Raw genomic sequence first — 113039 nt, 5'->3', positions numbered from 1 at the left:
CGAGGATCTGGGAGCCGTTGCTGACCGCGATACCCGCGGACTCCTGGCCCCGATGCTGGAGGGCGTACAGCCCGAAGTACGTGAGCTTGGCGACCTCTTCACCGGGAGCCCAGACACCGAAGACGCCGCAAGCGTCCTGGGGGCCCTTCTCACCGGGGAGCAGATCGTGATTGAGGAGACCGTCACCACGTGGCACGGCACCGAGTGTAGGCGAGATCGACCACTGGTCCGAATTGGGGATACCCGGCGGTAATGGATCTACGACCACGGACACGGTTGTGGCTTTCTCCATTTCCGCAGGTCAGCACGGTGGGAGCTTTCTCCAGATGGCGCCGGTTCGGGCGGAGCGGTGCCCGCGCAACCCCCTCACACCGTATCTCTGAGTGAGGTGTCGCACATCATTCGGGGGGTCGCGCGGCCGCCGAGTGTCATGCCTTGGACAGCTGGACCCGGTCGCCGCCGCTCGCGGTGAGGGTGAGTTTCGCGCCCTCGCCCGTCATGGTCAGCGGTCCGGAGGTGAGCGTGCGGGAGAGGGTGCGCTCGAAGGTCATCCGCGCGTTGTCGCAGGCCATCCGGGTGGTGCGGACATGGCTCAGCCGGAACTGGTCGCCGGTGATCTGCACGGTGCCGCTGAACTGGTTGCACCCGAAACTGCCGGCCGCCCGGTCGTCCTCGATCCTCACGTGGGCGCGCGCCGGGGCGCGGAGGGTGGTGCCGTCGACGGTCACGCTGTCCACGGTCCAGTCGGTCCCGGTCACGGCCGGCACAGTCCCCACGGTTCCGCCTCTCCCGCCGCCACAGGCCACCGCGAGCAGAGCGAGCAGGGCGGCGGCCACTGCCCTCGCCAGGGTCGTACGGCGCATGCGCTGTTTCAACCCGTACCCGTCCATACCGTTTCGACGGCGTGCCCCGGGCGACCGGTTCCCTCACCCGAGGACGGGCAGGTACGCCCCGAGGTCCGCACGCTCTCCGCTGGCGCTGACCCTGGCGGACGCCAGGGCCTCCTGCCAGCCCAGCCGTCCGGTGGCCAGCCGGATCCAGGTCAGCGGGTCGGTCTCGACGACGTTCGGCGGGGTCCCCCGGGTGTGCCGGGGCCCTTCGACGCACTGCACCACGGCGTACGGCGGCACCCGCACCTCGGTCGACCCGCCGGGCGCCTTGACGGCGAGCGCGTCGGCGAGCAGCCGGGTGCAGGCGGCCAGGGCCTGCCGGTCGTAGGGGATGTCGAGTCCCGGGACCGCCGCGCCGAGGTCGTCGGTGTGCACGACCAGCTCGACGGCCCGGGTGACGAGGTAGTCGTCGAGGGAGAGCGCGCCGGCGCTGGTGGCGAGCAGCCGGGTGCCGGGATGCGTGTCGAGCAGGCGGCGGAAGCTGTCGTCGATGTCGGCGAGGTAGGCGTCGAGGTCGGGGTGGCCGGCGGCGAGGCGGCGGGTGAAGGCGTCGATGGCGGCGGCGTTGCCGGAGGTCCCGAACGGCCAGTCGAGCAGCACCGCGTCCGCCTTCGCCGGCTCGGGCTGGTCAAGGGCCCGGTGGACGGCGGTGAGCGCCATCCCGATGTGGGCGACGAGGTCCCGTACGGTCCACCCCTCCAGCCGGGTGGGGAGCGCGAGTTGGTCGGGGGCGAGGGTGCGGACCGCGTCCCGCACGTTCGAGAACTGGGCGAGAACCGCCGCGCGGGTCTTGGCGGGGTCGTACGTCCTGGGGCGCTTCTTGGCGGGAGGCATGGCGGTGAGCGTATTGCCTCGGTCCGACAGACGAGACCGGAGTTGTCAGGCTGGGTTGACAATGCTCGATCCGTCAATCCAGACTGACAGACATGGAGACACAAGAGCTCTCGGAACGCCTCAGGTCGCACGACCCCGCGGTGGGGCTGCGGGCCGTGGGAGCCCTGCACCGGCTGGCCGAACAGGTCGAGGCGGCGGCGGTCGTGCGCGCCCGCGAACAGGGCTGGTCCTGGGAGCAGATCGGGGACGCCCTCGGGGTGTCCCGGCAGTCCGTTCACGCCAAGTACGGGAAGTGAGACGACCATGTTCGAACAGTTCGCGGCGGAGGCCCGGGCGACCGTCTCGTCGGCGGTCGAGGAGACCACCCTGCGCGGCGACCGCCGCATCGGCACCGAGCACCTCCTGCTGGGGGTCCTCCACGACCCCGGCGCGGCCCGCACCCTCGGCACCGACCTGGAGACCGCCCGCGCCGCCCTCGACACCCTCGACCGCTCGGCGCTGGCCGTGGTCGGCATCGACCTCCACGGCATCGAGCGATCACCGATCCCCGCGTCCCGCAAGCGAACCCCCTTCACCTCGGGCGCCCGCGCCGTCCTCCCCCGCGCCCTCGCCGAGACGAAAAGGGCCCACAGCCGCCGCATCACCCCGGAACACCTGCTGCTTGCCCTGCTCGACTGCGAACACCCGGATCCGGTGGCGGCGCTCCTCACCGAACTCGACATCGACCGCACCGCGGTCCGCGCCCGCCTGAGGCAGCCGGGCCACTGAGCCGTCGGGCTCCGGCGGGGCGGTCAGGGGGCGAGATCGGAGGCCGGGCTGATCACCCAGTGGTTGCTGTTGATGACCCGGCCGGCGAAGTCGACGTCGATCTCGCCGAGGAGGCGGAAGCCGAGGGACCGGCAGATGCCGTTCGAGGGGCCGTTGGCCGTCGCCGGGAAGGCGTGGATGTCGCCCCAGCGGTCCTCGGCCCGGGCCTGTTCCAGGAGGGCACGGGTGGCCAGCCTGCCGAGCCCGCGCCCCTGGAACTCGGGCAGCACCATCCACCCGATCTCCGAGACCGGCTTCCCGCCTTCGTCGTGCGACCAGATGCACACGTTCCCGGCGACGATCTCGGGGGCGCCGGGATCAGGAACGATCATCTTGATCCAGGAGGTACCGGCCGCCGCCTCCGCCGCGTCCCGGCGCACCTTGTCCCTCATCCCGTCCCCGGGCAACGGACCGCCGAGGTCCTTCATCATCACGGGGTCACAGCGCATGCGGACATACGCGTCCACGTCGTCCGGGGTGACGTCACGCAAGTACATGCCAGAAGGATGCGGTGTTCGGCGCCAACCCGGAAGGTTCCGGGAGCCGGCCGTGACAGCCAAGAACGATCACCCGTGAGTGTGATCACCAGCCAAACCCGCACCGCACCGCCACGGCCTGGCGACACTGGTCTTCGCCTGGAAGGGGGTGCAACATGACGGTTATGGCCGAGCGCACGTCTCAGATGTCGGTGGAAGAGTTCGAAACGATCGCCTCCGCCGCTCCCGAGACCGTCACGTTGGAGTTCATCGACGGACGGATCGGAGTCAAGAAGGTGACGGACGGGGACCACAGCACCATCGTGTCCTGGCTCGCCCGGCGCTGTATGCAGAGCAGGCCCGACCTGGACCTGTACCAGGGCCAAGGGCTCCGGGTCGATGCGTACCGGGAAGGCAGAGCGAAGCCGGACGCAGTACTCGCGCCGGAGGCTCACTTCGCGGGACACGGCGAATGGGCCGACCCGGACGGCGCGCTCATGGTCGTCGAGATCACCTCGTACGACTCGGACACGGACCGACGGGACCGGCATGAAAAGCCGACCGCGTACGGTCAGGCCGGGATCCCGCTGTACCTCCTGATCGACCGGGACTCCTGCACGGTCACGGTGCACAGCGGCCCGGACCGGCAGGTCGGCGGGTACCGCACCGTCCAGACCTCGAAGTTCGGCGAGAAGGTGGTACTCCCCGATCCGATGCGCATCGAGCTCGACACGGAGATCCTCAAGAACTACGTCCGGTGAGCCGAGAAGGCCCCGCCCGGAAGCGCATCCGGGCGGGGCCTTCGTCCGTTCTGCGGCCGGTTACGCCAGCAGTGCCTCGATCGTGCCCTCGTGCGCCTCGCGCAGTTCGGACAGGCTGAGGCTGAACTCGCCCTGGATCTCCACCGCGTCGCCGTCCACGACACCGATGCGGGTGACCGGCAGGCCGCGGGCGCCGCACATGTCGTTGAAGCGGACCTCCTCGGAGCGCGGGACGGCCACGAGGGCGCGGCCGGCCGACTCGGAGAGGAGGAAGGTGAAGGCGTCGAGGCCGTCCGGTACGACGAGCCGCGCGCCCTTGCCGCCGAGCAGCGCGGACTCCACGACCGCCTGGATCAGACCTCCGTCGGACAGGTCGTGCGCGGAGTCGATCATGCCGTCGCGGGACGCGGAGATCAGGATCTCGGCGAGCAGGCGCTCGCGCTCCAGGTCGACCTTCGGGGGCAGACCGCCCAGGTGGTCGTGGACGACCTGGGACCAGGCCGAGCCGCCGAACTCCTCGCGGGTGTCGCCGAGGAGGTAGAGCAGCTGACCCTCCTCCTGGAAGGCGACCGGGGTGCGGCGGGCCACATCGTCGATCACGCCGAGGACGGCGACCACCGGGGTCGGGTGGATGGCCGCCTCGCCCGTCTGGTTGTAGAGCGAGACGTTGCCGCCGGTCACCGGGGTGCCGAGCTGGAGGCACCCGTCGGCGAGGCCGCGGATGGCCTCCGCGAACTGCCACATCACCGCCGGGTCCTCGGGCGAGCCGAAGTTCAGGCAGTCGGAGACCGCGAGGGGCTTGGCGCCGGTCGTCGCCACGTTGCGGTAGGCCTCGGCCAGGGCCAGCTGGGCGCCCGTGTAGGGGTCGAGCTTGGCGTAGCGGCCGTTGCCGTCGGTGGCGATGGCGACGCCGAGGCCGGTGGCCTCGTCGATGCGGATCATGCCCGAGTCCTCGGGCTGGGCCAGCACCGTGTTGCCCTGCACGAAGTGGTCGTACTGCGAGGTGATCCACTTCTTGGAGGCCTGGTTGGGGGAGCCCACCAGCTGAAGGACCTGCGCGCGGAGTTCCGCGCTGTCGGCCGGGCGCGGCAGCTTGTTCGCGTCGTCCGCCTGGAGGGCGTCCTGCCAGGACGGCCGGGCGTAGGGGCGCTCGTAGACCGGGCCGTCGTGAGCGACCGTGCGCGGGTCGACGTCGACGATCTTCTCGCCGTGCCAGAAGATCTCAAGACGGTCGCCGTCGGTCACCTCGCCGATGACGGTGGCGATGACGTCCCACTTCTCGCAGATCTCCAGGAAGCGGGCGACCTTGGCCGGCTCGACCACCGCGCACATGCGTTCCTGCGACTCGCTCATGAGGATCTCCTCGGGCGAGAGGGTCGAGTCGCGCAGCGGGACGTCGTCCAGGGTGACGGTCATGCCGCCGGAGCCGTTCGAGGCCAGCTCGGAGGTGGCGCAGGACAGACCGGCCGCGCCGAGGTCCTGGATGCCGACGACCAGTTTCTCCCGGAAGGCCTCCAGGGTGCACTCGATGAGGAGCTTCTCCTGGAAGGGGTCGCCGACCTGGACGGCGGGGCGCTTGGAGGGCTTGGCGTCGTCGAAGGTCTCCGAGGCCAGGATCGAGGCACCGCCGATGCCGTCGCCGCCGGTGCGGGCGCCGTACAGGATGACCTGGTTGCCGGCGCCTGAGGCCTTGGCGAGGTGGATGTCCTCGTGCCGCATGACGCCGATGGCACCGGCGTTGACCAGCGGGTTGCCCTGGTAGCAGGCGTCGAAGACGACCTCGCCGCCGATGTTGGGCAGGCCCAGGCAGTTGCCGTAGCCGCCGATGCCGGCGACGACGCCGGGCAGCACGCGCTTGGTGTCGGGGTGGTCGGCGGCGCCGAAGCGCAGCGGGTCGACCACGGCCACCGGGCGCGCGCCCATGGCGATGATGTCGCGGACGATGCCGCCGACGCCCGTGGCCGCGCCCTGGTAGGGCTCGACGTAGGAGGGGTGGTTGTGGGACTCGACCTTGAAGGTCACGGCGTACCCCTGGCCGACGTCCACCACGCCCGCGTTCTCGCCGATGCCGACGAGCAGGGCGTCCGACTGGGGCGCCTTCTCGCCGAACTGGCGGAGGTGGACCTTGGAGGACTTGTACGAGCAGTGCTCGGACCACATGACCGAGTACATGGCGAGCTCGGCGCCGGTCGGGCGGCGGCCGAGGATCTCCACCACCCGCTCGTACTCGTCCTTCTTCAGGCCGAGTTCGGCCCAGGGCAGCTCGACGTCGGGGGTCGCGGCCGCGTGCTCGACCGTGTCCAGAGGCGTCCGGCTCATGCGTTGACCAGCTTCTTGAGGATCGAGGAGAAGAAGGGGAGGCCGTCCGTGCGGCCGGTGCCGATCAGCGGCTCGACGGCGTGCTCGGGGTGCGGCATGAGGCCGACGACGTTTCCGGCCTCGTTGGTGATGCCGGCGATGTCGCGGAGCGAGCCGTTGGGATTGAAGTCCAGGTACCGGAAGGCGACCCGGCCCTCGGCCTCCAGCTTGTCGAGCGTGTACTCGTCGGCGACGTACCGGCCGTCCATGTTCTTCAGCGGGATGTGGATCTCCTGCCCCGCGCTGTAGTCCGTCGTCCAGGCGCTGGAGGTGTTCTCCACGCGCAGCTTCTGGTCGCGGCAGATGAAGTGCAGGTGGTTGTTGCCGAGCATCGCGCCGGGGAGCAGGTGGGCCTCGGTGAGGACCTGGAAGCCGTTGCAGATACCGAGGACCGGCAGGCCGGCCTTCGCCTGCTCGATGACGGTCTCCATCACCGGCGAGAAGCGGGAGATGGCGCCGGCCCGCAGATAGTCGCCGTAGGAGAAACCACCGGGAAGGACCACCGCGTCGACCTGGTGGAGGTCCTTGTCCTTGTGCCAGAGGGCGACCGGTTCCGCGCCCGCGAGCCGGATCGCGCGCTGGGTGTCACGGTCGTCGAGGCTTCCGGGGAAAGTGACGACGCCAATACGAGCGGTCACTTCGCCGCCTCCGCGACTTCGTCGACGCGAACCGTGAAGTCCTCGATCACCGTGTTGGCGAGGAAGGATTCCGCAAGATCGTGGATGCGGGCGAGCGCGGCCTCGTCGACCGGCCCGTCAACTTCCAGTTCGAATCGCTTTCCCTGACGTACATCGGAGATGCCTTCGAAACCCAGGCGCGGCAGCGCACGCTGGACCGCCTGGCCCTGGGGGTCGAGGATCTCCGGCTTGAGCATGACGTCGACTACGACGCGTGCCACTGGCACTCCCGGTGTTGTGGTGCTGACTGCTGAGCAGATACCCGTGATACCCGTCGGTGGTCTCCGACCGGTGCCTTCAGACTACCCGCACAAAATTTCTACGCGAGTAGAGTTGTAGGAAACTACGTGAGCCGCATCACGATCGGGTGACAGCGGCCGATCCTCACGAAAAGTTCTGGGAAAGTTCCCCGGGTTCGTCCACGACATCTATTGCGCTGGGGACACGCGGACAGATTTAGTCGGGCTTCACTTTGTATTGCCAGGCACTGTACAAATGAATTGGCAATAGCCGATACTCGGCACGTCATCTTCCGCCGTCGCGGTCATCGCCGATGAGCTGTCGATGAGCTGTATAGACGTGCCACACGAAGGGACCGAATATTCGTGGCGCAGAAGGTCGTGGTCACTCTCTTTGACGACATCGACGGCTCGGAAGCGGCGGAAACGATCGCCTTCGGACTCGACGGGAAGTCGTACGAGATCGATCTGAATCAGGCCAACGCCAAGAAACTGCGCAAGGCCCTGGAGCCTTACGTGGTGGCCGGCCGCAAGCGGTCGAGGTCGGGCAAGGCGTACAAGCAGACGGAGGTCGCCCCCGACCCGGCGGCCGTCCGCGCCTGGGCACAGGCGAACAAGATGGATGTCCCGGCCCGCGGCCGCATCCCGAAGAAGGTGTACGAAGCGTTCAGCGCCGCCCAGTGACAGGTGCGGCCGGCTGCCCTCAGGGTGCGTCAGCCACCCCTGGGGGCAGCCGACTTGCGCTACCCCCCTGCTGATCAGCTAATGTCTGGAGCACGCCGACGGGCCCGGCCGAAAAGCCGAAGCCCACGGAGTACATGCGGGTGTAGTTCAGTAGTAGAACATCCCCCTTCCAGGGGGAAGGCGCAGTGTGCAATTCCTGTCACCCGCTCTGCACCGCCGGTCCTGAGCATGCTTGTGGATCAGGTAGGCTGGTGCTCGCACCGATCGGTGGGAGCCGGTCGGGAGCAGTGCGGACGTAGCTCAGTTGGTAGAGCGCAACCTTGCCAAGGTTGAGGTCGCGAGTTCGAGCCTCGTCGTCCGCTCCAGCTCATAGAGGAAACCCCAGTCACATGACTGGGGTTTTTTCGTGCGCCCGCCTCCGGGTCGCCGGGACGCCCTCTGACATTTGTCATGGCGAGTGATGACACGGCGCACTGCTGCCCGGCTCCGGCCGCGGGGACGCTGGAGTCATGAACTACGAACACGTGATTGAGGTCACAGATCTCCGGCGTGTCTACGGGGGCGGGTTCGAGGCGGTCCGTGGAATCACCTTCTCCGTGGCCCGCGGGGAGATCTTCGCGCTGCTCGGCACCAACGGCGCCGGCAAGACGTCGACGGTCGAACTGCTGGAAGGACTGGCACCGCCCGACGGCGGCCGGGTACGGGTGCTCGGCCACGACCCGCACCGGGAGCGGGCCGCCGTACGCCCGCGCACCGGCGTGATGCTCCAGGAGGGCGGTTTCCCATCCGAGCTGACCGTCGGCGAGACGGTACGGATGTGGGCCGGCTGTACGACGGGCGCCCGGCCCACGGCCGAGGCGCTCGGCCTGGTCGGGCTCGGCGGCCGGGCGGCCGTCCGGGTCAAACAGCTCTCCGGCGGCGAGCGGCGCCGCCTTGACCTGGCCCTCGCGCTGCTCGGAAGGCCGGAGGTGCTGTTCCTGGACGAGCCGACCACCGGACTGGACGCCGAAGGCCGCCGGGACACCTGGGAGTTGGTGCGCACCCTGCGCGACGACGGAACGGCCGTCCTGCTCACCACGCACTACCTGGAGGAGGCCGAGGACCTCGCCGACCGGCTCGCGATCCTGCACGAGGGACGCATCGCGGCCGCCGGGACACCGGGCGAGGTGACCGCGGGCCGGCCCGCGCGGATGTCCTTCGAGCTGCCCACGGGCTACTTCCTCGGGGACCTGCCGCCGCTCGCCGCGATGGGCGTGTGCGGACACGAACTCGACGGCGGCCTCGTCCGGCTGCGGACCCGCGAGGTGCAGCGGACCGCCGCCGCGGTACTGGGCTGGGCCGAACGGACCGGGGTCGAGCTGCACCGGCTGGAGGTGCGTTCCGCCTCGCTGGAGGAGGCGTTCCTGGGGATCGCGAAGGAGGCTGCCGCATGAACACGGTGGTCGCGGCGCGGCTGCGCGCCCTCTCCCGCGCCGAGCTGCTCCTCTTCGGCCGCAACCGCAGCGCGGTGCTCACCGCGCTGCTCATGCCGCTCGTGCTGCCGGTCAGCGTGCGGCCCGCGATCGACCAGGCGGGCCTCAAGGGGATCGGCCTCGGCACCCTGACGCTGACCGCCGCGATCGGCTTCTCGTTCCTGTTCGCCGTCTACAGCTCGCTGGTCGGCGCGTTCGTCGCCCGCCGCGAGGAACTCGTCCTCAAGCGGCTGCGCACCGGCGAGCTGTCCGACGCGGAGATCCTGACCGGCACCGCCCTGCCCGCCCTCTGTCTCGGCCTGGCCCAGGCGCTGCTGCTGGCCGTCGGCTGCACGGTACTGCTCGACGCGGGCGCGCCCAGGGCGCCGTACCTCACGCTGCTCGGACTCGTCCTCGGCCTGGTGCTCAGCGCCGTGCTCGCCGCGCTCACCGCGGCCGTCACCCGGACCACCGAGAGCGCCCAGATCACCGCGGCGCCCCTGGTTCTCGTGTCCATGATGGGCTCGGGCATCGCCGTCCCCGCGGACGTCCTGCCGCACCGGCTCGCCGCGGTCTGTGAACTCCTCCCGCTCTCCCCGGCGGTCCGCCTGGTCCGCGCGGGCTGGACCGGGGAACTGAGCGCCTACGAGGCACTGGGCGCGGTCGCCACCGCCCTGGCCTGGACCGTGGTCGCGGTGTTTGCTGTACGGCGGTGGTTCCGCTGGGAACCCCGGCGCTGAGGGGCACGAGGGGAAACGGGACCGGGATGAGCGGGGCAGCAGGCGGCTGGTGGCGGCGGAAGACCACCCCCGCCAAGGTCGAGACGTACACGCGCTGGTCGTTCCACTTCTTCGCGGTGATCGAGGTCGCGGCGATCGGGCTGCCGGTGTTCTCGCAGGCCGGGCCAAGGGTCGCGGGCTGGCTGATGGCGATGGTCGTCGTCCACGCGCTGCTCTGCGCGGTGACCGCCTCCCGGGCGCTGGACTGGACGCGCGGCCGGCGGGGGCAGCCGGTGCGGCTGCTGTGGGCGCTCGCCGCGGCGACGTACGTCTTCGCCGTCGTCGCCCTCGTCCTGCGCAAGCACGGGCCGGGACCGGACCTGGACGCCGCCGGCGGCAGCGTCTTCACCGGGGTGCTGGCCTTCGGCGCCGGGACCATGGCGCTCGGGGTGCACCACCGCAAGCGGGTGCTGTCGCTCGTCGCGGGCTTCGCCTGCGGTGCCGGAGCGGTCTCCTTCCCGCTCGGCTACCCCGGGGCGGCCGCGCTGCTGACCGCGCTCGTGGTGTTCCTCGGCGGTGCGTTCCTCGCCTTCACCTCGGTCTTCTCCGTCTGGCTGCTGAACGCCGTCTACGAACTCGACGAGGCCCGCGAGACCCGCACCCGGCTCGCCGTCGCCGAGGAGCGGCTGCGGTTCGGGCGGGACCTGCACGACGTCCTCGGCCGGAACCTCGCCGTCATCGCCCTCAAGAGCGAACTGGCCGTCCAGCTGGCCCGGCGCGAACGGCCCGAGGCCGTCGACCAGATGATCGAGGTGCAGCGGATCGCCCAGGAGTCGCAGCGGGAGGTCCGCGATGTCGTCCGGGGCTACCGGGAGGCCGACCTGGGGGCCGAACTCGCCGGTGCGCGGGGCGTGCTGACGGCCGCGGGAGTCGCCTGCGAGGTGACCGGCGAGGCCGCCGGGCTGCCCGCCGAGGTGCAGTCGGCGCTCGGCTGGGTGGTGCGGGAGGCGACCACCAACGTGCTGCGGCACGGGGACGCGGGACGGTGCACCGTGGGGCTGCGGGTACGAGAGGGATGCGTGGTGCTGACGGTGGAGAACGACGGAGTTGTGGTGCGCGGGGCCGGCGGAAGCGGCGGGGGCGGTGGGTCCGGGCTCGCCGGGCTGCGGGAGCGGCTCGCGGTGGTCGACGGCACGCTGGAGGCCGGGCCGGTCGGGACGGACGGGTTCCGGCTGGTCGCCTCGGTGCCGCTGTCCGGTCGTGCGACCGCCGATACGAATGTGAGTGGAGTCACTTCATGACGTCACCGGTACGGCTGCTGCTCGCGGACGACGAGCATCTGATCCGGGGTGCGCTGGCCGCGTTGCTGGGACTCGAGGACGATCTGGTCGTCGTCGCGGAGGCCGCGAGCGGGCCCGAGGCGCTGGCCATGGCGCAGGCACACCGGCCCGACGTGGCGGTGCTGGACCTGCAGATGCCGGGCGCCGACGGTGTGAGGGTCGCCACATCGCTCCGCGCCGAACTGCCCGGCTGCCAGGTGCTGATCGTCACCGGTCACGGACGCCCCGGGCACCTGAAGCGGGCGCTGGCCGCCGGAGTGCGGGGGTTCGTCCCGAAGACGGTGAGTGCGCAGCGGCTCGCCGAGATCATCCGGACCGTGCACGCGGGACGCCGGTACATCGACCCGGAGTTGGCCGCCGACGCGATCTCCGCCGGGGACTCGCCGCTGACCGCGCGGGAGGCGGAGGTGCTGGAGCTGGCGGCCGACGGGGCGCCGGTCGCGGAGATCGCCGAGCGGGCCGCGCTGTCGCCGGGGACCGTGCGGAACTACCTCTCCTCGGCCGTCACCAAACTCGGTGCGGAGAACCGTCATGCGGCAGTGCGTCTCGCACGGGAGCGAGGTTGGGTATAGTTGCTCTCGCGCCACGGCGCATGCGGACGTAGCTCAGTTGGTAGAGCGCAACCTTGCCAAGGTTGAGGTCGCGAGTTCGAGCCTCGTCGTCCGCTCAGAGGAGAAGGCCCCCGGTTCGTGCCGGGGGCCTTCCGCGTTCTTCCGGGGCTTTCGCCGCTCCCGGGCCGGGGGCCCGGGAGACAAGCCGCCGTCGTCACGACCAGCTGTTGCCCGTCAGCCGCTCGTACGCCTCGATGTACTTCGCGCGGGTCGCCTCGACCACCTGCTCCGGCAGCGGCGGCGGGGGCTGCTCGCTCCTGCGGTCCCAGCCGGACTCGGCCGAGGTCAGCCAGTCGCGCACGTACTGCTTGTCGAACGACGGCTGGGCACGCCCCGGCTGCCACTCGTCGGCCGGCCAGAAGCGCGACGAGTCCGGGGTGAGGACCTCGTCGGCGAGGACGAGCGTGTCGTTCTCGAAGCCGAACTCGAACTTCGTGTCGGCCAGCACGATCCCCCGGTCCCGGGCGATGTCCCGCGCCCTGCCGTACACCGCGAGGGTGGCCTGGCGCAGCTGGGCGGCGGTCTCGGCGCCGACCTGGCGGGCGACCTCCTCGTACGACACGTTCTCGTCGTGCTCGCCGACCTCGGCCTTGGTGGCCGGGGTGAAGATCGGGGCGGGCAGCTCGGAGCCGTCGACCAGGCCCTCGGGCAGGGCGAGGCCGCAGACCGTGCGGGAGTCCTGGTACTCGGCGAGGCCCGAGCCGGTGAGGTAGCCGCGGGCCACGCACTCGACCGGGAGCATCTTCAGTGACTTGCAGATGAGGGTGCGTCCCGCCCAGTCGGCGGGGGCGCCCTCGGGCAGCTCGGTGCTGATGACGTGGTTGGGGACCAGGTCGGCGAGCTTGTCGAACCACCACAGGGAGAGCTGGGTGAGCACCCGCCCCTTGTCGGGGATCTCGCTCGGCAGCACCCAGTCGTACGCGGACAGGCGGTCGCTGGCGACCATCACGAGGTCTCCGGCCGCGTTCTGGTACAGCTCGCGCACCTTGCCGGTGTGCAGATGCACCAGGCCCGGCACCTCCACGGGCTCGGGCTTTTCGACGAATCCGGACACGGTTCCTCCCCGTGGTTCTGTACAGGTGCCCTCGATTCTCCCGTATGCCGGGTTGTGCACGGACAGCGGGGCGGCGCGGACACGTGTGCGAGACGGCGTGCCCGCGTCAGTCGTGCTTGCAGATGCGGTCCAGGAGGTTGGCGGTGGCCCGCTGGACCCGGGCGTCGATGTGGCCGGGGCGGTCCAGGGCCGGTGACCAGGCGAACGTGCCGGCGGCGAAGACCAGGGCCCCGGAGGGAGCGCGGTACAGCGAGGTCTCCTGGTGGCGCAGGACGCCGTCGTTGTCGGTGTAGGGGGAGTGGGCGAGCAGGATGCGTTCCTCGTGCTCGGGCAGCGCGGTGCGCGGGAAGTAACGGTCCGCCTCGCCGGCGACCAGGCCCGGGAGTTCGTCGCCCTCGTGCGCGCCGGTGGCCTCCCAGAGCCAGTGCCCCGCGTTCCGCACGATCAGGGGGGACGGCTCGGGCACCCGGCCCGCGTACTGGATGCCGACCGTCTGCTGTTCGGGCCGGTCGATCTCGCGCCAGAGCACGGGCTTTCCCGGGCCCTTGCGTTTTCGGCAGGTCAGCAGGCGGTCCGCGACCCCGGACGGGGAGGGGCCCAACTCCACCTGCCAGTACATGGTGTTGGCGGAGAGGAAGACGAGGCTGGTGCCGCTGTCCCGGGCCAGCTCGACGGTGCGGCGCATCTGCGGCGACCAGTACTCGTCGTGGCCCGGGAAGACCAGCCCCCGGTAGCGGGTCGGGTCGACGCGGCCGGCGTGCAGGTCGCGGGCGTCGGCGTAGGCGAGGTCGTAGCCGTAGCGCTCGGCCCAGCGGATGAAGTCGTAGGCGTGGCCGACGTGCAGGGGCAGGCCTGCGCCCGCGTACGGCCGGTCGAAGGAGACGGTGGTCGCCGCGTCGGCCTCGCCGAGCAGCCGGCCCCGCTCGTCCCAGGCGTGGTAGAGGCTGGCGCCGGTGCGGCCGTCCTCCGGGTAGAGGTTGTACGCCTGCCAGGTGATGTCCGGCAGCAGGAGCAGCAGGTCGGCCGGGTGGTTGTCGCGGATCGTGAAGGGCACGTGGGAGCGGTAGCCGTCGGCCGTGGTGAGCACGGCGACGTACGCGCCGATGCTCCAGTACGACGGGACCTGCAGCCGCCAGGAGAGCCACCAGTGATGGCAGGAGACCGTGCGGTCGGCGGCCAGCGGCGGGGGCTGGACGATGCCGGACAGCCGGGGGCTGGTGGTGATCTTGGACGCGCCGTCGCCGCCGTAGTGACCGATGCGGTAGATGTCGACGCTGAACTCCTGCGGCGGGTCGACGGTGATGTGGAAGTCGACGGCCTCGCCCGGGGTGACCGCGCCGGTCGAGGTGAACCCCTTGATCTGACGGTGCACGTCGTCCGCGGAACGCGGGCCGCCGTCGGCGGAGCGCGGTGCCGGGACCCGCGGGTTCTCGCCGGTGGGCTGTGGCCTGCCGGGGTCCACGTACCAGGGGACGACATGACCGGTGTCGTCGAAATAGGTCTCGCTGCCGCGCAGCCAGGGGACGGGCCCCTGACCGAAGGGGTCCGTGACGGCGTGCGCAAGTGCTCCCGACTCCCAGCGGCGGATCTGGTCCGATGCCATGGTGGCTCCCCTCCCTCGTGCCCCCGTGAAGTGTGCTGATCGAGCCGATGTGCGATGTATGCGATGTGTACGCCGTGCCGTGCTGTTCCGTGCTGTTCCGTGCCGTGCTGTTCCGTACCGTGACTGTGGCGTCTGTCTTATGTCGGATGCGCTTGCCACACCCGGCAACGGTCCCAGCACATCACATAACGCACGCGTACGGTCACGGTTCGTCGCGAATTTGCCTGAAGTGGAACACTTTGCTCCGCTAAAGCGCCGAAACGGCGAGGTCAGACCAGCCGGACCGGTTTCTCGGGCCGTATTCCGGACTCGACCAGCCAGGCCCGCAGCGGGGCCGGGTCTCCCTCCTCGATGAGGCTGAGGATTCTGGGCGTCAGGTCGGCGGCCCGCTCGCCGTCGACCAGCAGGGCCGGACCGTCGAGCCAGTCCAGGCCGGGGGTGGCTCCGGCGGTGTCCACGGCCGCGCAGCACACCATCGCCTTGACGTGGTCGGCGAGGAGTTCGCGGGCGGTGCGCGGGGGCTGGAGCGGGAAGAGAGGCAGTGCCCCGTCGTCCCAGAGGGGACTGCCAGGGCCGCCCTGGCCGCCGGCGGCCGGTGGACAGCCGGGGCGTGTGGTGCAGGCCGTGCTCGCGTGCGCTCCCTCGTGCTCCTCCCGGGCGAGGGCCGCGGTGAGGCCGGCGGCGAGTGCGGCGCTGCGTTCGGTACCGGTGGGCTCGCCGTCCGCCTCGTCGTCGTAGCCGGGGATGCGGACGTCGTGGCCTGAAGTGCGGTGATCTTGGCCGGAGGAGCGGGGATCGCCCTCGGAGGTGCGCGGGTCGTCGTCGTACGCCGGAAGGCTGCGGGGCCTGTCGGAGGCGGCGGTCGGGTCCGTCAGGTGGTCCAGGACCCGGGCCAGGGTGGGGCCGCCGGGGTCCGGGGCGCCGGGGTCGAGGGTGGCGCGGACCCCGAGGGCGTCCAGGACGCGGTGCAGGCGGGCCGCCTCGGTGCGCCAGGTGCGGTCGACGACCTCGTCCGGGTACTCCTGCCAGGCCACCGGCGACCAGGCCGGTCCTGGCTCGGCGGGGCCGCCGTGGAAGAGGCGGGCGGCGAGCAGCGAGGCGGCCTCGTCCACGAGGCCCGGTTCCTCCAGCAGGTCGCAGGCGGGCCGCTCGCCCAGCCGGGAGGCGAAGCCCTCGGCCAGCCGGTCACGCCGGGACAGCTCGGTGAGGGCCGCGACCACACCCGCGTCCAGCCGGGAGGGCCAGCGGCCCATCCGCCAGGCGGGCAGCGCGACCCGGGTGAGCAGCCGGTCCCAGCCGGCGTAGGCCAGGCCGACCTGTTCCTGGGCGACGATCCGCAGGCCGTAGTCCACGGCCTGGGCCCGCTCGGCGGCCGCGGCGGCGACCCCGCGCTCCATCAGCGCCGCGTGCTCCCGGCAGCCCCGCAGGAGCAGCCGGGCCACCCAGGCGATGCCCGCGCACACCAGGCGGGTGGCCGGGCGTCGGGCGGGCGCCGCGGAGACCGCCACCGCCGCGTCCAGGCCCCGGACGAACCGGCGGGCGGCCGCTATGTCCGGGTGCGCCGAGGGTCCCGTACCCGCGACGACCGGGGCGAGGACCGCGCGGAGCTCGCCGACGCGCATCCACCACAGGAACGGGGAGCCGATGACGAGGACGGGGGCGGCCGGGGTGCGGCGGTGCAGGCCGGGGGTGCCGAGCTCGTCACCGCCCTTGGGCGCGGGCGGCCCGTGGGCCGGGTGGGTGCGGTCCTCCAGCCAGCTGTCGCAGTCCGGGGTGAGCGCTATGGCGGAGGGCGCCGGCACGTCGAGGCGGTCGGCCAGGTCGCGCACCATCCGGTACAGGTCGGGGGCGGACTCCTCCTGGATCGGCACCGTGGGGCTCACTGCCGGGCGGGCGCGGGCCACGACCAGGGCGACGCCGGCGGCGGCCAGCAGCACGACGATCGCGAGGGCGCCGACGGCCCAGCGGGCGGTGTCCCAGCCGCGGCCGACGAAGTGGCCGGTGGAACCGCCGGCCAGCAGGATCACCGTGGCCGCGGCGGGCAGCAGCGCCACGGCCAGGGCACGGCCGCGGATGCGCAGCACGGCGAGGGCCCGGGTACGCGCTGCCTGCGCTCCCGCCTCCGCACCGATACCGGTACTGGTCACGTCCCGACCTCACCCCCTGTCTGCTGTCCTCGGCCTGTCCTGGCTGTTGCTCACTCCCCCACTGTGGCACCCGCCACTGACATCGCAATGCCGGTGGGCCAAGTGCCGGAACGCCTGCGCCGCACCCTAGTTGGGGGTTCGGCCCCCGTCAGCCGGATAGGGCATCGGTCACTCGATGGAATGGCTTTGGTCAGAGGTGATCGACAGACAGCAACGATCAGGCCCCGGATTTCTGGTCCGGGGCCTGATCAGGAACGGGTCTGCGGAGGCGGCGGGCTCAGGCCTCCTGGGCCGCCGCCTTCGCGGCGATGTCCGTACGGTGCTGGGAGCCGTCGAGGCCGATCCGCGCCACCGCCGCGTACGCCCGCTCACGGGCCTGGGTCAGGTCCGCGCCGGTCGCCGTGACGGAGAGGACCCGGCCGCCCGCGCTGACGACGTCGTCACCGGCGCGCTTCGTGCCCGCGTGCAGGACGTAGGCGTGCGGTGCGTCCTCGGCGGCGACGGCGTCGAGGCCGGTGATGGGGTCGCCGGTGCGCGGGGTGCCCGGGTAGTTGTGCGAGGCGACGACGACGGTGACGGCCGCGTCGTCGTGCCAGCGCAGCGGCGGGAGGTCGGCGAGGGTGCCGTTCGCGGCGGCGAGCAGGACACCGGCCAGCGGGGTCTTCAGGCGGGCGAGGACCACCTGGGTCTCCGGGTCGCCGAAGCGGGCGTTGAACTCGATGACCCGCACACCGCGCGAGGTGATCGCGAGGCCGGCGTAGAGGAGACCGGAGAACGGGGTGCCGCGGCGCTGCATCTCGTCGACGGTGGGCTGCAGGACGGTCTGCAGGACCTCGTCGACGAGCTTGGGGTCGGCCCAGGGCAGCGGGGAGTAGGCCCCCATGCCGCCCGTGTTCGGCCCCTCGTCGCCGTCGAGGGCGCGCTTGAAATCCTGCGCGGGCTGGAGCGGGAGGACCGTCTCGCCGTCGGTGATCGCGAAGAGGGAGACCTCGGGGCCGTCCAGGAACTCCTCGATGACGACGCGGTCGCAGGCGGCGGCATGCGCCTTGGCGACGTCCAGGTCGTCGGTCACCACGACACCCTTGCCGGCCGCGAGCCCGTCGTCCTTCACGACGTACGGCGCGCCGAAGGCGTCCAGCGCCTCGGCGGCCTCCTCGGCGTTTGTGCAGACGTACGAACGGGCGGTGGGGACTCCGGCCCCCGCCATCACGTCCTTGGCGAACGCCTTGGACCCCTCGATCTGCGCGGCCTCCCCGGAGGGGCCGAAGACCGGGACACCCGCCTCGCGCACGGCGTCGGCGACCCCGGCGACCAGGGGGGCCTCCGGGCCGACGACCACCAGGTCGGCGCCGAGTTCCAGGGCGAGCGCGGCCACGGCCCCGCCGTCCAGGGCATCGACCTGGTGCAGCTCGGCCACCTCGGCGATGCCGGCGTTGCCGGGGGCGCAGTGCAGCGCGGTGACGTCGGGATCGAGGGACAGAGAGCGGCACAGGGCGTGTTCGCGGGCGCCGCTGCCGATGACGAGGACCTTCACGGGGGCCAGCGTAGCTGGGTGGGCCGACTGGAGGTTCCTCCAAGGGGGCAGGCCGAGCAGCGGCCCCCTGCCGACGCCCCCTGCGGGCCGCCGCCCCCAAGCCCCCCTCCGGCCCGAACGGCCTCGTCCTCGAACGCCGGACGGGCTGGGGGGTGGCGTCCACTGCGGCGCCGTCGTGGCTGCTCGCGCAGTTCCCCGCGCCCCTTACGGGGCGCTGCCGCTCGGCCCGTCAGATGATTCAGGCAGCAACCGCCCCCTCCGGCGGTCGCGCGATGGAGCCGGCGAGAACCCCCTCAGCCGATCGCGCGTTGAGGCGGCAAGCACCCCTTCAGCCCGTCCGGCGTTCGAGGCGGCAATCACCCCCTCCAGCCGGTCGCGCGTTTGAGGCGGCAATCAGCCGCCGGCCCTTCCGGCCATTGAGGTAGTAGCGGCGGCGTCTCGCGGCACTTCCAGTGGACGGAACGCCGGACTGGACGGGAGCCTCCGCTCTCCTGCGCTGGATGCGCTGGGAACCCAGGGGCGCGGGGAACCGCGCGGGCAACCCCCGACGGCTCGCAGACGCCAGCCTGGCTGCACGCCGTGTCTTCGAGGCGTCGGCGGCCGCCACGCGTCACTCGTTCTGGATCTCCTCGACCACCGTCGCCCCCAGCTCCTTCACGATCAGTTCGTGACCGGAGAGGGCCGACTCGTCGAGGTCGGGGTCGTCCTCCTCGGGGATGTCGTCCTCGGGAGACACCGGCGGCGGCTCCGGGGCGCTCGGCGCGGGGGCCGGGGCCGTTGCCCTCGGGGCGGGCGTCGGCGCACTCTGCGCAGGGGCGGTGGCCGCCGGGGCCTGCTGGACGGGCGCAGGGCGGGCCGGGGCCGCAGGTGCCGCGCCGTATCCGGCGGGCGGAGCCGCGCCACCGCCGCCCGTCGGGTCGACGACCGCCTCGATCCGCCACTGCACGCCGAACTGCTCGCCCAGTGCCTGCCGCAGCACGTCCTCGCTGCCACTGCTCGCGAAGTTGTCGCGGGCGCCGGCGTTGACGAAGCCGATCTGGAGGGTGGTGCCGTCGAAACCGACGACCTGGGCGTTCTGGCTGAGCAGGATCCAGGTGAAGCGGCGGCGGTTCTTCACCGCCTCCAGGATGTTCGGCCAGAGCACCCGGGGGTCGAGGCCACCGGCAGGGGCGGCGGCAGCCGGGGCCGGCGCCGGGGCGGCTGCCGGGGCCGCCGAGGGCTGCGGGGCCTGCTGGGGGGCCGGAGCGGCGGCGGCGCCGCCCGCGGCCGTGGGCCAGCCGCCGGGGCGGCGGGTGCCGCCGCCGCCCACGGGAGCAGCCGTCGGCCAGGCACCGGGCGCGGGAGCGCCCGGGACGGGCGGTGCCGGAGCCGGCGCGGCGGCGGCCGGAGCCGGAGGCTCTGGAGTCGGAGGCTCTGGAGTCGGCGCAGGGGCCGGAGCGGGAGCCGGGGTCGGGGTCGGCGCCGCTCCCCCTCGTACGGCCGCCCGGGCCGCCGCCGGGCCGCCCCCCTGCTGTACAGGCGCCGGAGGCTGGACGTGCGCCTCGGGACCGGGGACGTACCCCATGGCGGGAGCGCCGCCCCCGCCCGAGAAGCTGACGCCCCGCTCCAGGCGGTCGAGGCGGGCCATCACGGAGCGCTCGTCGCCGTACGCGGCCGGCAGCAGCACGCGGGCGCAGATCAGCTCCAGCTGGAGGCGCGGGGAGGTGGCACCGCGCATCTCGGTCAGGCCCTCGTTGACCAGGTCGGCGGCGCGGCTGAGCTCGGCGGCGCCGAAGGTACCGGCCTGGGCCCGCATCCGTTCTAGGACGTCGGCGGGGGCGTCGAACAGTCCCTTCTCCGCGGCGTCCGGCACGGCGGCGAGGATCACCAGGTCCCGCAGCCGCTCCAGCAGGTCGGCGACGAAGCGGCGCGGGTCGTTGCCCCCCTCGATGATCCGGTCGACGACCTCGAAGGCGGCGGCGCCGTCCCCGGTCGCGAAGGCCTCGACGACGGAGTCGAGCAGGGACCCGTCCGTGTACCCGAGGAGGGACGTGGCCATGGCGTACGTCACACCCTCCGCGCCCGCTCCGGCGAGCAGCTGGTCCATGACGGACATGGAGTCACGCACGGACCCGGCACCGGCGCGCACGACGAGCGGGAGCACACCCTCCTCGACGGGGATCTGTTCCTTGCCGCACACCTCGCCGAGGTAGTCCCGCAGCGTGCCCGGCGGCACCAGCCGGAACGGGTAGTGGTGGGTCCTCGACCGGATGGTCCCGATGACCTTCTCGGGCTCGGTCGTGGCGAAGATGAACTTGAGATGCTCCGGCGGCTCCTCGACGACCTTCAGCAGCGCGTTGAAGCCGGCCGACGTGACCATGTGGGCCTCGTCGATGATGTAGATCTTGTAGCGGCTGGAGGCGGGCCCGAAGAAGGCCTTCTCGCGCAGTTCACGGGCGTCGTCCACACCACCGTGAGAGGCCGCGTCGATCTCGATGACGTCGATGGAACCGGGGCCGTTCCTCGCCAGGTCGCGGCAGGACTGGCACTCCCCGCACGGAGTCGGCGTCGGGCCCTGCTCGCAGTTCAGGCACCGGGCGAGGATCCGCGCGCTGGTCGTCTTGCCACACCCACGCGGGCCGCTGAACAGGTACGCGTGATTGACCCGGTTGTTCCGCAGCGCCTGCTGCAGCGGGTCGGTGACATGCTCCTGCCCGATGACCTCGGCGAACGACTCCGGGCGATAGCGGCGGTACAGCGCGAGAGACGACACGCATACGAGGTTATAGGCGCCCACTGACAACCAGCCCCGCCCACAAACGCAGGCGCCCCCCACGCACCCGCCAGAGCCAACCTACCCTTGCTGCCTTCCGGCCCTGGGGGAGTTCAGTCAGATAGCGCCGCGTGAGGGGCTCTGCACAGAGTACCCGACGTCAGCGGGTGGGAACGAGTTCGCGAGCACTCCTCCCGGTCATGTAATGTCTCCAGCGGAGGATTCGCCTAGAGGCCTAGGGCGCACGCTTGGAAAGCGTGTTGGGGGCAACCCCTCACGAGTTCGAATCTCGTATCCTCCGCCAGTGCCTCACCGGGCACGTTGTCGAAGGGCCCCACCGCTTGCGGTGGGGCCCTTCGACGTGTGATCACGGTCGGGCATCGGCCAGACATGATCAGGGGCGCACTGGAACGCCATGCCGGCCGGCATCTGATGGAACTCACCGAGGAATCGACGTTGCGGCTCGAGGCACATGAACAACGCCCGTCACACAGCCACGAGGCGTACCTTGTCACCGCAGAGCAATTCCGCGGTTGCAGTCGGCATGATCAGGCGCCACAGCAGCGCTCGGTTCGAACCGCACCGATCGGAAGGCGGCCCGGAGCTCGTCCTCCCGGAGCAGGTCCAAGACGGTGGATCTTGGTCCACGAAAACCCGGGGGCGTTTCCTCGGCCACAGCCATGTGCAACGCAGCGTGACAGACGTCGTCGAACGGCTGCGTGCGCATGCGACAGATCTTGCGGCGCACGTTCCTGGCATCACCGACTGCTCGGGCCTGTGCCCAGCCCTGCCGGCCGTCGGCAAGGCTGAGCCAGGCGACCCGGAGGCGTGGCCTCGGCCGTACGACCCTGATCACGAGCCGCCGCTCTCCCGCCTCCCGGCTCGGTGAGTCCACGGAGCCGACTCGGCCAGCGGGAGCACGTCACAGCGCTCCACGGAACCTCGGGCGAAGCCGGCACCCAGGTCGGTCCGGACATGGCGGCCCGCATTTCAGCCATGAGCCGCCCAGGAACTGCACAGGAAACTCCCATGAAAGGCAAAGAAATGCCCCTGCTCGAACGTCCACCTTGTTGACGTGACCGCGACATCCGTACAGTCTGCCCGGCCTCGGCGCGCACCCCGCGCCGCGGTCGTACCGCGCACCCCCCACAGCCTTCCCGGTTCACCCACCACGTGGAGGACGTACGTTGCGCAGAATCGTTTCTCTCCCTGCCGTGGCCACACTCGTCACCGCCGCCCTCGCCCTGGCCGCTCCCGCCGGCCAAGCGGCCCAGGCCACGGCCTTCCTCGCCCATGGCGTCACCGTAGCCCGCGCCTGCACCGCCCCGACGAAGAAGAACGAGATGGCCTGCAACGCCCTGCAGGTCACTGGGGGCACACCGCGGTCGGCACCCGCCGAGAGCGCGCTGACCGCGGCCGCCGCGCCCTCCGGCTACGGCCCCTCCTCGCTCCAGGCGGCGTACAACCTGCCCTCTGTCGGCAGCGGTTCGGGCCAGACGGTGGCGATCGTCGACGCCTACGACGACCCCGACGCCGAGTCCGACCTCGCCGTCTACCGCTCCCAGTACGGCCTGTCCGCCTGCACCACGGCCAACGGCTGCTTCACGAAGGCCGACCAGAACGGCGGCACCAGCTACCCGCGCGGCGACTCCGGCTGGGCCGAGGAGATCTCCCTCGACCTCGACATGGTCAGCGCGGCCTGCCCGAACTGCAAGATCCTGCTGGTCGAGGCCAAAACCGCGGCCATGACCAACCTCGGAACGGCCGTGAACACCGCGATCAGGCTGGGCGCGAAGTTCGTCTCCAACAGCTACGGCGGCTCCGAGTCCTCCAGCGACGCGACCTACGACTCCAGCTACTTCAACCACCCCGGCGTCGCCATCACCGTCTCCTCGGGTGACGGCGGCTACGGAGTCGAGTACCCGGCCGCCTCCAAGTACGTGACGGCAGTGGGCGGTACGTCCCTGAACACCGCCTCCAACTCCCGCGGCTGGACCGACACGGTCTGGAGCGGGGCGGGCTCCGGCTGCTCCAAGTACGACGCCAAACCCAGCTGGCAGAAGGACACCGGCTGTGCCGACCGCACCGTGGCGGACGTCTCCGCCGTCGCCGACCCGAACACCGGCGTCGCGGTCTACGACAGCTACCGCTCGGCCACCGGCTGGATGGTCTTCGGCGGCACCAGCGCCTCCTCACCACTGATCGCAGCGACCTACGCACTGGGCGGAGCCCCGACCTCCGGCTCCTACCCGGCGTCCTTCCCGTACGCCCACGCCTCGGCCCTGTACGACGTCACCAGCGGCTCCAACGGCAGCTGCGGCGGCTCCTACCTCTGCACCGGCACCACCGGATACGACGGCCCGTCCGGGCTCGGTGTCCCGAACGGCACTACCGCCTTCACCGGCTGAACGTCCGTATGACGTAAGCCTGTTGGCTCCGCACGCCGCGTGGGGGGCCACCGTCTTGCCGCGGCACTGAGCCGTGCCGCCGGGCCGGAGTCGGCGAACATGCCGGCTCCGGTCTCCCACGCGAACAGCACCTTCCAACCCGTCTGGCATCGCCTGGACCGCGGCAACGGCCGCGGTGATGTTCGCGCTCGCCCGTGGCAAGGCACGCACCGGCGCCGTGCTGGACGATCCGGCGCCGAGGTCCGAGGGTCGGGTCACACTGATCGACGGCCTGCCGGCGGCCGCCGTGCTGCTCGGCCCTCTGCCGGACTCCCTGGCCGGCCTGTGGCGGCCGACCCGGGCGCCGGACATGTCCTGGTCCACCACGCGCCGCGCGACATCAAGGAGGTCTTCTTCGGCCAGCGCTGACGGCCCGGCCCTTCCGGCCACACACTTCACTGCCGGCGGTGCCGCTCTCCGGGCGTAAACCCGTGAAAAGCGCCGGTCTGGACCGGTGGCTGATCCTCGTACGCCGTCGGCTGCCGGACGGACTCGTGCGGTACCAGCTCCGGGTCGGGTGTCCGTCCGCCCGCCGGGGCCTGGAGGCTGCCGTAGCGCTCCATGCGCTGCCACCGCAGTCGTGAGCCCGACAGGGCGGTGAAGACGGACTGGATGACCACCAGGTACATCAGCTGGCGGTAGACGAACTGCTGGAGCGGCAGGCTCCACAGCGGGCCGGGGCGCTCGCCGTCCAGGCGGAACGCGTACAGGCCCATCAGCAGTTGCAGGAGCAGGAAGGCGAGCCACAGGGCGGTGATGCGCAGCGGGTCGAGGAAGACCAGGCCGTAGACGGCGAAGACGTCGACCACGGGCGCGAGCAGGGGCAGCAGCACCTGGAAGAGGAGCAGGTAGACCAAGCCCCGGCGGCCGAGCTTGCCGGCGGCGCCGCGCTGCACGAGTGCGCCGCGGTGCTTCCACATCGCCTGGAGAGTGCCGTAGCACCAGCGGTACCGCTGCCGCCACAGGGCGTTCAGGGAGGCGGGCGCCTCGGTCCAGGCCACCGCGCGCTCCTCGTACACCACACGCCAGCCGGCGCGGCACAGCGCCATGGTGAGGTCGGTGTCCTCGGCGAGGGTGACGTCGCTGACGCCGCCGAGGGCGAGCAGTGCCCGGCGTCGGAAGGCGCCGACGGCGCCGGGCACGGTCGGCATGCACTCGGCGAGGTCGAACAGGCGGCGGTCGAGGTTGAAGCCGACCACGTACTCGATGTGCTGCCACCGCCCCAGGAGACCGCGACGGTTGACGACCTTCGCATTGCCGGAGACGGCACCCGTGCGGGGGTCGGCGAAGGGCTGCACGATCATGCGGACGGCGTCGGGTTCGAAGACCGTGTCGCCGTCGACCATGACCACCAGGTCGCAGGTGGCCGCGGCGAGTCCCGTGTTGAGCGCGGCGGGCTTGCCCGCGTTGGGTTGCCGGATCACCCGCACCCCGGGCAGCCGGAGCGACTCCACCAGGTCGGCGGTGCCGTCGGTGGAGCCGTCGTCCACCACGATGATCTCGACCGGATGGTCGGAGGCGAGCAGTGAGCGTACGGCGGCCTCGATTCCGGCGCTTTCGTTGAAGGCAGGGACGATGACGCTGACCCGTTCGGTCACCGGCGGCCCCCAGGACCCGGCCTGGTGTCCCTTGCGCTGCCGCCGGTGGCGGCGGGCCGCGACCAGCACGACCGCCGCGCGGAGCACACTGAGTGCTCCGGCCGCGTACATCAGCCAGCCCAGCAGCCGCACCACCCGGTCGCCGCCCTGCAACATGCCGATGAGGGCCATTCCCTGGAGGTGAGCGCCCAGTCCGGCGGGCTGGACCGGGCCGGCCATGCCGACCGCGGCGCCGACCGTCGCGAACCGGTAGCCCCGTGCCTTGAGCCGTGGGATCAGGGTGTTCAGCGCGGCGACGGTCTGGGAGCGGTCACCGCCGCCGTCGTGCATCAGCAGGATCTGCCCGGCGTGGCCGTGCGGGGTCGCGTTCGCGACGATGCGGTCCGTGCCGGGGCGCTGCCAGTCCTCGGCGTCCTGGGTGGAGAGGACCGTGACATAGCCCAGCGCGTCGGCCTGTTCGAGGACGGACCAGTCGGCGTTGTTCAGTGCGTCGTTCTCCGAGGAGTACGGCGGCCTCAGCAGTGCGGTGGTGACCCCGGCCGCACCGGCCACCGCGAGCTGGGTCTCGCGCAGTTCCAGGGAGCGCTGCCACGGGGCGAGACGGGACAGGTCGGGGTGGGTGAAGGTGTGGATGCCGATCTGGTGGCCGTCGGCGACGATCCGGCGGACCAGTTCCGGGTGGGCCACGACCTCGGTGCCGACGACGAAGAAGGTTGCCTGCACGTGGTTGCGGCGCAGCACGTCGAGGATGCGCGGAGTCCAGACGGGGTCGGGGCCGTCGTCGAAGGTGAGGGCGATGGTGCGGGTCCTGGGCCGAACGGTGTGCGGGGAGCCGGCGGCGTCCGCGATCACCGGGCCGCCGTCGGTCACCCGGCTGGGCACCGCATCGGCACGACCGCGGGGGCCGGTCACGTCGTCCGAGGTGATTCCGAACATGTGGTGGGTGTAGCCCTGCAGCAGGAGGGCCGTCGAAAGGGTCACCACGAGCACGCACAGAAGCAGCCAGTGCGTGCGGGGGGTGATCTGGCGAGTGCGGCGGGGCGAGGCGCTGCGACGGCGGCGATCGGTCACGTCAGGGCCTTGGCTCACTTCACGGGCCGGTGGGACGAGGCGGTGGAGCGCCCCTTGGCGGAATGCGCGGTGGTGGGGGTGGCGCTGGGGGTTGCGGTGGTCGTGGCGGCCGCGGAAGTGGTGCCGGTCGGCGTCGCCGTGGGCCCGGACGTGACCGCGGGTGCGGTCGAGGCCGTCGGGCGACCGGTCGAGGCGGAGGCCGTCTGACGCGCACCGGGGCGGGAGCTGTCGTGCGCCGCGCCGGAGCTCTCGCTCCCCGCCGCTCGGCCCGTGCCGGACGAGGAGCCGGAGTCGGGGGTGGTCGCGTGGGCCGCGGCCGGATGCGTCGTGTCCGGCAGCGGCACGAACGGGGAGCTGATGGTGGGGCCGCCCAGGACCGTGCTGATCAGCAGGACGACATAGCAGGCGGCGGGGATCACCAGCAGCTGTGCGGCGCGCCGCACGCGGCGCTGGCGGCGCCCCGAGGCGTCCACGAAGACAGGTCGCGCCGAATCGTCCTCCGGCGTGTCCTGGTGCGGGGGCAGCACGGTGATGACGTCGCCGTGCGGGGAGTCCCACTCCGTCGTGGCGGGCTGGTCCGGCCCGGCCCAGGGGAGGGGCGCACCGGTGCCCCAGGGCTCCGGCACGGCCGTCTCGGTGACGGCGGTGGCAGTGATGCCACCGCTCTCGTGGCCGTGGGCACGCCCGTACCAGACATCGCCGTACGACTCCTCGCCGTACGCTCCGCCGCTTTCGTCCGTCAACTGCACGAGTCCGCCCCTGCCCTGGCCGACGACCGACCTGGTCGCCTGCATGGAAAGAGCGCGAGAGGCCGAAACCGTTACACCTCCCGCCTCGGACAGCTACACGTCCCCCTTCGGACACTCACGTTTCCTGCCATGCACGGCTGCCCTTCACGCCTCGGCCAGCCACTTCACCACCGCGTACCCGTGCTCGGCCGTGTGCGCATAGAACGTCGTCAGTTCCCGGTGTGCCTCGGCGCACACCCGCCGTGTCTCGGGCTCCGCGCTCTCGCGGCCGTAGGGGAGCAGCAGTGTGTCCCGGGCGGTGGCCCACAGGGCGTCGAAATCGGCCGCCGTCAGGAACCCGGCCACCCTGCGGGCATGGGCGGCCGTCAGCACCAGCAGCGGCGGTCTGTGCCGGTCGGCCCGGAACACGGGGCGGCCACCGAGCACCACGTCGGGACCGTGCGGGAGAGCACCGGCGTAGATGCGCTCCTGGTCCAGGCAGCGCTTGTCCAGTACTTCCTCGCGGTGCCGACCGGCCCGGTGCAGGACGGTCTCCGAGTCGATTGCGAAGAGCTGTTCCAGCCAGGCCACGCTGTTGCGCAGCGCCGGGGCCGGCACCGCTCGCAGACGGAGATACGCGCTCATGACAGGAGGAGCGCACGGAGGAGGCGAAGCATCACGCGGGCGGGTGGCACCGGCTGATGGCCCGGCCGCCGGACGGGCGCGGCCCCAGCACAGGGCACGACGGAAACGTCACCCGGCCCGGACGGTGCCGGTCGCGCTGCGCCATCCGCACACCGGATCCAGCGGCGACGACGTGGGAAGGCTCCTGGGACGTTGTGACACTTCTGTGAGGATGCACGCTGGTCACCATGGGGCCGTCGATGCGACCGGAGCACGGCGGACGACGTGGACTCGGCTGTGATCGGTGCGAACGAGGGCAATCTTGGGCCAGGTACGGCAACCCCGGCGCGTACAGGAGTACGACGGGGAACTCGGCGCTGCGGTCGCTCGGGCCCAGGAGGGCGACGAGAGCGCCTTCGCGGTCGCCTACCGGATCGTGCAGCCGGGCATGCTCGGCTACCTCCGCGGCATCGTCGGCGATGAAGCGGAGGACGTGGCGTCCGATGCGTGGCTGGAAATAGCGCGCGACATCGGACGTTTCAGAGGCGACGGAGCCGGCTTCCGCGGCTGGACGGCCACCATCGCCCGGCACCGGGCGCTGGACCATCTCCGTCGCCGACGGGTACGACCGCAGGCGGACGGGACCGACCAGGACGTACTGGACTTGGCCGGCCCGCACAACACCCCGGAGCAGGCCCTGGAGTCCCTCTCCACCGAGCGGGCCCTGGAACTCGTCCGTGGACTGCCGCGGGACCAGGCCGAGGCAGTGCTCCTGCGGGTGGTCATCGGCCTGGACGGTCCGGCCGCCGCACGGGTCCTGGGCAAGCGTCCGGGAGCGGTGCGCACGGCCGCCCACAGGGGTCTGAAACGCCTCGCACGTCAACTGGGCGTGGGTGGTGAGACGGCGGAGAGTGTGACGGATGGGACTTCCCGCACGCTGGGGGAGTCGACATGAACGACGATGCCGGCAGCGGTCACCCCAAAGGCACGAGGCCCGGCACACCGTACGAAATGGCAACGCTCGGACAGGAACGGAAACGGACATGGGCAAGCGGCTGAGCGGCTACGGAGTACCGGGCCGTCGACCTGCGCAGCCCGGTGGTGCCGCGTCCGGCCCCGCGAACGTGCATGACGCCGACGCGCTGGAGACGGTCCTTGCCGCCGCCGTCCGCGCGGACGATCTCGCCCCCGAAGCCGAGCAGCGGGCCGTGGCCGCATTCCGGGCCGCGCATGCCGGAGGGGCGCACCGAGCACGTACCCGGCGCCGGGACGACTGGCGGCCGGCGAAGCAGCGGCGGGCACGGCGCCCGGTGAAGACGACGCTCGGCGTCGTGTTCGCCAGCCTCGCCCTGGGCGGCGTCGCGGTCGCGGCCATCGGTTCCGCAGGCTCCTCCACCGACAGCGCCGACCGCGGCCCGGGCACCACCCGTCCGTCCGCGGTCGCTCCGAACCGGCCGGGCGGCGCGGTCTCGTCACCGCCCTCGGACGGCGCCCGGCCGACGGGCCGGCCCACCACTGCCCAGGACACCGAAGCCCACTGCCGCGCCTACGAGAAGGTACGGGGCAACGGCACGGCGCTGGACTCGACGGCCTGGCAGCGGCTCATCGAGGCCGCCGGAGGCGAGGAGAAAGTCGCCGCCTACTGCTCGGAGCAACTGGCCGGGGCGACGGTCGCACCGAGCACGTCCGCCGGGGCGGACAGGTCCGGCAAGGGTGCCGCGAACTCCGCCAATGGCACGGCGGGTAACACCGGCGCCTCCGGCAACAGCACGGCGGGCAAGAGCCAGGCGAACGGCGGCCACGGAAACGGCAAGGACAAGTAGCCCCCGGACGCACCGACAGGGGCGCGACGAGCGCACCCCTGAGCCAGTGACTGCAACGTGAGGGGCTGCGGTCGGCGGCGGCGTCCTAGACGGAACGGCCAGGAAGCAACCATGCGAACGCTTGCGGACGGCCGCGCGGACGCTTGGAAGGCGTGGTGGCGGCGAACCTCGCTGATCGCGCCCGCCCCCTACGGTCCGCCGTTGAAGAAGCCGGACTTCAGGTCTCCGATGACGGCGTCGAGCGGATGGCCGCTGACGATGAACGGTCCGCTCCAGGGCGCGGTGAGTGCGAAGAGCAGTGCCAGGCTCAGCCCGACCACACTCGCGATCCCCACGATGAGCAGTGACGTTCGCAGACTGCTGCGGAAGACGAGTGCGCCCGAGTTCACGATCAGAGCCACACCGCTGACCACCAGCGTGACTACGTAGAGCGTGGGTACGTCGCGCGCGGCGGCGGCGACGCGGGCGCGGCGGCTGCTGGTGACACCGTCAAGGGAGAGCGCCAGCTCCGCACCTGTCGGGACACCCACCTCGGGGCGGGCCGCCTCGGTGCGCACGCTCCGTTCCAACCGTGCGATCGCACGAGCGGTGGCCGGGTCGTCACCGGACGCCGCCGCCGTACCCTCCCACTCCCTGGCCCGCGTGGTCTGCAGGTAGTCCAGCAGTGCCGCATGGATCGGCTCCGACCGGACGTGCGGACTCGTCGCCGCCCACGCCAGCCGGGAGGCCGCCGCGGCCTCCTCGCTCACCAGCCCCTCGGCCGCGCGCAGGTAGCCGGCCTCGCTGGCGAGTGACAGTGCCGCGAAGATCGCGAAGGCGGCGCCGAGCGTCGGCATCAGGGGCGTGGCGATCTGCGGCACCCGGTCCCGTTCCCCGGCCGGTACGAGCGCCCGGACGCCAACCCGCGCCGCTGCCGCGACCAGGAGGGCGAGCAGGAGCCCGCCCACGACCAGCACCGCCGCCGGCAGCGAGGTCAGCCAGTTCACCGCATCACCTGCGGCGCGTTCCGGCGAGCGCCCCGCGGCGGCGGCGCGTCGGGCACCGCGACCCGGAGCTCCACATCGACCACTTTTCTCCGCATCGACCACTTTTGACGACCGCTCCATGATCACAGGTCGAACACCTCTGACGCGCGCGACGCCCGGCACGGCATCTGTCTTCATCGGCCGAACAGCCCATGCGGGCCGCCGGTCGGCTGGATACTGCTGCCGCGCCCGGGATGCGGGAGCGGATGATCGGTGAACGACGAGGAGTACGGCCAGTGACCAGCGACCCCCGCACGGGACCGCCCAGCTTCGGCAGTGAACGCGAGATGCTGCGGGCTTTCCTCGAGTACCACCGCGCGACCCTCGCGATGAAGTGCGAGGGGCTCACCGACGAGGAGCTACGTCAGCGGTCGATGCCGCCGTCCACGTTGTCGCTGCTCGGTCTGGTGCGGCACCTGGCGGAAGTGGAACGCGCCTGGTTCCGCCGGGTGTTCGAGGACAAGGACGCGCCCATGGTGTGGTCCGACGAGATCGACTTCCAGGCGGCGTACGACGCGAGCGGGTCGACCAGGGCGGAGGCGTTCGCCGCGTGGGAGGCCGAGGTGGAGACCTCGCGCCGGATCGAGCGCGCTGCCGAATCCCTGGACCAGGCCGGATACCAGCCGAGGTGGGAGGAGGAGGTGTCGCTGCGGATGGTGATGCTGCACGTGCTGCTGGAGTACGGCCGCCACAACGGGCACGCCGACTTCCTCCGCGAGGGCGTCGACGGCACCGTGGGCGCCTGAGCGGAGCAGCCGGGCCGGACGGCTGCCGACCGCCGGTACCCGCTTCCGGGCCCGCCACGCCGGGTGGGTCCGGGAGGGGCGGACATGGGCTCCGCTCAGCCCTCGCGCCAGCCGAGCTTGATGAGGAGGTTCTTCGCCTCCTCGGCGACCTCGGCCTGGGCGACCACGTCGTAGCGGGCGGCGACGATCTGGCTGCGGGACGCGAAGTCGCGGCGGCCACCGGTGAAGGCGTGGCCGGCGAAGCCGAAGAGGGCGCCGAAGATCGCGCCGTAGAACAGCCCGCTGATCATCAGGACCAGGACGTGGTGGTTGCCCGCGGCGAACAGCGACAGGAGCAGGCCGACGAGGAGCCCGAACCAGGCACCCGAGCCCGCGCCGGCCAGGGCGGCCCGGCCGCGGGTGAGGCGGCCGAGCACCGTCTCCACCATCCGCAGGTCGGAGCCGATGATCGCGGTGTGCTCCACCGGGAACTTGCTGTCGGAGAGGAAGTCGACCGCACGCTGCGCGCCCTCGTAGGTCGGATACGAGCCGACGACCGGCCGGTCGAGCGGCGCCGTGGGCGGTTGCTGGGTCATCGCGGGACTCCCTTCCCTCACCGCCCCCGTCGAACAGCCTGCTGCGGGGAGGTGGTCGCCGCAAGGCGGACGTGCCCGACCCGCACGCGTGGTGGACGGCGCTGCCCCCGACGAGGTGCTCCGCCGCCCCGCCGAGGCCGGCGCCGGAGCCGGCCAGGGACGAGACGGACCGCCACGGTGGTCACGGCTAGGCGGCGATCCGCACCTTCTTCGTCACCGTCACCTGGTCCAGGTCGGAGACCCGTACCGTCACCGACATCGTCCACTCGCCCGCGAGGGGGAGGTTGACGGAGTCGGCGGCCCAATAGCCGCCGCGGTCGGTCACGTTCGCCGGGAGCGGGCCGATCTTCTGGGCGGCGAGGGTGAAGGAGAGGCGGAGTTCGGGGACGGCGGAGATGCCGCCGTCGGGGCCGAAGACGACCGCCTGCACGGAGTTCGCACCGACGCGTCCGGGGTCCAGGGTGATCTGCACCTTGCCGTGGCCGTTCGGGGTGCCGACGTCGAAGGGGACGAGGGCGACGACGGCCGCGGGGATGCCGGCCGAGGCGGCCGGCGCCGTTCCCGACCCGGCCGCCTCGGCCGCGGCCCGGCCGGGGAGGGTGCCGGTGAGGATCGTGGTGATGCCCAGGACGGCGACGCCGACGGCCACTTCGGCGAGGACCGAACGGCGCAGAGCGGCCTGGTGGCGGCCGGCGGGGGTGGCCCGAGGTTCGTCTGGGGTGGCCCCAGGTTCGTCGGGGCGTGGTGTGTCCTGCCTCCCGGCCGGCGGGTCCGCCGGGCCTCCTCCGACCGGCAGTGGGACGCGCTCGGGGGCCGGCACGGCCGGGGCCTGCGCGAGCCTCGCCGTCCAGCGCCGGGACTGCGAGGCGGCCGCCAGCAGCAGGGTCACCCCGGCGAGCTTGACGAGCAGGAGCCTGCCGTACGACGTGTCCGTGAGGGCCTGCCAGGAGCCGAGGCCGCGCCAGGACTGGTAGACGCCGGTGACGACGAGGACCGTCACCGCCCCGAAGGCCGTTCGGGAGAAGCGGGTGACCACCGCGGCGGGCAGCGGCACGTCGGAGCGCTGGAGGGTGATCAGGAGGGCAGCGAGGCCGCCCATCCAGAGCGCCATCGACAGCAGGTGCAGCACCGACGAGGTCATCGCAAGGGGGACCTGGACACCGGCCGAGGCGTGTTCCGCCGCCGCCCAGGTCAGGGCCAGGGCGACGGAGAGGGCGGCGGCCGCGGCGAGCCAGGGGCGTGACGGACTGGACGGAAGGTCGCGGCCCACGCGCCTGCGGAGCAGGAGGTGGAGTGCTGCGGTGAGCGCCAGCAGGGCCACCCGGGCCAGCAGGGCCAGACCCGGGCGCCCGGACGCGGACCTGGCGAGGGCGGAGAGGTCGAAGGCCGTCGCCGGGGAGGTGCCCTCCTCGTACGGGGAGCGCAGGACGAAGAGGAAAAGGGTGGCGGCGAGGAGCGTCCACCACGCCGTGCGGACCGGGGTGCGCAGGGGGGCGGGGTCCGGCGGGCGGCAGACGGCCAGGAAGGCGACGGTGCCTGTCAGCAGGGCCATGGCGAGGTACGCGACGTAGCGGCCGATGTTGTAGAGGCTGCCGGTGAGCGGGTTCTCGACGGGGCCGGCGGAGACGGCCGCCGCGGTCGCCGACGGCTTGCCCACGGAGAAGGTGAGGGCGCCGGAGACGGGGTGGCTGTCCGCCGAGACGACCCGCCACGCCACGGTGAACGTGCCGGTGCCCAGCTTCTTCGGGAAGGTGATCCGCGCGGTGTCCGAGCCGGCCGGCCCGTGTCCGGCCTCGCTGGTGTCCACCCGGTGGTTGGTGGGGTCGTACACCCGGAACGAGTCGTCGAGCAGGCCGACGGCCTCGGTGAAGGTGAGGGTGACGGATGCCGGGGACGACTTGAGCACGGCGCCGTCGGCGGGGTCGCTGCCGCGCAGGGCGGCGTGCGCGGAGGCGGGAGCGGCCGATGCGAGGAGAAGGGCGGCGAGGAGGCTGCCGAGGAGCGCGAGGGCGCGCAGGGCTCTGTCGTTCCTGCGGTTCCTCTGGTTCCTGCGGTTCCTCTGGTTCCTCTGGTTGCCGGTCGGGGCCTGCCGCTTGTCGTGTCCTTCGCTCACGTCACCCGCTCCGAGTTCGGAAACACGCGTTCCCGGGTCATACGGACGGGAAGCTTGTAGCGCTCAATTTGTCTGCGGGTGAGTGGGGGCTGAGCGCGCAGTTCCCCGCGCCCCTTGCGGGGCGCCTGGGTTCGGACGCTGAAAAGGTCACCACGTCGGGCGTGCCGACACCCCGCCGTCGACCACCAGGTCGTGGCCGGTGATCCAGGACGCGAGCGGTGAGGTCAGGAAGACCACCGCGTTCGCCACGTCGTCCGCGGTGCCCAGCCGGCCCGTCGGCACCGCCTCCTGCCACCGCCGTACCCCTTCGGGCCAGTCATCCGCCAGCCCCTCCCGGTCGATGAGACCCGGGGAGACGGTGTTGACGCGGATGCCGGAGCGGCCGTACTCGAGGGCCGCCGCCCGCGCGTGCATGACCACCGCGGCCTTCGCGGTGCTGTAGTGGGCGTGGCCGACGGCCGGGTGGGTCGCCTCGATGGACGCGATGTGGGTGACCGTGCCGCCGCCGGGCAGGCCGCGCATGGTCTCGGCCGCGGCCTGGGTGCAGGCGAAGACGCTGGTGAGGTTGGTGTCGACGACCGCGCGCCAGTCGGCCGCGGTCATGCCGGGCAGCGGTTGTACGGGCTGTACCGCCGCGTTGTTGACCAGGGCCGTCAGCCGTCCGCCGCCCCACTGCGCGGCCTCCCGGACGACGCGGTGGCAGGTCTCCTCGTCGCTCAGGTCTCCCTGTACGACCGTCGCCCTGCCGCCGAGGGCCTCGATGTCCGCGGCCGTCTCCCGCGCCGCCCGTACCGCCGTGCGGCAGTGAACGGCCACCGCCGCGCCCTCCTCCGCCAGGCGCCGGGCGACGGCGCGGCCGATGCCGCCGCTCGCGCCCGTGACCAGGGCGGTCTGTCCGTCGAGCAGAAGGGTCATGGACGGCAGAGTCCCGTGATGCGGGCGGCTTCGGAGGGGTAACGCGCCGTGAGGTCGGCCGCGTTCCCGTGTTCGTACCCCTCGAAGGTGAATCCGGGGGCCATGGTGCAGCCGAACAGGGTCCAGGCGCCCGGGGTCGCCACCCGGGCGCCCATCCAGGTGCCGGCCGGGACGGTCAGCTGGATGTGCTGGCCGCCGAGGAGGTCGGGGCCGAGGACGGGCGTGCTGGTGGTGCCGTCGGGGGCGAGCAGCAGGAGCTCCAGCGGGTCGCCCAGGTAGAAGTGCCAGATCTCGTCGGTGGGGAGACGGTGCAGGGCAGAGAAGTCGTCGGCGGTGAGGAGGACCACGATCGCGGTGCCCTCGGGGCGGCCGTCGGGGCGTGCGGGACCGGCCCAGGTCTCCCGGAACAGGCCGCCCTCGCGGGGGATCGGCTCCAGGCCGTAGTGGGCGATGAGGTCATCGGCGGTCGGCTTCGGGCTCGGGCTCGGCATCGGGGAGGTCACCCGGGAAGGCTACCGGCCGGGTGAGGAAAGCCAGTTGAGCGTGCTTCTCGGGCAGGTGGACGTCGGGGAGGTCGATCTCGGGGAGGACGACGGCCGGGCCGAGCTGGAAGCCCTGGCGCCGGAAGCGGGCGATCGCCTTCTCGTTGCGGACGTCCGGGTCCACGACGATGCGGTGGCGGTCCCTGCCGAGCAGCACGTACGCCGTGAAGGCGGTCAGCAACGCCTCCGTCCAACCGGGGCGGGGGCCTTCGGGTCCGGCCGGGGCGAGCAGGACGTGGACGCCGACGTCACCGGGGCGGACGTCGTAGCACTCGCCCACACGGTCGGCCGCCGGCTCGTACGTCTGCAGGAGGCCGACCGGCGTGCCGTCCTTCTCGGCGAGGTGGGCGTGGTGGGTGTCGAGGGTCGCCATGTGGGCGTAGATCTCGGCGACCTGGGCGCGGGTGAGTCCGGTCATGCCCCAGAAGGCGGCGCGTTCCGCGTCGACCCAGCTGTGCACGACGGCCGCGTCGCGCTCGGGGTCGAGGGGGCGGAGCCGGACGGTGCCGAAGCCGGCGAGGGTGTGCTCGAAGACGGGGTGGTGCTCAGCCATCGGTGTCCTCCGTGAGGTCTGTGCGTTCCAGCCGGGCCCAGTCGGTGACGACCGGGACCAGTTCTCCCCTGAGCCACAAAGGGAGTTGGTCGGTGTGGTGGGGGGCGCCCGGGACGCCGTCCGCGCCGAGCGGGACCACCCAGAGGCTGTCGTCGCGGCGGGCCAGGTCCCAGACGTAGCGGGCGGCCGGGCCGCGGGTGGCGCGGTCGGTGAGGCCGGGGACGGCGGAGGTGCACAGCACGCAGTCGTGGTCGCCGGACAGCGCCGGTCCGTCGTACGGCGACGGGCCGGGCAGCGCCTGCCAGGAAGCGAGGCGGTGGGTGTCGCCCCAGGTGCCGGTGGGCGGGTCGGCGGCGACCTCCTGCACGGCGGCGCGGACGGCGGCGGGGCGGTCGACGCCGTACAGCTCCGTCGCCCGCAGGAGGTGTTCGAGGGCGAAGGCGATCCGGGGGACGAGGGCCAGCCAGGGGCGCAGGACCTCGGGGAGGTCCGGGGGTTCGGCGAGCGCGGCGAAGGCGGGGTGGGCGGCGAGGTGCCGTACGACGGCGGAGCGTACGGCCGCGTAGGCGGCGGCGTCGGTGCTGTCGGCGTCCATCCGGCGGTCCCAGGCGAGGAGGCGGTCACGGAGGGCGCCGGCCTCGGGGGTGAGGCCGTCGAGGGCGGCCAGCTGGTCGAGGAGGGGGGCGGCGGAGGCGAGGTGGGTGTCGGTGTGGATCGCGGGCAGGCCGGCGGCGGACCAGGCGCGGCGCTCGTCGAGGAGGGCGCGGATGCGGTCGGCGCGGTGCGGCGGGGCGAACTCGACGCCGAGGGGGGCGGCCGGGCCGCGCTGGTTGGCCATCACGGCCACGCCGTCCGTGAGGTCGCCGTACGGCATCTCGTGCCAGCCCTGCCAGTCGTGGCCGGGGAGCCAGGCGGGGGCGAGGCGGGTGCGGTTGGTGTGGGACCGGACGGGGACGCGGCCGGCGACGCGGTGGAGGAGGCCGCCGTCGGTGTCGGCGGCGTGCACGACGTTGACGGGCTCGGCCCAGGCGTCGAAGGCACGGTCCACGTCGGTGACGTGGCGGGCGCGGAGGAGGGGGAGGAGGGCGCTGAAGCCTAGGTCCTCGGTGACGCGGGGTGGGTAGCGGAGGGCCAACGCCTCGGCTTCGCCATCGGCGGATGTCTTCCCACCCGCACCACCCGTGCGGCTTTCGTGGTCGGGTGCGGGTGGCCCCTGTGGGGGCCGAGCACCGCCGGCGGCTGCCCGAGAATCGCTGCCATCCCCCGCCGTCTCCTTCGCCGCCCCCGCCTCCGTCCCCGGACCCGCCTCCGTCCCCGGACCCGTCCGCGTCCCCGGACCCGGACCCACCTCCGAACCCGAATCCGTCCCCGAACACGTCCCCGTCCCCGAACCCGTCCCCGAACCCGAACCTGAACCTGAACCCGAATCCGTCCCCGCCACCGAACCCGGATCCGTCCCCGAACACGTCCCTATCCCCGTCCCCGAACCCGGGTCCGTCGTCGTCCCCGGACCCGTCCCCGGGCACCCGGTGATGACCGGCCCCCGGGGTGTTTCGAGTAGCTCGATCTCGGTCGGGGGGTTGCCGTAGATCTCGATCGTCTCCGTGTGGCGGTCGGCCGGGGTCCAGGTGCCGTCCGGGGCGAGGGCCTCCACGTCGGTCCCGGTGCGCCGCAGGCGCTCGCGGTAGAGGTCCTGGTAGTCGGCCATCGCGTTGGTGATGGACCAGGCGACCGTGCCCGCGTGGGCGAAGTGGGCGATGCCGGGGACGCCCGGCACCGCCAGGCCGACGACGTCGAACTCCGGGCAGGCGAGGCGGATCTGCTGGTAGACGCCGGGTGCCTCGATGAACCGGTGGGGGTCGCCGGCGAGGAGGGGGTGGCCGGTGGTGGTGCGGGAGCCGGCGAGGAGCCAGCCGTTGCTGCCCGAGGTGCCCGGGCCATCCGTGGCGAAGAGCGGAACGGCCTCCTCGCCCAGGTGCCGTATCGCCTCCTCGCGCCACAGCTTGGCCGGGAAGCCGGCGAACAGGATGTGGGTGGTCAGCCAGACGCCCAGGGGATGCCAGGGCTCCCAGGTGCCGGGGGCCAGGCCGGTGCGGGCGAACTCCGGGGTGCGGGCGGCGCCGGCCGGCAGGCCCTCGTTGACGCCGGCCACGTACGCCCGTACCCACTGCGCCGTCTCCGGGTCCCGTCTCTCCAGCGCCCCGAAGCAGCGTCTCGCCGTGTCCGCCAGGCGGGCCCGGCGGGCGAAGACGTCCCAGGCGACGGCCGTGGCGCCGAGAAAGGACGCCGACGTCCCCTGCGCGCGGTGCCGTTCCGTCTCCAGCTGCCAGGCCCGGTCATGGGCGGTGACCCGGCCCTGGGCACGGGCGAGTTCGAGGGCGTCGGCCGCCCGCAGATGCGGGATGCCCCAGGCGTCGCGGTACGTCTCGATGGCCACCTTGTGACCCCCTTGTATGAGGTTAGCCTTACCTAAGTTGAATCGCGGAGGAATCGTACGCGAGGGTGAGGGAGCCGCGGAGGCCGGGGGAGCGCGGGCCGCGGCGAGCGCGCGGCGCCGGTCCTGGCGCGGGATCATCGAGCCATGGACGCCGACACCGACTCCCCCGCCCTGCACCTCGCCCAGGACCCCGAGGCCGACGAACTCCTCAGCCGCAGCAGGCTCGCCGCGCTCACCGGCATGCTCCTCGACCAGCAGGTGCCGATGGAGTGGGCGTTCAAGGGGCCGGCGACCATCGCCCGGCGCATGGGCACCGACGACCTGGACGCGCACGAGATCGCCGCCCAGGACCCGGAGGCGTTCGCCGCGCTGCTCGCCGAGAAGCCGGCCGTGCACCGGTATCCCGGCTCCATGGCCAAGAGGATCCAGCAGCTGTGCCAGTACCTCGTCGAGCATTACGACGGTGACGCCGAGTGCATCTGGCGTGACGCCGGCAGCGGGGCGGAGCTGCTCCGGCGGCTGCAGGAACTGCCCGGCTTCGGGAAGCAGAAGGCGCAGATCTTCCTGGCACTGCTGGGCAAGCAGCTCGGGGTGACGCCGACGGGGTGGCGGGAGGCCGCCGGGGCGTACGGGGAGGCGGCGGCGTACCGGTCGGTGGCCGACATCACCGGGCCCGAGTCGCTGGCGAAGGTGCGGGCCCACAAGCAGGAGATGAAGGCGGCGGCGAAGGCCGCGAAGGGCGGGGAAAAGTCGTAGGGGGCGTCGGGCTGGGTCAAGCCGTCGGGGGTGTCGGGCGGGGCGGCCGTGGTTCTCGGGGCGTCATCCGATCAGACCCTCCCTGCTGGCATCGCCGCCTTCCCCGGTCTCAGCTGGAACCATGACCGAGCCCCCCAGCACCGGCCCCGCCGACGACGACCGGAAGGCGCACGCCACCGGCACCGCTCGGCATGAGCCCGAACCGCCCTTCGAGGGACCGCTGCACGCCCTCTCCCGGGCCGCCTGGCAGATCGTCCTGCTCACCGGGATCGCCTCCCTGATCCTCGGCGTCCTGGTCCTCCTCTGGCCCGGCGCCTCGCTGCTCGCCGCCGGTGTGCTCTTCGGCATCTACCTGCTGTTCGCCGGTGTCTTCCAGTTGGTCGCCGCCTTCGGCACGCACCGGGCGACGTCGCTGCGCGTGCTGGCCTTCATCAGCGGCGCGCTGATGATCGTGCTGGGCCTCTTCTGCTTCCGCGGCCCCCTGGAGTCGATCCTGCTGCTCGCCCTGTGGATCGGCATCGGCTGGCTGATCCGCGGGATCACGCAGACCGTGGCCGCCGTCTCCGACTCCCGGGTGCCCGCGCGGGGCTGGCAGGTCTTCCTCGGGATCGTCACGTTCATCGCCGGCGTCGTGCTGATCGTCTCGCCGTTCACGTCGGTCGCGGTGCTCACCCTGGTCGCCGGTATCTGGCTGGTCGTCGTGGGCGTCGTCGAGATCGTCACGGCGTTCGGCATCCGCGGCCGCGCCAAGCAGATTCCGCAGGCCCTGTGAACCCCGGCCTCGTCGGCGCGGGCCTCGTGGACGCGGACCTCGCGTGCGCGGGCTTCACGGGAGCGGGCTTCGTGAACGGTGCGGGCCTGGTGAACGGCGCGGAACTCGTGAGGGGCGCTGAACTCGTAAGCGGCGCGGAACTCGTAAGCGGCGCGGAACTCGTGGGCGGCGCGGAACTCGTGGGCGGCGCCGGCCACGTCGGCGTCACCCCGTCCGCTTCGTCAACCTCGCGCCCCGCAGGTACGCCGAGCGAGCGGTTCTCGGGCCCCGCGCGGTGAACAGCGGCCACTTCGCGGGGAGATGACCGGCATGAGCAGCGGTCCTTCGGCGGGACGCCGCCCGCGGCCGGGCCCCGCCTGGCCGCGGGTGCTCGTGCTGCTGCTCGCCCTGCTGCTGGCCGGCGTCCCGACGGCGGCCGAGGCGCTCGCCGTGGCAGCCCCGGCCGTCTCGGCGGAGACCGTCGAACACGATGTCCCCGACATCCCGCTGCGGCTGCCCGCCCGCCCCGTCGACCGCGTCGACGTACCCCAGCGCCCCGCACCGCTCCCCGGCCCGGCCCCCGCCGGCCCGGCGGACCGCCACCGGCCCTGCCCGACGGCACCGCGTCCGCCGTACGCCACGCCCCTGCTGCGCACCGTGGTCCTGCGCTGCTGAGAGACCGGCCTGTCCCGCACTCCCCCAGGTCAGTCAGCTCAGTCAGCTCTACGCAAGGAACACCGTCATGTCCTCAGACCCGTACGCGGTCCTGCGCGCCCTGCTGCGCGCGGAAGCCGTGCGCAGCACACCGAAACCGGAGACGAAGACGGCCGAAACGCCGCAGCCGCGGCGGCAGGCGCAGGCGCAGAAACGCGGTTGACCCCGCGGAGCCGAGCCGGAACCGAGCCGTGGCCGAGCCGGGTGTCCTGTGCGGGCGCCCGGCTCACCGGCGCCGGCGGGCCGTGCCGAACAGCGACCGGGTGATCTCACGGCCGAGTTGCGTGCCCACCGACCGGGCGAGGGACCTGAACATTCCGCTGCCGACCACCTGCTCGACCAGCGAGGGTTCTTCTCTGCGCACCGCTTCTCCGCGCGCTGCGGGAGCCTGCGGCTCGGCCGGCGTCCGCTGCAGCTTCTCGTACGCCGACTCCCGGTCCACAGCCTGTGCATAACGACCGTGCAGCGCGGACCCGCGCACCGCGGCGTCCAGCTCCGCCGCGTCGACCGGCCCCATGAGCGACCGGGGGGCCCGCAGCCGGGTCGCCGCGACCGGCGTCGGGGCGCCCGTCTCGCCGAGCACGGTCACCACGGCCTCGCCGGTGCCGAGCCCCGTGAGCAGCTCCTCGAGGTCGTACGACGACTTCGGGAAGGTCTGCACGGTGGCCCGCAACGCCTTCTGGTCCTCGGGGGTGAAGGCTCTGAGCGCGTGCTGGACGCGGTTTCCGAGCTGGCCGAGGACGTCGGACGGTACGTCCTTCGGGGTCTGCGTCACGAAGAAGACGCCGACTCCTTTCGAGCGAATGAGGCGCACGGTCTGCGTGATCGAGTCCAGGAACGCCTTCGAGGCCTCGTCGAACAGCAGGTGCGCCTCGTCGAAGAAGAAGACCAGCCTGGGCCGGTCGGCGTCGCCGATCTCGGGGAGGTCGTGGAAGAGGTCGGCGAGCAGCCACATCAGGAAGGTGGAGAAGAGGAGGGGCTTGTCCTGGACCGCGGGGAGTTCGAGGACCGAGACGATGCCGCGGCCGTCCGGTGCCGTGCGCAGGAGGTCGGCGGTGTCGAACTCCGGCTCGCCGAAGAAGTCCGCCATGCCCTGGGCCTCGAAGGCGGTGAGCGAGCGCAGGATCACCCCGGCCGTGGCCGTCGAAAGGCCTCCGATGTCCTTCAGCTCCGCCTTGCCCTCGGGCGAGGTGAGGAAGGCGACCACCGCCCTGAGGTCCTTGAGGTCGATCAGCTCCAGGCCCTTGGTGTCGGCGTAGTGGAAGATCAGACCGAGGGACTGCTCCTGGGTGCGGTTGAGCTGGAGCACCTTGGCGAGCAGCAGCGGGCCGAAGCTGGTGATCGTGGCGCGGACGGGGACGCCGTGGCCCAGGCCGCCGAGGGCGAGGAACTCCGCGGGGAAGCCGGTCGCCGTCCACTGCTGGCCGACCTCGGCCGCCCGGGCCTCGACCCCGGCGTCCGGCTGCCCGGGCGCGGCGATGCCGGACAGGTCGCCCTTGACGTCCGCCAGGAACACCGGGACGCCGTGCGCCGAGAGCTGCTCGGCGATCAGCTGGAGCGTCTTGGTCTTGCCGGTGCCGGTGGCGCCGGCGACCAGGCCGTGGCGGTTGAGCATGGGGAGGGGGATGCGGACCTGCGCACCGGGAAAGCAGTGGCCGTCCCGGAGGACAGCGCCGAGTTCCAGCGCCTGACCGGCGAAGGCGTACCCGGCGGCGATCCCGGCGACCACGGGATCGGCGGCGCCCGCGGGGAGCTTGACACCCGCTTCCTCGGCGTCACCGGAGCTCATCGTCATCGGACCCCCTGTTCCCGTTTGGCCCGCTTGATGACCTTTACGGCGTCTTTTCCAGCGTCGCACTCGGTCGCCATGGCTGCGCCCGGAACGTCTGGACCGGTAGGCTTTCCGTGTGATCTTCAAGCGCATCGGAAACGGCCGGCCGTACCCCGACCACGGCCGGGAGAGCACCCGGCAGTGGGCGGACGTCGCACCGCGCCCGGTCCGCCTCGATCAGCTCGTGACGACCAAGGGGCAGCTCGACCTGGAGACCCTCCTCGCCGAGGACTCGACGTTCTACGGCGACCTCTTCGCGCACGTCGTGAAGTGGCAGGGCGACCTGTACCTGGAGGACGGGCTGCACCGCGCGGTCCGCGCCGCCCTGCAGCAGCGTCAGGTGCTGCACGCGCGCGTGCTCGAACTCGACTGACACCCGTAGGCCATCGGGCATTTGCCGCCGGTTGACCCTTTCGGGTTAGACCGTCCGCCGTCGGATGATCATCTATTAGTCAACGCACCCGTGGCGCACTACGCTGCGCTCATGAGCATGCTGACTCCCCCCGGCATGGGTGGCCAGTACCGGATCACAGGGGACAAATACCCACGCATGCGCCCGCGCCGACGACGCGCCCGGCTGGTCCTCTCCGTGGTCGCCTCCGTCACCGCGCTCGGCCTGGCCGGCTGGGGCACCCTGCAGCTCATCGACGTCTTCACGGGCGGCGGCGGAACGGCCTCGGCGGCCGGCTCGGCGGGAGACTGCGTCAAGCAGGCGGCGGCCAGCGCGAGCCCCGCGGCCGGTGCGACGGCCGTGGTGTTCCCGAAGCCGGCGCAGATCACGGTGAACGTCTACAACGCCACGACCCGGAGCGGCCTGGCCAAGGACACCGCGGACGAACTGAAGAAGCGCGGCTTCAAGATCGGCGACGTCGGCAACGCGCCGGCGAAGTTCGACCAGAAGGTCAAGGGCACGGCGATACTGCTCGGCCCGGCCACCGCACTGAAGACCTCGCTCCCGGTCCTCGCCACCCAGGTGACGGCGGCCGACCAGCGCACGGAAGCGGGCCGCAAGGGCACCGCCGTCGACCTGATCATCGGCAACGCCTTCAAGTCCCTGACCCCCCAGGCAACGGCAGCAAAGGCCATCACAGCCCTCTCCGCCCCCAAGCCGACGACCTCAACCACGAAGAAGACCTGCTGAGAGCAGAGCCGGGCCCGGGCGCCCCAAAGGGGCGCGGGGAACTGCGCGACCAGCCACGATGGCGCGTTGCTCCGCAACGGGCGGCGCCCCGACGGCGGCTTGCGGCTGCCCGGCACCGCCGAATCGCACCGTCGTGGCTGAGCGCCGTCGCGGCGGAAAAGAAGGGGGCCCGGCAAGCGCCCCAAAGGGGCGCGGGGAACTGCGCGACCAGCCACGACGGACCCGCGACCGCTCACGCACCCGCACCGCTACGGCGCCCAGCCGAACGCCCCGCCGGACACCGCGAGGCCCCGCCGAACTCCGCCATCGTGGTCGCTGCTCATCGCCGCGGCGGTCAAAGAGACGCGAGGCCCGGCAAGCGCCCCACAGGGGCGCGGGGAACTGCGCGACCAGCCACGACGGACCCGCGGGCGCCCGCGCACCCGCACTCCTGCGGCGCCGAAGCGGACGGACCGTTACTCGGCCGCGCCGTAGAGCCGGTCGCCCGCGTCGCCCAGGCCCGGCACGATGTAGCCGTGCTCGTTGAGGTGGTCGTCGACCGCCGCCGTCACGACCGTGACCGGCGTCCCCGCCAGCTCGCGCTCCATGAGCTCGACGCCCTCCGGCGCGGCCAGCAGCACGACCGCCGTCACGTCGTCCGCGCCACGCCTGATGAGTTCGCGGATCGCCGCGACCAGCGTGCCGCCCGTGGCCAGCATCGGATCCAGGACGTACACCTGGCGCCCGGAGAGGTCCTCCGGCATCCGCGAGGCGTACGTGGACGCCTGCAGCGTCTCCTCGTTGCGGATCATGCCCAGGAAGCCCACCTCGGCGGTCGGCAGCAGCCGCACCATGCCGTCCAGCATGCCGAGCCCGGCCCGCAGGATCGGCACCACCAGCGGCCGCGGCCGGGCGAGCTTGACGCCGGTCGTGGCGGCCACCGGGGTCTGGATGTCGACCGCCTCGGTCCGCACGTCCCGCGTCGCCTCGTAGGCGAGCAGGGTGACCAGTTCGTCGGCGAGCCGCCGGAACGTCGCGGAGTCGGTGCGCTGGTCGCGCAGCGTGGTGAGCTTGTGGGCGACCAGGGGGTGGTCGACGACGTGGAGACGCATGTCCACAACAGTAACCGCGCCCTCTCCCGCCTCGCGCACGTCCGGGCAGTCCCACGCTGGCATCAAACCCCCCATCCGGGGGAAAGTGGAGGTGTCGGACTGGGGGTGATGTGACCGTGCCGGAACTTCCCGAGCCGCCCGAGCGGCCGGACCGCGCGTACGGCGCGCCCGAGGGTGAGACGGAGGCCGAGCGGCGGCGCCGCCGGGCCCGGTTCCTGCGCGACCTCGCCGAGGCGCGGGCGTTGCGCGACCGGGTCCAGCCCCGCCGCGCCAAGGTGGCCAGGCTGCGGCAGGCGATGCGCATGCGGACGTTCCGCTGGTAGGAATCGCCGAGAGACGGCGAGACTCGGCAACAGACGTGAAGCCGATCCTTCGGCAAAGATCCACTCCTTGTGGCGCGTTGCGGTCCGTCACGGGGAAGGCCGTGCGTGGGCCGCGGGAAAACCCGCGTACGATCCGCAGGTGGCGGCAACGAGTGCGCTGGTGACTGCGTTGACGGGCGCATGGATGGCTCTTTGCATACGTGCGATCAAAACTGCCAGACACAGGGAGCCGAAGACGTCCCCTGAACGCCTTGTTTCTGCCACGATTCCGAGTGGGCGGGGCTCGGAGCACAGCTCTCCCCTCCCAGAACCTCCGCCGGGGGGACCCCCAACCGGCACGCCTAAGACCAGTGGGAGAGTCACGGTGTACTTCGCCGCACTGCTCGCGCGCACCGAAGACGGGTGGGAAGCGAGCGACACAGAGCTCGACGATGTGGAGACCCTGTCGGACCTGGCCGACCTGGCCCGGGAATCGGCGCCGGACGCCGACGACACGGTGCTCGTCTTCATCGAGCAGGAAGACGCTTGGTTCGGCGTCGTGCGCGTCGACGGCGAGGAGGACCCCCGGGTCTTCGTCTCCAGCGCAGCCGCCGCCGCCCGCAGCTCGTACGGCGAGCTGCTGCTCACCGACGAACTGCTCGGAAGGGAGCCCAAGGACGAGGCCGACGACCTGGACGCCCTCGACCTCGACGGCACCGAGGACGGTGAGCCGGACGCCGAGGAGGACGACGACGCGGACGGTTCCGCCGTGCCGGCCGGCCCGGTCGGCGACGCCGCGATCCTCGACGACCTGGGCGTGAGCGCGAAGGAGTTGCTGGCACTCAGCGACGACGCGCTCAACGAGATCGCCGAGGCCCTGGGCGCCTCCGACGTCCTGGAGACCGTCCGCTGACGCTCCCCGAGGCATCCGGGTCCCCCGACCCGGTACGCGACCGCTGGCGGGCTGCGATGCGGCTCGCCCTGGACGAGGCCGGCCGGGCCGTCCGGGGCGGGGACGTCCCCGTCGGCGCCGTCGTGCTGTCCCCGGACGGTACGACGGTCCTCGCGGCCGGGCACAACGAACGCGAGGCCACCGGCGACCCCACCGCGCACGCCGAGGTCCTCGCGCTGCGCCGGGCCGCCGCGGCGGTCGGGGAGTGGCGGCTCACCGGCTGCACCCTGGTCGTCACGCTGGAGCCCTGCACGATGTGTGCCGGCGCCCTGGTCCAGTCCCGGGTGGACCGGGTCGTCTACGGCGCCCGCGACGAGAAGGCCGGCGCCGCGGGGTCCCTCTGGGACGTCGTGCGCGACCGGCGCCTGAACCACCGCCCCGAGGTCGTCGAGGGCGTCCTGGCGGACGAGTCCGCCCGTCTCCTCACGGACTTCTTCCGCACCCGCTGACCCGCCCGCCGACCGGCCCTCCGACACGCCCGCCGACCCGCCCGCCGGGGCCTTCCCCGGCCGCCGAATACCGATTTCAGAGCACGGCCTCCCGTGCTGTAAGGTCTCCCTCGGTAGCGTGTCCGAGCGGCCGAAGGAGCTCGCCTCGAAAGCGAGTGTGGCGCAAGTCACCGAGGGTTCAAATCCCTCCGCTACCGCTGTCGAAGGAAGGGCGGTCCCGTGTCGGGACCGCCCTTCCTTCGGTTACGCCGGCTGCTCGGGACGCTTGCCCGCGTAGTTCCACACGAGGGCGCCGAAGACCGGGGCGTGCAGCAGGAACAGCAGCCAGAGCCACTTCGGGACGTACCTGACCCGCTCCCTCGGCGTGCGGACGCAGTCGAGCAGTGCCGCCACGACGAGCACGAGCAGCAGGGTGACGAGCCCGAAGGCCATCGCCGTCATCAGCATCCGCGTTCTCCCTCTCGACCCCCGGTCGGCCGGGGTCTCCCCGGTCGTCCCGGCCCTTCATCGGAGCGGGCCCCGCGATCGGTTCACGCGACCGGTTCGCCCTGGGGAGAGCCGGAGATTCGGAGAAAAAATCCGGCGCCCATCGCGCCGTTGGTCATACAAAACGATCGGAGGGTTACACTCGCGCCCGGCAACCGGGGGAACCCGGGGGACGCGACAGGGGAGAGGCCAGGTGGCGGTGAACGCCAAGAAGATCGCCGTCTACGTACTCGTGATCTTCGCGCTCTACGTGATCATCACGGACCCGCCCAAGGCGGCGGACTGGATCCAGATAGTCTTTCAGGGCATATCGGACGCCGCGAAGGCCGTCGGTGACTTCTTCACCTGGCTGGCCGACGGGGCGAAGTAGCCGCGCCGGGAGTACTCATGATCCGCCACCTGGTCCTCTTCAAGCTCAACGAGGGCGTCGGGCGCGACGATCCGCGGGTCGTCGCGGGCGCCCGGGCCTTCGCCTCCCTCGGCGACCAGATCGAGGAGCTGCGCTTCTGGGAGTGCGGCTGGAACATCAGCGACCGCCCCATCGCCCACGACTTCGCGATCAACTCGGCGGTCGAGGACCAGGACGCGCTCAAGCGGTACCTGGAGCACCCCGCCCATCAGGCGGGCGTGGCGCAGTGGCGGGAGTTCGCCACATGGGTGATCGCGGACTACGAGTTCTGAGCCGGACGGACGCGGGAGCATCCCGAGCCCCCTGCCCGCCGGGCAGGGGGCTTTGCTGCACCTTGTGCCTCAACTTGCCCGTATTAATACCCAACACGACGTTACCAGGTGCTTGCACACAGTGCACATGTCTTGTGATGCTATGACCGCTTTTGACGGATGATTGACCGATGAAGAGGTGGCGTTGACCGTGTCGGCCAGTTCTGCGCCGCCCCAGGAAGAGGCGCCCGCCCCAGCCCAGACCCCCGCCGCTCCCGCCCAAGCCTCCGCCCCCGCCCAAGCCGCCGCGCCCGCCCCGGAGAAGCGGCGGGGCGCCGATACCCGAGCACTGACCCAGGTGCTCTTCGGGCAGCTCAAGGAGCTCAAGCCGGGCACGCCGGAGCACAACCGCGTGCGCGCGGCGCTCATCGAGGCGAACCTCCCGCTCGTGCGCTACGCGGCCGCCCGCTTCCGCTCCCGCAACGAGCCGATGGAGGACGTCGTCCAGGTCGGCACCATCGGGCTCATCAACGCCATCGACCGCTTCGACCCGGACCGGGGCGTGCAGTTCCCGACCTTCGCGATGCCGACCGTGGTCGGGGAGATCAAGCGCTACTTCCGGGACAACGTCCGCACCGTGCACGTACCGCGCCGGCTGCACGAGCTGTGGGTCCAGGTCAACAGCGCGACCGAGGACCTGACCACCGCCTTCGGCCGCTCCCCCTCCACCGCCGAGATCGCCGAGCGGCTGCGGATCAGCGAGGAGGAGGTGCTCTCCTGCATCGAGGCCGGCCGGTCGTACCACGCGACCTCCCTGGAGGCCGCGCAGGAGGGCGACGGGCTGCCGGGCCTCCTCGACCGCATCGGCTACGAGGACCCGGCCCTGGACGGCGTGGAACACCGGGACCTGGTCCGCCACCTGCTCGTCCAACTCCCCGAGCGGGAGCAGCGGATCCTCCTGCTGCGCTACTACAGCAACCTCACCCAGTCCCAGATCAGCGCGGAGCTCGGCGTCTCCCAGATGCACGTCTCCCGCCTCCTGGCCCGCAGCTTCCAGCGCCTGCGCTCGGCCAACCGCATCGAGGCATAGGGCCGCGCCCCAGGGACCCGTTACCGGTCCGAGACCCGTCCCCGGCGACTTGGTGAGACCGTAACCGCAAACAGGATCGAGCCATCACCGCCGCGAGCGAATCGCTCACCAGCGCACTTCCCGACAGTTGAGGGTCGAAAAAGCGTCAGACCCCCTTCTTCCAGGGCGGATTCGCGTCTCGCATGTCGACATGTCACTACAGCGTGTTGCCGACATGTGACATTCTGCGGGAAGCGCGTTTGCAGGGGCTCCGGCTCCGGTATTCAGGTGAAGGCATCGTTCCTCGCAGGGAACGCCGCCGCGACCGTCCCGCGACCCAAAGGGGGTGGCATGTCCGCAGACCAGGGCAGCTCGAAGGTGCTCACGCCCACGAACAGCGAGGCAGCGCCCAAGGAGCTCGACGCCATCGACGTGCTCGACAGCATCGATGGCGCGATCGACGGCGCCCCGGCGCTGGAGGCGCCTCCGGCCCAGGAAGTTCCGGCCGTCTCGGAGAGCCTCGACACCCGCACCCTGTCCCGCTCCCTGTTCCTGCGCCTTGCCGCACTCGAGGAGGACAGCCCCGAGCGTGCCTACGTCCGGGACACCCTGATCGAACTCAACCTCCCCCTCGTGCGCTACGCGGCGGCCCGCTTCCGCAGCCGCAACGAGCCGATGGAGGACATCGTCCAGGTCGGCACCATCGGCCTGATCAAGGCGATCGACCGCTTCGACTGCGAACGGGGCGTGGAGTTCCCCACGTTCGCGATGCCGACCGTGGTCGGCGAGATCAAGCGGTTCTTCCGCGACACCTCCTGGTCGGTCCGCGTCCCGCGCCGCCTCCAGGAGCTGCGCCTGGCCCTCACCAAGGCCAGCGACGAGCTCTCCCAGAAGCTGGACCGCTCGCCGACGGTGACGGAGCTGGCGGCCGTCCTGGGCGTCTCCGAGGAGGACGTGGTCGACGGCCTCGCCGTCGGCAACGCGTACACCGCCTCCTCCCTCGACTCCCCGGCCCCCGAGGACGACGGCGGCGAGGGCTCCCTGGCCGACCGCCTCGGCTACGAGGACACGGCCCTGGAAGGCGTCGAGTACCGCGAGTCGCTCAAGCCGCTCCTCGCCAAGCTCCCGCCGCGCGAGCGCCGGATCATCATGCTCCGCTTCTTCGCGAACATGACCCAGTCCCAGATCGGCGAGGAGGTCGGCATCTCCCAGATGCACGTCTCCCGCCTGCTGACCCGCACCCTGGCCCAGCTCCGCGAGGGCCTGATCTCGGACTGACGTCGACTGACATCGCGCCTACGGGTTCCTTACTGACGGAGCGTCAGCCACACTGGCGCGATGCCTCTCCGCAGGACAGGGATCCGTAGGACGCAGACCCGCAGGACGCAGATCCGCAGGAAGCGGATCCGCAGCACGCCGAGCGGCGAGACACCGAGCCGCAGGACGCCGAGTGGCCGTGGGGCCGATGCTCCCGCGGCGCCGGTGGCCGGTCCGGTGCGGCCACGCAGGGCGCCTGGCGGCCGGTGGGGCACCGGCACGGCTGCCTCGGCGGTCGCCGCCTGTCTGGCCTCGGCGCTCGCGGCGTGCGCGGGCGGCGGCCACGGCGGCTACACGGCGGTGGGTGCCGCGGGCGGCGCACCGAGCGCGTCGGCACGGCCGACGGGGTCGGTGACGCTGGTCCCCCTGGACGGGGCGAAGGGGGCGGACGACCCGACGGCCCGGGCGGGCGAGCGCGGGCCGGCCCCGACCGCCGCCACGGCCGGCCAAGCCGCCACAGCCGCCTCGCCGTCCGTCACGACCGCTTCCCCCGGCTCCGCTTCCCGCCGCGACGGCACCCAGCCACCCCGAAGCGATCCGCCGGCGTCCACCTCACCACGGCCCGACACCTCTTCGGCCACGCCATCGCCCTCGCCCGCCGCCCTCACCTGGAGCACCCCCACCCGCGAGGCCACCGACAGGCGCTGGTGCGAGAAGGTGACCGTCACCTTCGCCAACTCCGGTGGCACGGCCGTGCGTTCGGGCACGGTCACGCTCGGCACGCACATCATCGACCTGCTGGGCATCGACTGGTCGACGGTCACGTCGACGGAGCCCGTGCCGGCCCCGGTCGCGCCCGGCACCCACAAGGCGACGACCTGGACGGTCTGCGTGGACGACTGGCGGGTGCCGCTCGGCATGCACGTCGAGACGCGGGTGGTCACCGTCGACTGGAGCTGAGCACGACGAAGGCCCGGGGCACGCGACCCCGGGTTCCCTCTGCCGTACCGGCCGCCGCGGCGGCCGTCCTACATGAACGCGAGCCAGGCCACCGCCGCCACCACGACCACCGCGGCGACGACGCCGAGGATCAGGCCGAGGCGGGGGCCGGAGGAGGAGTAGGTGGTCGCCGTCTGCTGAGGAGTCTGCGGGGCCTCGTCGACGAACGCGCGGAACATCTGGGTGCTGCCGGCGGGGTCGTAGTTGCCCTGGGGGCCCTGGGTGTTAGCCATGGCCCGAGACACTAGCGAATCCGGGGGTCCGGCCCAAGTGGGGGGCCTCCATTGCACCCGGCCCACCCCACCTGCGCGTTTACGTTCGCAATACTTGCCTTTGCCAAGTTTTTGTACCCCTCCTCGCCGATATATTTGCCTGTGGCAACCAAGCAGTTCTATGGTTGCCCCAAGCAACGAATACGGTCGTGAGGAGGTGTGCGGGATGGCGAAGCAGGCGCAGTTCGAGGAGCTGGCGCGTCAGCTCAGCGCCGTCGGAGCCGTGAAGCGGGACCTGGGCCGCATTCTGCCGCCCGAGTGCCCGACCGGCTCGGCGGCGGTACTGACGCTGCTCGGCCGTCACGGCTCCATGCGCATGAGCAAGCTCGCCGAGCTGCTCGCCGTGGACATGTCCGTGACCAGCCGGCACGTGGCGCACGTCGCCGAGCGCGGCTGGATCGAGCGCTCTTCCGATCCTGCGGACAAGCGCTCCCGCATCCTGCACCTCACGCCCGCGGGCGAGGCGACCCTCGAGGAACTGTCCCGGCGCAGCACCGAGCTGCTCGCCGAGCGGCTGGACGACTGGAGCGACGAGGAGGTCGACCAGCTGATCCGGCTGATGACCCGGCTCCGGGACAGCTTCGGCGACTGCCGGGCCACGGCCCCGCACCTGCGGCCCGCCGCCGTCGGCACGGCACCCGCACCGGGCGCCCCGAAAGCCGCGGCCGAGGCCATGGACAAGGTCACGGTCACCTCCGCCGCCCGCGCCCCCACGCCCGTACTCGAACCGACGCCCACGACGACCACCCGTACACCCGCATAAGACGTCAGAAAAGGAAGCCCATGGCAACGACCACACCAGCCGGTGTGCGGGCTCACGCCAAGCACGGGGGAGGCAGCGCCGCCGGCTCCGCCGAGCACGCCCCGATGTCCCACCGGCAGATCATGGAAGCCCTCACCGGGCTGCTGCTCGGCATGTTCGTGGCGATCCTGTCGTCGACGATCGTCACCAACGCCCTGCCGCACATCATCGGTGACCTCGGCGGCGGCCAGTCCGCCTACACCTGGGTCGTGACCGCCTCGCTGCTGGCCATGACGGCCACCACCCCGCTGTGGGGCAAGCTCTCCGACCTGTACAGCAAGAAGGCGCTCGTCCAGATAGCCCTCGTCATATACGTCGCGGGCTCCATGGTCGCCGGTCTCTCGCAGAACCCCGAGATGCTGATCGCCTGCCGTGTCGTCCAGGGCGTCGGCGTCGGCGGTCTGTCGGCGCTCGCCCAGATCGTCATGGCCGCGATGATCTCGCCGCGCGAGCGCGGCCGCTACTCCGGCTACCTGGGCGCGACCTTCGCCGTCGCCACCGTCGGCGGCCCGCTGCTCGGCGGTGTCATCACCGACACCTCGTGGCTGGGCTGGCGCTGGTGCTTCTACGTCGGCGTCCCCTTCGCCGTCATCGCGCTGATCGTGCTGCAGAAGACCCTGCACCTGCCGGTCGTGAAGCGGGACGTCAAGGTCGACTGGGCCGGCGCGTTCTTCGTCGCCGCCGCCGTCTCGCTGCTGCTGCTCTGGGTCACCTTCGCCGGTGACAAGTACGACTGGATCTCCTGGCAGACGTACACGATGGTCGGCGGCTCGATCGTCCTCGGCCTGATCTTCGTCCTGGTCGAGTCGAAGGCCAAGGAGCCGATCATCCCGCTGCGGCTGTTCCGCAACCGGACCATCACCATGGCCTCACTGGCCTCCCTGTTCGTCGGTGTCGCGATGTTCACCGGCACCGTGTTCTTCAGCCAGTACTTCCAGCTGGCCCGCGACAAGTCCCCGACGATGTCCGGTGTGATGACGATCCCGATGATAGGCGGTCTGTTCATCTCCTCCACCGTCTCGGGCCAGTTCATCACCCGCACAGGACGCTGGAAGGCCTGGCTGGTCAGCGGTGGCGTGCTGGTGACGGCGGGCCTCGGCCTGCTCGGCACCATCCGCTACGACACGGCGTACTGGAAGATGTCGATCTTCATGGCGCTGATGGGTCTCGGCATCGGCATGATGATGCAGAACCTGGTGCTCTGCACGCAGAACCAGGTCGCCCCGTCCGACCTCGGGTCGGCCAGCTCCACGGTCACCTTCTTCCGGTCCCTGGGCGGTGCGGTCGGCGTCTCCGCGCTGGGCGCGGTGATGGCCAACCGGATCACGCACTACGTCACGGACGGCATCGCCTCCCTCTCCCCCAAGTACCAGGCCGCCCTGGCCGGTTCCAGCTCGTCCACCGACAGCATCCCGGACCTGAGCACGTACCCGAAGCCGCTGCGCACCCTCGTCGAGAGCGCGTACGGCCACGCCATCGCCGACGTCTTCATGATCGCCGGAGGCCTCGCGGCCCTCGCGTTCCTGATCAGCCTGTTCATCAAGGAGGTTCCGTTGCGGACCAAGGGCGCGCTGGCGCAGGCCGCCGAGGGCGAGAACAGCGAGACCGCGGAGAGCCCGGAGACCGTGGCCGCCGCCGTCGCCGCGCCGGTCGCGGCTCCCGCCGAGGAGCGGCAGGTCCCGAGCTGGGCCGCCCCGGTCGTGAGCAGCACCACGGAGGCCGCGGCCCAGCCGGAGACCGCCGGGCTGTTCACCGCCGTGGCCACCATCGCCGGTCCCGAGCAGTCGGCGGGCTCCGGTGCCACCCCGGTGCACGGCTTCGTGCGCGGTGCCGAGAGCGCCCCGGTCGCGCAGGCCGCGGTCACCCTGATCTCGCTGTCCGGCCGCCAGCTGGGCCGCGCGGTCGCGGGCTTCGACGGTTCCTACCGGCTGGACGCGCCCGGTGCGGGCTCGTACGTGCTGATCGCCTCCGCCGACGGCTACCAGCCGCAGGCCGCCACGGTCGTGGTGGGCGAGGAGCCGGTGCCCTATGACATTTTGCTGAGCGGCACCAGCGGCCTGAGCGGTGTCGTCCGCGGCGCCGGCAACGCGCTCCCGGTCAAGGACGCGATGGTCATCGTCACCGACGTGCGCGGCGACCTGCTGGCCACGACGGCCACCGGTGACCAGGGCGACTTCCGGTTCGGCGAGCTGGTGCCGGGTGTGGTCACGGTCGCGGTGAACGCGGCCGGGTACCGGCCCCGCGCCCTGCCGGTCGAGATCGGCACCACCGGGGTCACCCGGATCGAGGTCGACCTGGACGCCGGCGCCCAGCTGCAGGGTGTCGTGCGGGCCCCGCACGGCCCGCTGGCCGACGCCCGCGTGACCCTCGTGGACGCGGCGGGCAACGTGGTCGGCACGTCCACCACCGGCCCGGACGGCGCGTACGCCTTCGCCGACCTGGACGGCGGCGACTACACCGTGATCGCGACGGGCTACCCGCCGGTCGCCACCGCCCTGAACGTCACGGGCGCCGGTGTCGAGGGCCACGACATCGAACTCTCCCACCCGGCCGAGTAGTTCGAACTCCGGCCCGTGGCAGGCGCGCCCACAAGGAGGCGCCCGCCGCGGGCCGGTCTCATACGACCAATTTGTCATTGTCTGAGTGTCTGCAGGGAGAAACGGGATGGGACTGACCGCGAGGATCCGCACCCGGGACGGATGGGCCGTGTCGCACGCGGTCGTCACGGTGACCGACATGACCGGCAGCCAGGTGCTGCGTGCCGAGGCCGACGACGAGGGCACGGTGCGGGACCCGAACCCGCTCGCGCCGGGGGCGTACACCGTCATCGTGACGGCCCTGGGCTACGCGCCCGCCGCCTCCAGCGCCATCGTCACCGCGAGCGGCCGCGCCGAGATCGGCACGGTGACGCTGGCGCGCCAGGGCGGCACCGAGCTGCCCCCGCCGGGCCCGTGGACGGTGGACCCGGCGCACTCCACGGTGGGCGCGGTCGCCCAGCACCTGGGCATCTCCAGCGTCCGCGGCCGGTTCACGGACTTCAGCGCGGGGATCGAGATCGCCCCCGACGACGTCACCAAGTCCCGTGTCCAGGCGGTCATCCGGGCCGCCTCCATCGACACCGGCAACGGCATGCGCGACACCCATCTGCGCTCCGCCGACTTCCTCGACGTCGAACGCCACCCCGAGATCACCTACACCTCGACGGGACTGACGGCGGCCGGTTCCGACCGCTGGACGGTGCACGGCGAGCTCTCGCTGCACGGTGTCGTACGGCCGGTCGACCTCGCCCTCGCCTACCTCGGCACCGGCGCCGACCCGTGGGGAGGCACCCGCGCCGCGTTCCGCGCGACGACCGAGCTGCACCGCGAGGACTTCGCCATGAACTACAACCAGGTGGTGCAGGCGGGCATCGCCGCCATCGGCACCACCCTCAAGATCGAGCTGGAGATCCAGGCGGTCCAGGGCGAGTCGCTGCCGCAGGCCTGAACATGAGCCCGTCAGGGACATGCTGAGCGGGCCCGGCGCCCCTAGGCTGGCGCCATGGCACCGAACATCGCGACGAACACCACCGTCTCCCTCGACGAACTGCTGGACTTCGTACGGCCCCGCCACCGCGCGATCCTGCTCACCCGGCGCGCCGACGGCAGCCCGCAGGGGTCGCCGCTGACCTGCGGGGTCGACGACTCCGGGCGCATCGTCGTCTCCACCTACCCCGAGCGGGCCAAGACCCGGAACGCCAAGCGGGACGAGCGGGTGAGCCTGCTCGTCCTGAGCGACGACTGGAACGGGCCGTGGGTCCAGGTGGACGGCCGCGCCGAGGTGATCGACTCGCCCGAGTCGGTGGAGCCGCTGGTGGAGTACTACCGGAACATCGCCGGTGAGCACCCGGACTGGGACGAGTACCGGGCGGCGATGGTGAAGCAGGGGAAGTCGATCATCCGGGTGACGCCGGAGAAGTGGGGCCCGGTGGCCACCGGCGGGTTCCCGGCGCGGCTGGCGTCGCCGGACGCGTAGGCGCGGTGCGCGCTGCTCGGGGCCGACGGCGCCCGCTGCGGAGTTCCGGACAGCCGCCGGTTCGCACGCGGAGGCCGGCGTCCTCGACCGGGCGGGCCTCGTCACCGCGTCCCTCGCCGTGGACGACCTGATCGCCGGCACCGGCGTCGCCCACGGGGCGCCGGCCCGCTGCTGGACCGCTCGTGGACCGGCAGCGGCAGCGTCCCGGTCGTCGGGTCGGAGGACCTGTCCCGAGGTGTTCACCACCCTGGTCGGCTTCGGTCTCGACGAGGTGTTCGCCCAGGGCGTCGTCGACATGAAGCGCGCCAAGGACGCGGGCCTCGACGTCGGCGTCACCCGCACCGCGGACACCGTCGGTCGGCCGCGGCGGCGTCGTGGCCGGTCGCGCAGCCCCTCCCCCGGCCTTCGGCCGGAGGTGCCCCCAGCGCCCCTTACGGGGCGCCCTTCGCCACCATCGCTTCGATTCCCGCGATCAGCAGATCCAGCGCGAACGTGAAGTCCCGGTCCAGCATCTCGGCGACGGTGTCGCCGCCGCGTGCCGCCATGAGGTCCCTGGACTCCTCGATGATCTGTGCGGTCGCCGGGGCCTCGGTCACCGCGTTCATCGCGGTGTCGAAGTACTCGTCCGGGGTCATGCCGGCCGCCGCCACGCGCTCGGCGAAGTGGCCCTCGATCGTGCCGTAGCCGTAGACGAACTGGAAGACGGCCGAGATCGCGCCCGTCACGCCGTGGGCGGGCAGGCCGGCGCGGCGGACCACCTGCTGGACCACCCGGGAGAAGGCGAGCGAGTGGGGGCCGATGTTGAGATAGCGGCCGGCCAGCGGGGAGAGCCAGGGGTGGCGGACCAGCAGGGTGCGGTACTCCGTGGCCAGCGCCCGCAGTTGCGCACGCCAGTCGCCGACGGCGGCGTCAGGCAGGGCCAGCTCGCCGAAGGCCGCGTCCAGGGCGAGTTCGAGCAGGTCGTCCTTGGTGTCGACGTACCAGTACACGGACATCGCGGTCACGTTGAGCTCGGCCGCCAGCCGCCGCATGGAGAACTTGTCGAGCCCGTCGGCATCGAGGAGCCGGACGGTGGCGGAGGTGATCCTGGCCCGGTCGAGCCCGGACGGCTGACCACTGCGCCCGCCCTTGCCGCCCTTCTCCTCCAGCCACACACTGGCCCGCGCCATAAGCGACACCCTTCTCCACGACCACTTCTGACGATGCTAGAGCGCCCCTGGAAGGGGCGCGAGGAACCGCGCGACCAGCCACAATCCACCAGCACCCGCCGCCGGACAAGTACCCCCCTCCCCCTGGGCGACATTCTTCTCCGCCTTCCTGAGGAGCCCCGCCGACAGCGACTTGCCCGACGCCACCCAGGAACTGAGCACCGCGCCCAGCACCGCAACGCCCAGCCCGTTCCCGAACTCGGCCCGCGTGCCGTTGATCCCGGCGCCCACCCGAGCACACGTGAAGCGGCCCCTATGCGGCGTACAACGCAGTTTCCGGGCACGGCAAAGGGCGGTGACCGCGAAGGTCACCGCCCTTGCGCCGCTCAGGGAGCCGTCAGCTGCTGCTCGTCTTCTGCGTGAGGTCGTAGAAGGTGGACGAACCCACCGTCACCTTCTTGAAGTTCTTCTCGACCCAGGAGGTGATCTGCGAGGACGTGCCGCTGCTGCCGCCGCCCATCATGCCGCCGCCGGTGCCGGAGGAGACGAAGTAGTGGATCTTGCCTTCGGCCACGTACTTCTCGAACTGGGCGAGCGTCGGGGACGGGTCGGTGCCGTTGAAGCCGCCGATCGCCATCACCGCGTCGCCGGTGGAGAGCTGGTAGCTCGCCGCGTTCTGGGCGCCGACGGCCGCCGCGACCCAGGTGTACTGGGAGGAGTTCTTCTGCAGCAGCGCCTTGGCCTCGGAGGAGACGGTCGCGCCGTTCAGCAGGCCGCCGACGCCACCGCCGCCGCCCATGCCGCCTGCCTCGCCCGTCCGGCCGCCGCCCGGGAACCCGCCGGTGCCGTTCTGGCCCTGCGTGCTGCCGTTGCCGTTCTGCTGGTTCTGGCCGAAGCCGCCGCCGGTGCCGCCCGGGAAGCCGCCGGTACCGCCGCCCGGGAAGCCGCCGGTGCCGTTCTGGCCCTGTCCCTGGCCCTGCGTGGTGCCGTTTCCGCCCTGCTGGTTCTGGCCGAAGCCGCCCGCGCCGCCGCCGATGCCGCCCCGGCCGCCGCCGGGACCGCCACCGCCGCCGAAGCCCATCGTGCTCGCGCCCGCCGGACCGGCCGTCGGGATGGAGCCGGTGTGCGCGGAGTCCACCGTGGAGAGGGTGTACGCCGTCGGGCCCGCCAGCGCGGCCAGCAGGCCGACCGCGGCCGCCCCGAGGGCGAGCTGCCGGGAGATCCGGCCCGCGAAGATCAGGCCGAGCGCGGCGGCCAGACCGCCGATCAGGACCAGGTACTTCAGCCAGGGCAGGTAGGTGGAGGTGCGGTTGAGCAGGACGTAGCCCCAGACCGCGGCCGAGACCACGGCGGCGGCGAGGGTGATCGACGCCCACAGCTCGGCGCGCTTCTCCCACAGCAGCCCCGCGCCCATGCCGACCACGGCGGCGATGTAGGGGGCGAGGGCGACCGTGTAGTACTGGTGGAAGATGCCCGCCATGTAGCTGAACACGATCATGGTCATCAGCAGCGAGCCGCCCCAGACCAGGAACGAGGCCCGGGTCACCGAGGTCCGCTTCAGCTTGCGGGTGGCCACCAGGCCGCCGACCAGGAGGATCAGCGCGGCCGGGATCAGCCAGGAGATCTGGCTGCCGATCTCGGCGTTGAACATCCGGTCCCAGCCGGTGGCGCCCCACTGACCGGTGCCCGTACCACCGCCACCGCCGCCGACGCTGCCGGTCTCGTCGCCGCTGATGCGGCCGAGGCCGTTGTAGCCGAAGGTCAGCGACAGGAAGCTGTTGTCCTGCGAGCCGCCGATGTAGGGGCGGGAGGAGGCCGGCCACAGCTCGACGATCGCCACCCACCAGCCGCCGGAGACGACCAGCGCGCCGGTCGCCAGGGCCAGCTGCCCGATCCGCTTCTTCCACGTGTGCGGGCCGACGGCCGCGTACACGAACGCCAGCGCCGGCAGGATCAGGAACGCCTGGAGCGTCTTGGCGAGGAAGGCGAAGCCGATCGCCACGCCCGCCCACACCAGCCACTTCGTACGCCCGTCCTCGACGGCCCGGACCACGAAGTAGCAGGCCAGCGCCATCAGCAGGGCCAGCATGGCGTCCGGGTTGTTGAACCGGAACATCAGCGCCGCGACGGGGGTGAGCGCGAGCACGGCGCCCGCGATCAGGCCGGCCGCGGGGCTGAACCGGCGGCGCACGGAGGCGTGGACGACCGCGACCGTGCCGACGCCCATGAGGACCTCGGGGCCGAGGATCGTCCAGGAGTTCAGGCCGAAGATCCGGGCCGCGATCTCCATCGGCCACATGAACGCCGAGGGCTTGTCGACGGTGATCGCGTTGCCCGCGTCCAGCGAGCCGAAGAACATCGCCTTCCAGCTCTTGGTGCCCGCCTGGACGGCGGCCGAGTAGAAGGAGTTGGAGTAGCCGTTGGCGCTCAGGTTCCAGAAGTACAGCACCGCGGTGGCGAGCAGCAGGCCGAAGAAGGCCGGGCGCACCCAGCGGGGGTCCTCGGGGCGGCCGCGCCACAGTCTCCGTACGAACGGCTGCTTCGGTTCACCGGAGCCGGGGACGGGCGCCGCCGGGACGGCGGGGGCCTGCTGCGGCCGCGGGGGAGCCGTGGGGGGCGCGGTCGGGGGCGGGCCCCACTGGGCCGGGTGCTCGGTGTCGGTGCTCATCGGGGGTCCCCCGGCTCGGTGTCGTGGGGGCGCACCGGCTGCAACTGCATGGTGGCGTCCCTCCAGGTGCCGTCCGCGGCTTCACCGGCGCGGAACTGAGTGGTCGTGGTGCCGTTCTGGGCGTACGGCGGGCGCTGCGGGAGCGGGCCCTGCGGCTGGTACGGCTGGTATCCGCCGGTCGTGTACGTCGCGGACGACGGGTTGTGCTGGGCCACCACCGTCGACTCCTGGCCGCCGGTTCCGTCGCGGTCCGGGAAGACCCAGGCGCGGAAGAGCAGGAACCGCAGCACGGTCGCGGCGAGGTTGGCGGCGATCAGCACCGCCAGTTCGGTGGAGTGCGCGGGGTCGCTGCTCGCCGCGTTCAGGGCGGCGAGGGAGCCACTGGTCAGCGCGAGGCCGATGCCGAAGACGACCAGGCCCTGGGCCTGGTGCCGGACCGCCCCGCCCCGGCCGCGCACCCCGAAGGTGAGGCGCCGGTTGGCGGCCGTGTTCGCCACCGCCGACACCAGCAGCGCGAGCGCGTTGGCGACCTGCGAACCGGAGAACTCCCGGAAGAGGCTGTAGAGGAGGAGGTAGAAGAGGGTCGACAGGCCGCCGACCACGCAGAACCCGACGAGCTGGCGGGCCAGCCCCTTCGGCACGTCCTGGATGTCGCGGTCGCGCGGGTCGTCGCCGAACGGCCGGGCGACCCGGTCCAGCGGCAGCGAACCGGTGGCCAGGGCCTTGCCGACCCGCCACACGCCCTTGAGGTCCTCGGTCGCCGTCTTCACGATGTGCACGGTCGAGTTCGGGTCGTCGACCCAGTCGACCGGCACCTCGTGGATGCGCAGTCCCGCGCGCTCGGCGAGCACCAGCATCTCGGTGTCGAAGAACCAGCCGGTGTCCTCGACCATCGGCAGCAGCACCTGTGCGACGTCGCGGCGGATCGCCTTGAAGCCGCACTGCGCGTCCGAGAACCGGGCCTGCAGCGAACCGCGCAGGATCAGGTTGTAAGAGCGGCTGATGAACTCCCGCTTGGCGCCGCGCACCACGCGCGACGAGCGGGCCAGCCGGGAACCGATCGCCAGGTCGGAGTGGCCGGAGATGAGCGGTGCCACCAGCGGCAGCAGCGCGTTCAGGTCGGTCGACAGGTCCACGTCCATGTAGGCGAGGATCGGCGCGTCCGAGGCGGACCAGACGGTCCGCAGCGCACGGCCGCGGCCCTTCTGCTCCAGCCGGAACGACCTCACCTCGGCGATCTCCGCCTCGAGCCGCTTCGCCACCTGGGGGGTGGTGTCCGTGGACGCGTTGTCCGCGATGGTGATGCGGTACGCGTACGGGAACGTGCGCTGGAGGTGGTCATGCAGTCTGAGGACGCATGGGCCGAGGTCCTTCTCCTCGTTGTAGACGGGGATCACTACGTCCAGGACAGGCGTACCGGCGTTACCGGCCGGGAGGTGCTCCCGCGCCGGCAGGGTGCCGGGAGAAGAGTCGGTTCGCATGGCATCGACTCTGGTCAAGCGCCCTGTTGCACCCATGTGGTGGCACTGTGCTGTGCCTGTGAGTGCGATTGCCAGTTCGTTTCGGGGGACGGCTGCGGGCCCGCCGGGGCAAGCGCGGGCAGATAGAGGGTGAACACCGTACGGCCGGGCACGCTGTCCACGGTGACGGCGCCGCCGTGCGCGGTCGCGACGGCCTGCACGATGGCCAGCCCGAGGCCGGTGGACCCCGTGGACCGGGACCGCGCGGAGTCGCCGCGCGCGAACCGCTCGAAGACGTGCGGCAGCAGGTCCGGCGGGATGCCCTGCCCGTTGTCCTCGACGTCCACGCACAGCCACGGCCCGCGCCGCTGGATGCGGGCGGTGACGGTGGTCCCCGGCGGGGTGTGCTTGCGCGCGTTGCCGAGCAGGTTGATCAGCACCTGCTGGATACGGGCCGCGTCGGCGGCGACCAGCGCCGGCTCGTCGGGCAGGTCCAGGCGCCAGTTGTGGTCCATGCCGGCGGCACGCGTGTCGCTGATCGTGTCGACGACGAGCGGGATGAGGTCGGTGTGCTCGAACTGCAGCGGACGGCCCGCGTCCAGCCGGGCGAGCAGCAGCAGGTCCTCCACGAGCAGGGTCATCCGCCCGGCCTCGGACTCGATCCGGCCGAGGGCGTGCCGGGTGTCGGGCCCGACCTGCTCTCGCCCGCGCCGGGTCAGCTCGGCGTAGCCGCGGATGGAGGCGAGGGGGGTGCGCAGCTCGTGACTCGCGTCGGCGACGAACTGCCGTACCCGCATCTCGCTCTGCTGGCGGGCGTGCAGGGCGCCGTGCACGTGGTTGAGCATCCGGTTGAGCGCGGAGCCGACCTGGCCGACCTCGGTGTGCGGGTCGCACTCGGTGTCCGGGACCCGCTCGCTGAGGTTCACCTCGCCGGTGTGCAGCGGGAGTTCGGAGACCCGGGTGGCGGTGGCGGCGACCCGGCGCAGGGGGCGGGTGGCGATGCCGACCAGGACGTAGCCGGCGATACCGGCGGCGACCAGGCCGGCGGCGGTGACGCTGAGCTCGACGATGATCAGGGTGTTGACCGTGTTGTCGACGTCCGTGGTCGGCAGGGCGACGTAGTACCCCTCGCGCGAGTTGTCGGGATCCTCGGCCCACTTGACGAGGTAGTCGCCGAGCCCGGGAAGGGTCACGGTGTGCGTCTTCTGGTCCTGCGCCACGGCGGCGAGGGCCTGCTTCTGCGCCGCGTCGAGCGCCACGGCGGTCATCTGCTTGAACACGCCGGTGGTGCTGTCGTTCTGCTGCTGACTGTAGGACGCGCTGGTGATCGAGCCGTTCTGCACGTAGGCGGCGACGGTCCTCGGCTGCGTCGGACCGCTGGTGAGGAGCTTGTCGACCTTGCCGGCCGCCGTGAGGTTCTGGACGGGATCGGGATTCTTGGCAGAGGACGAGGACGACGAAGAGGACGAGGCGTTCGGGTTCCTCGGAACGGCGCCGGCCGGGCCCTGGTCGCCGCCCGGGCTGTTCTGCGGCCGGCCCACAGCGCGTATGGCCGTCTCGTCCACCTTGTTGTCGAGCTGCTGGTACAGGTGCGACCTCAGCGCGAGGGTCGTCACGGTACCGATCACCGCGCACACGACGGCGATCAGCGTCACGGACGCGACGACGAGCCGGGTCCGCAGGGTGCGCGGTTTTCCCGCTCGTCGTTTCTGCGTACGCGGCCGTCGTCGCCCGCTCATGAGGCGGCTGGCTTGATCAGGTACCCGGCGCCACGCCGGGTGTGGATCATCGGCTCCCGGCCGGCGTCGATCTTCCGTCGCAGGTAGGAGATGTAGAGCTCGACCACGTTGGCCTGGCCGCCGAAGTCGTACGACCACACGCGGTCCAGGATCTGGGCCTTGCTGAGCACCCGCCGCGGGTTGCGCATCAGGAAGCGCAGCAGCTCGAACTCGGTGGCGGTGAGGTGGATCGACTCCCCTGCCCGCGAGACCTCGTGGCTGTCCTCGTCCAGGGTGAGGTCGCCGACGACGAGCACGGAGTCGGACCGCCGGTCGGCCGCGCCGGAGCGGCGGATCAGCCCGCGCAGCCGGGCCACGACCTCTTCGAGGCTGAACGGCTTGGTGACGTAGTCGTCGCCGCCGGCGGTGAGACCCGCTATCCGGTCCTCGACCGCGTCCTTCGCGGTCAGGAACAGCACCGGCACGTCCGGCAGTTCGCGCCGAAGGCGCCCCAGCACGGTGAGGCCGTCCATGTCGGGCAGCATCATGTCGAGTACGACGGCGTCGGGGCGGAACTCCCGGGCGGTCTGGATGGCGCCCTGGCCGTCGCCCGCACTCCTGATCTGCCAGCCCTCGTACCGCAGGGCCATGGAAAGGAGTTCGGTGATCGACAGCTCGTCGTCCACCACAAGCACTCGGACGGGGCTCCCGTCCGGCCTCAGCAGTTCGGTGCGCCCCTGGGGCGAGGTCGTGGTCATGGTGGACACCTTGTCGGGGTCCTCTGAGAACACGCTTTCACTAATCTGTGATTTCCCTAAGAAACGCACAGGCGCCTCTCAGGGAACACCTGGGAATCCCCTCACACGTGCATGAACTCGTGACCTCGCTCGCGCCGGGCTGTGCGGATCATGTCCGTCCGGGCCACGCCCCGGACCGTTCATGAACCGCCGATGAGCCGCTGATGAGAGCCTACCGAGCCGGCCCGGATCCCGCGCGGCGAGGAACCCGCCGCGGGGCTGCCGACGGTCAGAAGAGGCCGTCCTGCGGGACCTCGAACTCCCTTACCGGGACCTGGAGTCGGCCCTCCTCCCCACTGCCGGCAGCGGTCAGCTCCCACCCGGGCAGCAGGCGCGTGTCGAGGACGACGACACCGCGCCGGGTGGCCAGATGCAGATCCGGCCCGGCCGCCGCGACCAGCTCGCCGCTCACCACACCGCCCGGCACCAGCTCGGCCACCTCACCGACGGCGGCGGCCACCCCGTCCAGCCCGAACACCGCCATGTGGTCGACGACTTGGCACGGCTCCGGGACGAGCGACTCGGGCCAGCCGCCGAGCGCGACGGCAAGCGCGTGCAGTCCCTCGACCTCGGCCGCCCGCTCGGCCCGGTCCGCCGGCAGCTGGGCGCGCACGACGCGCTTGTCGCCGTACGGGATCCGGTCCGGCACCCGGAGCGCGGCCCGCAGCAGCTCCTCGGCCCGCCGGGCGGCCATCAGCGGCCCGGCGCCCAGCCAGCTGAAGCACACGGCCCCCTGCTCCAGCAGCCGGGCCGGGCCCCGCTCGACCGCCGTGATCCCCACCTTGACCATGCCGGGCCCGAACCACGCCAGGTACACGTGGTACGGCCGGGGGTCGTCGGGGACCGTGTCGGCGGCCACGGAGTGCGCCCGGTCCAGCCGCGCGCACTCCTCGCACCGGGCTCCGGTGGTCCGCCCCGAGACGGGTGTCCGGGTCGGACAGGCGTGCCCGCGCGCCCCCACGCACTCCCGCACACCCCCGTCGACGACCCCGAAGGCCACCCGCTTCCCCCAGCCGAGAGGACTGCGCCGCCCACCGCTCCACCGCAGCACGGGGCCGTCCTCCGACCACCGCAGCCCCGAGCATTTCCACACCTGTGCCATCACTCGCGAGGGTAGAGGGCGGCACTGACAACGGCCCGGGGGCAGCCGGGCCGTGCTCCCCGGCGCCGCCCGGTCAGCCGCCGGCCTCCGCGGTCGCCGGCTCGGCCTCGCCGACGGCGGACACCGGCTGGAGTGCGGACGCGGTACGCCGCCCTCGGCCCGCCAGCCGGCACGAGACGCAGCCGGGGTGGCCGTCGCGGGCGCCGGTGTCCCGTACCCGCAGCGGCCACTGCGCCCGGAGCCGCGGGCCCGGCGGCTTGCCCCACCCCGCGAGATGCAGATACCAGGTGACCAGGACGCTCACGGCACACACCGCGAGCCCCGCGACCAGGGCGGCGGCCGAGACCGTACACACACCCAGCCCCAGCAGGCCGCTCCCGGCGGTCGCGATCGCGGTACCGGTCCACCCCGCCACCGTGTGGCCTTCGTCGTGCTGACTCACGTACCCGTCTCCCCTTCAGGCAGCGGAAACACCCGGTCCGGCGTGAGGGCGACTAGAATCCCTCACGGAGTGAGAAATTTACTCCTCATACCTCTCACGCGCTAAGGGAATCTTCGGATCCGCAGGGAAACGGGAACCACCATGCATGGCAAGCCGCGACCGCCCGCGGACCCGGCCGGGGCGCTGTCCGCCATGGACCACCTCATCGCGGCCCATGTGATCGGCCAGCAGGAACTGGCCCGGCGGCTCGGGGTGAGCGTCACGGACCTCACCTGCTTCGCCTTCGTCCTGGAGGCGGGCGACGCCCTGCTGACCGCGGGCGACCTGGCCGCCCGCGCCCACGTGACGACCGGCGCGGTGACGGGCATCCTCAACCGCCTGGAACGCGCGGGCTACGTCACCCGCCGCCCCGACCCCGACGACCGCCGCCGGGTCCGCGTCGCCGCGGTCCCGGAAGCCGTCACCCGTGTCGAGGCGGTCTACGCCGGCCACTACGCCCGCCTCACCGAACTGTTCGCCGACTACACCCCCGACGAACTCGCCATCCTCACCGACTGGTTCACCCGCGCCACCGCACTGGCCCACACCTACCTGGAGAAGCTCAACAGGAACGACCCGGCGGAATCCTGCTGAGACCGCCGCCCGGCCGGTGTTCGGTCAGCCACCTCTCCGCGTACGCCACCGCCGGCGCGAGATCGAACAACAGGCAGTCGGCGGCCCCCACCCGGCCCCGGGCCACCGGACGTTCCGGCAGCGAGGCGTAGGAGCGGCCCAGCGCCGGGAAGTCCGACGCGTCGAAGTCCACGTCCCGGTAGCGGTGCCAGCGCCGCCCTTCCGGGCCGTCGGCCACCGCACAGCCGTACAGGCGGGTGCCCCGGCCCGGCACGCGGTACTCCGCCAGGTGGAAGGCGGTGCACACGGAGTAGCCCACGCCCAGCAGCAGGATGCGGGCGCCCAGTTCCTCGAGGCGGGCGAGAGGGGAGTCCTCGCCCAGGTGACAGTCCAGGGCGTGCCCGGCGGTGATCCGCGCGGCGGCCGGGCCCAGCGCGGCGAACGAACTCTGCGGGTGGTCGCTGCGCAGCGCCCCGGGGCGGGCGCGCACCTCCTCCGGCAGCACACCGACCCCGAAGCTCGGGGTCCGCTCGCGGTCGAAGGCGGGCAGGGTCGCGCGCAGCCGGGGCCACTGGTCCGCGGGCACGGCGTACCCGCGCGTGACGGGCCAGCGGGAGGGATCGGAGTTGTCGGGAGTCTGGGTGTAGACGACGAGGGTGCCGTCCGGACCCAGCGTCTCCAGCAGGGAGTCGGCGACGGTCCGCGCCCGGCCCCGCACCGGCCCGACGGCACTCAGCGACGCGTGCACGAGCAGTGTGTCCCCGGGCCGGACTCCCGACGCACGCAACTGGGCCACGAGTTCGTCGCGACCGAGGGGGCTGTCGACGGCGATCACCCTGACTTCTGTCAACAAAGCCTGGAAAAAATGGAGTTGATGGCCAGAATTGTGCCACGGCCGGTCGCCTGGTCTCGTGCGAAACTGAGGACCAGGCAGGTACGCAAGCCACACAGCGGGGGATGAGATGGTGCCCGTGTACCGCTATGCCGTCAGCTATGCGCACGGCAGGGACGAGGCCTGGGTCGCGAGATTCCTGGAGGAGCTGAGGCGGCGTCTGGAAAACGCCGGCGGCCCGCGTTTCCACCGCCTGGTCCCGCCGCCCGGCCCGCCGGACGGCCGGGCGGGGTCGTACGGCGTCGGGACGGCGGACATCGTGCTGGCCCTGTGCAGTCCCGCGTACTTCAACGAGGGTCCCGCCCAGCACGACTGGGCGATCCTGGCGCTGCGCCGGCGCCTGGGACAGGCCCGTACCGGGGTCACCCCGCAGACGGCCCTGTCCCTGGTGTGGGAGCCGGTCGACCGGCGGCTGCCTGGCCCGGTCGCGACGGCCGACGCGCTCTTTGCGGACCGGCTGCCCGAGTACCGCTCGCTGGGGCTGGCGCTGCTGACCATGCAGGCCCCGCGGTACCGCGCGGCCCTGGACCGGGTGCTCGACGCGATCGTGGCCCGCATGACGGCGATGACCGAAGCCGCGGCCCCCGCACCCGAGCTGGACGACCGGTTCGCCGGGGAGGCACCTGACGCGCTGTCGGCGGAGGACGCGGCCTTCACCGAGCAGTTCCGCAAGGAGGTGGCCCCGGCCCTGCCCGCGACGACGGTCCCCCGCACCCTGACCGGCCGCGGCCCCCTGGCCCTCCGCGGCGCGGCTCCGGGCGGGACGGCTCCGCCGCCCGGGGAGGACGTCCTGTCCGCCGATTCACTGCCGGAGCTGGGACGGCGGATCCTCCTCGTCGGGCCGCCCGGGACCGGTCACAGCACCGAACTCGCGCGGCTGGCCGCGAGGGCGCTGGACGACACGGTGCCGGGGCGGGCCGGCGCGGGCGGCCCGCCGTGGGGCTGCCGGATACCGTTCGTGCTGTCGGCACGGTCGGGGGCGCTGCCGCGCCTGGACGGGCTGGTGCCCACCCTCGCCCCGCTCGCGGCGCCGCAGGAGCCGGCCGGCTGGGCCGCCCGCCAGCTGCGCTCCGGACAGGCCTTCCTGGCCGTCGACGACCTGGACGCGGTGCCCGTGGCCAACCGCGCCGCCGTGTGGGAGTGGCTCCTGCAGGTGCTGCGGGCCCACCCGCAGGCGCCCTGCGTCATCGCCACGAACGGCACCGGAGTGCCCTGGGCCCGGCTCGGGGACACGTTCCGGGTCACCGGCCTCGGCCCCCTGTCCCCGGACGGGGTCCGGACCCTGCTCGGCTCGCTCGTGGCGACGTCCGCCGGGGACCGGCGGGCCCTCACCGGGCTGCTGCGCCGGTTCGACACCGATCCGCTGCTCCTCGCGGTGGCCGGCCGCCCGGCCGCCGCCGCGGCACTGCTGCGGGCAGCGGGCGGTCCGGACCGGCCGGGTCCGGTCCCCCGGCACCGACTGCTGCGCGCGGGCGTCTCGGCGGTGTGGCGGCGGGTGCGGGAGGAGCCGGCCGGGCCGTCCGCACCTCCCGTGCCGGTGCCCGGCCCGGCCGCCGACCAGGTACCCGACAGCGTCCTGAGATCCGCCTCCGGCCTGCTGGCCGTCGCCGCCCTCGGCCTGGACAGCTCCCGCATCCCGCTGCGCACCGCGCTCGGCGCGCTGCGCGACCCCGGTGCCTCGGAGGCCGCCTCGCCCGAACGGCTGCTGGCCGCGCTCGCGGACCGGGCAGGCGTGGTGTTCCGGCCCGGACCCGACACCGTGGCCTTTCCCGGCCCCGAGGTCAGGACCTTCCTGGCGGCCCAGCACCTGGCGCACACGCCCGGCGCGGCCGCCGACGAGCTGCTCGTCCGGCACCCGTCCGCCGAACTGCGCGAACTGCTCGGCCAGTTGCGGACCGCCGAGGCGGGCACCGGCACCCCGCGCACGGTCCTCGCGCCGGCGGACGGTCCGCCGCGCCGGCTGTCGGCCGGCAGTCCGCCGCCCCGGCCCGCCGTGCGGCGGGCGGAGGCCCGGTCGGCGGCGGAGCTGCGCGCCCTGCTCCGGACGGACACCGTCGTGACCGAACTGCGCTGCACCGGCCCTGTGGACGAGCTGGCCGCACTGCTGCCGCGGCTGCCCGGACTGCGCTCGCTGGTCCTCGCGGACGACCCGTCGCTCACCGCCCTGCCCGAGCTGGGCGGCTGCCGCTCACTGCGGTCGCTGCGGGTGCTGCGCTGCCCGAACCTGCGGGACCTGACGGCATTGGAGTCCTCGGCGGTCATGTTCCTGGACGTCGACCCGTGGCCGGACCTGCCGGTGCCGGCCGGTCTGCGCCGGGCGCCCTGGCTGAGCCGGGTGAACCTGGTGACCGGCGGGCCAGGGGTCAGGCCCGCCGGAGCGGCCGGGGTGGCCGGAGCGACCGACGCTGCGGGCCGGCCGGGCACCGGGGTGCCGGAATCGACGGCGCTGCCCGAGGTCCGGATACGGCGCCGGCTCCGCACCTGAGGGTCTCCCGGACCCGCGGACCGGCCGGGGGCGCTGCGGGTTCCGCGGATTCTCCGGCGGTTCCGGCACCTCCGGGAGAACCGCGCCGTCGGCCATATTCGTCGACGGAGTAGTGGCCGTACGCCCCGAGGGGAAGAGTGCAACGGGTGCGGTGCGCCGGAGCCACGGGACGACAATGGGGGGGCAGTGGGCTTGATCAAGCTTTTCGACCCGGCCGAGGAGACCTGCCGGCCCGCGCCGGCCGGCCCTGCGCCCGCGCGCGGCACGGGCCGCCTCGACGAACAGGTCTACCTCTTCGACCACCGGACCGTCCTCGCCGTCAACGTGGCACTGGCGTCCGGACGTCCGCTGCTCGTGCTCGGCCCGCCCGGCTCGGGCAAGTCGGCACTCGCGCCGAACGTGGCACGGCTGATGCGCTTCCGGTACTACGCCGAGGTCGTCACCGCCCGCACCGAACCGCACGACCTGCTCTGGCGCGAGGAGGCGTTCCGCCAGCTCAACGACGCCACGCAGGGCCTGCTCCAGGCCCCCGGCTCGCGGGCCTACTTCCGGCCCGGCCCGCTGTGGAAGGCGCTCGATCCGGCTGTGGACGAGGAGGGCCTGCCCGCGTTCCGCGACCGGCCCGCGGTGGTCCTCATCGACGAGATCGACAAGGCCGACCCCGATGTCCCGGACGCGCTTCTCGATCCGCTCAACAACCTCCGTTTCGTCGGCCCCGACCGCCACACCGTGACCGCGGCCGAGGGCACGGGCGCCCCCCTGGTGGTGATCACAAGCAACGAGGAACGGGAGCTGTCCGCCGCCTTCCTGCGCCGCTGCATCCTGCTGCGGCTGGATGCGCCGGACCGCGAACACCTCCTGAGGGTCGCGCGGTTGCACATGGGGGACGACTACGACGAGGCACTCACAGGGGAGTTGGCCGACATGTTCGAGCACGAGTCGGTGGCGTCCCGGCCGGCGGCGAGCACCGCCGAGTTCCTGGACACCCTGCGGGCCTGCCACCAGATGGGCCTGACGGTCGCATCGCCGGAGTGGCGGGCGGTCGCGGACCTCGCCATGACGAAGGGCTCCTCCGACCCCCTCTCCTACACATGAGCCGAAGCCCGGCCCGCCTGGGCGAACTGCTGCGGGCGGCCCGCGCCCTGGGGGTGTCCGACACCGACGGCCTGGCCACGCTGGCCGCGGCCCTCGGCCTGGCGCTGACCGCCGACGGCCCCGCCCGCCGCACCGCGGGCCCGGTGCGGCCGTTGTGGGGCGAGGGGCCGGCGGGCGGCGCGAACCGCCCGGGGACCGGCACCGCAGGCCAGGGCCGCACCCGCGGCTCGGGCACCCCGCCCGGCCCCGGTGCGGGGGACGCCACCGGACCGGGGCCGTACCGCCGGGCCCCGGTCCCGCCCGAGCAGGTCCCCGGCCCGGACACCCGGTCGGCCATCGGCGGTTCGCTGCTGCTGGTCGGTGCCGCGCGCCCGGCGCCGGGCCGGGAGGAGGAACGGCCGGAGTGGCCGGAGTGGCGCGAGGCCGGTCTGCCCGAGACGCCGGGCGACGGGGCGGGCCGGCTCCTCGGCCACCCCGAAGCGTTCGACGTGTCCTGGCCGACGGCTCTGCCACGGCCCGCCCCGCCCTGGGACCCGCGGACCCAGCGGGCCGTCTTCCTCGCGATGGCCGGCACCCGCACCACCGGACGCGCGGTCGACCACCCCCGGCTGGTCGACCTGGTGGTGCGCAGCCTCGCCGGTGGCCGGCCGGGCCGGCCCCGGGTGCCCTACCGGCAGCGGACCACCACCCGGGCCGGCGCGCTGCTGCTGATCGACCGCGGCGAGTCGATGCGGCCGTTCCGGCACGACCAGGAGTGGATCACCCGGCTCGCGGGCAGCATCCTGCCGCCGGGCGGCCTGCGCGTGCTGGACCTGCGCATCGCCCAGGGCGTCAGCCGCGACCGGGGACGGACCTGGGAACCCCACCCGGTGCCGCCGTACGGGCAGCCGGTGCTCCTGCTCTCCGACCTCGGGCACCTGCGTCCGCCGGCACCGGGCCGCCACCACTCCCCGCCGGCGAGCTGGCTGCCGTATCTGCGCCGGCTGCGGGAGGCGGGCAACCCCGTCGTCTGCCTGACGCCCTATCCCGCCGAGGAGTACCCGGCGGCCGTGCGGCGGACGGTCGCGCTGGTTCCGCTGGACCGCCGGGTGTCCGTACGGCTCGCGCAGACCGCGGCCCGCCAGGACCCGCGCCGGGCGAGGCGGCGATGACGGCGGCGCCCGAGCGCACCGCCTTCCAGCTGATAGCGGAGGAGCGCCGGCACCGGCCCGCCGTGGTACGGCTGGCCCGGTCGCTGTGCCTGGCCGCGCAGGCGGAGCCGTACTTCCTCAGAAGCGCCCGGCTCCGCTTCGCGCCCGACAGCAGCGCCGGCCTGGAGGCCAGGCTGTACTTCTCCCCTCTGGTGGAGGCCGCCGACAGCCGCGCCCTGGTGCTGTACCCGGAGGTCAGCGCGGAGCTGCGGCGGGAGCTGTACGACCATGACCTGGACCTGCTCGGCTCGGTCCGCGACTTCACCCTCGCCGCCCACCGCTGCGCACCGCCCCTGGTCCGCGGCTTCGAGGAACTGCTGTGGTCGGCGACGGTCGGTCCGCCGCCCGCCGAGGCCGAGGTCGGACGGACCCTGACCCCGCTCTTCCGGCAGGTGCTCGCCGAGGGCGTCGCGGCGGCGGAGGCCAGTCGCTGGATCCTGCGCTTCCTGCCCCGGCTGCCGGAAGCCGTGCGGGAGTCCCTGCCGGCCTGGCGGCTCCAGGTGATGGCGGCGGAACGGCTGGGCATGGAGCCACCGCGTTCCCTGCTGGCCCGGGCCACCGACGACGAGGTGCGGACGGTACGGGCACTGGTCCACACCGAGGTGGACATCGGCGTCCGGGCCTCGGCGCAGGGCCTGGTCCTGAGCCGGCCCCCGGAGCCGGACGCCCTGGTCTGCGGGGCGAGCGGGGCGGGCCGCGTACAACTGCGGCTGCGCGGCGCGCTGCCCGGCACCCGGTGGCACGAACTGGACCTGTACGACGGCGAGTACACCGCCCTGGACGTCAGCGTCGCCGCCGAGGTCCGCACGGACGGCACGCTCCTGGCCGCCCAGGCGGAGCTGGGCGGCACGCTGCTGTGCGCACGGGCGGGCCACCGGGCCGCGGCCGCGACGACCGCGGACGGCCGGACCGCACTGCGCGTCGACGACGGCGAGTCCGTGCTCTCGGTGGACCTGCCCGAGCAGCCGCGACTGCTCGCGGTCGCCGACGCGGGGCCCGCGGCCACGGCGGTGGTGAGCGCCAAGGGACTGCACGTGGTGACGTCGGCCGTGGACGGCACGGCCGACGCCGTCCTGCATCCGCTGTCCGAGCAGCCGACGGCCGTGGGCTGGTCCCGGACCCGGGAACGCGGCGTGCTGTGCCTGGCCAGCGGCAACGACGTCCTCCTCGTCGACGACGGGGACCCCGGCCGGACGCTGGGCACGCTGTCGCATCCCGCGCCGGTGGTGCGCCTGTGGGCCTCGGTCCGGGCCGGCCTGGTGGCCGTGGCCGACGCGCACGGCGGGGTGACGGTCCACGACCTGGCCGCGGGCCCGGCCACCGGTCCCGGACGGCGGCAGCAGGCTCCGGGGGGCGGGGTCACGGCTCTGTGCGGGGACCCGTGGTCGAAAGCGGTGGTCTGGGGCTGTGCGGACGGGCGGGTGTACGGGGTGGAGGCGGCGGCCGGTGCGGCCGTCCCGCTGGGCACGTTGCCGGCGCCGGCGTCCTCGCTCGCGCCGGCCGTCGACGCGGGACTGGTCGTGGCCGCGGACGGCGGGGACCGGTTGCTGCGGCTTCCCTGGCCCGGGGGCGGGCCGGTGACGGCGGTGCCGATGCCCTTCCGGGTACGGGAGGTCCATCCGGCGACGGGCGGGCTGCTGCTGGTGTCGGGGCACGGCGGCGAGGTGGAGATCCGCGCGGAGGACGGCCGCACGCATCTGCTCACCGGGGGGCCCGTACCCGCACCGCCCGAGGGGGCCCGGGCCGGCTGGCTGCGGGACAGCGTCGGGCTGGTGCTGCCGGACGGCGTGACCGGGCTGCCGACCGGCATCCGGCGCCGGGGCGTCGGGCACGTCTGTCTGCCCGCCTCCCTGCCACCGGAGTCGGCGGAGTTCGCCACCCTGCTGGCGGGGGCCCGCGACCAGGGGCTGCGCGTGCTGGTGGAACTGGCGCCCCCGGGCGAGGACTCCCCGCACGGCGAACTGCTGGGCCGGGCCCACGACCTGCTGGAGGCAGCGGTCGACGGTCTCCGGCTCGGCGACCCGGGCCGGTGGCCGGCGTCCCTGCTCGTCCGCCTGCGCCACCTGCTGGACGCCTATCCGCAGGCGGCGGTCGTCACGACGGGCGCTCCCCAGCTCGCGCTCGGCCCCGGCCACCTCACCCTGAACGCGCCCCCGTCGCCCGTCACCCCGCTGAGCGCGCCCGACGGCGACTGGTCCCTCCCGGAGGGGCTCCCCCATCCGCAGGCCTGCCTGCTCCTGGCCCTGCCGGGCTGCCGGGAGGTCCCCGCCTCGGTCCTGGCACCGGCAGGCCCGGCGGCGGCCGCGACGCCGGCCCCGCTGCTCGCGGCGCGCGCCGCACAACTGGCCCTGCGTCACGGCGGAGTGGAGCGACCGCCCACCGGTTCCGCGCGGGTGACCGCCGTTCGCCGGGACCACGCGGGACAGGCCGTCCTCTGCCTGACCAGCACGGCGGACGTGCCGGTCACCGTTCGGGTCCCGCTGCCGGAGGCGGCCGCCGGGACCGAGCTGGTCCAGATCGCCCACGATCTCCCGGACCACCCGCCCGACACGCCGCCGCCCGTGCTGCGGCCGGATCCCGACGGCCTGGTCACCGTCGCACTCGACGCGGGCCGCACCCGCTGGTTCCGGATCCGCACCGCCGCCCACCCGCCGCCGGACGAGGCCACGGCCCCCTTCGCCCCCTCCGCTCCCTGACACGTCACGGTCCCGTACGAGGAGTCCCATGCCCGGTCCCCATGTGTTCCTCAGCCGCAGCGAGCCGCCGGGCTGCACCTGCACCTGCTGGCCGGCCCGCCGCGCCATGGAGGAACTGCTGTACCAGGAGGGCTGCGAGCCGATCATCGTGGACCGGGAGTCCCTGGTGCCGGGACAGGACTGGATGGAGGCCATCTCCGACGGCATGGGGCGTGCCCACGGCATGCTCCTGATCGTGTCCGGCCATGCCCTGAAGTCCGAGCACGTGCAGAACGAGCTGGCCATGGCGGAACTGCGCAACCGGCACGACGGTTTCCCGGTGATCCTGCTGATGCTCCCGGAAGTGACCCTGGAGGCACTGGAGAAGAGCGGTCTCGGGTCGCTCAGCCCGAACAGACGGCAGACCGTGCAGTGGCAGGGAAAGGACGACATCGAATCCGTACGGCGCGACATCAGGCCGCAACTCGATCTGATGCGGGCCGATCTGATCGGAGCGAAGGTGCACCACCGGGTGGTCCACCACCTGCGGGAGGTGGATGCGCAGAGCCTGGGCCGGGCCGGCGCGACGCTGGGGGTTCCGGTCGAGACGCTGTCCCCCCTGATGCGCCACCGGCTCGCCTCGGGTCTCCTGGCCGAACGGCCGAGCGAGCCCGAGACCGACCCGCTGCGCCTCGCCCTCACCGAGCTGCTGCCCCTGTCCGGGCCGGACGCCTCGCGGGAGCTCATCCAGCTGAGCGTGACCCATGCCCGGGTGCCCGCGGCCGAGGCGGACCGGATGCGCGGAGTGCTCGACACCGGGTCCCCCAGGGCCGCGGTGCTGCCCGCGCTCTCCACGGACACGGCCCGCCGCTACATCCACCGGGCCAGCGAACAGCCGCTGCCCTGGGACCACTTCGTCGTCGCCCTCACCGCGGGCAGCGGCGTCCTGGGCGATCTGGTGCAGCACATCGCAGAGGAACTGCTGGAGGAGTTCGACATCCACGACGAGGAGACGCTGCGCGAGCACGAGCACGACTTCGGCCCGGTCGTCGTGATCGTCCCGCATCCCCCGGACGCCGACCTGGTCAGGGCGCTCGACACGGCGTACCCGGTGGGGCTGCTGTTCCTGTTCGTGGTCGACGGGGAACTGCTCGGCACCACCGGGGCGCTCACCCGGCTGGAGGGCCTGCCCGCCTGGCGGGAGGAGGAGATGAACCGCACGGTGCGCCGGTTCGTGCGCAGATACGGGACGACTCTGCGCAACTGACGCGGTGTGCCGTTGGCCGCCCCGCACGGATCCGGGGCGGCCACGCGCACGGCCGGCTCAGATCGGCGGCATCTCCAGGTCGAAGTCGATCCGCTTCCGGCCGTTCATCAACCGGACCAGGGGATGCCCCGGCCCGAACTCGCGTTCGGCAGCCAGCGCGGCCTCGCGGACACCGGGGAAGGTGTCGTCGTCGCCCGCCAGGCTGCGGTCCAGGGCGACGTTGTACTCCGCGCAGAGCACCCGCGGGTGATGATCGCGGTAGAGCTCGCGATAGGCCTCGTGGACTTCCTCGTCCTGGGCCAGCGCCTCGTCGTACCGGCCCAGTGCCGACAGCACGCCGGCCCGGTTGGCGCGGCAGGCGACGGTGGCCGGGTGGGCCGGGCCCAGCCGCTCGACGAGCAGCGGGAGCGTCTCGTCGGCGAGGTCCATCGCGCGCTCGGTCTCCCCGCGGTTCCTGAGGATGGCGACCAGGTTGGTCGCGGCCGACAGGGTGAACGGGTGGTCGTGGCCCAGGCGCTCGCGGTAGCGCTCGAAGTTCTGTTTCCCGAGCTCCACCGCCTCCGATCCGCGGACCGGATCCAGCAGTGACAGGGCGAGCAGGTCACAGGCGAGATTGGCCGTGCACGACATGGTGTCGGGGTGCGCCTCGCCGTAGCGCTGCCGGTACACGTTCAGGGTGGAACGCGTCAGGGCCTCCGCCTCCGCGTAGTTGCCGAGACGGCGCTGGGTCACCGCGAGGGACGCGTCCGTGCCCAGCACGTCGTTGGACTTCTCGTCCTTCTGGATGCCGACGAACCGTTTACGGATCTCGATGAGCAGGTCGAGGGAGCCCTGGTAGTCGCCCGTCTCCCGGCGGTCCAGCGCGACGCTTCCCGCGAAGGCCCAGGTGAGTGGCCGCTGAAGCCCGAGTGTCTGCCGGGATTTCTGGTAGGTCTCGGTCGCACGGTCCAGGGCTTCGCCGGGGCGGCCCGCGAGGTTGAGGGAGACACCGAGGTTGTTCGCCGCCCGGAGGGTCTCCTCGTTGTCGGGACCGAAGTGCGGACTGCTGAGGTAGAGCTCGTAGGTCCGCCGGTCCTCGTCGTACGCCTCCTGGTAACGGCCCAGGCCGCGCAGGTCGGCGGCGTAGTTGCGGGCGGTGACCAGGCTGTAGCCGTCGTCGGGGCCGAGCTGCTCGCGCTGACGCCGCAGGGTGTCGGCATCCACGTCGTGGGCCTCCTGGTAACGGCCCAGGGAGCGCAGTGGGTTGGCCACCTGGGCCGCGAGCCGCAGCCGGAGGTGGTGGTCCGCGCCGAGGGACTCCGTCCAGGCGTTGAGTGCCTTCTGCCCCAGCGCGGCGGCGGCCCGGTGGTCGCCGATGCGCCACTGGTTGCGGACCTGGCGGATGACCCACTCGCACACCCGCGCGTCGGTGTTGGACAGCGCTTCGGAGGGCTCCAGGTGGGGCAGCAGCTCCGCGAAGCGCTGCCGGACCGTGGCACTGTCCTCCTGGAGGGAGGCCGAGGGCAGCGCTCCCGCCAGCACGAGTTGTGCCTGGCGCCGTGTCCGTTCCTCGCGCTCGGGGTCCTCGCCCAGCCATTCGCGCACCGCGGCCTGGACCAGTCGGTGGACCTGGATGGAGCCGCTCTGCTGGTCCACCGTGGCCAGCGCGTACCGCCCGAGGTCGCGGATCAGGTACCCCATCACCATGGGGTCGAGCACGGATTCGTCGCCGGTCTCCTCGGCGAGCCGGTTGCGCATGGCGTCGCTGTAGAGGAGGGAGTGCGCGATGGGCTCGGGAGACAGGAAGGAGCAGAGTTCGAGGAGCCGGACCGCCGCGGGCCGCTCGTTGCCGAGCCGGTCGACGGTCAGCCGCCAGACCGCCAGGAGGGACCCCTGCTGGCTGTCACCGCTGCCACCGGTGCCGGCGTTGCCGCTCAGCACCGTGCTGACCCGGCTGTTGACCTGTTCGAGGTAGGTGTCCAGGGGCATGGCCGTCTGCCGCAGCCAGGCCGCCGCGAGTTCCATGGCCATCGGGAAGTCGCCGAGCGTCTCGGCGATCCGGTCGGCGTCCCGCGCGGAGAGTCCGTCCACCCTGCGGCGCAGCAGGGCGATGCTCTCGGACCTGTTGAAGGCGTCGACCTCCACCGCGATCTGGTTCTCCTCGTGGGGCGAACGCCGGGCAGTGAGGATGACATGTCCCGGCCCCTCGGCTGGAAGGTACCGCTCCACTGTCGTGTCTCCCTCGTCCCGGGTCTCTCCGTTCGTGTCCTGGCTTTCGGTGATGTTGTCGAAAACCAGCAACCAACGACCGTGATCGCCATTCTTAAGCGCCGTCACGGTTGCCTGCGCGCGTTCGTCGACCGTGTCGCCGGGAATTCCCAGCTCCAGCCCGAGTTCCGCGAGAAGCTGAGGGATCCGGTTGGGCTGTTCGGCCGGAACCCAGTGCACGAGGTCGTACTGGGAACCGTACCTGTGGACGTATTCCTGCGCGATCTGGGTCTTTCCGATCCCGCCGAGTCCATAGAGGAAAACCCTGCCCACCGGTGTGTCCGCACGCAGCGACTCGGCGTTCAGTTCGGACCGCAGCCGGTCCAGCTGTACGTCGCGGCCGGTGAAGGCGTTGTTGCGGCGCGGTACGTTGAAGATCCGGGGGGTCAGGCCGGGATAGGGGAGGTCCCCGCTGACGGCGGGGATCCGCGTCTCGAGTTCGAGCAGGCCGAAGAACCTGCTGAGCACCTGTGTGGCGGACTGGTCCACCAGTGTGAATCCCGGCAACCCGCGCAGCGCCGGCTCCGGCGTGTGCTCCCGGGTGCGCAGCCCTATGATCCTGGGCCCTTCGGGGGCCGCCGCCAGGACGCGTACCTCGTCTGCGACCGGTGTGGTCGCGAAGTCCGGTGAGAGCAGCGCGACGACCACGTCGGCTCCCTCCGGCGGAGCGCTGGACAGCGGCACGGACGGGCTGCTTCCGCGCAGCGCCACGGAGATCCCGGCGGCCTGCAGCTGGGCCGCGATCCACTCCGCCCAGGCGCCGTCGCGCAGCGCGTAGTCGACCCGCACCCGGGGCACGAGGCGGCCGCCGGGTACCGGTACCCGCTGGAAGCGGGCGAGCAGCTGCCTGCGCACCGGCTCCTCGACCGGCCGCAGGGCCGTCACCCGACCGTCCGTGATCACCGAGGTGAGGCGTTCGTAGGCGCCCAGCAGGGAGGCGGGCTGACGAGGTGTGTCCGCGACGGTGGCCAGCACCTCCTCGTAGGCGAAGAACGGCTTGTAGGGGATCTCCACCGCGCCCCAGTAGCCGTCGGGGTCCGCCGCCCGTGGCGTGTCCTTCAGGAACTCCTGGAAGCGCTGGCGGGCATGGCCCCGGCTGATCACGAGCTTCTCCTGCTCGGCGTCCTCCACCCGCATGGGCACGGGGAGGATCTTGACGTGCGGGACCGTGCGCCGTACGTCCGCGGCCACGCTGGCGCTGCCGTCCACCGACTGGGTGTTCAGCGTGAAGCAGTCGACCAGCACGTCCGGCATGACCATCGTGGTTATGCCGGACGTGTCGCTCCAGCCCGTCCGGCTGTCGATCAGGGTGTAGTCGTAGTTGCGCCGCATGTCCTCGCGCAGGGCGTGGAGGAATGCCGCGCCGCCACGGCGGTCGTAGAAGCCCTTCCAGTCGTACGTGTTGATCGTCTCGGAGTACTCGGGGGTCTTCCGCCCCGGGGAGACGAAGTCGACGTAACCGCCGCTGTCGAAGCTCCGTGACAGGGTCGAGGCGAAGCGCTCCACCCTCGCGTACTGGCTGTAGTCGCCGTCGACCGGCCTCGGCCTGGCCAGGTCGAACCCCCGGATCAGGTCGATGAGGCCGGGAGTGGAGTCGAGCTCCGGATCGCCCAGGAAGGGGGCGAAGTAGCGGTGCAGACCCGGCGCCTCCAGGTCCCAGTCCATGGCCAGCACGCGTTTTCCGTTGCTGGCCAGGATCCAGGCCACGTTGGCCAGGGCCATGGTGCGGCCGGTGCCGCCCTTGAACGAGTAGAACGTGACGATCGTGCCGGACTCGCGGGTGCCGGCGTCACCCGAGTCGAACGTCATGAGGAATACCTTCCGAGCAGGGGAAACGTGCGGAGACCTTCGGCCGGCGTTGCCGGTGACCGAACGGACTCCGCGGACTTGAGCGCCTCGTTCTGGAGGCGGATGAGGACCTTGCGCAGCGAGGAGGTGAAGCTCTCCGCGTCCGGCAGCCCCCAGCGGTCGTACTCGCTGTGCTGCCCGCGCATCAGGGGGAGCGTGCGGTCCAGGAGTTCGTCGAGGGTGACGGTCTGTTCGAGCGACTCGGTGTCGTCGCGGGACCTGGGTTCGAGCGCCGTCGTCGCATCGGGGCTGCGGTCGTCCACGGCCGCCAGCAGCCGGCGTTTCTCCCGGCGCATGGCCGCCCAGGCGTCCACGAGGAGCACGACGAGCTGCTCGGGATCCCCTTCCCCGCTGATCCGGTCGACGGTCTCCTGGTCCAGCGGCAGCACGGTCGCGGTGAAGTCCAGGGCGGTGGCGGTGTTCTTCACCAGCGAGACGAGTGCCTCGTGCTCCCCCGGAGCGTAGGGCGACCAGTCCAGGGCCGTCTTCCCGTAGTACTGGCTGGAGCGCCGCTCCTCGGGCAGGTCGTCCTCGGCCGTGGACGCCACGACGAAACTCACCGCCTGGCCGCCGGCGGGCACCGGCGCGCCGAGAGGGGAATGGCTGCCGGCCGCATCGAATCCGTGCACCTCGGGAAGCTGTTCCGCGGCTTCGACGATGCGCTCGGCGGTGGCCTTCAGCACCTCCTCGTAGTCGGACCGGTAGCGCGCCTTCAGCCGCAGCAGGTGCAGCAGCCCGTCACGCCGGTAGGCCTGGGACCGCGCGCCGAGGGGCGGGTACGGGAGGACGGCCTCCAGTGCGTGCGCGGGGTCGGGCTCCCACATGACGGGGACGACCGCGTCCGCGCTGCGCCCGGTCCTGGACCGCTGCATGTTGAGGCGCCGCTGGAAGTAGGACAGCTCGGCCCGGCAGTACGACTGGCTGAAGTAGCGGGGCGAGTGCAGCACGACCAGGACGGTGGAGCGGCCCAGCAGCTCCACCGACACGTCCGACGAGTGCGGCTTCCCACGGACCCCCACGACTTCCGGGGAGCGCCCCGTGCGCTGGGCCACGACCCGGCAGAGGTCGTGAAAGAACGACGCGACCCACTCCTCGTCGACGGTGCGAACGTGACTCAAGTAGAAGTGGCTCACGATGATGGCTCCATAGGCACGACGCGGTCCCGGAACGGGCCGGACCGGCGGATCGGCCGAGTGGTTGCGGGGGACACTCCGCGCGACTCGTCACCACCGGCACCACGTCGATGTTTGTTGCGGACATGGTGAAAATCTGGTGATGCACCCGGGCCACGCGTTCTCGCCGCTCGCTGCGCGGCCACGGCTGCCCGCCGCACCGTCGCGTTTCCGCCGTGCCACCGCGTCCTCATATATCAGCCCGCCCCCGGTGTCGTTTCGTCGGACGTCTTCCCACCGCACCCGGCCGTGCCGCGGCCCGGGCCCGCCACGCCCTGTACAGGGGAGGAAGGTCCGCGCCTTCGCGTCAGGTCCGGCGCCTGCCGCGACGCCACCCGAACGGGTGGGGGACCACTGCGGCACAGGGAGGGTGGCGGACGCACCGGGAAGCCGCAGCGCGCCGCCTCGTCCGCCATGTTCGCAACGAAGCGGGCACCGACGGGCGTGAGTGCGGGGTGGACCTGCAGAAGCCCCAGGGCGTCCGCGACCTGCCGCCCGTAGTGGTGCAGACGTGCCCGCGCGGCACGGGCCTGCATGCCGCTCAGTTCCCGGTGGCGACGGCTCCAGAACTCCAGGAGCGCCAGGTGGGCGTGGGTTCCGGTGAGCACGGACCCGACGGGGCGGGCGTCCTCCCGCCAGCCGACCTGCTGCAGTGTGCGGTCCTCGGGATCCGCGAGATCGACCAGATCGGCGAGGGCCCCGAAAGCGATGTGCGCGCTCTCGTGCACCACCGTCTCGGCCAGCCGTACCGGATCGGCGGTGTAGGAGGCCGCGATCGCCCCGTAGGCCTCCCGCGCCGAGGAACTCACCCCCCGCCCGGTCCACGGCGGCCGCAGCGGCACGAGCGCCGTCCACAGGGCGGCACAGGCCGCCGCCCGTTCCGGGACGAGACGCGTCACCACCTCCCACGCCGAGGCGACCGACACCTGCCAGGCGTGCAGTTCCCCAGCCGTCTGGCGGGGCAGCACCGGATGGCGGTGCGCGTGCCGGTAGGGATCCGTGTCCTCCAGGACCACCGACAACGGCGGCGCGTCTCCCGGAGGCGTGGCGGTCAGGGGGCGCGGTGCGCACAGGGCCGGGTCGCCGGGGGCGGGTTCGTCCCGCTCCACCAGGGCCACGGATCGTCCGGCCAGGTCCAGGACGTCTCCGCGCAGGCGGGCCTCCCGCGCGCCCTCGGTCAGCCGGACGCTGCCCAGCGTGGGCAGCCAGACCAGCGAGTCCGGTGCCGGAAGGGCGAGGTGCGGGCGGAGCCCGGCCCGTAACGCGGCGGCGGCCGCCAGACCGGTCAGCCGGGCGCACTCGGCGCTCGCGCGGACGGCGGCACGCGGGTCGTCCAGGTCCCGCAGGCAACGGCCCAGCCAGACACCGACATGGGGATGGAGCAGTACCTCCTCGAAAGCCCGGACGTCCGCGCCGCGGGCCCGCAGGCACAGCTCCCAGGCCACCGCTCCCCAGGACTCCCAGAACTCCGGCCTGCTGCTCCGGGCCGTGTCGGCGACGCTCATCAGCATCAGCAGGCGCCGGGAGACCTGGCCGTCCCGCAGGACCCGCAGGGCGGCCGGGGACGGCCTGCAGGCCGCCACGCCCGCGAAGTCCCCGACGGTCATGCGCAGGGTCGCCGGGGCCGTCACGACACGCTCCCGAGCAGGGCGTCGGCGTCGGCCACGACACGGTCCCGGATCCGGGTGGTGAGCACGCGCAGGTCGGCGCAGTACACGCTGGCGTTGGCGAAGCCGGTGTCCGGGCGGAAGCGGTGGGCACGCAGTCCGCCGCCGCACAGGCGCACGACCTCACAGCCGCGGCACACGTCGGCGAGCGCCGCCAGGCCACCGCGGCGGGCGTCGGCCACGGCCGGGTGCCGCGCGGCGGTGTCGAAGTCGTGGGTGAAGATGTCGAGACCGGTGGCCGCGCCGCCCTCCTGTGTGACCTTCAGCGAGTCGGACAACTCGATCGTCCCGTCGCTCTCGACCACCAGGAAGTCCGTGTCGGCCAGTCCCGTGCTCTCCGAGCGCACCTCACCGCCGAGCGCGAGGTCCACGAGGTCCTCGAACAGGCGGACGCCGGTCTCCTGACGCGGTGCCGTGTACCACCTTTCGAACACCGTCAGGAGCCAGTTCGCATACGGTGTGCGATCCGGGTCGTGGCCGGGCGGCGGGTGTTCCCAGGTGGCGTGCGGCAGCAGGAAGTTGACGGCAGGCGGCTCGTACGCGAGCAGGGACTCGAAGACGTCGAGCGGCGCGTTGTCGAGGTCCACCGTGCAGAGCAGACCCGCGAACAGCGCCTTGTTCTCGGGTCTCCTCAACAGTTCCAATCCCCTCTGGACGGCGGCGTGGCTGCCGCGCCCGTTCCTGGCACGCCTGTGGCGGTCGTTGGCCTCGCGACTGCCATCAAGACTGACGCCCACCGACACCCCGTGTCGGCGGAACAGGTCCATCCACAGGGGATTGAGGAGTGTCGCATTGCTCTGCACGGAAATATCACACTCAGCCGTGCCGTGGAGCTCCAACTCCAGTACTTCCAGCAGGTGTTCGATTCGCGGCAGGCCGGCGAGCAGGGGCTCGCCCCCGTGCAGGGTCACCCGGACCCGGGGCAGGGCGTGACGCCTGGCGTGCTCGGCGATGCGACGGGCCAGCTGATCCGCGGTCCGGGGGGACATGACCGTCGGTTTGTGCCGCCAGCTGCGATCGGCCATCTCGTACACGTAGCAGTAGTCGCATGCCAGATTGCACGGCTGGGCAACCTTGACCACCCACTCGACGAAGGGGTTCGCATCACGCACGTGCCACCTCCTGCCACGCGGTCCCCCGCTGCCTACGCACCCATCAGAGCGCCGACTGGAACATGGACACGTCAACCACGCGATGTTCCAGAGTGTCCCGCCGAACCCGTCGTATGGACCGGCCCAGAGCGTTGCTGGGCAGCTCCTCCAGATCCAGGGTCGCGGAACCGCTGAGGTCCACCACGTCGAAGTCGATCTCCACGTCAGTCCCTGACGTCTCCATGAACCCCCCGTGCTCCTCGCCCCGCGGACCTCGGCCGGTGTTCCGAACCCCGCGGATGTCAACCTGCGTCGGGCCGCAACCGGCGCCGTCGGACGCCGAGTTGCGGAAGAGGTAGCGCTGTTCAGTTCTCGTCTCAGGGAAGCACACGGATCAATCGAGGGCCAGCACGCAGGGGCCGCCGGCCCGGGTGCGGCCTGATCTCATCGGCCCTGGCCCCAAGTCCTCCCGAGCGACAGGGCGTCGACGCCGGTTCCGACCCCACCGCACCATGAGGCTTCCCCACTTCACGACGACATGACCCATGACGGCGACCACACCTGGGCAAAACGTTTCCGATGACGGCCAGGACGGCAGGTCGCTTCCGGACCACGCCCTGGTCGGGGTCGCCGAGGGGGACACTCTCCACCGGCCAGATCCCGGAGGTGCGGCCACGAAGGGCTCGAGGGACCCGGGGGACTCGAGGGCGTTCCTGATCCACCGGAGGTTCGCACCGGCCACGTGCGCCCGGAAGTCCTCGAAGGTGAGCCGGTCAGCCGTAGGTCATCGTGACTCCCTCTCCCGGGGATGAGCCGACGCAGGACTTCTCACTTGTACGCCCCCGGAACGCCAAAGGCCCCGGAGTGATCCGGGGCCTTTGATCTCTGTGCACTCGGCAGGATTCGAACCTGCAACCTTCTGATACGTAGCTCTGTAGAGATCGGTCATTGGAGGTCATACAGGCTGCCGAGAGTGCCTTGGGGGCCGGTGCGGGGCGCTGCCGGTTGCTGGGGTTGCTGTACTTCGCTGCTCTACCGCATCACAGATCCACTCGGGATTCCCTCTCGCGACTGCCCTGTCGCAACACGACGTGCGCCGGCCTGAACGGCAGACCGCGAAGCGTCGGCTCCATGACCTTGAAGAGCGCTTCAGCGTCCGCTCCGTAGGCATACAGCACGACCTCACCTCCACCGAACTCGTTCCCGTCGACCTCGCCGACTCCCGCCTTCTTCACTGCGGCGGCCATGGCCCGCTCGGCATCGAAGATCGCGTCGCGCTCAGCACGTGATCCGTACTGGTCGTCACTCAGGCGATAGTGGGCGATGACGGCATGTTCGGGTGTCTCCGGTGAGGGGAGACCGAAGAGCGTGTCCATGGGCGCACGATCTCATCGCCCTCTGACAACGCGGCCGCGGCGGTCCTCCTCGGCGCTCGAACGCGCGCGCTTTCCCACTGTGGTGGTGGCTGAGGGCGCCTTGGGCAGGGCCGTTCGCCTCCGTTCATGGGCAGCCGGTCGGTCTGGGCGGCTACCGCCCCCGGTCTCGTCTGAACGGCCGTGAACGGCGCTGAATGAGACGGAAACTGAGACGGAAGAGGGCTGAACCGCGCTCCTGACGCGGTGACTGTCCCGCGTGCCATCATCTACACGTGCTCAAGATCCCCGGATACGAAGGCGGCCCCTTGGTCCGGGGCGACGCCTACCTGGACGATCCGTTGTTCTGGCCTGTGCACCTCGGCTCCTGCCTGCGTGGGGAGGACGCACAACGAGCCGCGTTCGGCGCCGACTGGGATGCGGCCATGGGGCTGTATCGCACACTGTCCGCCGAGCATGAGTGGCCGGTGTTCAGTGTGCCGCTGCGCTCTGGTCACACCATCTACATCGTCTACCGCAACTTCGTGGACGGATGGGGCGTGGACTACCTGATCCATCAGCCGGCTTGGCCCGAAGCGGAAACCCTCGCTGTGATCGACGGTCACTTCATGGGGCCCGGCATGTCCTGGCCGGAACTGCTGTCCGCTGCCCGGCAGTCGGTATCTGAAGGCATTGGTGATGCTGACGCCCGTCTCCTGCTGCTCTTCCCCACACTCGGCGACGCGCTGCTTCCTGACGATGCAGCCGCGGCCCTCGCCCCTGCGCTCGCGGCTCTGACCCTGATCGAAGAGCCCGCCGAGGTGGCAAGGATGCTCCTCAAGAACCAGGGCCAATGGGCTCCCGCTCGGTGGACGTCGGCGGGCGGCGTCTGGATCAACGACGGTGGGCATTCCTACCGAAACCCAAGCAACGCATTCGCTCTGCCCGAGGGGCGCCTTCTGGAGATCAGTAGCGCACTGCAGGGCGGGAGCCGAGCACCACTTTAGGAGCGAGGTTGGGCGATCGCGGCCCTGACCTGCGGGTTGCCTATCTTGGGCGGAGTCCGGCGGCTGTACCGTTGCGCACCCCGACTCCCCGTGACTCCCCGCCCGTTCTGGCACGAGAGTGGCACAGGGCCGTGCACCGGTGACTTTCTCGATGCGAACTACGGGCGGGACGGTCGCTGAGGTCCGCCGGGCTGGTCCTCTGGCTGCTTAAGGCTGGTCAGAGTCGGCTGCAGTTGCGGCGGTTGCTGTACTTCGCTGCTGTACAGCCGCTCCTGAGCACGGACATGAAGACGTCGTAGCCCGATTACAAGATCGGGGGGTATGCGAGTGGGGTCTGAGCCGGCGAGAGCTGGCCTGTTCAGCCGTGATGGCCGATGGGTACGCTTCCCTCGCAGCCCCTGGTGATCAGTGCCGAGGCGCCAGATCGCACGGCGCGGTCTGAGACATTCGGGGGAGCCGATGGTCTACCTGGTGCTGACTGCGTTTGCGCTCGCCTCCATTGTGGCGGCGGCCTTGATCGTGCTGGTACGCCGTGACCGACGCCGGATGGTTTCGAGTCCGGATGGGCAGCAAATCGAAGAGACGGCCACGAGAGCCTTTCGTGACGCGCGGCGGCAGGCTCACGCCTATGAGCATTTCAGTGATGCCAGTGGCAGCGTCGGTGCCCTGCGGGATCGCGACTCCCGGTCGTAGGGCACGTTCAAGCTCTAAGGCGGTCGCATGCCCACGTGATCGATGAAGTCTCAATGGCCGTGCCAAGGCGACGGGCGCCGGCCGATGGTGCAGCTAGCGCCCGTAACTCGGCGTTGCAGAGGGCGTCGGCCTCGGCGGAGATGAGTGCGTCGGCGAAGGCCTTGATCATCGCGCGCAGCAGATCGGGACTCGCCGCGGCAAGGTTGTCCTCCGCGAGGGCGTACAGGGGCACACTGTCAGGTGCGGTCGTCGTGCTGATCTCCTTCGAGCCTTAGACATCTCGAAGATCAGCCGGTGGCCGTTCTCATATCCGGGCACTCACTACGACGCCAGGACAAACGCCCGGATCAGGTGGGAGCCCGTACACCACTTCCAAGGACGCAACCAGAGGCGATGGACCGTCTGCCAGGAGGCGCCGAAGACTGGCGGTAGTTGCCGCCAGGTGCAGCCTGAGGTGGCGACGGAGATGATCGCGGCCAGTACAGCGCGGTCATCGCACCGCCGCCGGCCTCCGCCTTGGGCGCGTACCGGCGGCTCCGGCGCCACGTCCTGGAAAATCTCCCACCGCCCGTCCGGCACCAGACGCTGAACTATGTCCATGCACGGAGCAACGAGCGGGAGCCGATCAAGACAACGACTAAAGGCGCTCCGAATGCGGCGCGCTCAGCAGACGGGCGACCGGAAGGCGGCTGATCTCTGGCAGGACACCCGGGGGCTCATCTTCACGACGAAGTACGGGACGCCGATCGAGCCCGGCAACCTCATCCGAATGTTCGCCCTGCGGGCCCGTCGCGCCGGCCTCCGGGTCATTCCGCTCCGGAACACCCGGCACACGTGCAGCTCGCTCCTGGTCGCCCTGAAGGTGCACCCGAAGGTGGCACAGCGCATCCTCCGGCACTCGCAGATCGCCATGACGATGGAGGTCTACGCGGAAGCAAGTGAGGAGGAGGTGCGGGCCGCGCTCGGCAAGCTGTCCGAAGCGATGGGCGGGTCACGGGCCGACGGCGGCTGACATCAACCGCTGACATCAGCCGTTGCTGTACGACCCCGGACCCCGGAACGCCAAAGGCCCCGTAGTGATCCGGGGCCTTTGATCTCTGTGCACTCGGCAGGATTCGAACCTGCAACCTTCTGATCCGTAGTCAGATGCTCTATCCGTTAAGCTACGAGTGCTTGTTGTTCTGTTTTCCTGTCTTCGCTCCCGGCCCTTCCGGCCCGCTCGCGGCGACAGGAAGAACATTACATGACTGCCGCCGCCATGTGAAATCCGTTCGGCGCACCCCTTGTGAGCTGCGGAAACGCCGTATCGGGCGGGTTCCGGGAGGCCGGCGGGGCCATGAACGCGAATCAGGGAGCCCAGACCGAAACGGTTGGACTCCCTGAGTCAGGTGCGGAGGCGGAGGGATTTGAACCCTCGATGGGCTTTAAGGCCCAAACCGCATTAGCAGTGCGGCGCCATAGACCGGACTAGGCGACGCCTCCAGCACAGCCGCCCGCGTGAGCGCGAGTGGTGCGTGCAGATGATGACACAGTCGAGCGTGCTGTCACCAATCGGCTCCCACGGTACTAGGCAGCCGGGCCGCAGGGCAAAGCCCTTCCCTCCGGCGGGGGCGTCGCGCAACGTCCGGCCGGGGTGAGCGTTGGGCAGGACATGTCGCACTTCGCCGTGCGGGGCGCCCTCGGGGCCGTCGCCGCCGTCCTCGGGTCCGTCCCCGCCCTGCCCGCCTCCGCCGCCGTGGGCGACCACCTCACCGTCACCGTCCGCCACGCCGGAGACGGGCGGGACGGGACGTACGAGCTGTCCTGTCACCCCGGCGCCGGCAGCCACCCGGACGTGGCCGGGGCCTGCCGGGTGCTGGACCGGAACACCCGCTGGGGCCGGGACACCTTCGCGCCGGTCGCCCCGGGCACCGCCTGCACCATGCTCTACGGCGGCCCGGCCACCGCCCGGGTCACCGGGACCTGGGCCGGCCGCCCGGTCGACGCGACGTACGACCGCAGCAACGGCTGCGAGATCGGCCGCTGGGACCGGATGGTGCCCCTGCTGCCCGATCCGGGCACACCGGGTGATCTCGGCTGACGGACGGGCCCGGCCGCCGGCGGGCACAGGCGTTGCACGGGCGCAGCCCCCGCGCGCGCAAAAGTCTCGCGAAGATATGGCGGAGGCGAGGCGTGTCGGTCACATGTTCGCCGTCACTTCGTCGTGCGACCTCCCTCTCATCCGGCGCCGCCAGCGCAACCGGTGCCTTTAGACTCCCTCGCGTGACACGCCGCGGGCCGGTTGGCAAGATGGCCCGAGCGGTCGGCAAGGTGCGGTAACAGGGAGGAAGCGTCTCGTGAGCAGCAGGCCATCCCGAGGCGCTGCTCGCCTCGCAGCCATACTGGACGCGCTGCCGGATGCGTTGGTGCTGGTCAACGCCAACGGCACCGTCGTCAACGCGAACACCATCGCCCTGGAGGCCTTCGAGACCCCGGGCACCGCGCTGGTGGGACGCGGGCTGCTCGACCTGCTTCCCCAGTTCGACTCTCGACTGATCCCCGGGTCCATGCGGCGGCCCGATCACATGGACCCGCAGGGGCGGACCAAGCCGACCCGGATGATCGCCCGGCGCACCGACGGGACCGAGTTCCCCGTCGAGGTCACCAGCGCCAACCTGGAGAACGGTCAGCAGGCCTACGACGGTTACGGCTACAGCGGCGACGAGCTGCTGATGCTCGTCGTCCGCGACCTGACCGGCACCGTCGACACCGAGGCCGAGCTGGCCCGCTCGCAGCGGCAGACCGAGATGATCCTGCGGGCGGCGAGCGAGGGCGTCGTAGGCACGGACACCGACGGGCGGATCGTCCTCGTGAACCCGGCCGCCGCCCAGATACTGGGGTACCGGGCCGGTGAGCTCGGCGGCAAGGAGCTGCACGACCTCGTGCTGCACTCGCGCGCCGACGGCTCCCCCTTCCCGTTCGCCGAGTCGCCGCTCGCCGACACCCTGCGCTCCGGGCGCAAGCACCGGGTGCGCGGACAGGTGCTGTGGGCCAAGGGCGACAAGAAGGTGCCGGTCGACCTGACGACCGCGCCGGTGCGCGACGGCGACCAGCTGGTCGGCGCCGTGATGACCTTCACCGACCGGCGGCCGTACGACTCCGTCGTCGACGAGAAGACCGCCCAGGAGAAGGCGCACGCCGAGGAGCTGGAGCGGCTCTCCGAGGAGCACGCCTCCGACCTGACCGCGCTGCGCCAGAAGCACGTCACCGAGGTCGAGGAGCTGCTCGAACGGCACGCCGAGGAACTGGCGGCCGGCGAGGACCGGTACGCGGCCCTCGGCGAGCGCGAGAAGGACCGGTACGAGGCCCTCTCCGGGCGCCACGAGCAGTTGCTGACGCTGCTCGCGCAGTCGCTGCGCGGTCCCCTCGACGAGCTGCGCCGGGAACTGGCCGCGCTCGCCGCCGACGACGCCGGGCAGCTGTGGCCCGAGGCCAACCAGGTACTCCACCACCTCTCGGCCGGTTACTCGCGGATCACCCAGCTCATCGACAACGTGCTCGGCTACCAGCGGCTGGACGCGGGGTCGGAGGACATCAACCGCACGAAGGTCATGCTCGACGCCGTCGTCGCCGCCGGTGTGGACGGGGCGGTGGAGCTGATCGGACCCGGTCGGGTGCAGTTCGCCGTGCACGCGCCGCCCATCGAGGCCGAGGTCGACCCGCAGCGGCTCGCCGTCGCGCTCGCGCATCTCGTCGCGGACGTGGCAGGGGTCGACGCGACCGGCAACGCGCCGGTCTCCGCGGGCGGCTACATGGACAACACCGTCGTGGTCGCGGCGGCGCAGCGCGGCGAGGTCGTCCGGATCGAGGTGCGCGGTCCCTACGCCGGGGGAGATCCGGTGCACGAGCCGATCGTGCGCGGGATCGTGCGCGCCCACGGCGGGGTCCTGCAGACCCACGAGGTGCCCGGCATGAGCGGCAGCGCGTTCGTGCTGGAGGTGCCGATCGGGGGCGGCGCCGGGGCGGTGCCCGCGCCGCCCGGTGCCGAGGTGGAGCTCGTCGCGGCCGCCGACGAGTCCGGTGCCGGTGGGCGGCGGCGGGCCCGGCGGTCCTCCGTGGACGCCTTCCTGGAGAGCGACGTGCCGGGCGACGCGGCCGGCGAGGGCGAGGCCCCGGCCGCGCCGACCGGGCGCCGGCGCCGGCGGGCCGCGGAGGCGGCGGGTCCGGAGAGCGGGCCCGCGGCGATCGAGAGCGCGGAGCCGGCGTCCGGCGGTACCGGACGGCGGCGCGGACGCCCGGCCGACGGCGGCGGCCCGGGGGTCGCCGAGGGTGCCGTGGTGACGGCGGCCGAGCAGGGCGCCGGGGCGGCGGCCTCGGGTACCGGGCTGGGCGGCACCGTTCCCCCGCAGGGCGTGCCCGTGCCCGCACCGGCGTCGGGGCGGCGCGCCCGGCGCGAGCCCGACGAGCCGCAGGCGCTGCCGCCCGCGCTGCCCTCGGCACCGTCCGGGCAGGCGGCCGAGCCGGTGTATGACGAGAGCCAGTCCGGCGGACGGCGGCGACGAGCGCTGGCCGCCGCGGCCGAGCGGGCCGAGCAGCAGCAGGCCGGGCCACGCCCGGTCTTCGCGCTGCCGCCCGCGGCGGCCGACCGCGGCCCCGAGCCGGTCGACGCGAGGGAAGCCGTGGAGGCGGCCGGCGACGAGGGCCGGCACGACGCCGTGGCGCACGACCAGTCCGAGGACCACACCCCGCCGCAGCCGCATCCCACCGAAGCGCCGACCGGCCGCCGGCGGCGGGCGGTGGGCCAGCCGCCTGCCGAGAACACACCGGCGGCCGCGGCGGTACCGACGGTGCCCGCGCAGGCGGCCGTTCCCGGACAGCAGCCGGGGCAGCCGGTGCAGCCGCAGGGCGTCCCCGTCCAGCCCGGACAGCCCGGACAGCCCGGACAGCCGCAGGGCATCCCGGCGCAGGCCGGGCCGACGGCGGGCCAGGTCGCCGCGCCGGCCGGTGGCCCCGGTGCCCCGGCGGCAGGCGCCCCCGGCACGGCCGTACCGGCCCCGTCCGCGCCGCAGAACCAGCCGCGGCCGCCGGCTGCCGCTCGGGTGGCCCCGGGGCAGCCCGCCCCGGCCGCCGGACCCGCGCCGGTTCCCGCCCAGCCGTTGCCGCTCCCGGCGGAGGCGGCGCCGGTGGCACCCGTACCGCAGCAGTGGCCGGGCGCCGACGACACCCCGGCCGCCCAACCGGCGCGTGCCGCGCAGCCGTTGCCCGCCGAGGCGGCCGCACCGACACCGACACCGGCACCCGCACCGGCACCGGCACCGGTCGATCCGGACTCCACGCAGGGCCGGGCGTTCAGTGTGCGGACGCTGGGGCAGGGGGTGCCGTTCTCGCGGCAGGCCGCGCAGGTGCAGCAGCCGACGCCGACCCCGCCCCCGCACCAGCCGGGCGGCAACGGGCGGCGCCGCAAGCTGGGCACGCGCACCGATCCGGGTACCGTCGCCGAGCAGCCGGGGGCCGAGCAGTCCGCCCGGCCCGCGCAGTCCGCACGGCCGCATCCGCCGGCCGAGCAGCCGGTCGCCGCCCAGCCGCTGCCGCAGCCGTCGCTGGCCGGGCAGTCCCGGCTGGTGGGGGCCACCGAGGGCGGTGGACGGTCGTACGCGATAGGCGCCCCCGACGTGAACGCCGCCGAGGGTCCGGAGCCGCTGGACGGTCCGGGCGGGGCGGTCGAGGTCGCGGACCCGCCGCGCCCGCAGCCGATGGACGACGAGCTGCCCCCGGAGCCGCTGGACAACCCGCGCCGGCTGCTGGTGTGGCCCGCGCCGGACGTCACCACCCAGCAGGAGCTGAGCGACCGCGGCTACCGGCCGGTGATCGTGAACTCCCGTGAGGAGGTCGACGCGCAGATCGCCGCGTTCCCGGCGGCGCTGTTCGTGGACCCGCTGACCGGGCCGATCACCCGGACCGCGCTGCAGTCGCTGCGGCAGGCGGCGGTGGCGGCCGAGGTCCCGGTGATGGTCACGGCCGGTCTCGGGCAGGCGACACGTGAGGCGGCGTACGGCGCCGACCCCGCCGTGCTGCTGAAGGCGCTCGCGCCCCGGGACAGCGAGCAGCATCCGCCGCGGGTGCTGCTGATCGAGGAGCACGCGGAGATCGCGCTGGCGCTGACCTCGACCCTGGAGCGGCGCGGGATGCAGGTGGCGCGGGCGGCGAGCGACGCGGACGCGGTGACGCTGGCCGGGCAGCTGCGGCCGAACCTGGTGGTGATGGACCTGATGCAGGTGCACCGCCGGCAGGCCGGGATCATCGACTGGCTGCGGGCGAACGGGCAGCTGAACCGGACGCCACTGGTCGTCTACACGGCGGCCGTCGACCAGGCGGACCTGCCGCGGCTGGCGTCGGGGGAGACGGTGCTGTTCCTGGCGGAGCGGTCGACGAGTGCCGAGGTGCAGAGCCGGATCGTTGATCTGCTGGCCCGGATCGGGACGAACTGAGGGCACCGTTGGGGGAACTGCCGGCCTTCGGCCGCGGGTTGTCCGCGGCCGGTCGCGCCCACGCGGCGGCAGCCGCACATCGGCTGCCGCCCCGCGCCCCTTTCGGGGCGCCTCAGTGCGGGGCGCTCAGAAGCTGAGGACAGCTCACAGGCTGGTGACGTCCAGGTCGCCCTCGGCGTACCGCCTCCTGAGCACCTTCTTGTCGAACTTGCCGACGCTCGTCTTCGGCACCGCCTCGATCACCGTCCAGCGCTCGGGGAGCTGCCACTTGGCGATCTTGCCCTCCTCGGCGAGGAAGACGCGCAGGGTCTCGAAGGTGGCCGTGGAGCCCTCCCGCAGGACGACCGTGGCCAGCGGGCGCTCGCCCCACTTCTCGTCCGGTACGGCCACCACCGCGGCCTCGGCGACGTCCGGGTGGGACATCAGCGCGTTCTCCAGCTCGACCGAGGAGATCCACTCGCCGCCGGACTTGATGACGTCCTTCGCCCGGTCGGTGAGGGTGAGGAAGCCGTCGGGGGAGATGGTGCCGACGTCGCCGGTCTTCAGCCAGCCGTCCGCGCTGAACTTGTCCTCGGGACGCAGGGGTTCGGCGTCGGGGCCGTTGTAGTAGGCGCCCGCGATCCAGGGGCCGCGCACCTCCAGCTCGCCCGCCGACTCACCGTCCCAGGGGAGGCGCTCGCCGCCGGGGCCGCTGAGCCGGGCCTCGACGCCGGCCGGGAAACGGCCCTGGGTGAGGCGGTAGGCGAACTCCTCCGCGGTGCCGACCGCGTGGGACGGCGGGCGGGAGACGGTGCCGAGCGGGGAGGTCTCGGTCATGCCCCAGGCGTGGCAGACCCGCATGCCCAGCTTGTCGAAGGCCGTCATGAGGGAGGGCGGGCAGGCGGCGCCGCCGATGGTGACCTGGGTGAGGGAGGAGACGTCCCGGGGGCGGGCGGTGAGCTCGCCGAGGAGGCCCTGCCAGATGGTGGGGACCGCGGCCGCGTGCGTGGGGCGCTCGCGCTCGATCATCTCGGCGAGCGGGCCGGGCTGCAGGAAGCGGTCCGGCATCAGCAGATTGACGCCGGTCATGAAGGTGGCGTGCGGCAGGCCCCAGGCGTTGACGTGGAACTGCGGCACGACGACCAGGGAAGTGTCCTGGTCGGTCAGGCCCATCGACTGGGTCATGTTGACCTGCATGGAGTGCAGGTAGATCGAACGGTGGCTGTACACCACACCCTTGGGGTCGCCGGTGGTGCCGGAGGTGTAGCACATGGCGGCGGCCCGGCGTTCGTCGAGCTCAGGCCAGTCGTAGCCGGTCGGCTTGCCCGCGAGGAGCTCCTCGTACTCGTGCACGGCCACGGTCGCGCCGGCGAGGAGGGAGCGGTCGCCCGGACCGGAGACCACGAGGTGCTCGACGGTCGGCAGCTTGGACAGCAGGGGCGCGATCATCGGCAGCAGCGAGCCGTTGACGAGGACGACCTTGTCCGCCGCGTGGTTGACGATCCAGACCAGCTGCTCGGCGGGCAGGCGGAGGTTGAGGGTGTGCAGGACCGCGCCCATGGAGGGGATCGCGAAGTAGGCCTCGGTGTGCTCCGCGTTGTTCCACATCAGGGTGGCCACGCGGTCGTCGCCCTGAACCCCGAGGTCGTCCCGCAGAGCGTGCGCCAGCTGGGCGGCGCGGTCGCCGATCTCGGCGAAGCTGCGACGGTGCGGCTCACCCTCGCCGGTCCAGGTGATCACCTGTGACGTGCCGTGGACCCCCGACCCGTGGGTCAGGATCCTTGAGATCAGCAGCGGTACGTCCTGCATGGTGCTCAGCACGGCGTCCTCCCGGGGGCGACATTGCCTACTCGGTGGTGAAGGGGCTGCGCTGATTCTGCTCACATACCAAGTGGTATGTCACTAGGAGAAAGCCAACAAAGCCTGTTCGGACGCTTCGAACACCGCGGGCGCTCCGGCAGTTCAGGACGTCCCGAAGGGCGGCCGGTCAGCGTGCGAGGTCCAGCTCCGGGTCCTCGCGCAGCTTGCCCAGCGCACGCGACACGGCGGACTTCACCGTGCCCACCGAGACCCCGAGCACCTCGGCCGTCTGTACCTCGCTCAGGTCCTCGTAGTACCGCAGCACCACCATCGCCCGCTGCCGCGCCGGGAGTTTCATGATCGCCCGCCACATCGCGTCGTGCAGCGCCTGCCGTTCGGCCGGGTCGTCCTCGCCGGGCACCGGCTCGGGCTCGGGCATCTCGTCGCAGACGAACTCGTCGACCCGGCGCTTGCGCCACTGCGAGGTCCGGGTGTTGAGCAGCGCCCGGCGCACATAGCCGTCGAGGGCCCGGTGGTCCTCGATCCGCTCCCAGGCCACGTAGGTCTTGGCCAGCGCGGTCTGGAGAAGGTCCTCGGCATCGCTCGGGTTCGCGGTGAGCGACCGGGCGGTGCGCAGCAGGACGGGCTGGCGGGCCCTGACGTACGACGCGAACGACGGGTAGGAGGGGCGGGCGTACGGGCGGGTCTGCCGCGCCGAGACAGCGGCGGCGTCCGAAGCGCTGGTGCAGACGGGTGTGGTCATGGCTCCACGCTATGAGCGGCCGGTGTCACCGCGGATCGGCCGCAGGTCCCGAAGCCGAATCCCCCTCAGGTTGTAGGGGTGGGGCTGCCTACACCTCCTGAAGGTGGAGTACGGGTGTGGAACTCCTGCGGGTTTACCCCTGAGGGAGGAGGACCCCGGGGGTCCGGCCTCACCCGTCCGAGGTCAGGACCAGCCCGGACGTCGGTACGCCCGTGCCGGCCGTCACCAGGACCCGCTCCGCCCCCGGTACCGGGTTCACGGCGGTGCCGCGCAGTTGCCGCACCCCCTCCGCCACCCCGTTCATCCCGTGCAGGTACGCCTCCCCCAGCTGGCCACCGTGCGTGTTCAGCGGCAGCCGCGCCCCGGCCACGAAGTCCGCCGCCTCCCCCCGCCCGCAGAACCCGAACTCCTCCAGCTGCATCAGCACGAACGGGGTGAAGTGGTCGTACAGGATCCCCACGTCGATGTCGGCCGGGGCCAGTCCGCTGGTGCGCCACAGCTGGCGGGCCACCACGCCCATCTCCGGCAGCCCGGTCAGGTCGTCCCGGTAGAAGCTGGTCATCTGCTCCTGGGCCCGGCCGGCCCCCTGCGCGGCCGCCGCGATCACCGCCGGCGGATGCGGCAGGTCGCGCGCCCGCTCCACCGACGTGACGACGAGGGCCTGGCCGCCGTCCGTCTCCTGGCAGCAGTCCAGCAGCCGCAGCGGCTCGACGATCCAGCGGGAGGCCGCGTGGTCCGCGAGGGTGATGGGGCGGCCGTGGAACCAGGCGGCCGGGTTGGTCGCCGCGTACGCGCGGCCGGTCACCGCCACCGGCCCGAACGCCTCCGGGGTCAGCCCGTACGTGTGCAGGTAGCGCTGCGCCGCCATCGCCACCCAGGACGCGGGGGTGAGCAGCCCGAACGGCAGCACCCAGCCGAGCGCCGCGCCCTCCGCCGACGGCTCCCGGTGCTGCACACCCGAGCCGAAGCGGCGGCCCGATCTCTCGTTGAAGGCGCGGTAGCAGACGACCACCTCGGCGACCCCGGCCGCGACCGCCAGCGCCGCCTGCTGGACGGTCGCGCAGGCCGCGCCGCCGCCGTAGTGGACGCGGGAGAAGAAGGAGAGCTCGCCGATCCCGCAGGCCTGCGCCACGGTGATCTCCGGGCTGGTGTCCATCGTGAACGTCACCATGCCGTCCACGTCCGCCGGGGCCAGCCCCGCGTCGTCCAGCGCGGCCCGCACCGCCTCCGCCGCCAGCCGCAGCTCGCTGCGCCCCGAGTCCTTGGAGAACTCGGTGGCCCCGATGCCGACGACCGCCGCCCGCCCGCCGAGCGAGTCCCGGCCGCGCACGCTCATGAGTCCGCCTCGTCGGTGAGGGTGACGGTCACCGTGGCCTCGGCGAACGTGAGGGTCACCGTGCCGGTCACGTGGTTGCCGAGGCCGTTGGCGCCGACCACCCGGACCGTCGCCGTCCCCCGCTCGTCGTCCAGTTCCTCGATCCGGCCGGTCAGCACCATCGTGTCCCCCGGGTAGTTGGGTGCGCCGAGCCGGATGGCGACCCTGCGCAGCTCTGCCGCCGGACCGAAGTAGTCGGTCACGTACCGGCCGACCAGGCCGTTCGTCGTCAGGATGTTCATGAAGATGTCCGGCGAGCCCTTCTGCCGGGCCAGTTCGGCGTCATGGTGCACGTCCTGGTAGTCCCGGGAGGCGATCGCCCCCGCCACGATCAGCGTCCGCGTGATCGGGATCTCCAGCGGCGGCAGCTCGGTGCCCACGCCCGGCCGGGTCGTCTCAACTCCCACTCGCGATCAACTCCCCCAGTTCCTGGAGCACTTCGCCCCCGCTGCCCAGATACGCGTCCAGTTGCCGGCCCCACAGGAAGTGCCGGTGCACGGGATGGCCGACGTCGGCGCCCGCGCCGCCGTGCAGGTGCTGGCCCGTGTGCACGACCCGCTGCCCGGCCTCGGACGCCCACCAGGCCGCGGTCAGCGCGTGCGTGGCGTACGGCAGACCGGCGTCCCGCCGCCAGGCCGCCTCGTACGCCGTCACCCTGATCGCCTCGGTGTCCATGTGGGCGTCGGCGGCCCGGAGCTGGACGGCCTGCCGGGTGGCGAGCGGGCGCCCGAACTGCTCGCGGGTGTTGGTGTGGGCCACGGCCCGGGCGAGGGAGCCCGCGCAGACGCCCGCCTGGAGACCGGCGAAGGCGGTGCGGGCGGTGGCCAGGACGTCGGCGTAGACGTCGGGGCCGGAATCCGGGCCGGGACCGGAACCCAGGATCTCGGCGGGGGCCTCGTCGAGGGTGAGCCGCCCCGCCGACCAGGGCGCGGTCAGCTCGATCTCCTCGATGCGGGTGTGGGTGCGGGTGCCGGTGTGGGTGCGGGTGCCGGTGTGGGTGTGGGTGTGGGTGCGGGTGCCGGTGCCCTCGCCGAGCGGCACCAGCCACAGCCGCCGGCCGGCGTCCGCGACCAGGACGTGGGTGGCGTCCCGCAGCCACGGGACGACGGGGACGGTGCCGCTCAGCCCGCCCCGCGCGCACGGCCGTACCCCCCGCTGGGCGGGGAACGCCCCGGCCACCACCACCGAGCCGTCCCCGATCCCCGGCAACAGTCGCGCCCGCTGGTCGTCGGTGCCGTGCGCGGCGATCGCCAGCTGTCCGTACACGCAGCTCGCCGCGTACGGCACCTGGGCCGTGGTACGCCCCTGTTCCTCCAGCAGGAGCACCAGCCCCAGCAGGCCCAGCTCCGCGACCGCGGCGACCAGTCCCGCCCCGCACAGCGCCTTCCACAGCTCCGGGTCGCTGCCGGTGCCGGCCGCGCGCAGCCGCTCGTGGGTGGCGAGGTCGGCGAAGATCCGCGCGGCGAGGTCACGGGCCTCGGCCTGGTCCTCGGTGGGCGCGAAGTCCATGTCAGGCCTCCACGCCGGGAGCACCGGAGGCACCGGAAGCGGAAGCGGAAGCACCGTACTCGCCGGAAACGCCGAGGGCGCCGAGCGTGTCGGCGGCCCGGAAGACGGGCAGGGTCGCCCCCCCGCCCTCGTCCTCGTACCGGCGGAACTCCACCCGTACCGGCAGCCCGATCCGCACCTTGTCGTACGGCACCCCCACCACGCTGCCCACCATCCTCACGCCCTCGGCGAGTTCGATCAGGCCGACCGCGTATGGCGGGTCGAAGGCAGGGAAGGGCGGGTGGTGCATCACGACGTACGACCAGACCGTGCCCTCGCCGGACGACTCGACCGTGTCCCAGTCGAGGGAACCGCAGGCGTTGCAGCCCGGCAGCCAGGGGTGGCGCAGGGTGCGGCAGCCGGTGCAGCGCTGGATGAGGAGCCGCTCCCCGGCCACGCCCTCCCAGAAGCCGGCGTTGTCCCGGTTGACCACCGGACGGGGGCGCGGCGGAGCCTTGGCCGGCCGCCCCGCGGGCGCGTACTTCAGGACGCGGAGGCGGTGGACGCCCACCAGCTCCTCGCCGATCCGGATGTCCGTGCGCGTGGTGACGAAGTAGCCCGTGCCCAGCTTCGTCGTCTTCCGCGCGGACACCGACTCGATCACCGTGTCGAAGACCAGCTCGTCGCCCGGCCGCAGCGGGCGCAGGTACTCCTGCTCGCAGTCGGTGGCGACGATCGAGACACAGCCCGCCGCGTCGAGCAGGGCGGACATCTCGTCGTACGCGCCGGTGCGTGCCGGGTTGCCGGAGAGGCCGCCCATCGTCCAGGCCTGGAGCATGGTGGGCGGGGCGATCGCGTCGGGCCCCTCGTACGCCGGGTTCGTGTCGCCCATCGCCTCGCACCAGTGCCGGATCATGGGCAGGTTGACCGGGTCCCTGCCGGTGCCCGCCCGGGAGGCCGGCTGCCCCTCGTACGCCTTGAGCCGCGCCCCCAGCTCGTCAGTCCCCCCGGCCACGGCCACCCCTCCGCATCCCGAGCCGCATCGTCGCGACGATCTCCCGCTGCACCTCGCTCACCCCGCCCCCGAACGTGTTGATCTGCGCCGCCCTGTTGAGCCGCTCCAGCTCTCCGTCCCCGAACACCCCCGGCGAACCGGACCGGACCAATGCCGCCTCGCCGACGATCTCCTGACACATGCGATACGTCGCGACTGCCGATTCCGTTCCCGCGAACTTCACCCCGCTGGCCTCCGCGGGGGCCAGCCGGCCCGCCCCCGCGTCCCCCACCAGACGCCAGCTGAGCAGGCGGTTCGCCGCCAGTCGGGCATGCGCCTCGGCCAGTCGAAGACGAATCCACGGCTCGTCAACGCGGCGCCGGCCGCTCACCGGATCGGGGGTACGGGCGGCGGTGAGCGCGGCCGCGTAGAAGTCCTCGGCCTGCATGCCGGTCGCGGCGAGGGCGACCCGCTCGTGGTTGAGCTGGTTGGTGATGAGCGACCAGCCGTCGTGCTCGGCTCCGACGAGGCTGCCGGCGGGGACGTGGACGCCGTCGTAGTACGTCGCCGTCGTGATCTGCCCGCCCACCGTCTCGATCGGCGTCCAGGAGAACCCGGGCGCGTCCGTGGGGACGAGAAGGATCGAGATGCCGCGGTGCCTGGGCGCCTCGGGGTCGGTGCGGCAGGCGAGCCAGATCCAGTCGGCGTGCTGGGCGCCCGAGGTGAAGACCTTCTGCCCGTCGATCCGCCAGCCCTCCCCGTCCCGCACCGCCCGGGTACGCAGCGCGGCAAGGTCGGTGCCTGCCGAGGGTTCGCTGTAGCCGATGGCGAAGACGAGCTCGCCGCGGAGGATGCCGGGCAGGAAGCGGGCCTTCTGCTCCGCGCTGCCGTACTTCATCAGCGTCGGTCCGACCGTGTTCAGGGTGACCATCGAGACGGGGGCGCCGGCCCGGTACGCCTCGTCGAAGAACACGAACTGCTCGTCGGCGCCCCGCCCTTGGCCGCCGTACTCGACGGGCCAGCCGAGACCGAGAAGTCCGTCCGCGCCGATGCGGCGCAGCAGGGCACGGCGTTCGGCGGGGTCGTCGGGGACGGGGGACGGGATCAAGGAGGCGAAGTAGGCGCGCAGTTCGGCGCGCAGCCGCTGCTGGCGTTCGGTGGGAGCCAGATGCATGGTTTCTGACTGTCCGTCAGATATGGCTCACTGTCAAGGTCGAGAGGAGGGCGACGGGCGGGCGGCAGGAGGCCGACAGGGGCCGACAGGAGGCGACAGGAGGCGGCAGGGAGCCGAGGAGAGTGCCCGAAGGAGGCGGAAACGCCTGCGCGGCGGCGCCGAAGCACCGCCGCGCGGACGCACTGCCCATCCCCACAGACCACACCCCACCAGGGCTCAGACGGGGCTTACCACAGCCGGGTGAAGTGGACGGCGACGTTGTCGTTGCCCTGCTGGATCGCGGTCCAGGCGGAGTGGTTGACCTGAGCGGTGTTGCTCTGGTTCGAGGCGCCGTTGCCCACCGCGTTCTGCTGGGTGGTCGAGGAGTTGCCGTTGTTGTTGTGGCCGACCCCGCTGCCGATGATGCCCGCCGTGCCGGCGTTGGCGCTCGATCCGCTGCCCGCGATGGCGCCGTTGTCCGCCGCCGCCACACCGGCGAAGAGGGCCGCGGCGAGCGGAAGGGCGGAGACGGCGGCGAGAACGCGGGCGGTACGGATGCTTGCCATGTTGTTTCCTCTCAGAGCCCGGCTGTGCCGGAGGTTCGTCAAGTAAGCCTGTTTACCGGGCAGTTGGCCGACCGCTCCGGTGGTTGTCTTCGACGTCGCGAGACCAGAGTTGCCCACCGAATCCCCGGCGAACCACCCCGGAAGCCCTCATTCGCCCTCAAGCGTGATGACAAGTCGATAAACCCCTTTCGCCACCTTTGATCGACTTCCGCCCCAGCAGTGACCACTCCGGACAACCACCCCCATCAGGCCTCCCAAGGGGAAAATCGTTCCGCTGCCGATCCGCGCCCAGAACTCCGCCCCCGGCGTGTCACACCGGCACCCCCTTCCTTTTTTCGAACGCACGTACGAACATGGATGCATGGCCACCACCGATCGGCAGGCCACGACGCTGGCCCTCGCACACGCCCTGTCAGCCGCCGAGCGCGGCCTGGCCGTCATCCCCCTGTCCCGCACGAAGCTCCCCGCCCTGCGCTCCCCGCACCGCCACGACCCCGACGCCGCACTCCCGCCCTGCCACGGCGAGTGCGGCCGCCCCGGCCACGGGGTGTACGACGCCACCACCGACCCGACCCGCATCCGCGAACTGTTCGCCGCGGCACCCTGGGCGACCGGCTACGGCATCGCCTGCGGGCTGCCCCCGCACCGCCTGATCGGCGTCGACCTGGACGTGAAGGGCGGTACGGACGCCACGGGCGCCCTGCGCGAACTGGCCCTGCGGCACCTTTTCACCATCCCGCCGACGGTCGTGGTCCTCACCCCGAGCGGCGGGCGCCACCTCTGGCTGACCGGACCGCCGGACACCGTCGTCCCCAACTCGGCCGGCCGGCTCGCCCCCGGCATCGACATCCGCGGTGCCGGCGGCTACCTGGTCGGCCCCGGCTCCCGCACCGAGCACGGCGTCTACGCCACCGCCCCCGGCACCGAGCACCTGGTCCCCGCGCCCTGTCCCCCGTCCCTGCTGCGCCTCCTGCTCCCGCCGCCCCGCGCGCCGCACCCGGCGACCCATCCCTCGGTCGGCAACCGTGGCCAGGGCCTGGTCCAGTTCGTCCTCTCCGCCCACGAGGGCCAGCGCAACACCCGCCTCTTCTGGGCGGCCTGCCGCGCCTACGAGAACGGCATCGGCCGCGCCCTGCGAGCTCCGCTGATCGACGCGGCGGTCCACACGGGCCTCACGGAACAGGAGGCCCGCGCGACGATCGCGTCGGCGGCCCGCATGACCGGCCACCGGCCCTGAGGCTCCTTGAGCGGCCTTGAGAGGCGAGAGGCGAAAGGCGAGAGGACCCATGAGGCGGCCCCATGAGGCCGAGAAGCCCTGAGGGGACCTGCGGGGGTCCTGCGGGGGTCCTCAGGGGCCCTGAAAAAACCGAACGCACCCCGGCCGCGCCCCCGCCTAACCTGCCCCCATGACCCTGACCCGTGTCGTCCTCACCTCCGGCCGCGTGATCGGTCTCTCCCACCTCCGGCTCTCGTCGACGTACGGCGGGCTGCTGGAGGGTTATCCGCACCAGGCCCTCAACGACCGTCGCATCACACGCATGGTGGCCGCGGCCACCGCCGAGTACCCGCACACCCCGACCCATCTCGTCCCGCCCCCGCGCGAACACCCCGACGACGCCCGCGCCGCCCGCGTCGGCCCCTTCGGCCCGGTGGAGATCCTGCCGCCGGTCACCTGCATCGGTCTGTTCGATTCCGCACCCGTCGCCACGGACATCGACCCGGTCCTGCACGGCTCGGCCCTCACGATCGTCTGGTTCCAGGCCACGCCTCAGCCACCGTCGGGCCACGACGCGGACCAGGGGCTGCGGGAGGTGGCCTGGGAGGAGCTGGCGGAGGACTACGAGATCTGAGGGGCTGATCTCTGGTATCCGCGTGCCGCCCGCCGCGACTTGGGAATGCCGCGGCAGCTACGAAAGATGCGCGGACGCAGACTTTCGGGAACTGGTCCGGGCGGGGTCCGGGACGGCCGCACCCGCCTCCACGTCGTCGACGAGCGGCTGCGCACCGTGGGGGAGCCGGGGACGTTCACCCTCAGCGTCGGCTGCGCCTCGGACCGCCTGCACCAGCGGATCTCCCTGACCTGTCCTGACCCGCCGCTCCGTCCCCGGGCGCCATCTACCTGCTCGTCAACCGCCGCGAGTTCATGGAGACGACCGACGACAGGCAAGGGGAGAAGCGCATCAACGACTGGCTCACCGGCTGATCCCCGCTGCCGGCGGGGCTGCCGAGAAGTCGTATCCGGACCACTCGCTGAGCCGGACGAACCCGAGGCGCTGGTAGAGGGCGTTGCTGACGGGGTTGGACAGGTCCGCGAACAGGACGACGTCGTGGGCGCCCGCGGCCAGCGCGGCCCGGCTCACCTCCGCCGTCACGGCCGCCGCGTAACCGCGGCCGCGCAGGTGGGCGGGGGTGTAGACGACGTCCACCTGCATCTGGCCGCCGATCAGCGGATTGAGGCCCGCGACGGAGACGGGAGTGCCGTCCGGGGTCTCCCAGAGCGTGTAGGTCTTGTCGGCGAAGCGCGTCCCGGCCCAGGTCCCCGCGTCGATGACCACGTCCTCCCCGACGGCCTTGGCGAACTCGCCGCACCAGAACATGGTCTCTTCGAGGTCCTGCTCGCCCAGGACGCGGCCCCGGCCCGCCGGCAGCGGGTCCGGCGGAGTGAGCGAGCCGAGGCGGTACAGGCTCAGCCGCGTCTCCCGGAGCGTCGGCGTCGCGCCGGTGCGCCGCTGCCAGGCCTCGGCGAAAGCGGTGGCCGTGCCGTGGTCCGCGCTGACGGAGGGAACGGAGTCCCCGAGGTCGGCCAGCCGGTCGGCGAGCGAGTCGGCCTGCTCGGGCGTGAGCGGGGAGAGGCCGAACCCACGGGGCGGGAGGCGGTAGCAGGTGGCGTGCACCTCACCGCCCCGCTCCAGCATCCCGAAGACGGGAACGCCGGTGCCGAACGCCTCCGCCCCCCGCGCCCGCACCCTCTCGGCCCACGTCGACTGCATGACGTGCGGGCCGGGACGCGAACGCAGGAACTCCCCCGCGCGGGCGAGGAATTCGTCGACATCATGGGTCAGGTACCAGTCGGATGAGCGCATGCCCCATGCCCTACCACTCCGGCCGCGAGGCCAGTCGGACCCCGCCGGACACGGTGACGAGCGCACACCCCGTTTCAGCCACCCGAGACGAAGCATCGCCGAAGAGGAAAGCGCAGGTCGCGAAGATCTCCGACAGGACCCGTGACAAGAAGAAGCAACCGCCCATGACCAAGCCCCCTACCAGCGAAGATCCGCGGGTAGGGGGCTCGTCGCCGTGGACGCCGATCGGCGGTCAGGCTGCCGGTAACGGCGATCTGGCGGTTCGACGATCAGAAGGAGACGGTGACGCCGACCTGGTGGTACTGGCCGACGGTGTCCAGGACCCCGTCCTTGACCGCACCGAACTGAGTCACGAGGTCCGAGCTGCTGACCGCCGTGGGGCCGGCGACGATGCCGACCTGCGGGCTCAGGCCGCCGGAAACGGCGTCGAGTTCGGCGTCAGGGATTTCAAGGGTCTGAACCTGGGGAGCGGAGTTCATGATGAAACTGCCCTTCGTATGGATGTTCCACAAGGGGGGAGCGGCCAAGCTGGGGATTGCCGATGGGCCGCGACCGCAGGCCCGCGCCATCCGTTTCCGGACGTCTTGGCGCGATCCAGGCGGTGCGAAGGATCAAATCACGGAGCGTGCCCGGCATCCAGTCACTCACTGCTCTCAGCAGGGCAGTTGGAACGGTCGACTACTCATCCATGCGCGCATGCACACGAATTGAGGGCAGCTTCTCTACATGGAGCCGCGCACAGGAAACCGACAGCCATTGCCACGACAGCTCCGACCCGGACAACTCCGCACCAACCGAATGCCCCCGTGCCGCAGTTGCGCATTCGCTGTGGAGATTCGGCCACCTATGCATCCGCGTGGGTGTCGTGAACCGCATGGCCGCCATCGGGATCACCGTGAGCCACGCCGTGGAGCAGCCCGAGCCCCCGGGCAGGCCACGGCCGAGGAAGCCTCGCTCCTCGGCGTTCAGAAGGCCGCTCTCGTCACTCGTCAGCCGGCAGCCGACAGCACCCTCGGGACATGATCCGGGGCCCTCGGGCCGTGCCCCAGTCGTGCCCCTCACGTGCCCTCGCCGCCGGGTCACCCGCCGTCGGACGGGAGAAGCGGTCAGCGTACGTCGACGTAGTCGCCGGCGGACGTGCTGTTCAGGTACGCACTGGTCGCCGTGTACGCGGCGCTCCAGGTGCCGTCCTGCTTCGCGGTGAAGGTGAGGGTGAACCTGCCGTCCTTGCCCGTGGTCACGGTCGCCATACCGGTGCTGGTCCTGCCTCCGGCGACGCGGAAGCGGATGGTCACGTGCTGGCCGGACACGCCCGTCCACGTGGAGCCGTTCTGGCGCTGCAGGGTCCCCGTCACGGTCAGGGTCCGGCCCTTGCGCACCGGCTCCGGCGAGGCGTTGAAGCCGGTGATGCGGGTGACCGCACGGGTCAGGTGCACGACGCCGGTCGTGGTGGCGGTGGCGTCCGCGGTGCCGGGGTAGTACAGGCGCAGGTAGCCGGTGGGCTTGTGCAGCGTCTGCCAGGCGTCGAAGGCGCCCGTAGCGTCGGGGGTCACCGTCGCCACCGTCGTCCAGCCGGTACGGCCGTCCGCCGACTGCTGGAGCTGGACGCGGCCGGCGGGCAGCGGGCCCGCCGAGGCGCTGAGGCGGCCCTTGACCCGGACCGCCCCGGCACCGGTGAAGGTGTGGTCGGACCAGGCAAGGGTGGAGTGCGAGAGGGCGTGCAGGGTGGCCTGCGCGTTGCCGCCTTGGAGGAAGGCGAAGCCTCCGACGCCCGCCGTCCAGCTGGTGTCACCGGTCACCGTGGCGAGCGTCTCGCTGAACCGGCCTCCGGTGCCGAGCTCGTAGGCGTGGGTGCCGTTCGGGCCGGTCAGGAGCACCTCGGTGTCGTGGTCGGCGGCAGGCAGCGGCGTCCAGGTGTCCGTCGTCGGGCTCAGGTACTGCGCGGTGCCGCTGACCGTGTAGGAGCGGCCGTACGCGGCGGTGTCCGCCGCCTTGTCGAAGACGACCCGGGTCGGGCTGGTCGTCCTGGACACCTGTACGGGGTCCGTGCCGACCGTCTGGTCGTCCTGCTGCACCGCGTACACGTACACGGAGTTACGCACGGGGGCGGTGACCTGGTAGCTGCCGTCGGCCTGGACGGCCGCCCCGATCTCGTAGGGACTCGATCCCGCCGACCGTGTCCCGGTGAGGTACACCTCGCTCCCGGTCCAGCCGGGGGTGGTGGCTCCGGTGGCCGGATCGAACGTCGACACCTTCCCGGTGGCGGTCACCGTCTGGTGCTCGAAGTCCACCGTGGTCCGGTCCAGGGCGGTGTCGGTGAAGACGGGCACGTCCTCGTAGCGGACGACACCCCGGCCGACGTAGGTCGGGTGGTCACCGTCCGCGTCGGCGAGGTCGACGGTGGTGTCGTAGACGCCGTGGGTGCCCAGGGACATCCGGTCGGAGCTGCGCCACGTGCCCTCTTCCGTGGTGCCGGAGACGAGGCTGAACCCGGTGACGGTCGTCACCGGCCGGTCGCCGGAGACGCGCAGGGTGAGCTGCGCGGTGATGGAGCCGGCGTCGATCGCGGTGTCGGACGTCGCGTGGAACTCCAGGTAGCCGACGTCGTCCGGGTCACCTCCGACCGAGGAGACGACGGGCAGCACGGTGTCGGCGGTGTCGGCGAAGGCGGGGCCGGCTGCCGGGATGCTCACCAGGGCGGCGATGAGCGAGAGCGGTGCGATGAGAGGCCGACGCACAGGGGCTCCAGAGGAATCGTCGAGACTCGGAAACGTACAGGTCAACGGACGAGGCAACGAACAAGCCAACGAACAGGTGGCCGATCATCGCACGGGCCCCGCAGGCTCTCGCGGGGGGCCCAGGTCGTCGGGACGGCGACACTGGGGACCCTCGCCAAGCAACACATGAAGACCCAGGCCGCCGACCGCAGCCACACCCTCACCTGGAGGCAGGAGCCCCGCCCCACCCTCAACCACGCCCTGGCCTTCGAGGGCACCTGCCGCAACTGCGGTGCCACCGTCACCGGCATCGGGGACGTCCACCGGTCGCCCCGGCATCGGCATCGGCATCGGCATCGGCAAGTCCAGGCTCGCCGATCCCGTTCACGGCTGGTGACGCAGTTCTTACCGGCACCCCGGCACCTGTGACGTTCAGCGATAGTTGCCCATGCGCAGTGCTGCTTGGCCAGCGGACCGTTGTTGAGCGCCACGCGCTGACCAGCGGGGTCATCAGCATCGCTGGCCGTCTATCGCTGGACGCCAGAGCACCCCGCCGCTCAAGGTGGCCAGGAGCACTCCAACGACCTGATTTCCCGCGCGCTCGACGAGGGGGAAAGGTCCTGAGTCTGGCCCACGGATGGCCCATACGCACTGGTCAACGCTGGGATATGCGCGAGAAAGGGTGAGACAGGTCGAACGCGAAAGGGGTGCTCCGGAGACCGGTGCACCCCTTCTGACCAGCACCTATGCTGACCTGCGTGCGGTGGGTGTGGGATTTGAACCCACGGTGACTCGCGCCACGACGGTTTTCAAGACCGTTCCCTTAGGCCGCTCGGGCAACCCACCCCGCGCCGACCGAGATCGGTGCGGGGAACAGAGTAACCGGTTCGTGCGGGCGGGTGGGGGTCAGTTGTCGCCGACGCGGGAGCCGAGGGTGACGGTGACCGTGTGTTCACTGCCGCCCCGCTTGTAGGTGATCTCGACCTTGTCTCCGGGCTTGTGGGTCCAGATCTCGCCGATCAGGGTCGGGCCGCTGTCGATCACCGAGTCGTCCAGCTTGGTGATGACGTCACCGGGCTTGAGGCCGGCCTTGTCCGCGGGGCCGCCCGACTCGACCGCGGAGGAGCCGCCCGAGCCGGAGTCGGTGATCTGCGCGCCGCCGGTGCTGTCCTCCAGCGACACCGACGCGCCGATCTTCGCGTAGACCGGCTTGCCGGTCTTGATCAGCTGCTGGGCCACGTACTTGGCCTGGTTGATCGGGATGGCGAAGCCGAGGCCGATCGAGCCCGACTGCCCGGTGCTGCCCAGGCCGCCGCTGGACGCGGACTGGATCGCGGAGTTGATGCCGATCACCGCGCCGGAGGCGTCGAGCAGCGGGCCCCCGGAGTTGCCCGGGTTGATGGACGCGTCGGTCTGCAGGGCGCTCATGTACGACGCCTTGCTGGTGGAGCTGCCGTCGCTGGAGGCGACCGGGCGGTTCTTGGCGCTGATGATGCCCGTGGTGACCGTGTTGGACAGGCCGAAGGGGGCGCCGATCGCGATCGTCTCGTCGCCGACGGCGATCTTGTCGGAGTCGCCCAGGGCGAGCGGCTTCAGGTCGGACGGCGGGTTCTTGAGCTTGATCACCGCGACGTCGTAGCCCTGGGCGTGACCGACGACCTCGGCGTCGTACTTCTTGCCGTCCGGGAACGTCGCGGTCAGCTTGCCGCCGTCGAGGGAGTCGGCGACCACGTGGTTGTTGGTGATGATGTGGCCCTGCTTGTCGAAGACGAAGCCGGTGCCGGTGCCACCCTCGCCGTTGGTGCCCTCGGACTCGATGGTGACCGTGCTGGGCAGCGCGTTCTGGGCGACCGCCGCGATGGTGCCGGCGGCGCGCTTGACCTGGGTGGCGCCGCCGCTGGAGGTCGCGGAGATGGTCGTGGAGCCGCTGTCGTCGTTGTTCTTCGCCAGCGTGTAGCCGAGGCCGCCGCCGAGGCCGCCCGCGACCAGCGCGGCCACCAGGACGGCGGCGATCAGACCCCCGCGCCCGCTGCCCTTCTTCGGCGCGTGCTGCGGCTGCTGGAACGGCTGGTGCTGGTACTGCTGGTGCTGCTGGTGCTGCTGGTCGTACGACGAGCCCCAGCCGCCGCCGGCGCCCGCGCCCGGGTCCGCGTAGGAGGGGGTCGCGGGGGGCGGCGGCGGCCAGGAGGCGTCGGGGGCCTGCGGTGCGGGCCCGTAGGGGTCGCTCGCGGGCGCGTTCTGGGGCGTCGGCGGGATCGGGGCGGTCGGCGCTTCCCCACCGTCGGACGCGGCTGCCTGCGGCGAGGCAGCGGGAGACGACGGCGGCACGGGAGGTGCGGACGGGGCCGGGGGTACCGGGTTGCCCTCGTTCTCGGTGCTCACAGCTTCTCTCCTCGGTCCACGGCTCTTCTTCTCGGTCGCACTCGGTCACGCTCTTTCACGCTTGCTGTCGGCCGGCGCGATTCGGCTGTGCATGTGCTTTTGTATGCCGTCAGCTTTTCCCACAGGCCGTCAGAGCACCATAAGCGGTGGCTGTGGGTACACGGACAACCTTTATATAGTGCTTGTCCGACAAAAGTTCTCTTTACCGGCATCCGTGATGCCCCCAGCCACCCCCGCTCGGTGGCACCATGTCGCGGTGACCCACGCACCACAGCATCGCATCCAGGTCGTCGCGCACCGCGGGGCCTCCGAGTACGCCCCCGAGCACACGCTGGCCGCGTACCGGAAGGCCATCGAGGACGGCGCCGACGCCCTGGAGTGCGACGTACGCCTGACCGCCGACGGCCACCTGGTGTGCGTCCACGACCGGCGGGTCAACCGTACGTCCAACGGCCGGGGCGCGGTCTCGGCCCTGGAGCTGGCGGACCTGGCCGCCCTGGACTTCGGCTCGTGGCGGAAGAGTCCGGCCTGGCGCGGGCGGGACGAGGAGCCCGACTGGGAGTTCCGGCCCGAGGACCGCGCGGACACCTCGGTACTGACGCTGGAGCGGCTCCTCGAGCTGGTCGCGGACGCGGGGCGGCGGGTGGAGCTGGCGATCGAGACCAAGCACCCCACGCGGTGGGCGGGGCAGGTCGAGGAGCGGCTGCTGGTCCTGCTCAAGCGGTTCGGGCTGGACGCACCGGCCACCCCCGAGGAGTCGCCGGTGCGGGTCATGAGCTTCTCCGCGCGGTCGCTGGCCCGGGTGCGGGCGGCCTCGCCGACGCTGCCGACCGTCTATCTGCTGCAGTTCCTCTCGCCCCGGCTGCGCGACGGGCGGCTGCCGGCGGGGGTCCGGATCGCGGGCCCCTCGATCCGGATCGTGCGCAATCACCCGGCCTACGTCGAACGGCTGCAGCGCAACGGCCACCGGGTGCACGTCTGGACGGTGAACGAGCCGGAGGACGTGGACCTGTGCGTGGAGCTGGGCATCGACGCGATCATCACCAACCGGCCGGCGGCCGTGCTGAGCCGGCTGGGGCGTTGAGCGGGACGCGGGGCGGCGCCTCGGGACCGTCCTGACCAGGGCTCAGATAAAGAGTCGAGTAAGGACACCTCGCAGCCCTTGACCCGACAGCCGGCTCACAGCATCCTCACTTCTCGGCCACACCAGCGAAAATCAGCCACACGTAGCCATATCTGGGGGATAGGGCGACGACCCGTGACAGGGAGTGCTCCGGCGCGTTCGGCGCGTATTCGTCCGTTGCGAATGCGTCACCGGGCATTCATTGGCCGGTTTCCGGTTCAGGCCAATGGGGCATCCACACCGTGGCGTGGGGCAAAGGAGGTCTCGGGGGTGGCGTTGGTGGTGGCACAGGAGGTGCCCACGTCGTCGAGCATGGCCGTACCCCATGGCCCTGCGGGCGTGGGGAAGGCGAGACACCGGATGCGCGACCAGTTGCGCACGGGCGGTCTGTCAGAAGCGGTCATCGACGATGCCGTACTGATCCTTTCCGAACTTTTGAGCAATGCCTGCAAACACGGGCGCCCCTTGGGGGACGCGCTGGCCGGAGACGGCGACGTCCGGGCCGCCTGGCAGGTGGACACGCGCGGCCGGCTGATCGTCGAGGTGACGGACGGCGGCGGCCCGACCCGCCCGGCCCCGATGACCCCGTCGGTCACGGCGCACGGCGGCCGCGGGCTGAACATCATCACGGCCCTGGCCGACGACTGGGGCGTCCGGGACGACGCCCGGGGCGAGGTGACCGTCTGGGTCGTGGTCCACAAGGACGTGGGCGGTCCGGGCACCCGGGACCGCCGCGACGCCTTCGCTCCGCGCATCACGGCACCCCCCGTCCCGGAGATGGCCGACCTGGACTTCGCGGACGCGTTCGACGACCTGGACTGAATCGCCGCCGGTCCGGACCGGCGCGGCTCCGTCGGCCCGGACCGAGCCCTCGGCGACCGGGACCGGACGGATGCGCGACGGCGCCTTCGTCCACAGGACCACGCGCCGGACGGTCCGCGGCGGCGCCGTTGTCCACAGGTTCCCGTGATCCAGGGCGTGAACGGCTAGGCTCCCGCCCGTACCAGACGAGCCGTAACCGGGAGACACCCAGATGGCCAAGAAGCGACCCCAGACGACGGCCACGCGGCCGCAGCCCGGCGATGCCGCCCGCGCCGAAGGCGCTGATGTGAACTATCCGGTCGTCGGTGCCCGTGAGCCCTGCCCCTGCGGCAGCGGCCGCCGCTACAAGGCCTGTCACGGCCGGGCCGCGGCGCACGCGGCGACCGAGCTGGTGCACCGCCCTTTCGAGGGGCTGGCCGGTGAGGGCGACTGGGTGGCGCTGCGTGAGCTGGTCCCCGCCGCCACCGTCGAGCTGACCCTGAAGGACGGTCTGCCCGAGGGCGTCCCCTCGGTCACGCTCGCCACCGTGCTGCCGATGGCCTGGCCCGCGCTGCGCCGCGACGACGGCGCGGTCCTGCTCGGCCTGCAGAACGACACGGCCTCCGGCGACATCAGCCGCGACCTCGCCGACACCCTCCAGCGTGCCCTCGCCGCCGAGCCGGGCACCCCGGTGCAGGGCCGCCGCGCCCCCGCCGACAGCCCCCGGCTGCAGGACCTGCTCGACCCGAAGGGCCCGTTCGAGCCAGTTGTGCACGACGGCTTCGAGTTCTGGGTGCAGGACGCCGAGAACGCCACCCCGGACGTGACCGCCTCCCTGGAGCGGGCCAACGCGGCGGCCATCCCGACGGTGAAGCTGACCGGCGTCGACTCCGCCTACTGGTGCGAGACGCCCGAGAAGAACCACCTGCGGTGGGTCATGCCGTACCCCGAGGAGCAGCTTCTGGACGCTCTCGCGCGACTGCACGCGGCGGGCCGGGCCGGCCTCGGCGAGGGGACCCGGCTGGTCGGCTCCTTCCGTGCCCACGGCCTCACCGTGCCGGTCTGGGACCTGCCGAGCGGGGTCGGCGCCGAGGACGTGGAGAAGCCTGCCGCCGAGTTCGCCGAGCGCCTCGCGACCGCGCTGGCCTCGGAGGCACCCCTCACCGCGGACGAGCGGCGGGCCCGCGGCGGACTCACCAACCGACAGGTGACGCTCAGCTGACGGTCAGCCGGCGACGGGCGCGGGCACAGGGTCGCGGCTGACCGGTCGGTCAGCCGCTCCAGGCCCGTCGACTCGGGTGACTCCTGTCACAACTTCCCTACGCGGCAAGCAGATACGTGTCCGAATAGCCGAGATCGAATTTGCGAACCGCCGATCTCTTGTTACCGTCTCAGTAGCCCGGTTGCTGGTGCATCCCCCGTCGCCAGCAACCGGGCCCTTTCATGCCCGCGCCGGTGTACGGACGCCAGTGGATCGCCAACTCCCGTGTCAGCGCTGGGAGTTGCTCACGGCGGAGTCCCCCGCACCGGTGTCCCCCGAGTTGCTCGCGGAGCGCAGCAGCAGCGGGCCGTCGCCGTCGCGCGCCGCGAACTCCGTGACGGCCGTGTAGGCGTCCAGCGCCCCCCGGGTCTGCTCCCGGGGCGTCTCACAGGTGGCGGGCTCGTCGTCGGCGGCGGCGTCGGCGGCGCAGTGCGTCTGCACGGTACGGCCGTTCGGGCCGAGGAGGCTCAGCACGCTCTCGAGGGCCGCGCCGGTGGCGTTGCGGTAGTAGGTGCGCGCCCAGGTGTCCGCTCCCTGGGCCATCACGCAGGTCTGCGCCTCGACGCCGTCGGGCGAGGTGAGTTCGGGACCGCAGCGGGCGGCTGTGGCGAGACCCAGGCCGAGCACCAGCGGGGACCGGACGGGCACCGGCAGCTTCTCGTCGTCGTGCCGGGCGGCGGGTACGGCGGCGTCGCCCACCTGTCCCGCGGACGCCACGGCCAGCGGCAGCGCTACCGCGCACACCATGACGCCCGCGAGGGCGAGGAGACGCACGTTCA

General features: G+C 72.3%; 98 protein-coding genes, 8 tRNA genes, 1 other RNA gene and 5 pseudogenes (2 of these 112 only partly in view). 53 read left to right on the top strand and 59 right to left on the bottom strand.

All coding sequences use genetic code 11. The features are described from left to right. The 3 genes from purF to ACZ63F_RS28965 all read right to left on the bottom strand — a co-directional run. Window positions 1-196, bottom strand: the 5' portion of a protein-coding gene (purF, locus tag ACZ63F_RS28975) for an amidophosphoribosyltransferase (RefSeq protein ID WP_469715139.1). It extends 1334 nt beyond the left edge of the window; the window shows 196 of its 1530 coding nt (coding positions 1-196); the start codon lies at window positions 194-196; its stop codon lies off the left edge, out of view. A 232-nt stretch (window positions 197-428) separates the two neighbouring features. Then, on the bottom strand, window positions 429-863 hold the full coding sequence (locus ACZ63F_RS28970) for an META domain-containing protein (protein ID WP_469715137.1): 435 nt from the start codon (window positions 861-863) through the stop codon (window positions 429-431). A 63-nt stretch (window positions 864-926) separates the two neighbouring features. After that, window positions 927-1724 (bottom strand): maleylpyruvate isomerase family mycothiol-dependent enzyme, encoded by a 798-nt coding sequence (locus ACZ63F_RS28965; RefSeq protein WP_469715135.1) that lies wholly within the window; start codon window positions 1722-1724, stop codon window positions 927-929. Between the two features lie 92 nt (window positions 1725-1816). On the opposite strand from ACZ63F_RS28965, the gene ACZ63F_RS28960 reads away from it, so the two are divergent. Further along, window positions 1817-2020, top strand: a complete 204-nt coding sequence (locus ACZ63F_RS28960) for a helix-turn-helix domain-containing protein (protein WP_093501116.1) — start codon at window positions 1817-1819, stop codon at window positions 2018-2020. A 7-nt stretch (window positions 2021-2027) separates the two neighbouring features. Then, window positions 2028-2492, top strand: a complete 465-nt coding sequence (locus ACZ63F_RS28955) for a Clp protease N-terminal domain-containing protein (protein ID WP_469715132.1) — start codon at window positions 2028-2030, stop codon at window positions 2490-2492. A 23-nt stretch (window positions 2493-2515) separates the two neighbouring features. Here the strand turns inward: ACZ63F_RS28955 and ACZ63F_RS28950 are convergent, their stop codons facing one another. Beyond that, window positions 2516-3028: a GNAT family N-acetyltransferase gene (locus ACZ63F_RS28950; protein WP_469715130.1), complete on the bottom strand. Its 513-nt coding sequence runs from the start codon at window positions 3026-3028 to the stop codon at window positions 2516-2518. 155 nt (window positions 3029-3183) lie between these two features. Here ACZ63F_RS28950 and ACZ63F_RS28945 point away from each other — a divergent pair, with 155 nt between their 5' ends. Beyond that, a complete protein-coding gene (locus ACZ63F_RS28945; protein WP_469715128.1) occupies window positions 3184-3768 on the top strand; it encodes a Uma2 family endonuclease in 585 nt (194 codons plus the stop codon). Between the two features lie 60 nt (window positions 3769-3828). Here ACZ63F_RS28945 and purL read toward each other — a convergent pair whose 3' ends face one another. The 3 genes from purL to purS are packed head-to-tail and all read right to left on the bottom strand — an operon-like array spanning window position 3829 to window position 7024. Beyond that, complete coding sequence (gene purL, locus ACZ63F_RS28940; RefSeq protein ID WP_469715126.1) at window positions 3829-6087, bottom strand: phosphoribosylformylglycinamidine synthase subunit PurL; 2259 nt, start codon at window positions 6085-6087, stop codon at window positions 3829-3831. Beyond that, window positions 6084-6764 carry a phosphoribosylformylglycinamidine synthase subunit PurQ gene (purQ, locus tag ACZ63F_RS28935; protein WP_351960315.1) on the bottom strand — a complete coding sequence of 227 codons (681 nt, stop codon included), beginning with the start codon at window positions 6762-6764 and terminating at the stop codon, window positions 6084-6086. The genes purL and purQ overlap by 4 nt, the downstream gene beginning before the upstream one ends. After that, entirely contained in the window at window positions 6761-7024 is a 264-nt protein-coding gene (gene purS / locus ACZ63F_RS28930) for a phosphoribosylformylglycinamidine synthase subunit PurS (protein WP_093501106.1), read from the bottom strand. The genes purQ and purS overlap by 4 nt, the downstream gene beginning before the upstream one ends. A 384-nt stretch (window positions 7025-7408) precedes the next feature. Between purS and ACZ63F_RS28925 the strand changes: the two genes are divergently transcribed. The 8 genes from ACZ63F_RS28925 (at window position 7409) to ACZ63F_RS28890 (ending at window position 11903) form a co-directional block, all read left to right on the top strand. After that, complete coding sequence (locus ACZ63F_RS28925; RefSeq protein WP_469715123.1) at window positions 7409-7726, top strand: histone-like nucleoid-structuring protein Lsr2; 318 nt, start codon at window positions 7409-7411, stop codon at window positions 7724-7726. A gap of 136 nt (window positions 7727-7862) precedes the next feature. After that, window positions 7863-7934 (top strand) — tRNA-Gly (locus ACZ63F_RS28920). Between the two features lie 81 nt (window positions 7935-8015). Continuing rightward, window positions 8016-8091 (top strand) — tRNA-Gly (locus ACZ63F_RS28915). Window positions 8092-8235: 144 nt separating this feature from the next. Further along, on the top strand, window positions 8236-9159 hold the full coding sequence (locus ACZ63F_RS28910) for an ABC transporter ATP-binding protein (RefSeq protein ID WP_469715121.1): 924 nt from the start codon (window positions 8236-8238) through the stop codon (window positions 9157-9159). Next, the gene (locus ACZ63F_RS28905) at window positions 9156-9917 is read left to right on the top strand and encodes an ABC transporter permease (RefSeq protein WP_469715119.1); all 762 of its coding nucleotides are present in this window, start codon (window positions 9156-9158) and stop codon (window positions 9915-9917) included. The genes ACZ63F_RS28910 and ACZ63F_RS28905 overlap by 4 nt, the downstream gene beginning before the upstream one ends. A 26-nt stretch (window positions 9918-9943) precedes the next feature. Next, complete coding sequence (locus ACZ63F_RS28900; RefSeq protein WP_469715117.1) at window positions 9944-11197, top strand: sensor histidine kinase; 1254 nt, start codon at window positions 9944-9946, stop codon at window positions 11195-11197. After that, on the top strand, window positions 11194-11808 hold the full coding sequence (locus tag ACZ63F_RS28895; protein WP_469715114.1) for a response regulator: 615 nt from the start codon (window positions 11194-11196) through the stop codon (window positions 11806-11808). The genes ACZ63F_RS28900 and ACZ63F_RS28895 overlap by 4 nt, the downstream gene beginning before the upstream one ends. A 22-nt stretch (window positions 11809-11830) precedes the next feature. Further along, window positions 11831-11903: transfer RNA gene (locus tag ACZ63F_RS28890), tRNA-Gly, on the top strand. Window positions 11904-12001: 98 nt separating this feature from the next. Here the strand turns inward: ACZ63F_RS28890 and ACZ63F_RS28885 are convergent. The 6 genes from ACZ63F_RS28885 to ffs all read right to left on the bottom strand — a co-directional run bounded on the left by ACZ63F_RS28885 (window position 12002) and on the right by ffs (window position 21080). After that, the gene (locus ACZ63F_RS28885) at window positions 12002-12901 is read right to left on the bottom strand and encodes a phosphoribosylaminoimidazolesuccinocarboxamide synthase (protein ID WP_469715112.1); all 900 of its coding nucleotides are present in this window, start codon (window positions 12899-12901) and stop codon (window positions 12002-12004) included. A gap of 106 nt (window positions 12902-13007) precedes the next feature. Continuing rightward, the gene (locus ACZ63F_RS28880; RefSeq protein ID WP_469715110.1) at window positions 13008-14504 is read right to left on the bottom strand and encodes a N,N-dimethylformamidase beta subunit family domain-containing protein; all 1497 of its coding nucleotides are present in this window, start codon (window positions 14502-14504) and stop codon (window positions 13008-13010) included. 269 nt (window positions 14505-14773) lie between these two features. Then, the gene (locus ACZ63F_RS28875) at window positions 14774-16651 is read right to left on the bottom strand and encodes a M48 family metalloprotease (RefSeq protein WP_469715108.1); all 1878 of its coding nucleotides are present in this window, start codon (window positions 16649-16651) and stop codon (window positions 14774-14776) included. 277 nt (window positions 16652-16928) lie between these two features. Continuing rightward, entirely contained in the window at window positions 16929-18185 is a 1257-nt protein-coding gene (gene purD, locus ACZ63F_RS28870) for a phosphoribosylamine--glycine ligase (protein ID WP_469715106.1), read from the bottom strand. A 610-nt stretch (window positions 18186-18795) separates the two neighbouring features. After that, window positions 18796-20937, bottom strand: coding sequence for a DNA polymerase III subunit gamma and tau (locus ACZ63F_RS28865; protein ID WP_469715103.1), 2142 nt, complete (start codon window positions 20935-20937; stop codon window positions 18796-18798). A 48-nt stretch (window positions 20938-20985) separates the two neighbouring features. Next, an RNA gene (ffs, locus tag ACZ63F_RS28860) (signal recognition particle sRNA small type) lies at window positions 20986-21080 on the bottom strand. A 73-nt stretch (window positions 21081-21153) separates the two neighbouring features. Here ffs and ACZ63F_RS28855 point away from each other — a divergent pair. Both ACZ63F_RS28855 and ACZ63F_RS28850 read left to right on the top strand, forming a co-directional pair. Next, window positions 21154-21241 (top strand) — tRNA-Ser (locus tag ACZ63F_RS28855). 910 nt (window positions 21242-22151) lie between these two features. Next, window positions 22152-23345: a S53 family peptidase gene (locus tag ACZ63F_RS28850; RefSeq protein ID WP_469715100.1), complete on the top strand. Its 1194-nt coding sequence runs from the start codon at window positions 22152-22154 to the stop codon at window positions 23343-23345. 434 nt (window positions 23346-23779) lie between these two features. On the opposite strand, the gene ACZ63F_RS28845 is transcribed toward ACZ63F_RS28850, so the two are convergent. From ACZ63F_RS28845 to ACZ63F_RS28835, 3 genes are all read right to left on the bottom strand, one after another. Next, window positions 23780-26053: a bifunctional polysaccharide deacetylase/glycosyltransferase family 2 protein gene (locus ACZ63F_RS28845; RefSeq protein WP_469715096.1), complete on the bottom strand. Its 2274-nt coding sequence runs from the start codon at window positions 26051-26053 to the stop codon at window positions 23780-23782. Window positions 26054-26067: 14 nt separating this feature from the next. Next, window positions 26068-26847 (bottom strand): hypothetical protein, encoded by a 780-nt coding sequence (locus ACZ63F_RS28840; RefSeq protein WP_469715093.1) that lies wholly within the window; start codon window positions 26845-26847, stop codon window positions 26068-26070. A gap of 99 nt (window positions 26848-26946) precedes the next feature. Beyond that, entirely contained in the window at window positions 26947-27426 is a 480-nt protein-coding gene (locus ACZ63F_RS28835) for a DUF1877 family protein (RefSeq protein ID WP_469715090.1), read from the bottom strand. Between the two features lie 301 nt (window positions 27427-27727). Here ACZ63F_RS28835 and ACZ63F_RS28830 point away from each other — a divergent pair, with 301 nt between their 5' ends. Next, a complete protein-coding gene (locus tag ACZ63F_RS28830; protein ID WP_469715088.1) occupies window positions 27728-28360 on the top strand; it encodes an RNA polymerase sigma factor in 633 nt (210 codons plus the stop codon). An 88-nt stretch (window positions 28361-28448) separates the two neighbouring features. Then, window positions 28449-29228, top strand: a complete 780-nt coding sequence (locus ACZ63F_RS28825) for a hypothetical protein (protein ID WP_469715086.1) — start codon at window positions 28449-28451, stop codon at window positions 29226-29228. 188 nt (window positions 29229-29416) lie between these two features. Here the strand turns inward: ACZ63F_RS28825 and ACZ63F_RS28820 are convergent, their stop codons facing one another. Then, complete coding sequence (locus ACZ63F_RS28820; protein WP_469715082.1) at window positions 29417-30214, bottom strand: bestrophin-like domain; 798 nt, start codon at window positions 30212-30214, stop codon at window positions 29417-29419. A gap of 275 nt (window positions 30215-30489) precedes the next feature. Between ACZ63F_RS28820 and ACZ63F_RS28815 the strand changes: the two genes are divergently transcribed. Beyond that, entirely contained in the window at window positions 30490-30999 is a 510-nt protein-coding gene (locus ACZ63F_RS28815) for a DinB family protein (protein ID WP_469715079.1), read from the top strand. A 95-nt stretch (window positions 31000-31094) separates the two neighbouring features. Here the strand turns inward: ACZ63F_RS28815 and ACZ63F_RS28810 are convergent, their stop codons facing one another. From ACZ63F_RS28810 to ACZ63F_RS28785, 6 genes are all read right to left on the bottom strand, one after another. Beyond that, complete coding sequence (locus tag ACZ63F_RS28810) at window positions 31095-31574, bottom strand: YflT domain-containing protein (RefSeq protein WP_093501078.1); 480 nt, start codon at window positions 31572-31574, stop codon at window positions 31095-31097. 187 nt (window positions 31575-31761) lie between these two features. Beyond that, on the bottom strand, window positions 31762-33591 hold the full coding sequence (locus ACZ63F_RS28805; RefSeq protein ID WP_469715203.1) for a copper resistance CopC/CopD family protein: 1830 nt from the start codon (window positions 33589-33591) through the stop codon (window positions 31762-31764). A 243-nt stretch (window positions 33592-33834) separates the two neighbouring features. Next, window positions 33835-34602, bottom strand: coding sequence for an SDR family NAD(P)-dependent oxidoreductase (locus ACZ63F_RS28800; RefSeq protein ID WP_469715076.1), 768 nt, complete (start codon window positions 34600-34602; stop codon window positions 33835-33837). Next, window positions 34599-35093: a cupin domain-containing protein gene (locus ACZ63F_RS28795; RefSeq protein ID WP_351960402.1), complete on the bottom strand. Its 495-nt coding sequence runs from the start codon at window positions 35091-35093 to the stop codon at window positions 34599-34601. Before ACZ63F_RS28795 ends, ACZ63F_RS28800 begins: the two co-directional genes overlap by 4 nt. Next, window positions 35059-35697 (bottom strand): GNAT family N-acetyltransferase, encoded by a 639-nt coding sequence (locus tag ACZ63F_RS28790; protein WP_469715073.1) that lies wholly within the window; start codon window positions 35695-35697, stop codon window positions 35059-35061. The genes ACZ63F_RS28795 and ACZ63F_RS28790 overlap by 35 nt, the downstream gene beginning before the upstream one ends. Then, complete coding sequence (locus tag ACZ63F_RS28785; RefSeq protein ID WP_469715071.1) at window positions 35690-38134, bottom strand: penicillin acylase family protein; 2445 nt, start codon at window positions 38132-38134, stop codon at window positions 35690-35692. The genes ACZ63F_RS28790 and ACZ63F_RS28785 overlap by 8 nt, the downstream gene beginning before the upstream one ends. Before the next feature lie 144 nt (window positions 38135-38278). Here ACZ63F_RS28785 and ACZ63F_RS28780 point away from each other — a divergent pair, with 144 nt between their 5' ends. The 4 genes from ACZ63F_RS28780 (at window position 38279) to ACZ63F_RS28765 (ending at window position 40518) form a co-directional block, all read left to right on the top strand. After that, a complete protein-coding gene (locus tag ACZ63F_RS28780; RefSeq protein ID WP_469715069.1) occupies window positions 38279-38890 on the top strand; it encodes an HhH-GPD-type base excision DNA repair protein in 612 nt (203 codons plus the stop codon). Window positions 38891-39011: 121 nt separating this feature from the next. Beyond that, on the top strand, window positions 39012-39662 hold the full coding sequence (locus tag ACZ63F_RS28775) for an HdeD family acid-resistance protein (protein WP_469715067.1): 651 nt from the start codon (window positions 39012-39014) through the stop codon (window positions 39660-39662). A gap of 309 nt (window positions 39663-39971) precedes the next feature. Next, window positions 39972-40316: a hypothetical protein gene (locus tag ACZ63F_RS28770; protein ID WP_469715064.1), complete on the top strand. Its 345-nt coding sequence runs from the start codon at window positions 39972-39974 to the stop codon at window positions 40314-40316. Between the two features lie 67 nt (window positions 40317-40383). Then, window positions 40384-40518 (top strand): hypothetical protein, encoded by a 135-nt coding sequence (locus ACZ63F_RS28765; RefSeq protein ID WP_469715062.1) that lies wholly within the window; start codon window positions 40384-40386, stop codon window positions 40516-40518. Window positions 40519-40581: 63 nt separating this feature from the next. Here the strand turns inward: ACZ63F_RS28765 and ACZ63F_RS28760 are convergent, their stop codons facing one another. Next, the gene (locus ACZ63F_RS28760) at window positions 40582-42144 is read right to left on the bottom strand and encodes a helicase HerA-like domain-containing protein (RefSeq protein ID WP_469715199.1); all 1563 of its coding nucleotides are present in this window, start codon (window positions 42142-42144) and stop codon (window positions 40582-40584) included. Window positions 42145-42262: 118 nt separating this feature from the next. Between ACZ63F_RS28760 and ACZ63F_RS28755 the strand changes: the two genes are divergently transcribed. After that, complete coding sequence (locus tag ACZ63F_RS28755; protein WP_003999914.1) at window positions 42263-42559, top strand: type II toxin-antitoxin system VapB family antitoxin; 297 nt, start codon at window positions 42263-42265, stop codon at window positions 42557-42559. A gap of 111 nt (window positions 42560-42670) precedes the next feature. Next, the gene (locus ACZ63F_RS28750; RefSeq protein WP_469715060.1) at window positions 42671-43327 is read left to right on the top strand and encodes a LytR C-terminal domain-containing protein; all 657 of its coding nucleotides are present in this window, start codon (window positions 42671-42673) and stop codon (window positions 43325-43327) included. A gap of 455 nt (window positions 43328-43782) precedes the next feature. Here ACZ63F_RS28750 and upp read toward each other — a convergent pair whose 3' ends face one another. Further along, a complete protein-coding gene (upp, locus tag ACZ63F_RS28745; RefSeq protein WP_189262743.1) occupies window positions 43783-44418 on the bottom strand; it encodes a uracil phosphoribosyltransferase in 636 nt (211 codons plus the stop codon). Between the two features lie 116 nt (window positions 44419-44534). Here upp and ACZ63F_RS28740 point away from each other — a divergent pair, with 116 nt between their 5' ends. The 4 genes from ACZ63F_RS28740 (at window position 44535) to ACZ63F_RS28725 (ending at window position 46318) form a co-directional block, all read left to right on the top strand. Further along, complete coding sequence (locus tag ACZ63F_RS28740; protein ID WP_352365840.1) at window positions 44535-44741, top strand: hypothetical protein; 207 nt, start codon at window positions 44535-44537, stop codon at window positions 44739-44741. Window positions 44742-45105: 364 nt separating this feature from the next. Beyond that, a complete protein-coding gene (locus ACZ63F_RS28735) occupies window positions 45106-45633 on the top strand; it encodes a tRNA adenosine deaminase-associated protein (protein ID WP_469715058.1) in 528 nt (175 codons plus the stop codon). Between the two features lie 56 nt (window positions 45634-45689). Then, complete coding sequence (gene tadA, locus ACZ63F_RS28730; protein WP_352365843.1) at window positions 45690-46121, top strand: tRNA adenosine(34) deaminase TadA; 432 nt, start codon at window positions 45690-45692, stop codon at window positions 46119-46121. Window positions 46122-46233: 112 nt separating this feature from the next. After that, a tRNA-Ser gene (locus ACZ63F_RS28725) sits at window positions 46234-46318 on the top strand. Between the two features lie 46 nt (window positions 46319-46364). Here the strand turns inward: ACZ63F_RS28725 and ACZ63F_RS28720 are convergent. Further along, a complete protein-coding gene (locus tag ACZ63F_RS28720) occupies window positions 46365-46568 on the bottom strand; it encodes a PLDc N-terminal domain-containing protein (protein ID WP_469715055.1) in 204 nt (67 codons plus the stop codon). Between the two features lie 232 nt (window positions 46569-46800). On the opposite strand from ACZ63F_RS28720, the gene ACZ63F_RS28715 reads away from it, so the two are divergent. The 5 genes from ACZ63F_RS28715 (at window position 46801) to ACZ63F_RS28695 (ending at window position 50553) form a co-directional block, all read left to right on the top strand. After that, window positions 46801-46977 (top strand): hypothetical protein, encoded by a 177-nt coding sequence (locus ACZ63F_RS28715; RefSeq protein ID WP_352365847.1) that lies wholly within the window; start codon window positions 46801-46803, stop codon window positions 46975-46977. 17 nt (window positions 46978-46994) lie between these two features. Continuing rightward, window positions 46995-47288 carry a Dabb family protein gene (locus tag ACZ63F_RS28710; protein ID WP_351960344.1) on the top strand — a complete coding sequence of 98 codons (294 nt, stop codon included), beginning with the start codon at window positions 46995-46997 and terminating at the stop codon, window positions 47286-47288. Window positions 47289-47472: 184 nt separating this feature from the next. Then, a complete protein-coding gene (locus ACZ63F_RS28705; RefSeq protein WP_469715198.1) occupies window positions 47473-48357 on the top strand; it encodes an RNA polymerase sigma factor SigF in 885 nt (294 codons plus the stop codon). A gap of 330 nt (window positions 48358-48687) precedes the next feature. Continuing rightward, window positions 48688-49614 carry an RNA polymerase sigma factor SigF gene (locus ACZ63F_RS28700; RefSeq protein ID WP_469715052.1) on the top strand — a complete coding sequence of 309 codons (927 nt, stop codon included), beginning with the start codon at window positions 48688-48690 and terminating at the stop codon, window positions 49612-49614. Between the two features lie 60 nt (window positions 49615-49674). Beyond that, window positions 49675-50553: a hypothetical protein gene (locus ACZ63F_RS28695; RefSeq protein ID WP_469715049.1), complete on the top strand. Its 879-nt coding sequence runs from the start codon at window positions 49675-49677 to the stop codon at window positions 50551-50553. 68 nt (window positions 50554-50621) lie between these two features. Here the strand turns inward: ACZ63F_RS28695 and ACZ63F_RS28690 are convergent, their stop codons facing one another. Then, window positions 50622-50825 carry a hypothetical protein gene (locus ACZ63F_RS28690; protein WP_294006520.1) on the bottom strand — a complete coding sequence of 68 codons (204 nt, stop codon included), beginning with the start codon at window positions 50823-50825 and terminating at the stop codon, window positions 50622-50624. A 205-nt stretch (window positions 50826-51030) separates the two neighbouring features. Here ACZ63F_RS28690 and ACZ63F_RS28685 point away from each other — a divergent pair, with 205 nt between their 5' ends. The 5 genes and pseudogenes from ACZ63F_RS28685 to ACZ63F_RS28665 all read left to right on the top strand — a co-directional run. Continuing rightward, window positions 51031-51627 (top strand): MarR family winged helix-turn-helix transcriptional regulator, encoded by a 597-nt coding sequence (locus tag ACZ63F_RS28685; protein WP_469715046.1) that lies wholly within the window; start codon window positions 51031-51033, stop codon window positions 51625-51627. 104 nt (window positions 51628-51731) lie between these two features. Then, the gene (locus ACZ63F_RS28680) at window positions 51732-54224 is read left to right on the top strand and encodes an MFS transporter (protein WP_469715195.1); all 2493 of its coding nucleotides are present in this window, start codon (window positions 51732-51734) and stop codon (window positions 54222-54224) included. A 106-nt stretch (window positions 54225-54330) separates the two neighbouring features. Then, window positions 54331-55152: a YceI family protein gene (locus ACZ63F_RS28675; protein WP_352365856.1), complete on the top strand. Its 822-nt coding sequence runs from the start codon at window positions 54331-54333 to the stop codon at window positions 55150-55152. A 54-nt stretch (window positions 55153-55206) separates the two neighbouring features. Then, a complete protein-coding gene (locus tag ACZ63F_RS28670; protein ID WP_093501042.1) occupies window positions 55207-55680 on the top strand; it encodes a PPOX class F420-dependent oxidoreductase in 474 nt (157 codons plus the stop codon). A 16-nt stretch (window positions 55681-55696) separates the two neighbouring features. After that, a pseudogene (locus tag ACZ63F_RS28665) lies at window positions 55697-56032 on the top strand (NmrA family transcriptional regulator); the annotation flags it as partial. Between the two features lie 79 nt (window positions 56033-56111). On the opposite strand, the gene ACZ63F_RS28660 reads toward ACZ63F_RS28665, so the two are convergent. From ACZ63F_RS28660 to ACZ63F_RS28630, 7 genes are all read right to left on the bottom strand, one after another. Continuing rightward, window positions 56112-56849, bottom strand: a complete 738-nt coding sequence (locus ACZ63F_RS28660) for a TetR/AcrR family transcriptional regulator (protein WP_469715042.1) — start codon at window positions 56847-56849, stop codon at window positions 56112-56114. A 376-nt stretch (window positions 56850-57225) separates the two neighbouring features. Then, window positions 57226-59496 carry a glycosyltransferase family 39 protein gene (locus ACZ63F_RS28655; protein ID WP_469715041.1) on the bottom strand — a complete coding sequence of 757 codons (2271 nt, stop codon included), beginning with the start codon at window positions 59494-59496 and terminating at the stop codon, window positions 57226-57228. Further along, the gene (locus tag ACZ63F_RS28650; protein ID WP_469715040.1) at window positions 59493-60977 is read right to left on the bottom strand and encodes a bifunctional glycosyltransferase family 2/GtrA family protein; all 1485 of its coding nucleotides are present in this window, start codon (window positions 60975-60977) and stop codon (window positions 59493-59495) included. Before ACZ63F_RS28650 ends, ACZ63F_RS28655 begins: the two co-directional genes overlap by 4 nt. A 14-nt stretch (window positions 60978-60991) precedes the next feature. Next, complete coding sequence (locus tag ACZ63F_RS28645) at window positions 60992-62695, bottom strand: ATP-binding protein (RefSeq protein WP_469715037.1); 1704 nt, start codon at window positions 62693-62695, stop codon at window positions 60992-60994. Next, entirely contained in the window at window positions 62692-63432 is a 741-nt protein-coding gene (locus ACZ63F_RS28640) for a response regulator transcription factor (protein WP_150134013.1), read from the bottom strand. Before ACZ63F_RS28640 ends, ACZ63F_RS28645 begins: the two co-directional genes overlap by 4 nt. Window positions 63433-63700: 268 nt before the next feature. After that, window positions 63701-64573 carry a DUF2797 domain-containing protein gene (locus tag ACZ63F_RS28635; RefSeq protein ID WP_469715033.1) on the bottom strand — a complete coding sequence of 291 codons (873 nt, stop codon included), beginning with the start codon at window positions 64571-64573 and terminating at the stop codon, window positions 63701-63703. Window positions 64574-64646: 73 nt separating this feature from the next. Then, entirely contained in the window at window positions 64647-65015 is a 369-nt protein-coding gene (locus tag ACZ63F_RS28630; protein ID WP_469715030.1) for an HGxxPAAW family protein, read from the bottom strand. Between the two features lie 141 nt (window positions 65016-65156). Between ACZ63F_RS28630 and ACZ63F_RS28625 the strand changes: the two genes are divergently transcribed. Further along, window positions 65157-65648, top strand: a complete 492-nt coding sequence (locus ACZ63F_RS28625; RefSeq protein WP_469715028.1) for a MarR family winged helix-turn-helix transcriptional regulator — start codon at window positions 65157-65159, stop codon at window positions 65646-65648. On the opposite strand, the gene ACZ63F_RS28620 is transcribed toward ACZ63F_RS28625, so the two are convergent. After that, window positions 65617-66477, bottom strand: coding sequence for an AAC(3) family N-acetyltransferase (locus ACZ63F_RS28620; RefSeq protein ID WP_469715025.1), 861 nt, complete (start codon window positions 66475-66477; stop codon window positions 65617-65619). The genes ACZ63F_RS28625 and ACZ63F_RS28620 overlap by 32 nt on opposite strands. A 112-nt stretch (window positions 66478-66589) precedes the next feature. Here ACZ63F_RS28620 and ACZ63F_RS28615 point away from each other — a divergent pair, with 112 nt between their 5' ends. The 5 genes from ACZ63F_RS28615 (at window position 66590) to ACZ63F_RS28595 (ending at window position 75231) form a co-directional block, all read left to right on the top strand. Continuing rightward, the gene (locus ACZ63F_RS28615) at window positions 66590-69004 is read left to right on the top strand and encodes a large ATP-binding protein (protein WP_469715021.1); all 2415 of its coding nucleotides are present in this window, start codon (window positions 66590-66592) and stop codon (window positions 69002-69004) included. 186 nt (window positions 69005-69190) lie between these two features. Then, the gene (locus tag ACZ63F_RS28610; RefSeq protein ID WP_469715017.1) at window positions 69191-70099 is read left to right on the top strand and encodes an AAA family ATPase; all 909 of its coding nucleotides are present in this window, start codon (window positions 69191-69193) and stop codon (window positions 70097-70099) included. Next, the gene (locus ACZ63F_RS28605) at window positions 70096-71250 is read left to right on the top strand and encodes a hypothetical protein (protein WP_469715014.1); all 1155 of its coding nucleotides are present in this window, start codon (window positions 70096-70098) and stop codon (window positions 71248-71250) included. The genes ACZ63F_RS28610 and ACZ63F_RS28605 overlap by 4 nt, the downstream gene beginning before the upstream one ends. Further along, the gene (locus tag ACZ63F_RS28600; protein ID WP_469715012.1) at window positions 71247-73985 is read left to right on the top strand and encodes a WD40 repeat domain-containing protein; all 2739 of its coding nucleotides are present in this window, start codon (window positions 71247-71249) and stop codon (window positions 73983-73985) included. Before ACZ63F_RS28605 ends, ACZ63F_RS28600 begins: the two co-directional genes overlap by 4 nt. A 28-nt stretch (window positions 73986-74013) precedes the next feature. Beyond that, a complete protein-coding gene (locus tag ACZ63F_RS28595; protein ID WP_469715009.1) occupies window positions 74014-75231 on the top strand; it encodes a toll/interleukin-1 receptor domain-containing protein in 1218 nt (405 codons plus the stop codon). A 57-nt stretch (window positions 75232-75288) separates the two neighbouring features. On the opposite strand, the gene fxsT is transcribed toward ACZ63F_RS28595, so the two are convergent. From fxsT to ACZ63F_RS28565, 6 genes are all read right to left on the bottom strand, one after another. Then, window positions 75289-79287, bottom strand: a complete 3999-nt coding sequence (gene fxsT, locus ACZ63F_RS28590) for an FxSxx-COOH system tetratricopeptide repeat protein (RefSeq protein WP_469715007.1) — start codon at window positions 79285-79287, stop codon at window positions 75289-75291. Continuing rightward, window positions 79284-80459, bottom strand: a complete 1176-nt coding sequence (fsxC, locus tag ACZ63F_RS28585; RefSeq protein WP_469715003.1) for an FxsC protein — start codon at window positions 80457-80459, stop codon at window positions 79284-79286. Before fsxC ends, fxsT begins: the two co-directional genes overlap by 4 nt. Window positions 80460-80695: 236 nt before the next feature. Next, entirely contained in the window at window positions 80696-82129 is a 1434-nt protein-coding gene (locus tag ACZ63F_RS28580) for an aKG-HExxH-type peptide beta-hydroxylase (protein WP_469714999.1), read from the bottom strand. After that, window positions 82126-83277 carry an FxsB family cyclophane-forming radical SAM/SPASM peptide maturase gene (locus ACZ63F_RS28575; protein ID WP_469714997.1) on the bottom strand — a complete coding sequence of 384 codons (1152 nt, stop codon included), beginning with the start codon at window positions 83275-83277 and terminating at the stop codon, window positions 82126-82128. Before ACZ63F_RS28575 ends, ACZ63F_RS28580 begins: the two co-directional genes overlap by 4 nt. A 43-nt stretch (window positions 83278-83320) precedes the next feature. After that, window positions 83321-83500, bottom strand: coding sequence for an FxSxx-COOH cyclophane-containing RiPP peptide (fxsA, locus tag ACZ63F_RS28570; RefSeq protein ID WP_388719429.1), 180 nt, complete (start codon window positions 83498-83500; stop codon window positions 83321-83323). Between the two features lie 796 nt (window positions 83501-84296). Then, complete coding sequence (locus ACZ63F_RS28565) at window positions 84297-84632, bottom strand: hypothetical protein (protein WP_469714994.1); 336 nt, start codon at window positions 84630-84632, stop codon at window positions 84297-84299. A gap of 272 nt (window positions 84633-84904) precedes the next feature. Between ACZ63F_RS28565 and ACZ63F_RS28560 the strand changes: the two genes are divergently transcribed. Continuing rightward, window positions 84905-85615, top strand: coding sequence for a hypothetical protein (locus ACZ63F_RS28560; protein WP_469714992.1), 711 nt, complete (start codon window positions 84905-84907; stop codon window positions 85613-85615). A gap of 459 nt (window positions 85616-86074) precedes the next feature. Then, window positions 86075-86308, top strand: coding sequence for a hypothetical protein (locus ACZ63F_RS28555; RefSeq protein WP_469714990.1), 234 nt, complete (start codon window positions 86075-86077; stop codon window positions 86306-86308). 106 nt (window positions 86309-86414) lie between these two features. Here the strand turns inward: ACZ63F_RS28555 and ACZ63F_RS28550 are convergent. Together ACZ63F_RS28550 and ACZ63F_RS28545 are read right to left on the bottom strand one after the other, a co-directional pair. Continuing rightward, window positions 86415-86567 (bottom strand): annotated as a pseudogene (locus ACZ63F_RS28550) (IS256 family transposase); the annotation flags it as partial. Window positions 86568-86698: 131 nt separating this feature from the next. Next, a pseudogene (locus tag ACZ63F_RS28545) lies at window positions 86699-86908 on the bottom strand (transposase); the annotation flags it as partial. A gap of 37 nt (window positions 86909-86945) precedes the next feature. Between ACZ63F_RS28545 and ACZ63F_RS28540 the strand changes: the two are divergent. Beyond that, window positions 86946-87320 (top strand): annotated as a pseudogene (locus ACZ63F_RS28540) (tyrosine-type recombinase/integrase); the annotation flags it as partial. A gap of 88 nt (window positions 87321-87408) precedes the next feature. Here ACZ63F_RS28540 and ACZ63F_RS28535 read toward each other — a convergent pair. Both ACZ63F_RS28535 and ACZ63F_RS28530 read right to left on the bottom strand, forming a co-directional pair. After that, window positions 87409-87481, bottom strand: a tRNA-Arg gene (locus ACZ63F_RS28535). Window positions 87482-87699: 218 nt separating this feature from the next. Next, window positions 87700-87790, bottom strand: a tRNA-Ser gene (locus tag ACZ63F_RS28530). Window positions 87791-87959: 169 nt separating this feature from the next. Between ACZ63F_RS28530 and ACZ63F_RS28525 the strand changes: the two genes are divergently transcribed. Both ACZ63F_RS28525 and ACZ63F_RS28520 read left to right on the top strand, forming a co-directional pair. After that, complete coding sequence (locus tag ACZ63F_RS28525) at window positions 87960-88388, top strand: SSI family serine proteinase inhibitor (RefSeq protein WP_469714988.1); 429 nt, start codon at window positions 87960-87962, stop codon at window positions 88386-88388. A 256-nt stretch (window positions 88389-88644) separates the two neighbouring features. After that, entirely contained in the window at window positions 88645-92775 is a 4131-nt protein-coding gene (locus ACZ63F_RS28520; RefSeq protein ID WP_469714986.1) for a hybrid sensor histidine kinase/response regulator, read from the top strand. A 144-nt stretch (window positions 92776-92919) separates the two neighbouring features. Here ACZ63F_RS28520 and ACZ63F_RS28515 read toward each other — a convergent pair whose 3' ends face one another. The 8 genes from ACZ63F_RS28515 to ACZ63F_RS28480 form a co-directional block, all read right to left on the bottom strand. Beyond that, the gene (locus tag ACZ63F_RS28515) at window positions 92920-94563 is read right to left on the bottom strand and encodes a long-chain fatty acid--CoA ligase (protein ID WP_469715191.1); all 1644 of its coding nucleotides are present in this window, start codon (window positions 94561-94563) and stop codon (window positions 92920-92922) included. Between the two features lie 178 nt (window positions 94564-94741). After that, window positions 94742-95317 carry a SigE family RNA polymerase sigma factor gene (locus ACZ63F_RS28510; RefSeq protein ID WP_403428316.1) on the bottom strand — a complete coding sequence of 192 codons (576 nt, stop codon included), beginning with the start codon at window positions 95315-95317 and terminating at the stop codon, window positions 94742-94744. Window positions 95318-95486: 169 nt separating this feature from the next. Continuing rightward, a complete protein-coding gene (locus ACZ63F_RS28505) occupies window positions 95487-96653 on the bottom strand; it encodes a lipid-transfer protein (protein WP_469714983.1) in 1167 nt (388 codons plus the stop codon). Further along, window positions 96650-97099, bottom strand: coding sequence for a MaoC family dehydratase (locus ACZ63F_RS28500; RefSeq protein ID WP_469714981.1), 450 nt, complete (start codon window positions 97097-97099; stop codon window positions 96650-96652). The genes ACZ63F_RS28505 and ACZ63F_RS28500 overlap by 4 nt, the downstream gene beginning before the upstream one ends. Next, window positions 97089-98201, bottom strand: coding sequence for an acyl-CoA dehydrogenase family protein (locus ACZ63F_RS28495; protein ID WP_469714979.1), 1113 nt, complete (start codon window positions 98199-98201; stop codon window positions 97089-97091). The genes ACZ63F_RS28500 and ACZ63F_RS28495 overlap by 11 nt, the downstream gene beginning before the upstream one ends. A gap of 1 nt (window position 98202) precedes the next feature. After that, on the bottom strand, window positions 98203-99195 hold the full coding sequence (locus ACZ63F_RS28490; protein ID WP_469714977.1) for a bifunctional MaoC family dehydratase N-terminal/OB-fold nucleic acid binding domain-containing protein: 993 nt from the start codon (window positions 99193-99195) through the stop codon (window positions 98203-98205). Beyond that, window positions 99179-100348, bottom strand: a complete 1170-nt coding sequence (locus tag ACZ63F_RS28485) for an acyl-CoA dehydrogenase family protein (protein WP_469714975.1) — start codon at window positions 100346-100348, stop codon at window positions 99179-99181. Before ACZ63F_RS28485 ends, ACZ63F_RS28490 begins: the two co-directional genes overlap by 17 nt. Before the next feature lie 227 nt (window positions 100349-100575). Next, window positions 100576-100893 (bottom strand): hypothetical protein, encoded by a 318-nt coding sequence (locus ACZ63F_RS28480; RefSeq protein ID WP_469714973.1) that lies wholly within the window; start codon window positions 100891-100893, stop codon window positions 100576-100578. A 361-nt stretch (window positions 100894-101254) separates the two neighbouring features. Here ACZ63F_RS28480 and ACZ63F_RS28475 point away from each other — a divergent pair, with 361 nt between their 5' ends. Beyond that, window positions 101255-102130: a bifunctional DNA primase/polymerase gene (locus ACZ63F_RS28475; protein WP_469714971.1), complete on the top strand. Its 876-nt coding sequence runs from the start codon at window positions 101255-101257 to the stop codon at window positions 102128-102130. A 169-nt stretch (window positions 102131-102299) separates the two neighbouring features. Further along, complete coding sequence (locus tag ACZ63F_RS28470) at window positions 102300-102743, top strand: hypothetical protein (protein ID WP_469714968.1); 444 nt, start codon at window positions 102300-102302, stop codon at window positions 102741-102743. A 342-nt stretch (window positions 102744-103085) separates the two neighbouring features. Here the strand turns inward: ACZ63F_RS28470 and ACZ63F_RS28465 are convergent, their stop codons facing one another. Together ACZ63F_RS28465 and ACZ63F_RS28460 are read right to left on the bottom strand one after the other, a co-directional pair. Then, window positions 103086-103976: a GNAT family N-acetyltransferase gene (locus tag ACZ63F_RS28465; protein WP_469714965.1), complete on the bottom strand. Its 891-nt coding sequence runs from the start codon at window positions 103974-103976 to the stop codon at window positions 103086-103088. Between the two features lie 269 nt (window positions 103977-104245). Next, a complete protein-coding gene (locus ACZ63F_RS28460; protein ID WP_469714962.1) occupies window positions 104246-104455 on the bottom strand; it encodes a hypothetical protein in 210 nt (69 codons plus the stop codon). A gap of 380 nt (window positions 104456-104835) precedes the next feature. Between ACZ63F_RS28460 and ACZ63F_RS28455 the strand changes: the two are divergent. Further along, window positions 104836-104963, top strand: a pseudogene (locus tag ACZ63F_RS28455) (GntR family transcriptional regulator); the annotation flags it as partial. 119 nt (window positions 104964-105082) lie between these two features. Here ACZ63F_RS28455 and ACZ63F_RS28450 read toward each other — a convergent pair. The 3 genes from ACZ63F_RS28450 to ACZ63F_RS28440 form a co-directional block, all read right to left on the bottom strand. Next, the gene (locus tag ACZ63F_RS28450; RefSeq protein ID WP_469714959.1) at window positions 105083-106714 is read right to left on the bottom strand and encodes a hypothetical protein; all 1632 of its coding nucleotides are present in this window, start codon (window positions 106712-106714) and stop codon (window positions 105083-105085) included. 740 nt (window positions 106715-107454) lie between these two features. Beyond that, window positions 107455-107539, bottom strand: a tRNA-Ser gene (locus ACZ63F_RS28445). A gap of 60 nt (window positions 107540-107599) precedes the next feature. Beyond that, window positions 107600-109075, bottom strand: coding sequence for a S1C family serine protease (locus ACZ63F_RS28440; RefSeq protein WP_469714957.1), 1476 nt, complete (start codon window positions 109073-109075; stop codon window positions 107600-107602). A 256-nt stretch (window positions 109076-109331) separates the two neighbouring features. Between ACZ63F_RS28440 and ACZ63F_RS28435 the strand changes: the two genes are divergently transcribed. The 3 genes from ACZ63F_RS28435 (at window position 109332) to ACZ63F_RS28425 (ending at window position 112221) form a co-directional block, all read left to right on the top strand. Continuing rightward, the gene (locus ACZ63F_RS28435) at window positions 109332-110159 is read left to right on the top strand and encodes a glycerophosphodiester phosphodiesterase (protein WP_469714955.1); all 828 of its coding nucleotides are present in this window, start codon (window positions 109332-109334) and stop codon (window positions 110157-110159) included. A gap of 222 nt (window positions 110160-110381) precedes the next feature. After that, a complete protein-coding gene (locus ACZ63F_RS28430; RefSeq protein ID WP_469714953.1) occupies window positions 110382-111020 on the top strand; it encodes an ATP-binding protein in 639 nt (212 codons plus the stop codon). Between the two features lie 211 nt (window positions 111021-111231). Next, complete coding sequence (locus ACZ63F_RS28425; RefSeq protein ID WP_469714951.1) at window positions 111232-112221, top strand: DUF5926 family protein; 990 nt, start codon at window positions 111232-111234, stop codon at window positions 112219-112221. 267 nt (window positions 112222-112488) lie between these two features. On the opposite strand, the gene ACZ63F_RS28420 is transcribed toward ACZ63F_RS28425, so the two are convergent. Then, window positions 112489-113039, bottom strand: partial view of a hypothetical protein gene (locus ACZ63F_RS28420; RefSeq protein WP_469714949.1) — the 3' portion only. It continues 1 nt past the right edge of the window; 551 of the gene's 552 nt are visible here — the last part of the coding sequence; the start codon is cut by the window's right edge — 2 of its three bases fall inside, at window positions 113038-113039; its stop codon occupies window positions 112489-112491.

Source organism: Streptomyces sp. NPDC104761, from assembly GCF_055583445.1.
The sequence above is the reverse complement of the archived record's forward strand: the minus strand, read 5'-3'. Positions and strand labels throughout refer to the sequence as shown.

Bases quoted from the DNA above. Each gene is read 5' to 3' on its own strand.
- ACZ63F_RS28970 (WP_469715137.1), bottom strand. From the start codon at position 863: ATGCGCCGTACGACCCTGGCGAGGGCAGTGGCCGCCGCCCTGCTCGCT.
- ACZ63F_RS28965 (WP_469715135.1), bottom strand. From the start codon at position 1,724: ATGCCTCCCGCCAAGAAGCGCCCCAGGACGTACGACCCCGCCAAGACC.
- ACZ63F_RS28960 (WP_093501116.1), top strand. From the start codon at position 1,817: ATGGAGACACAAGAGCTCTCGGAACGCCTCAGGTCGCACGACCCCGCG.
- ACZ63F_RS28955 (WP_469715132.1), top strand. From the start codon at position 2,028: ATGTTCGAACAGTTCGCGGCGGAGGCCCGGGCGACCGTCTCGTCGGCG.
- ACZ63F_RS28950 (WP_469715130.1), bottom strand. From the start codon at position 3,028: ATGTACTTGCGTGACGTCACCCCGGACGACGTGGACGCGTATGTCCGC.
- ACZ63F_RS28945 (WP_469715128.1), top strand. From the start codon at position 3,184: ATGACGGTTATGGCCGAGCGCACGTCTCAGATGTCGGTGGAAGAGTTC.
- purL (WP_469715126.1), bottom strand. From the start codon at position 6,087: ATGAGCCGGACGCCTCTGGACACGGTCGAGCACGCGGCCGCGACCCCC.
- ACZ63F_RS28910 (WP_469715121.1), top strand. From the start codon at position 8,236: ATGAACTACGAACACGTGATTGAGGTCACAGATCTCCGGCGTGTCTAC.
- ACZ63F_RS28905 (WP_469715119.1), top strand. From the start codon at position 9,156: ATGAACACGGTGGTCGCGGCGCGGCTGCGCGCCCTCTCCCGCGCCGAG.
- ACZ63F_RS28900 (WP_469715117.1), top strand. From the start codon at position 9,944: ATGAGCGGGGCAGCAGGCGGCTGGTGGCGGCGGAAGACCACCCCCGCC.
- ACZ63F_RS28895 (WP_469715114.1), top strand. From the start codon at position 11,194: ATGACGTCACCGGTACGGCTGCTGCTCGCGGACGACGAGCATCTGATC.
- ACZ63F_RS28880 (WP_469715110.1), bottom strand. From the start codon at position 14,504: ATGGCATCGGACCAGATCCGCCGCTGGGAGTCGGGAGCACTTGCGCAC.
- ACZ63F_RS28840 (WP_469715093.1), bottom strand. From the start codon at position 26,847: ATGCAGGCGACCAGGTCGGTCGTCGGCCAGGGCAGGGGCGGACTCGTG.
- ACZ63F_RS28835 (WP_469715090.1), bottom strand. From the start codon at position 27,426: ATGAGCGCGTATCTCCGTCTGCGAGCGGTGCCGGCCCCGGCGCTGCGC.
- ACZ63F_RS28825 (WP_469715086.1), top strand. From the start codon at position 28,449: ATGGGCAAGCGGCTGAGCGGCTACGGAGTACCGGGCCGTCGACCTGCG.
- ACZ63F_RS28810 (WP_093501078.1), bottom strand. From the start codon at position 31,574: ATGACCCAGCAACCGCCCACGGCGCCGCTCGACCGGCCGGTCGTCGGC.
- ACZ63F_RS28800 (WP_469715076.1), bottom strand. From the start codon at position 34,602: ATGACCCTTCTGCTCGACGGACAGACCGCCCTGGTCACGGGCGCGAGC.
- ACZ63F_RS28795 (WP_351960402.1), bottom strand. From the start codon at position 35,093: ATGCCGAGCCCGAGCCCGAAGCCGACCGCCGATGACCTCATCGCCCAC.
- ACZ63F_RS28790 (WP_469715073.1), bottom strand. From the start codon at position 35,697: ATGGCTGAGCACCACCCCGTCTTCGAGCACACCCTCGCCGGCTTCGGC.
- ACZ63F_RS28780 (WP_469715069.1), top strand. From the start codon at position 38,279: ATGGACGCCGACACCGACTCCCCCGCCCTGCACCTCGCCCAGGACCCC.
- ACZ63F_RS28775 (WP_469715067.1), top strand. From the start codon at position 39,012: ATGACCGAGCCCCCCAGCACCGGCCCCGCCGACGACGACCGGAAGGCG.
- ACZ63F_RS28770 (WP_469715064.1), top strand. From the start codon at position 39,972: ATGAGCAGCGGTCCTTCGGCGGGACGCCGCCCGCGGCCGGGCCCCGCC.
- ACZ63F_RS28765 (WP_469715062.1), top strand. From the start codon at position 40,384: ATGTCCTCAGACCCGTACGCGGTCCTGCGCGCCCTGCTGCGCGCGGAA.
- ACZ63F_RS28760 (WP_469715199.1), bottom strand. From the start codon at position 42,144: ATGAGCTCCGGTGACGCCGAGGAAGCGGGTGTCAAGCTCCCCGCGGGC.
- ACZ63F_RS28750 (WP_469715060.1), top strand. From the start codon at position 42,671: ATGAGCATGCTGACTCCCCCCGGCATGGGTGGCCAGTACCGGATCACA.
- upp (WP_189262743.1), bottom strand. From the start codon at position 44,418: ATGCGTCTCCACGTCGTCGACCACCCCCTGGTCGCCCACAAGCTCACC.
- tadA (WP_352365843.1), top strand. From the start codon at position 45,690: ATGCGGCTCGCCCTGGACGAGGCCGGCCGGGCCGTCCGGGGCGGGGAC.
- ACZ63F_RS28720 (WP_469715055.1), bottom strand. From the start codon at position 46,568: ATGCTGATGACGGCGATGGCCTTCGGGCTCGTCACCCTGCTGCTCGTG.
- ACZ63F_RS28710 (WP_351960344.1), top strand. From the start codon at position 46,995: ATGATCCGCCACCTGGTCCTCTTCAAGCTCAACGAGGGCGTCGGGCGC.
- ACZ63F_RS28700 (WP_469715052.1), top strand. From the start codon at position 48,688: ATGTCCGCAGACCAGGGCAGCTCGAAGGTGCTCACGCCCACGAACAGC.
- ACZ63F_RS28695 (WP_469715049.1), top strand. From the start codon at position 49,675: ATGCCTCTCCGCAGGACAGGGATCCGTAGGACGCAGACCCGCAGGACG.
- ACZ63F_RS28690 (WP_294006520.1), bottom strand. From the start codon at position 50,825: ATGGCTAACACCCAGGGCCCCCAGGGCAACTACGACCCCGCCGGCAGC.
- ACZ63F_RS28685 (WP_469715046.1), top strand. From the start codon at position 51,031: ATGGCGAAGCAGGCGCAGTTCGAGGAGCTGGCGCGTCAGCTCAGCGCC.
- ACZ63F_RS28680 (WP_469715195.1), top strand. From the start codon at position 51,732: ATGTCCCACCGGCAGATCATGGAAGCCCTCACCGGGCTGCTGCTCGGC.
- ACZ63F_RS28675 (WP_352365856.1), top strand. From the start codon at position 54,331: ATGGGACTGACCGCGAGGATCCGCACCCGGGACGGATGGGCCGTGTCG.
- ACZ63F_RS28670 (WP_093501042.1), top strand. From the start codon at position 55,207: ATGGCACCGAACATCGCGACGAACACCACCGTCTCCCTCGACGAACTG.
- ACZ63F_RS28660 (WP_469715042.1), bottom strand. From the start codon at position 56,849: ATGGCGCGGGCCAGTGTGTGGCTGGAGGAGAAGGGCGGCAAGGGCGGG.
- ACZ63F_RS28655 (WP_469715041.1), bottom strand. From the start codon at position 59,496: ATGAGCACCGACACCGAGCACCCGGCCCAGTGGGGCCCGCCCCCGACC.
- ACZ63F_RS28650 (WP_469715040.1), bottom strand. From the start codon at position 60,977: ATGCGAACCGACTCTTCTCCCGGCACCCTGCCGGCGCGGGAGCACCTC.
- ACZ63F_RS28645 (WP_469715037.1), bottom strand. From the start codon at position 62,695: ATGAGCGGGCGACGACGGCCGCGTACGCAGAAACGACGAGCGGGAAAA.
- ACZ63F_RS28640 (WP_150134013.1), bottom strand. From the start codon at position 63,432: ATGACCACGACCTCGCCCCAGGGGCGCACCGAACTGCTGAGGCCGGAC.
- ACZ63F_RS28635 (WP_469715033.1), bottom strand. From the start codon at position 64,573: ATGGCACAGGTGTGGAAATGCTCGGGGCTGCGGTGGTCGGAGGACGGC.
- ACZ63F_RS28625 (WP_469715028.1), top strand. From the start codon at position 65,157: ATGCATGGCAAGCCGCGACCGCCCGCGGACCCGGCCGGGGCGCTGTCC.
- ACZ63F_RS28615 (WP_469715021.1), top strand. From the start codon at position 66,590: ATGGTGCCCGTGTACCGCTATGCCGTCAGCTATGCGCACGGCAGGGAC.
- ACZ63F_RS28605 (WP_469715014.1), top strand. From the start codon at position 70,096: ATGAGCCGAAGCCCGGCCCGCCTGGGCGAACTGCTGCGGGCGGCCCGC.
- ACZ63F_RS28600 (WP_469715012.1), top strand. From the start codon at position 71,247: ATGACGGCGGCGCCCGAGCGCACCGCCTTCCAGCTGATAGCGGAGGAG.
- ACZ63F_RS28595 (WP_469715009.1), top strand. From the start codon at position 74,014: ATGCCCGGTCCCCATGTGTTCCTCAGCCGCAGCGAGCCGCCGGGCTGC.
- fxsT (WP_469715007.1), bottom strand. From the start codon at position 79,287: ATGACGTTCGACTCGGGTGACGCCGGCACCCGCGAGTCCGGCACGATC.
- fxsA (WP_388719429.1), bottom strand. From the start codon at position 83,500: ATGGAGACGTCAGGGACTGACGTGGAGATCGACTTCGACGTGGTGGAC.
- ACZ63F_RS28565 (WP_469714994.1), bottom strand. From the start codon at position 84,632: ATGGACACGCTCTTCGGTCTCCCCTCACCGGAGACACCCGAACATGCC.
- ACZ63F_RS28555 (WP_469714990.1), top strand. From the start codon at position 86,075: ATGGTCTACCTGGTGCTGACTGCGTTTGCGCTCGCCTCCATTGTGGCG.
- ACZ63F_RS28525 (WP_469714988.1), top strand. From the start codon at position 87,960: ATGTCGCACTTCGCCGTGCGGGGCGCCCTCGGGGCCGTCGCCGCCGTC.
- ACZ63F_RS28515 (WP_469715191.1), bottom strand. From the start codon at position 94,563: ATGCAGGACGTACCGCTGCTGATCTCAAGGATCCTGACCCACGGGTCG.
- ACZ63F_RS28510 (WP_403428316.1), bottom strand. From the start codon at position 95,317: ATGACCACACCCGTCTGCACCAGCGCTTCGGACGCCGCCGCTGTCTCG.
- ACZ63F_RS28505 (WP_469714983.1), bottom strand. From the start codon at position 96,653: ATGAGCGTGCGCGGCCGGGACTCGCTCGGCGGGCGGGCGGCGGTCGTC.
- ACZ63F_RS28495 (WP_469714979.1), bottom strand. From the start codon at position 98,201: ATGGACTTCGCGCCCACCGAGGACCAGGCCGAGGCCCGTGACCTCGCC.
- ACZ63F_RS28485 (WP_469714975.1), bottom strand. From the start codon at position 100,348: ATGCATCTGGCTCCCACCGAACGCCAGCAGCGGCTGCGCGCCGAACTG.
- ACZ63F_RS28480 (WP_469714973.1), bottom strand. From the start codon at position 100,893: ATGGCAAGCATCCGTACCGCCCGCGTTCTCGCCGCCGTCTCCGCCCTT.
- ACZ63F_RS28475 (WP_469714971.1), top strand. From the start codon at position 101,255: ATGGCCACCACCGATCGGCAGGCCACGACGCTGGCCCTCGCACACGCC.
- ACZ63F_RS28470 (WP_469714968.1), top strand. From the start codon at position 102,300: ATGACCCTGACCCGTGTCGTCCTCACCTCCGGCCGCGTGATCGGTCTC.
- ACZ63F_RS28465 (WP_469714965.1), bottom strand. From the start codon at position 103,976: ATGCGCTCATCCGACTGGTACCTGACCCATGATGTCGACGAATTCCTC.
- ACZ63F_RS28460 (WP_469714962.1), bottom strand. From the start codon at position 104,455: ATGAACTCCGCTCCCCAGGTTCAGACCCTTGAAATCCCTGACGCCGAA.
- ACZ63F_RS28430 (WP_469714953.1), top strand. From the start codon at position 110,382: ATGCGTCACCGGGCATTCATTGGCCGGTTTCCGGTTCAGGCCAATGGG.
- ACZ63F_RS28425 (WP_469714951.1), top strand. From the start codon at position 111,232: ATGGCCAAGAAGCGACCCCAGACGACGGCCACGCGGCCGCAGCCCGGC.